Origin of the sequence: Flavobacterium sp. CYK-55 (assembly GCF_018413465.1) — a bacterium.
In the GTDB taxonomy this organism is placed as follows: Bacteria; Bacteroidota; Bacteroidia; order Flavobacteriales; family Flavobacteriaceae; genus Flavobacterium.
Genome location: NZ_JAHCDK010000001.1, coordinates 403,700 through 519,042 on the forward strand (window position 1 = coordinate 403,700; position 115,343 = coordinate 519,042).

Annotated in this window: 99 protein-coding genes (2 of these 99 running past the window's edge); 38 read left to right on the forward strand and 61 right to left on the reverse strand. The window is 38.6% G+C overall.

Translation table 11 applies throughout. From position 1 onward, the window contains the following. Window positions 1–421: the beginning of a tRNA dihydrouridine synthase DusB gene (gene dusB / locus KIH23_RS01805; RefSeq protein WP_213210937.1), read on the reverse strand. The gene continues 572 nt to the left of window position 1, outside the view; only the first 421 of its 993 coding nucleotides appear in the window; it begins with the start codon at window positions 419–421; its stop codon lies off the left edge, out of view. A gap of 257 nt (window positions 422–678) precedes the next feature. On the opposite strand from dusB, the gene lepA reads away from it, so the two are divergent. Together lepA and thiL are read left to right on the forward strand one after the other, a co-directional pair. Continuing rightward, the gene (gene lepA / locus KIH23_RS01810; RefSeq protein ID WP_213210938.1) at window positions 679–2,475 is read left to right on the forward strand and encodes a translation elongation factor 4; all 1,797 of its coding nucleotides are present in this window, start codon (window positions 679–681) and stop codon (window positions 2,473–2,475) included. Between the two features lie 212 nt (window positions 2,476–2,687). Next, complete coding sequence (thiL, locus tag KIH23_RS01815) at window positions 2,688–3,734, forward strand: thiamine-phosphate kinase (protein ID WP_213210939.1); 1,047 nt, start codon at window positions 2,688–2,690, stop codon at window positions 3,732–3,734. 261 nt (window positions 3,735–3,995) lie between these two features. On the opposite strand, the gene KIH23_RS01820 is transcribed toward thiL, so the two are convergent. From KIH23_RS01820 to KIH23_RS01845, 6 genes are all read right to left on the reverse strand, one after another. Continuing rightward, on the reverse strand, window positions 3,996–4,664 hold the full coding sequence (locus KIH23_RS01820) for a response regulator (RefSeq protein ID WP_213210940.1): 669 nt from the start codon (window positions 4,662–4,664) through the stop codon (window positions 3,996–3,998). A gap of 10 nt (window positions 4,665–4,674) precedes the next feature. Continuing rightward, the gene (locus KIH23_RS13845; protein WP_213210941.1) at window positions 4,675–6,633 is read right to left on the reverse strand and encodes a sensor histidine kinase; all 1,959 of its coding nucleotides are present in this window, start codon (window positions 6,631–6,633) and stop codon (window positions 4,675–4,677) included. 148 nt (window positions 6,634–6,781) lie between these two features. Next, a complete protein-coding gene (locus tag KIH23_RS01830; protein WP_213210942.1) occupies window positions 6,782–7,435 on the reverse strand; it encodes a response regulator in 654 nt (217 codons plus the stop codon). A 10-nt stretch (window positions 7,436–7,445) separates the two neighbouring features. Then, the gene (locus tag KIH23_RS01835) at window positions 7,446–9,125 is read right to left on the reverse strand and encodes a sensor histidine kinase (RefSeq protein WP_213210943.1); all 1,680 of its coding nucleotides are present in this window, start codon (window positions 9,123–9,125) and stop codon (window positions 7,446–7,448) included. Between the two features lie 450 nt (window positions 9,126–9,575). After that, entirely contained in the window at window positions 9,576–9,773 is a 198-nt protein-coding gene (locus KIH23_RS01840) for a hypothetical protein (protein ID WP_213210944.1), read from the reverse strand. Between the two features lie 275 nt (window positions 9,774–10,048). Then, window positions 10,049–11,065 (reverse strand): LytR/AlgR family response regulator transcription factor, encoded by a 1,017-nt coding sequence (locus tag KIH23_RS01845; protein WP_213210945.1) that lies wholly within the window; start codon window positions 11,063–11,065, stop codon window positions 10,049–10,051. 288 nt (window positions 11,066–11,353) lie between these two features. Here KIH23_RS01845 and KIH23_RS01850 point away from each other — a divergent pair, with 288 nt between their 5' ends. Together KIH23_RS01850 and KIH23_RS01855 are read left to right on the forward strand one after the other, a co-directional pair. Then, window positions 11,354–11,845 carry a hypothetical protein gene (locus KIH23_RS01850; RefSeq protein WP_213210946.1) on the forward strand — a complete coding sequence of 164 codons (492 nt, stop codon included), beginning with the start codon at window positions 11,354–11,356 and terminating at the stop codon, window positions 11,843–11,845. Continuing rightward, window positions 11,842–12,783, forward strand: a complete 942-nt coding sequence (locus tag KIH23_RS01855) for a hypothetical protein (protein WP_213210947.1) — start codon at window positions 11,842–11,844, stop codon at window positions 12,781–12,783. The genes KIH23_RS01850 and KIH23_RS01855 overlap by 4 nt, the downstream gene beginning before the upstream one ends. Before the next feature lie 45 nt (window positions 12,784–12,828). Here the strand turns inward: KIH23_RS01855 and KIH23_RS01860 are convergent, their stop codons facing one another. After that, window positions 12,829–14,373 carry a glycine--tRNA ligase gene (locus KIH23_RS01860; RefSeq protein WP_213210948.1) on the reverse strand — a complete coding sequence of 515 codons (1,545 nt, stop codon included), beginning with the start codon at window positions 14,371–14,373 and terminating at the stop codon, window positions 12,829–12,831. Between the two features lie 95 nt (window positions 14,374–14,468). Here KIH23_RS01860 and KIH23_RS01865 point away from each other — a divergent pair, with 95 nt between their 5' ends. Together KIH23_RS01865 and KIH23_RS01870 are read left to right on the forward strand one after the other, a co-directional pair. Further along, window positions 14,469–15,152 (forward strand): ComF family protein, encoded by a 684-nt coding sequence (locus tag KIH23_RS01865; RefSeq protein WP_213210949.1) that lies wholly within the window; start codon window positions 14,469–14,471, stop codon window positions 15,150–15,152. A 155-nt stretch (window positions 15,153–15,307) separates the two neighbouring features. Beyond that, window positions 15,308–16,924 carry an Ig-like domain-containing protein gene (locus KIH23_RS01870; protein WP_317197016.1) on the forward strand — a complete coding sequence of 539 codons (1,617 nt, stop codon included), beginning with the start codon at window positions 15,308–15,310 and terminating at the stop codon, window positions 16,922–16,924. On the opposite strand, the gene KIH23_RS01875 is transcribed toward KIH23_RS01870, so the two are convergent. The 4 genes from KIH23_RS01875 to KIH23_RS01890 form a co-directional block, all read right to left on the reverse strand. Beyond that, the gene (locus KIH23_RS01875) at window positions 16,908–17,675 is read right to left on the reverse strand and encodes an amidohydrolase (protein WP_213210950.1); all 768 of its coding nucleotides are present in this window, start codon (window positions 17,673–17,675) and stop codon (window positions 16,908–16,910) included. The genes KIH23_RS01870 and KIH23_RS01875 overlap by 17 nt on opposite strands. Before the next feature lie 62 nt (window positions 17,676–17,737). Then, window positions 17,738–18,499 carry a succinate dehydrogenase/fumarate reductase iron-sulfur subunit gene (locus KIH23_RS01880; protein WP_213210951.1) on the reverse strand — a complete coding sequence of 254 codons (762 nt, stop codon included), beginning with the start codon at window positions 18,497–18,499 and terminating at the stop codon, window positions 17,738–17,740. A gap of 8 nt (window positions 18,500–18,507) precedes the next feature. Continuing rightward, a complete protein-coding gene (locus KIH23_RS01885; protein WP_213210952.1) occupies window positions 18,508–20,517 on the reverse strand; it encodes a fumarate reductase/succinate dehydrogenase flavoprotein subunit in 2,010 nt (669 codons plus the stop codon). A gap of 4 nt (window positions 20,518–20,521) precedes the next feature. Beyond that, window positions 20,522–21,358 carry a succinate dehydrogenase cytochrome b subunit gene (locus KIH23_RS01890; protein ID WP_213210953.1) on the reverse strand — a complete coding sequence of 279 codons (837 nt, stop codon included), beginning with the start codon at window positions 21,356–21,358 and terminating at the stop codon, window positions 20,522–20,524. Window positions 21,359–21,587: 229 nt separating this feature from the next. On the opposite strand from KIH23_RS01890, the gene KIH23_RS01895 reads away from it, so the two are divergent. The 4 genes from KIH23_RS01895 to KIH23_RS01910 all read left to right on the forward strand — a co-directional run bounded on the left by KIH23_RS01895 (window position 21,588) and on the right by KIH23_RS01910 (window position 24,992). Beyond that, window positions 21,588–22,163, forward strand: a complete 576-nt coding sequence (locus KIH23_RS01895) for a Crp/Fnr family transcriptional regulator (protein ID WP_213210954.1) — start codon at window positions 21,588–21,590, stop codon at window positions 22,161–22,163. Between the two features lie 75 nt (window positions 22,164–22,238). Next, window positions 22,239–23,531 carry an aminopeptidase P family protein gene (locus KIH23_RS01900; RefSeq protein ID WP_213210955.1) on the forward strand — a complete coding sequence of 431 codons (1,293 nt, stop codon included), beginning with the start codon at window positions 22,239–22,241 and terminating at the stop codon, window positions 23,529–23,531. Window positions 23,532–23,540: 9 nt separating this feature from the next. Then, a complete protein-coding gene (locus tag KIH23_RS01905) occupies window positions 23,541–24,176 on the forward strand; it encodes an FMN-binding negative transcriptional regulator (RefSeq protein ID WP_213210956.1) in 636 nt (211 codons plus the stop codon). A gap of 15 nt (window positions 24,177–24,191) precedes the next feature. After that, a complete protein-coding gene (locus KIH23_RS01910) occupies window positions 24,192–24,992 on the forward strand; it encodes an alpha/beta fold hydrolase (RefSeq protein WP_213210957.1) in 801 nt (266 codons plus the stop codon). Here KIH23_RS01910 and KIH23_RS01915 read toward each other — a convergent pair. From KIH23_RS01915 to KIH23_RS01930, 4 genes are all read right to left on the reverse strand, one after another. After that, complete coding sequence (locus KIH23_RS01915; protein ID WP_213210958.1) at window positions 24,987–27,740, reverse strand: PD-(D/E)XK nuclease family protein; 2,754 nt, start codon at window positions 27,738–27,740, stop codon at window positions 24,987–24,989. The two genes, KIH23_RS01910 and KIH23_RS01915, sit on opposite strands and share 6 nt — an antisense overlap. Before the next feature lie 64 nt (window positions 27,741–27,804). Then, complete coding sequence (locus KIH23_RS01920; RefSeq protein ID WP_213210959.1) at window positions 27,805–29,211, reverse strand: OmpA family protein; 1,407 nt, start codon at window positions 29,209–29,211, stop codon at window positions 27,805–27,807. A 133-nt stretch (window positions 29,212–29,344) separates the two neighbouring features. Further along, window positions 29,345–30,538, reverse strand: a complete 1,194-nt coding sequence (gene kbl, locus KIH23_RS01925) for a glycine C-acetyltransferase (RefSeq protein ID WP_213210960.1) — start codon at window positions 30,536–30,538, stop codon at window positions 29,345–29,347. 10 nt (window positions 30,539–30,548) lie between these two features. Then, window positions 30,549–33,704 carry a UvrD-helicase domain-containing protein gene (locus tag KIH23_RS01930; RefSeq protein WP_213210961.1) on the reverse strand — a complete coding sequence of 1,052 codons (3,156 nt, stop codon included), beginning with the start codon at window positions 33,702–33,704 and terminating at the stop codon, window positions 30,549–30,551. A 130-nt stretch (window positions 33,705–33,834) separates the two neighbouring features. Between KIH23_RS01930 and KIH23_RS01935 the strand changes: the two genes are divergently transcribed. Beyond that, the gene (locus KIH23_RS01935) at window positions 33,835–34,443 is read left to right on the forward strand and encodes a superoxide dismutase (RefSeq protein WP_213210962.1); all 609 of its coding nucleotides are present in this window, start codon (window positions 33,835–33,837) and stop codon (window positions 34,441–34,443) included. Between the two features lie 425 nt (window positions 34,444–34,868). On the opposite strand, the gene KIH23_RS01940 is transcribed toward KIH23_RS01935, so the two are convergent. The 4 genes from KIH23_RS01940 to KIH23_RS01955 form a co-directional block, all read right to left on the reverse strand. Continuing rightward, a complete protein-coding gene (locus KIH23_RS01940; protein WP_213210963.1) occupies window positions 34,869–36,767 on the reverse strand; it encodes an amidophosphoribosyltransferase in 1,899 nt (632 codons plus the stop codon). Window positions 36,768–36,828: 61 nt separating this feature from the next. Then, on the reverse strand, window positions 36,829–37,752 hold the full coding sequence (locus KIH23_RS01945) for a PfkB family carbohydrate kinase (RefSeq protein WP_213210964.1): 924 nt from the start codon (window positions 37,750–37,752) through the stop codon (window positions 36,829–36,831). A gap of 62 nt (window positions 37,753–37,814) precedes the next feature. Continuing rightward, window positions 37,815–38,294 carry a ribonuclease HI gene (rnhA, locus tag KIH23_RS01950; protein ID WP_213210965.1) on the reverse strand — a complete coding sequence of 160 codons (480 nt, stop codon included), beginning with the start codon at window positions 38,292–38,294 and terminating at the stop codon, window positions 37,815–37,817. Then, window positions 38,294–38,857 (reverse strand): phosphoribosylglycinamide formyltransferase, encoded by a 564-nt coding sequence (locus KIH23_RS01955; RefSeq protein WP_213210966.1) that lies wholly within the window; start codon window positions 38,855–38,857, stop codon window positions 38,294–38,296. The genes rnhA and KIH23_RS01955 overlap by 1 nt, the downstream gene beginning before the upstream one ends. A 177-nt stretch (window positions 38,858–39,034) precedes the next feature. Here KIH23_RS01955 and KIH23_RS01960 point away from each other — a divergent pair, with 177 nt between their 5' ends. From KIH23_RS01960 to pyk, 5 genes are all read left to right on the forward strand, one after another. Then, complete coding sequence (locus tag KIH23_RS01960; protein ID WP_019037482.1) at window positions 39,035–39,271, forward strand: acyl carrier protein; 237 nt, start codon at window positions 39,035–39,037, stop codon at window positions 39,269–39,271. Between the two features lie 176 nt (window positions 39,272–39,447). Then, the gene (gene fabF / locus KIH23_RS01965) at window positions 39,448–40,701 is read left to right on the forward strand and encodes a beta-ketoacyl-ACP synthase II (RefSeq protein ID WP_213210967.1); all 1,254 of its coding nucleotides are present in this window, start codon (window positions 39,448–39,450) and stop codon (window positions 40,699–40,701) included. A gap of 2 nt (window positions 40,702–40,703) precedes the next feature. Continuing rightward, complete coding sequence (gene rnc / locus KIH23_RS01970; protein ID WP_249684753.1) at window positions 40,704–41,447, forward strand: ribonuclease III; 744 nt, start codon at window positions 40,704–40,706, stop codon at window positions 41,445–41,447. 113 nt (window positions 41,448–41,560) lie between these two features. Further along, window positions 41,561–42,049, forward strand: coding sequence for an IPExxxVDY family protein (locus KIH23_RS01975; RefSeq protein WP_213210968.1), 489 nt, complete (start codon window positions 41,561–41,563; stop codon window positions 42,047–42,049). Window positions 42,050–42,054: 5 nt separating this feature from the next. Next, window positions 42,055–43,488 (forward strand): pyruvate kinase, encoded by a 1,434-nt coding sequence (gene pyk, locus KIH23_RS01980; protein WP_213210969.1) that lies wholly within the window; start codon window positions 42,055–42,057, stop codon window positions 43,486–43,488. A gap of 32 nt (window positions 43,489–43,520) precedes the next feature. Here pyk and dinB read toward each other — a convergent pair whose 3' ends face one another. After that, window positions 43,521–44,603: a DNA polymerase IV gene (gene dinB / locus KIH23_RS01985; protein WP_213210970.1), complete on the reverse strand. Its 1,083-nt coding sequence runs from the start codon at window positions 44,601–44,603 to the stop codon at window positions 43,521–43,523. Between the two features lie 76 nt (window positions 44,604–44,679). On the opposite strand from dinB, the gene KIH23_RS01990 reads away from it, so the two are divergent. Further along, the gene (locus KIH23_RS01990) at window positions 44,680–45,150 is read left to right on the forward strand and encodes a CYTH domain-containing protein (protein ID WP_213210971.1); all 471 of its coding nucleotides are present in this window, start codon (window positions 44,680–44,682) and stop codon (window positions 45,148–45,150) included. On the opposite strand, the gene KIH23_RS01995 is transcribed toward KIH23_RS01990, so the two are convergent. The 11 genes from KIH23_RS01995 to uvrC all read right to left on the reverse strand — a co-directional run bounded on the left by KIH23_RS01995 (window position 45,147) and on the right by uvrC (window position 59,369). Next, complete coding sequence (locus tag KIH23_RS01995; RefSeq protein ID WP_213210972.1) at window positions 45,147–45,647, reverse strand: septal ring lytic transglycosylase RlpA family protein; 501 nt, start codon at window positions 45,645–45,647, stop codon at window positions 45,147–45,149. The two genes, KIH23_RS01990 and KIH23_RS01995, sit on opposite strands and share 4 nt — an antisense overlap. A 51-nt stretch (window positions 45,648–45,698) precedes the next feature. After that, window positions 45,699–46,121, reverse strand: a complete 423-nt coding sequence (locus tag KIH23_RS02000; protein WP_213210973.1) for a hypothetical protein — start codon at window positions 46,119–46,121, stop codon at window positions 45,699–45,701. A gap of 86 nt (window positions 46,122–46,207) precedes the next feature. Beyond that, entirely contained in the window at window positions 46,208–47,851 is a 1,644-nt protein-coding gene (gene pgi / locus KIH23_RS02005) for a glucose-6-phosphate isomerase (protein ID WP_213210974.1), read from the reverse strand. A gap of 85 nt (window positions 47,852–47,936) precedes the next feature. After that, window positions 47,937–49,166, reverse strand: coding sequence for a M23 family metallopeptidase (locus KIH23_RS02010; RefSeq protein ID WP_213210975.1), 1,230 nt, complete (start codon window positions 49,164–49,166; stop codon window positions 47,937–47,939). A gap of 23 nt (window positions 49,167–49,189) precedes the next feature. Beyond that, window positions 49,190–50,116 carry a tryptophan 2,3-dioxygenase family protein gene (locus tag KIH23_RS02015; RefSeq protein WP_213210976.1) on the reverse strand — a complete coding sequence of 309 codons (927 nt, stop codon included), beginning with the start codon at window positions 50,114–50,116 and terminating at the stop codon, window positions 49,190–49,192. Next, window positions 50,116–50,892, reverse strand: coding sequence for a DUF3108 domain-containing protein (locus KIH23_RS02020; RefSeq protein ID WP_213210977.1), 777 nt, complete (start codon window positions 50,890–50,892; stop codon window positions 50,116–50,118). The genes KIH23_RS02015 and KIH23_RS02020 overlap by 1 nt, the downstream gene beginning before the upstream one ends. Before the next feature lie 298 nt (window positions 50,893–51,190). After that, window positions 51,191–52,351, reverse strand: coding sequence for a 4-hydroxyphenylpyruvate dioxygenase (gene hppD / locus KIH23_RS02025; protein ID WP_213210978.1), 1,161 nt, complete (start codon window positions 52,349–52,351; stop codon window positions 51,191–51,193). Between the two features lie 51 nt (window positions 52,352–52,402). Then, complete coding sequence (locus tag KIH23_RS02030) at window positions 52,403–53,560, reverse strand: homogentisate 1,2-dioxygenase (RefSeq protein WP_213210979.1); 1,158 nt, start codon at window positions 53,558–53,560, stop codon at window positions 52,403–52,405. A 238-nt stretch (window positions 53,561–53,798) separates the two neighbouring features. Then, window positions 53,799–55,274 carry an amino acid permease gene (locus tag KIH23_RS02035; protein ID WP_213210980.1) on the reverse strand — a complete coding sequence of 492 codons (1,476 nt, stop codon included), beginning with the start codon at window positions 55,272–55,274 and terminating at the stop codon, window positions 53,799–53,801. Window positions 55,275–55,351: 77 nt separating this feature from the next. Further along, on the reverse strand, window positions 55,352–57,562 hold the full coding sequence (locus KIH23_RS02040) for a patatin-like phospholipase family protein (RefSeq protein ID WP_213210981.1): 2,211 nt from the start codon (window positions 57,560–57,562) through the stop codon (window positions 55,352–55,354). Window positions 57,563–57,569: 7 nt separating this feature from the next. After that, window positions 57,570–59,369, reverse strand: a complete 1,800-nt coding sequence (uvrC, locus tag KIH23_RS02045; protein WP_213210982.1) for an excinuclease ABC subunit UvrC — start codon at window positions 59,367–59,369, stop codon at window positions 57,570–57,572. A gap of 106 nt (window positions 59,370–59,475) precedes the next feature. Between uvrC and KIH23_RS02050 the strand changes: the two genes are divergently transcribed. Then, window positions 59,476–60,726: a pyridoxal-dependent decarboxylase gene (locus KIH23_RS02050; RefSeq protein ID WP_213210983.1), complete on the forward strand. Its 1,251-nt coding sequence runs from the start codon at window positions 59,476–59,478 to the stop codon at window positions 60,724–60,726. Continuing rightward, window positions 60,708–61,271: a 5-formyltetrahydrofolate cyclo-ligase gene (locus KIH23_RS02055; protein WP_213210984.1), complete on the forward strand. Its 564-nt coding sequence runs from the start codon at window positions 60,708–60,710 to the stop codon at window positions 61,269–61,271. The genes KIH23_RS02050 and KIH23_RS02055 overlap by 19 nt, the downstream gene beginning before the upstream one ends. Here KIH23_RS02055 and KIH23_RS02060 read toward each other — a convergent pair. The 6 genes from KIH23_RS02060 to gdhA all read right to left on the reverse strand — a co-directional run bounded on the left by KIH23_RS02060 (window position 61,268) and on the right by gdhA (window position 70,443). Further along, window positions 61,268–61,897, reverse strand: coding sequence for a lipoprotein signal peptidase (locus KIH23_RS02060; RefSeq protein ID WP_213210985.1), 630 nt, complete (start codon window positions 61,895–61,897; stop codon window positions 61,268–61,270). The two genes, KIH23_RS02055 and KIH23_RS02060, sit on opposite strands and share 4 nt — an antisense overlap. Before the next feature lie 86 nt (window positions 61,898–61,983). Next, window positions 61,984–62,364 carry a TraR/DksA family transcriptional regulator gene (locus KIH23_RS02065; protein WP_213210986.1) on the reverse strand — a complete coding sequence of 127 codons (381 nt, stop codon included), beginning with the start codon at window positions 62,362–62,364 and terminating at the stop codon, window positions 61,984–61,986. Window positions 62,365–62,371: 7 nt separating this feature from the next. Next, window positions 62,372–65,773 (reverse strand): isoleucine--tRNA ligase, encoded by a 3,402-nt coding sequence (ileS, locus tag KIH23_RS02070; protein ID WP_213210987.1) that lies wholly within the window; start codon window positions 65,771–65,773, stop codon window positions 62,372–62,374. A gap of 185 nt (window positions 65,774–65,958) precedes the next feature. Next, the gene (gene recO / locus KIH23_RS02075) at window positions 65,959–66,672 is read right to left on the reverse strand and encodes a DNA repair protein RecO (RefSeq protein ID WP_213210988.1); all 714 of its coding nucleotides are present in this window, start codon (window positions 66,670–66,672) and stop codon (window positions 65,959–65,961) included. Between the two features lie 2 nt (window positions 66,673–66,674). Beyond that, the gene (locus KIH23_RS02080; protein ID WP_213210989.1) at window positions 66,675–68,978 is read right to left on the reverse strand and encodes a T9SS type A sorting domain-containing protein; all 2,304 of its coding nucleotides are present in this window, start codon (window positions 68,976–68,978) and stop codon (window positions 66,675–66,677) included. A gap of 121 nt (window positions 68,979–69,099) precedes the next feature. Continuing rightward, on the reverse strand, window positions 69,100–70,443 hold the full coding sequence (gene gdhA / locus KIH23_RS02085) for an NADP-specific glutamate dehydrogenase (protein ID WP_213210990.1): 1,344 nt from the start codon (window positions 70,441–70,443) through the stop codon (window positions 69,100–69,102). A 259-nt stretch (window positions 70,444–70,702) separates the two neighbouring features. Between gdhA and KIH23_RS02090 the strand changes: the two genes are divergently transcribed. Next, window positions 70,703–71,485, forward strand: a complete 783-nt coding sequence (locus tag KIH23_RS02090) for a THC0290_0291 family protein (protein ID WP_213210991.1) — start codon at window positions 70,703–70,705, stop codon at window positions 71,483–71,485. A gap of 58 nt (window positions 71,486–71,543) precedes the next feature. Here KIH23_RS02090 and KIH23_RS02095 read toward each other — a convergent pair whose 3' ends face one another. Further along, window positions 71,544–72,686 carry a cystathionine gamma-synthase gene (locus KIH23_RS02095; RefSeq protein ID WP_213210992.1) on the reverse strand — a complete coding sequence of 381 codons (1,143 nt, stop codon included), beginning with the start codon at window positions 72,684–72,686 and terminating at the stop codon, window positions 71,544–71,546. A gap of 75 nt (window positions 72,687–72,761) precedes the next feature. Between KIH23_RS02095 and KIH23_RS02100 the strand changes: the two genes are divergently transcribed. Further along, window positions 72,762–73,523 (forward strand): DUF3298 and DUF4163 domain-containing protein, encoded by a 762-nt coding sequence (locus KIH23_RS02100; RefSeq protein ID WP_213210993.1) that lies wholly within the window; start codon window positions 72,762–72,764, stop codon window positions 73,521–73,523. Here the strand turns inward: KIH23_RS02100 and KIH23_RS02105 are convergent. Further along, window positions 73,516–73,977, reverse strand: coding sequence for a DinB family protein (locus KIH23_RS02105; protein ID WP_213210994.1), 462 nt, complete (start codon window positions 73,975–73,977; stop codon window positions 73,516–73,518). The genes KIH23_RS02100 and KIH23_RS02105 overlap by 8 nt on opposite strands. 67 nt (window positions 73,978–74,044) lie before the next feature. Between KIH23_RS02105 and KIH23_RS02110 the strand changes: the two genes are divergently transcribed. The 7 genes from KIH23_RS02110 (at window position 74,045) to KIH23_RS02140 (ending at window position 79,983) form a co-directional block, all read left to right on the forward strand. Further along, window positions 74,045–74,395: an arsenate reductase family protein gene (locus KIH23_RS02110; RefSeq protein ID WP_213210995.1), complete on the forward strand. Its 351-nt coding sequence runs from the start codon at window positions 74,045–74,047 to the stop codon at window positions 74,393–74,395. Next, the gene (locus KIH23_RS02115; RefSeq protein ID WP_213210996.1) at window positions 74,395–75,291 is read left to right on the forward strand and encodes a DMT family transporter; all 897 of its coding nucleotides are present in this window, start codon (window positions 74,395–74,397) and stop codon (window positions 75,289–75,291) included. Before KIH23_RS02110 ends, KIH23_RS02115 begins: the two co-directional genes overlap by 1 nt. 47 nt (window positions 75,292–75,338) lie before the next feature. Then, the gene (locus tag KIH23_RS02120; protein ID WP_249684754.1) at window positions 75,339–76,199 is read left to right on the forward strand and encodes a YicC/YloC family endoribonuclease; all 861 of its coding nucleotides are present in this window, start codon (window positions 75,339–75,341) and stop codon (window positions 76,197–76,199) included. A gap of 20 nt (window positions 76,200–76,219) precedes the next feature. Then, window positions 76,220–76,789 carry a guanylate kinase gene (gene gmk / locus KIH23_RS02125; RefSeq protein WP_213210997.1) on the forward strand — a complete coding sequence of 190 codons (570 nt, stop codon included), beginning with the start codon at window positions 76,220–76,222 and terminating at the stop codon, window positions 76,787–76,789. Window positions 76,790–76,806: 17 nt separating this feature from the next. After that, on the forward strand, window positions 76,807–77,400 hold the full coding sequence (gene nadD / locus KIH23_RS02130) for a nicotinate (nicotinamide) nucleotide adenylyltransferase (RefSeq protein ID WP_213210998.1): 594 nt from the start codon (window positions 76,807–76,809) through the stop codon (window positions 77,398–77,400). A gap of 69 nt (window positions 77,401–77,469) precedes the next feature. After that, window positions 77,470–78,633, forward strand: a complete 1,164-nt coding sequence (locus KIH23_RS02135) for an iron-containing alcohol dehydrogenase (protein WP_213210999.1) — start codon at window positions 77,470–77,472, stop codon at window positions 78,631–78,633. Window positions 78,634–78,987: 354 nt separating this feature from the next. Next, a complete protein-coding gene (locus tag KIH23_RS02140) occupies window positions 78,988–79,983 on the forward strand; it encodes an NAD(P)H-dependent glycerol-3-phosphate dehydrogenase (protein WP_213211000.1) in 996 nt (331 codons plus the stop codon). Here the strand turns inward: KIH23_RS02140 and KIH23_RS02145 are convergent, their stop codons facing one another. The 3 genes from KIH23_RS02145 to KIH23_RS02155 all read right to left on the reverse strand — a co-directional run bounded on the left by KIH23_RS02145 (window position 79,984) and on the right by KIH23_RS02155 (window position 82,092). After that, complete coding sequence (locus KIH23_RS02145) at window positions 79,984–80,391, reverse strand: hypothetical protein (RefSeq protein ID WP_213211001.1); 408 nt, start codon at window positions 80,389–80,391, stop codon at window positions 79,984–79,986. Window positions 80,392–80,635: 244 nt separating this feature from the next. Next, window positions 80,636–81,655 (reverse strand): phenylalanine--tRNA ligase subunit alpha, encoded by a 1,020-nt coding sequence (gene pheS / locus KIH23_RS02150; RefSeq protein ID WP_213211002.1) that lies wholly within the window; start codon window positions 81,653–81,655, stop codon window positions 80,636–80,638. 80 nt (window positions 81,656–81,735) lie between these two features. Next, window positions 81,736–82,092, reverse strand: a complete 357-nt coding sequence (locus KIH23_RS02155) for a hypothetical protein (protein WP_213211003.1) — start codon at window positions 82,090–82,092, stop codon at window positions 81,736–81,738. A 94-nt stretch (window positions 82,093–82,186) separates the two neighbouring features. Between KIH23_RS02155 and KIH23_RS02160 the strand changes: the two genes are divergently transcribed. After that, window positions 82,187–82,708: a CvpA family protein gene (locus KIH23_RS02160; RefSeq protein WP_213211004.1), complete on the forward strand. Its 522-nt coding sequence runs from the start codon at window positions 82,187–82,189 to the stop codon at window positions 82,706–82,708. Here the strand turns inward: KIH23_RS02160 and KIH23_RS02165 are convergent. The 8 genes from KIH23_RS02165 to KIH23_RS02200 form a co-directional block, all read right to left on the reverse strand. Beyond that, window positions 82,705–83,451, reverse strand: a complete 747-nt coding sequence (locus KIH23_RS02165; RefSeq protein ID WP_213211005.1) for an SH3 domain-containing protein — start codon at window positions 83,449–83,451, stop codon at window positions 82,705–82,707. The two genes, KIH23_RS02160 and KIH23_RS02165, sit on opposite strands and share 4 nt — an antisense overlap. A gap of 3 nt (window positions 83,452–83,454) precedes the next feature. Next, window positions 83,455–85,218 carry a BatD family protein gene (locus tag KIH23_RS02170; protein WP_213211006.1) on the reverse strand — a complete coding sequence of 588 codons (1,764 nt, stop codon included), beginning with the start codon at window positions 85,216–85,218 and terminating at the stop codon, window positions 83,455–83,457. Window positions 85,219–85,222: 4 nt separating this feature from the next. After that, a complete protein-coding gene (locus KIH23_RS02175; RefSeq protein ID WP_410505113.1) occupies window positions 85,223–85,972 on the reverse strand; it encodes a tetratricopeptide repeat protein in 750 nt (249 codons plus the stop codon). Beyond that, window positions 85,969–87,006, reverse strand: coding sequence for a VWA domain-containing protein (locus KIH23_RS02180; RefSeq protein ID WP_213211007.1), 1,038 nt, complete (start codon window positions 87,004–87,006; stop codon window positions 85,969–85,971). The genes KIH23_RS02175 and KIH23_RS02180 overlap by 4 nt, the downstream gene beginning before the upstream one ends. Window positions 87,007–87,008: 2 nt before the next feature. Continuing rightward, window positions 87,009–88,007 carry a vWA domain-containing protein gene (locus KIH23_RS02185; protein WP_213211008.1) on the reverse strand — a complete coding sequence of 333 codons (999 nt, stop codon included), beginning with the start codon at window positions 88,005–88,007 and terminating at the stop codon, window positions 87,009–87,011. Continuing rightward, complete coding sequence (locus tag KIH23_RS02190; protein ID WP_213211009.1) at window positions 88,008–89,642, reverse strand: hypothetical protein; 1,635 nt, start codon at window positions 89,640–89,642, stop codon at window positions 88,008–88,010. Between the two features lie 13 nt (window positions 89,643–89,655). Beyond that, window positions 89,656–90,519, reverse strand: a complete 864-nt coding sequence (locus KIH23_RS02195; protein WP_213211010.1) for a DUF58 domain-containing protein — start codon at window positions 90,517–90,519, stop codon at window positions 89,656–89,658. 64 nt (window positions 90,520–90,583) lie between these two features. Then, entirely contained in the window at window positions 90,584–91,588 is a 1,005-nt protein-coding gene (locus KIH23_RS02200; protein WP_213211011.1) for an AAA family ATPase, read from the reverse strand. 203 nt (window positions 91,589–91,791) lie between these two features. Between KIH23_RS02200 and KIH23_RS02205 the strand changes: the two genes are divergently transcribed. Both KIH23_RS02205 and KIH23_RS02210 read left to right on the forward strand, forming a co-directional pair. Beyond that, complete coding sequence (locus tag KIH23_RS02205) at window positions 91,792–92,667, forward strand: aldo/keto reductase family oxidoreductase (protein WP_213211012.1); 876 nt, start codon at window positions 91,792–91,794, stop codon at window positions 92,665–92,667. A 10-nt stretch (window positions 92,668–92,677) separates the two neighbouring features. Next, the gene (locus KIH23_RS02210; protein WP_213211013.1) at window positions 92,678–93,817 is read left to right on the forward strand and encodes an ATP-binding protein; all 1,140 of its coding nucleotides are present in this window, start codon (window positions 92,678–92,680) and stop codon (window positions 93,815–93,817) included. Here the strand turns inward: KIH23_RS02210 and KIH23_RS02215 are convergent. The 4 genes from KIH23_RS02215 to KIH23_RS02230 form a co-directional block, all read right to left on the reverse strand. Continuing rightward, the gene (locus KIH23_RS02215) at window positions 93,812–94,360 is read right to left on the reverse strand and encodes a T9SS type A sorting domain-containing protein (RefSeq protein ID WP_213211014.1); all 549 of its coding nucleotides are present in this window, start codon (window positions 94,358–94,360) and stop codon (window positions 93,812–93,814) included. The two genes, KIH23_RS02210 and KIH23_RS02215, sit on opposite strands and share 6 nt — an antisense overlap. Before the next feature lie 59 nt (window positions 94,361–94,419). Continuing rightward, the gene (locus KIH23_RS02220) at window positions 94,420–95,559 is read right to left on the reverse strand and encodes a hypothetical protein (protein WP_213211015.1); all 1,140 of its coding nucleotides are present in this window, start codon (window positions 95,557–95,559) and stop codon (window positions 94,420–94,422) included. Between the two features lie 28 nt (window positions 95,560–95,587). After that, entirely contained in the window at window positions 95,588–96,727 is a 1,140-nt protein-coding gene (locus KIH23_RS02225) for a PDZ domain-containing protein (protein WP_213211016.1), read from the reverse strand. A gap of 82 nt (window positions 96,728–96,809) precedes the next feature. Beyond that, complete coding sequence (locus KIH23_RS02230) at window positions 96,810–97,241, reverse strand: hypothetical protein (protein WP_213211017.1); 432 nt, start codon at window positions 97,239–97,241, stop codon at window positions 96,810–96,812. Window positions 97,242–97,391: 150 nt separating this feature from the next. Between KIH23_RS02230 and KIH23_RS02235 the strand changes: the two genes are divergently transcribed. From KIH23_RS02235 to KIH23_RS02245, 3 genes are read left to right on the forward strand one after another with little or no spacing between them, the layout of a single operon-like run. Further along, on the forward strand, window positions 97,392–98,117 hold the full coding sequence (locus KIH23_RS02235) for a metallophosphoesterase family protein (RefSeq protein ID WP_213211018.1): 726 nt from the start codon (window positions 97,392–97,394) through the stop codon (window positions 98,115–98,117). Between the two features lie 49 nt (window positions 98,118–98,166). Next, window positions 98,167–98,661: a DUF6646 family protein gene (locus KIH23_RS02240; RefSeq protein WP_213211019.1), complete on the forward strand. Its 495-nt coding sequence runs from the start codon at window positions 98,167–98,169 to the stop codon at window positions 98,659–98,661. 3 nt (window positions 98,662–98,664) lie between these two features. Then, a complete protein-coding gene (locus KIH23_RS02245) occupies window positions 98,665–99,237 on the forward strand; it encodes a PhnA domain-containing protein (RefSeq protein WP_213211020.1) in 573 nt (190 codons plus the stop codon). Window positions 99,238–99,312: 75 nt separating this feature from the next. Here the strand turns inward: KIH23_RS02245 and KIH23_RS02250 are convergent, their stop codons facing one another. The 3 genes from KIH23_RS02250 to KIH23_RS02260 form a co-directional block, all read right to left on the reverse strand. Next, window positions 99,313–100,866 carry an aldehyde dehydrogenase family protein gene (locus tag KIH23_RS02250; protein ID WP_213211021.1) on the reverse strand — a complete coding sequence of 518 codons (1,554 nt, stop codon included), beginning with the start codon at window positions 100,864–100,866 and terminating at the stop codon, window positions 99,313–99,315. A 120-nt stretch (window positions 100,867–100,986) separates the two neighbouring features. Continuing rightward, a complete protein-coding gene (locus KIH23_RS02255; protein ID WP_213211022.1) occupies window positions 100,987–101,526 on the reverse strand; it encodes a 3-hydroxyanthranilate 3,4-dioxygenase in 540 nt (179 codons plus the stop codon). Window positions 101,527–101,591: 65 nt separating this feature from the next. Next, window positions 101,592–102,698 carry an endonuclease/exonuclease/phosphatase family protein gene (locus tag KIH23_RS02260; RefSeq protein ID WP_213211023.1) on the reverse strand — a complete coding sequence of 369 codons (1,107 nt, stop codon included), beginning with the start codon at window positions 102,696–102,698 and terminating at the stop codon, window positions 101,592–101,594. A 142-nt stretch (window positions 102,699–102,840) separates the two neighbouring features. Here KIH23_RS02260 and KIH23_RS02265 point away from each other — a divergent pair, with 142 nt between their 5' ends. The 4 genes from KIH23_RS02265 to arsN2 all read left to right on the forward strand — a co-directional run bounded on the left by KIH23_RS02265 (window position 102,841) and on the right by arsN2 (window position 108,688). Then, complete coding sequence (locus KIH23_RS02265; protein ID WP_213211024.1) at window positions 102,841–105,684, forward strand: TonB-dependent receptor; 2,844 nt, start codon at window positions 102,841–102,843, stop codon at window positions 105,682–105,684. A gap of 11 nt (window positions 105,685–105,695) precedes the next feature. Continuing rightward, complete coding sequence (locus KIH23_RS02270) at window positions 105,696–106,316, forward strand: choice-of-anchor J domain-containing protein (RefSeq protein WP_213211025.1); 621 nt, start codon at window positions 105,696–105,698, stop codon at window positions 106,314–106,316. A 25-nt stretch (window positions 106,317–106,341) separates the two neighbouring features. Continuing rightward, complete coding sequence (locus tag KIH23_RS02275; protein WP_213211026.1) at window positions 106,342–107,691, forward strand: DUF5689 domain-containing protein; 1,350 nt, start codon at window positions 106,342–106,344, stop codon at window positions 107,689–107,691. Window positions 107,692–108,250: 559 nt separating this feature from the next. Next, window positions 108,251–108,688: an arsenic resistance N-acetyltransferase ArsN2 gene (arsN2, locus tag KIH23_RS02280; protein WP_249684762.1), complete on the forward strand. Its 438-nt coding sequence runs from the start codon at window positions 108,251–108,253 to the stop codon at window positions 108,686–108,688. A 134-nt stretch (window positions 108,689–108,822) separates the two neighbouring features. Here the strand turns inward: arsN2 and KIH23_RS02285 are convergent, their stop codons facing one another. The 3 genes in view from KIH23_RS02285 to KIH23_RS02295 are tightly spaced (at most 59 nt apart) and all read right to left on the reverse strand, a layout consistent with a single transcriptional unit that may run on beyond the window. Further along, window positions 108,823–110,691, reverse strand: a complete 1,869-nt coding sequence (locus tag KIH23_RS02285; protein WP_213211028.1) for an OmpA family protein — start codon at window positions 110,689–110,691, stop codon at window positions 108,823–108,825. Window positions 110,692–110,711: 20 nt separating this feature from the next. Beyond that, window positions 110,712–111,635 carry a type IX secretion system membrane protein PorP/SprF gene (locus KIH23_RS02290; RefSeq protein ID WP_213211029.1) on the reverse strand — a complete coding sequence of 308 codons (924 nt, stop codon included), beginning with the start codon at window positions 111,633–111,635 and terminating at the stop codon, window positions 110,712–110,714. 59 nt (window positions 111,636–111,694) lie between these two features. After that, window positions 111,695–115,343 carry the end of a fibronectin type III domain-containing protein gene (locus tag KIH23_RS02295; protein WP_213211030.1) on the reverse strand. Its footprint extends 4,535 nt past the window's final position, so 3,649 of the gene's 8,184 nt are visible here — the last part of the coding sequence; its start codon lies off the right edge, out of view; it ends in the stop codon at window positions 111,695–111,697.

The window sequence follows — 115,343 nt, forward strand, 5'->3', positions numbered from 1 at the left end:
TGACCGTGACCGGCAAATGCGTTCCGCGAATTACCGCTTCGGTAAGTCTGACCATCAAATCAACATCTTTTAAAACCGCAGCTCCGGCGCCTTTGCAAACCACTTTTTTAACTGGACAACCAAAATTAATATCAATCAAATCCGGATTCACCGTTGAGACAATTTTGGACGAAAGCCCCATGGCTTCTTCGTCTCCGCCAAAAATCTGTATGCCCACCGGACGCTCGTAGTCAAAAATATCGAGCTTTTGTTTGCTTTTAATGGCATCGCGAATCAGCCCTTCAGACGAGATAAATTCGCTAAACATCAAATCGGCTCCGTGGGTTTTGCACAAACGACGAAACGGCGGATCGCTCACGTCTTCCATAGGTGCCAACAACAACGGGAATTCGGGTAATTCTATGTTTCCGATTTTGATCATGGCGCAAAAGTAAGTTTTTTTGAGTTACAGAAAAACTTGACACCTCTTTGATGTGTTTTATTCTTTTATTTATTAGGGCTTTGAGGCTGATGAAGTTTGGACTATATTTGCAGCCAAGTGCGTGAGGGGCAGCAGCGGCATCCTTGGGTGGCGCAAAGCAGAACCCAAGATACAGCGAATGACCCGACCCGAGGAAGTATGACGAGGGGCACGCCCAAAAAACAGCCTAAAAAAGGCGATTTGACCTTGTACTGAAGATGAAGAACATTCGAAATTTTTGCATTATTGCACACATTGACCACGGCAAAAGCACCTTGGCCGACCGCTTGCTCGGGGCTACACAAACGGTAAGTGCTCGTGAAGAAAAAGCGCAATTGCTCGACAATATGGATTTGGAACGCGAGCGCGGGATTACCATCAAAAGCCACGCGATTCAGATGGAATACAAATACAAAGGCGAAGATTATATCTTGAATTTGATTGATACGCCCGGGCACGTTGATTTCTCGTATGAAGTTTCGCGTTCGATAGCCGCTTGCGAAGGCGCGTTGTTGATTGTAGATGCGGCGCAGAGTATTCAGGCGCAAACCATCTCAAACTTGTATTTGGCTTTAGAGAATGATTTAGAGATTATTCCGGTGCTCAACAAAGTGGATTTGCCCAGTGCGAACCCTGAAGAAGTAAGCGATGACATTGTGGACTTGCTGGGTTGTAAATTAGAAGAAATTATCCACGCTTCGGGTAAAACCGGTTTTGGCGTTGAAAATATTTTGGCCGCCATTATTGAGCGTATTCCGGCTCCGAAAGGCGATGCGCAAGAACCGCTTCAAGCGCTGATTTTTGACAGTGTTTATAATCCGTTTCGCGGCATTGAAGTTATTTTTAGAGTCGTGAACGGCGAGATTAAAAAAGGTCAGAAAATTAAATTTATGGCCACCGGAAACGAATATTTTGCGGATGAAGTAGGAACTTTGAAACTTAATCAGGTTCCGAAAAATGTGATTTCAACCGGCGATGTAGGTTATTTGATTTCGGGTATTAAAGAAGCCAAAGAAGTCAAAGTTGGTGACACCATTACCGATGCCAAAACGCCAACCACCAATATGATTACCGGTTTTGAAGATGTGAAACCGATGGTTTTTGCCGGGATTTATCCGGTAGATACCGAAGATTATGAAGAGTTGCGCAACTCTATGGAGAAATTGCAACTCAACGATGCTTCGCTGGTTTTTGCTGCCGAGAGTTCTGCGGCTTTGGGCTTTGGTTTTAGATGTGGTTTCTTGGGCATGTTGCACATGGAAATCATTCAAGAGCGATTGGAGCGCGAGTTCAATATGACCGTGATCACAACGGTTCCAAACGTTTCGTATTTGGCGTATACCAAAAAAGACATTGATGTGCCCATTGTGGTGAACAACCCTTCGGATTTGCCCGAACCTTCAAGGCTTGATCGCGTTGAAGAACCTTTTATCAAAGCAACCATCATTACCAAATCAGACTATGTGGGCAATGTGATGAGTTTGTGTATTGAAAAAAGAGGTATTATCACCAACCAAACTTATTTGACTACTGAGCGTGTTGAACTCAATTTTGATATGCCGCTGGCCGAAATTGTATTTGATTTTTACGATCGTTTGAAAACCGTTTCTAAAGGATATGCTTCGTTTGATTATCATCCGATTGGCATGCGCGCCTCTAACTTGGTAAAAGTGGATGTTTTGTTAAACGGCAATGGTGTTGATGCGCTTTCGGCTTTGATTCATGCCGACAACGCTTATAACATCGGGAAGAAAATGACCGAAAAACTCAAAGAACTCATACCGCGTCAGCAGTTTGATATTCCGATTCAGGCGGCGATTGGTGCCAAAATCATCGCGCGTGAAACCGTAAAAGCGCTTAGAAAAGACGTTACGGCCAAATGTTACGGCGGTGATATTTCACGTAAAAGAAAACTTCTTGAGAAACAGAAAAAAGGTAAAAAGAGAATGCGTCAAGTAGGAAATGTTGAAATTCCGCAAGAAGCATTTATGGCAGTTCTAAAGCTGAATGATTAATAAGCAGCTGAGTTGCTGAGTGCCAAAGATAAGAAAGCCCGATGATGAAAGTTGTCGGGCTTTTTGTTAGGCATTATTTATTGTAATAAACTAGCCAAACTTTGTAACTTTACCGCTCAAATTTACAAGAGGCTCTCAGGCTCTCAGGCTCTCAGGCTCTCAGGCTCTCAGGCTCTCAGGCTCTCAGGCTCTCAGGCTCTAAAAAATAAAAAATGTTAGAAGATAAAAACCCACAGCGCACCAACTTGGCACAATTAGGCGAGTTTGGTTTGATTGATCATTTGACGCGTCATTTTGAAATGCAACAACCTTCAACCCAAAAAGGCATTGGCGATGATGCGGCGGTGTTGGATTTTGCCGGCAAAAAAACGGTCATCTCAACCGACTTGCTCATTGAAGGCGTACATTTTGACTTGGCCTATATGCCGCTCAAACATTTGGGTTATAAAGCTGTTGTGGTGAACCTTTCTGACATTTGCGCCATGAACGCTCAGCCGACTCAAATTACCGTTTCGGTGGCGGTTTCAAACAGATTTCCGCTCGAAGCTTTAGAAGAATTATATGCCGGAATTACGCTCGCGGCGCAAAAATATAAAGTTGATGTGGTGGGCGGCGATACGACTTCATCTCAAAAAGGATTGATATTGAGCATTACGGCTTTGGGCGTGGCTCAAGACGAGGAATTGGTGTATAGAAATACCGCCAAAGCCAATGATTTGCTGGTCGTCAGTGGTGATTTAGGCGCAGCTTATATGGGTTTGCAAGTTTTAGAACGCGAAAAGCAAGTGTTTCAAGTGAATCCGAATGCACAACCTGATTTATCGACGTATGCTTATTTGGTAGAGCGTCAACTCAAACCTGAGGCGCGCACTGACATCAGAACTTTGTTGCATGCGCTCGAAGTAAAACCAACCTCGATGATTGATATTTCAGACGGACTATCGTCAGAAATCATGCATTTGTGCAAGCAATCGGGCGTGGGTTGTAATTTATATGAAGATAAATTGCCCATTGACCCGCAATTCATCAGCACTTGTGAAGAGTTCAACTTAGATGCAACAACCATTGCCATCAACGGCGGTGAAGATTACGAATTGTTGTTTACGATGAGCATGAACGATTTTGATAAAATCAAAGCCAATCCGGACTTGACCATCATTGGACACATGACCGAGGCGGCAGAAGGCATACATTTAGTTACCAGAGCCAACACTAAAATTCCACTCAAGGCGCGCGGTTGGGATGCACTCAGCGAATAATACATCTTTGATTTATAGACATAAAAAAAGCGGCACTCCCTAATTTGCCGCTTTTTCTATATGTTGTAGTGAAGATTTTAAAGTTTTTTGTTTGGGGCAAAAAAGGCGAATCAAAAGCACTACTTTGTGTTTTTATGTTTACGACTACTACCTCGTTAAACATATGGCTAAATTAATACATGCCTCTTGATACTCGTCTGTGGTTTCCCTCAAAACTCATTACGGTTTCCCGCATTTTTGATTACGGCTTTCCGCAATAAACTATAAAAGTCCTTTGTTTTTGGCTTCTCGGATCAAATCAATATCACTTCCGCCTTTGATTTCAAGTAAATCTTTTAAATGTAATTTTCGTTTTTCGACCGCGCTTAATGACAGCGGAACATATTGCGGAATGTCTTTGGTTTTGACCCCTTTTGAAAGTTGAAATAGAATTTGTTTGTCAAAAGCATCAATCTCAATGTTGTCGTATTGAATTTGACTCACCAATCGAACAACTGTTTGACTGTAATAATTCTCGTCTTTGAGGATTTTGTCAAAAGCCAATAAGAGTTCGTCAAAAGTCAAATCATTTTTAATAACCAATCCGTTCGGGTTGATGTTTTTGATGATGGTGTTGATTTTAAGCAACTCGGTATGCATGGTGAGCAAAATGATTTTGCAATCAGGCATTTGTTGTTTGATGAGCTGAGCCAAATCTTCACCCGAGAAAATTCCTTTTTCTTCATAAGTAGGCATACTCAAATCAAAGAAAGCGATTCCGAAAGGCTCGGTGGCTTCAGTAATGGCTTCATAACCAGTTTTGCAATCTTTGGCTTGGGTAATAGAAAATTCGTAGATGCCTTTTGAATTATATCCTTTGATTGCGTTTTTATAGGCCTCAATGATAAAAGGATGGTCGTCAACAATGAGAATATTAATCGATGTAGCCATAGTTCTTAGGTTATGATATTGGTATGCTGATTTCTATAGTGGTTCCTTCATTTGGTTTGGTTTTAATCATCGCTTTACCACTGCACGACTTAGCGCGTATGACGATGTTTTGCAAACCTAGACCTTTTTTTGCTTTTTTGAACGAAAATCCTTTCCCGTCATCAAAGATTTCAACAATCAGTTCGTCTTGATTTTTACGCATGCTTACCTCAACATTATTGGCTTGGGCATGTTTGAGGATGTTTTGCATAGCTTCTTGTAAAATTCTAAATAAGTGAATTTTTTTATAACCCGCTAGGTTTTCCCAATCAATTTCTGAATCAATCTCAAGATTGTATCGGCAGATAGAAATTCGCTTTTGATCTTCAATCAATGCCTCGGCAATACCTACAAAACTGCCTTTATTGGCCAAAGCTCCGTGGTTTAGGTCATGTGCAATATTACGAATTTCTTTCTCAATATCCTGAATCCCATCAACGAATCTACTGAAGTTTTTGCGGCTTTCTTCAGGTGCCTTTTCTGTCAATAAATGAAGATTAATTCGCGTTGACGCAAGCATATTCATAATGCCATCATGCAAATCTTGGGCAATACGTTTTTTTTCAAGCATTCGACCATTGTCAATTTTATTTTGTTGATCTAGCATCAAATTTGTAATTTCTTCATTGGCTATTTGCTGAACTTCTTTGAGCTCTAACACACGCTTTTTAGCAGCTTGAAACTTAATAATAAATAATAAAAATAAAATAAAAATGATGCCTAAAGCTATCATCCAAGCTTGTCGGTATCTCTTGATTGCGTCGTTTTTTTGTTGGGTAATTTCTTCGGTTTCGTAGGCGATTTTAGCAAACTTATTACGGGTTTCTCTTTCGAGTTGTTGCATACTATCAGAGATTCTGATGTATTCTGAAGAATATTTTAAAGCGTTTTGGGGATCAACTTTGATGAGTTGTTTGAGGGAGATTAGAATGTCTCCCGGGCTTCCGCAACCTTTAGAAAGATTATATAATTTATTTGCTAGTTTTTTTGCCTTAGTTATATTGTTAACAACATAATAATATTCAATAGATAAGAATAAATTATAATCCTTACTCTCCGATATATTTAAACTATCCCTTATTCTTGCAGACTTGTTAAGTAACTCTTCAACTCCTTTATTTTTTTTGATTTTTATCTTTATGTTGGCAAGGTGATCTAATGACAAACAATAAGCCGTTGGATAAATAAAGAATCCTTTAAAATTATTTTTTCTCAAAGATTCATTGTGAAACATCAAAGCTCTCCTATATTCGTTTACATAAAAAAAGTTGATTGCCATGTTATTAAGGGTTATAATTTGTGAAATCTTAAACTTTTCACTGCTTTCACCATTTGTTAAATCTAGTGCTTTTTGGTAATATTTAAATGTCGATACATAATCCTTTTGATTACTTGAGTTCATTCCAAGAATCATGTAGATCTTAGTTATTTCATATTTTAAATTTAACTCCTTGGCTATTTTTAAAGCTGAAACCAAAGTTGCTTCTGCTTCCATATAATTACATGTATAATGGAAGACCAATCCTTTATCAATGTATAAGTGACATAAAAAAAATTTATTATTTAGTTTTTTAAAAATCTTCTCCGCTCTTAAGTAATAATAAAAAGCGCTATCATTCAAATCCATGTTTTGATAATAAATACCCAACCATCGATACGAATGACCAACAAAATATTCATCGTTTTCTGCTTGACTTCGGGTTAAGGCCAACCGACTAGCTCGCTTTAAATTTTTCCATGAATTCAAATTATAAAAGCTTCTACACATTTCAATGAGTTGATCTCTATTCAGAGAATCATTCTCGTGTAGTATCAAAGCATCAACTGCATTTTGCGTATAAGCAACCCGCAAAGCATATGGTGTTTTATTCGAAAGTGCTTTTTGAATATACAGCGAAGTGCTGTCGTTTGAAGAAATGTCTTTGGGCACCTTTTTATGCTGACAACTCGCCAACAACATAAAGAATAGAATATAGCCGTATATATATTTAAAAATCATACTCATCAATAAACAATACAGCCTTGAAGTTAATCAAAAAAGAAGTTGATGGCGGCAGATTTTCTACAGTAAATGTTAATTAAACCAATCCAAGGCGTTGGGCTTCTTTGATGATGTCTTCATCTGAGCCTCCTTTGGGAATATCAAAAAACAATCTGATTTTGGCTTTTCGTTTGTCAACAGCGCTCAATGAAATAGGCAAATGCTCGGGGATATTTTTGGTTTTGATGCCTTTGGCGAGCAAAAAAATAATTCTTCTGTCATACGAGTCTAATCCGTCATACAAATTACCTACATTCTTTAAGCTTGTTTTGGCTGACTTGCTGTAATATTTTTCACCGGCTAATACTTTTTGAACCGCCTCGGCCATATCATCTGACTGAAAATCACTTTTTACCAAGACGGCATCGGGATTTAAAGATCTAATTAAGTTATATAGTATGAGTCCTTCGGTATGCGAGGTGATGATCATAATTTTGGTTGCCAGAAATTTCTGCATAATAAGTCGTGCCATATCTTCGCCGGAAAAAATTTTCTGAGCCTCAAAAGCTGGCATGGCCATGTCAAGGATTGCTATATCAAATGCTTTTTGAGCTTTTTGTACTAATAAATAAGCTTGTTCAAAAGTAAAGGCTACACTAAACTGCAAATCTTCGACATTAAAATATGCTTTTAGAATTCCTTTGTAACCTTCAATCATGGCGGGATGATCGTCAACTATTAATATGTGCATATAAAAAAATTTAGGCTTCAACTTGTGTTTTGACTAACGGAACCGATACCGTAATGGTTGTTCCTTTTCCTTTTTGTGATTGTACTTCAAAAGTCCCTTCGCTCTCACTGGTTCTGGAAAGCATATTTTGCAAGCCAATTCCGCGTTTTTTGGTATCAACCTCAAAGCCAACTCCGTCATCAATTACTCTGAGTGTAATGTTATCACCATCAGTTTTAAACTCTACATGGATGTGTTTGGCTTGTGCATATTTATTGATGTTCTGCAATGATTCTTGCAAAATTCGGTACAGATTAATTTTGGTGTTGTTGCCCAAAGTATCCCATTGAATTTTTTCATCTATAGAAGAGGTCAATTCGGGTTCAAACGAACTGCTTTGCTCTTCTAGTAAATTCTGAACAATGGCCACGAAATTGTTGATGAGCGCATGTTTCTCACGATTCAAATCGTGCGATATTTCACGGATATCTTGCTCAATGTTTTTGAGTTCGTTTAGATAATTAAATCGACTGTTGATGGATTCTTCGTCGGTAGATCGGTTCAAACTATCTAGGTTCAGTCTAGCCCCAAACAAACGTCCCAATACTCCGTCGTGTAATTCTTGTGCAATTCGCTTCTTTTCTCGAACCCGGTTTTCTTCAATTGTGGCTTGTTGCGAGATCATAAGGCTGTAAATTTCTTCATTGGCCTTTTGTTGTTGTTGCTTGAGCATGAGCTCACGGTTTTTGGCACGTTGTGTTCTAATAACAAAAAGCAATAAACCCACAAACAAGGTTCCGACAAAGAAGTATAATAAACTGCGATTTTGCTCGGCCAGCTTGTCTTTCTCTTGGATGATTTCATCGGTTTCAAAAGCAATTCGGGCAAATTTGTCTTTGGATTTGCGTTCTTCTAGTTGGATGCTGTCACTTATTTTAATGTATTCCTTAGAATATTGTGATGAATTTTTGTGATCAACGAGAGATATTTGTTTTAATGAGCCTAGTAAATCTGATGAAAGATTAGTCTTTTTCGATATCGACAGTGCTTCCTCTGCATATTTTAGTGCTTTTACGGTATCCTTAACGCCATAATAATATTCTGAAAGATGAATTTTACTGTACACAATTCTCGAATCAGCATTCAAACTATCCCTTATTCTCAAAGACTTTAAAAAATAATCTAAGGTGTTTTCATAATCCCCTAATTTAAATTTAGAATAGGCTAAATTATCCAACAATATAGCATATAACCCTGGCTTTTCTTTTGCTAAATTTACATTTTTTAAGGCCTTTTTAAATTCGATAATAGCATTTTTATAATCCTTCAAATACAAATAACAATTACCAATGTTATTTAAAGAGATTTCTTGTAAAAAATAACTTGGATTTAAATTATTTTCATTGGCAATTTCTAATGCTTGTAAATGATATTCTATTGATTTTTTGTAATTTTCAGTATTAAATGATGCAATACCAATATTTGTTAATGCATCATACTCTCCTAATTTGTCATTATTTAATCTAGAAAACTTAAGTGCTTGTGTTGCGGAGTATTCTGCTCCAGAGAAGTCAACATAAATTAATTGGATTGTAGATTTATTTAAGTATAAATTCCCTAAAACATCTGTTTTTTCTTTTTTTAAAAATAGCTTCTCTGCTTTTAAGTAATAATAATATGAACTATCAGGAACATTATTGTTGAAATACATCTCACCGTTATAATAATATGAAAATGCTATACTTAAAGTATCTTTAGCTTTAACAGCGAGTTTTAATAAAAGCGAATTGAATTTATTTAAATTTTTTACATCCTTTTTTTCACTAAACTTTTTTAAACATTTCAACAACAACGTTCTGTTTTCAAACGTATTATCATTGTTTTTAACTATTTCATAAATATATTCACTGTTGCCCTTCTTATAACTGTTAAAAGGTGATTCACTAATACTGTCGGATATCCGAACAAATGATTCATCACTTACCTGATTCTTTTTTTCGTTTTTTGAACAACTAAAAAAAAATAATACAAGAACAAATATGTAATAGAAAGTTTTCAAAAGTTTTTTTCAAATGTAAAAATTTTACAAAAAAAAAGAAGTTGCATAAAAGCAACTTCTGTAAATATATTTTATTTAGTTATAGAATCTAGGAATAATACACTAACTTCTTCTATCAGCGTTTCCACCTCCAATTTCAGATAAACTTCTTCTATCAGCGTTTCCTCCACCGATTTCAGATAAACTTCTTCTGTCTGCGTTTCCTCCACCGATTTCAGATAAACTTCTTCTGTCTGCGTTTCCTCCACCGATTTCAGATAAACTTCTTCTGTCTGCGTTTCCTCCACCGATTTCAGACATACTTCTTCTGTCTGCGTTTCCTCCCCCAATCTCTGGAGCCCTAAATGAAGTCAATACCATCATCAATGACAATAATCCGAATGTTAAAAATGTTTTTTTCATAATCTGAGACATTTATGTTTTGTTGTTTTACTCGCCTTTGTTTGTGAAATTGCGCTTGTTTCACGATGTAAAACTACAATGCATGTCTCGGCACACCTAGCGTTCAGGCGTGTATATAGTGTGATGATAAAGTTTATGAGTGAATGGATGCCAAATTCAGGTAGATGAATTTGCTAGATTTCTAAATAATTGCCATTTGTGATGCTGCTGATGATTGCATCAACGTTTTCTTTGTACGATTTTGAGAACGGGAGTTTGGTTGTTGTATTCTTTATATAGCAAACAGAATTACCTGTATGAATTCTAGAAACATAATCTATATTGACAATATAACTATTGTGAATTCGAACAAATGGGCTTGAAAGTACGTTTTCAAAATGCTTGAGTGTTTTAAAGGCGGTAATCATCTCGCCATTAAATAGATGAATATCTGTTGAATTATTATCCGCTTGCAAATAACAAATGTCTTTGGCTTCAATAAATCGGTAGTCTCCGTATGACTTTACGCAAATAATCAGAGGTTTCTCTTCTTTAGTGACGATCTCAGCAACAACTGGTTTGTTTAGGATTTCTTGTTCTTCTGATAAAATTTGACTTTCTTCTATTTCAGTCAATGATTGGCTTTCTATGATTGACTCTGAAACTGCTTCAGTTATTGCATCGATTTGCTCTTGATTGATTTCAACCTCAGGCGTAACCTCTTCATGTGTGACTTGCATCTCTTGAATATGATTTGCTTCAGTAACCGGTTCTATAACAGGCTGCTCTACATATGACCTAAACTGAGGGGCTGACGGATAAGGGCTGACTGCTTCTCCGCACTTTTCGTGTTTGAGGATGGTTTTGATCAAATCATTTCCGCTAAATGGCTTAGGTAGATAGTCGAAAGCTCCGTATTGCAGCGCTTGCAAAGCCATTTGAGCATTGTTTGTGGTAATGATAATTTTAGGCAAAACTTTCAGAAATCGGTGTAATTCATTGATGAGACCAAATGAAAGTCCACTATTGGGATTCTTAGGATCAACTTCTAAAAAAACAAATGTAGGTCTGTACTCCAGAATTAAGTTCAAGCCTTCTTGATAGCTAGAAGCCGACGCAATAAACTGTAATTCACGAAAACGAGCAGCAACAGCTAAAGTTTTTAGCGTGCTCTCAGAATTATCATCGATAATAATATAAGAATAACTCATTACTGTACACCATAAAATAGTACAGCATCAGAAGGCTGAATGAGATTATGTAGATGCTTGGGGCATTCGTTAATTTGGTTTAAGCTCAATTTCAGACCGTGCTAAATTACATCTTTTGAAAAATTATTTTTAGGATTGTTAATAGAATTCCACACATTGTTAACATTATTTTATCAACTGCAAAAAAACTCGCTAAACTGCATGATTCATATACTTGTTTGGGAAATAATTTTGAAAAAAAATAAATTTATATATATATTTACACTAATCTAAATTATTCCTGTTGCCATGATAAACCTTGATTTTAAAAGTGTTGAAGAAATTCTTAAAACCTTTCAAGATGAAGAAAGCTGCCTCATTCACCTAGAGAAAATTCGTTGGGATCCACACGTGCAAAGTCCTTTTGATCCTGCCTCTAAGGTTTATAAATGTCGAGGTCATTTATATAAGTGCAAAAATTCTGGCAAATATTTTAATGTAAAAACAGGAACGCTTTTTCACAATTCAAAAGTTGAGCTCAGAAAATGGTATGCTGCAATTTGGCTGGTAACCAAAGGCAACCAAACGATTACATCAGTAGAAATGGCTAAAGAATTAGATTTAACACAAAAAACAGCTTGGTACATGATCAAACGAATAAAAGATTATTATACGTTGGCTACTCCTAAAAGGCAGAAAAAAGAAAAGAAAATGATTTTTGAAGTTGCTGAAAGGCAAAAATTTGTAGAAGAAAAGCTCGATATGGTTCAGTGGCTGCAACAATTGCAACAAAACAAATGAAAACAGGTAAAAAAGTTAAAGTAAAATACGGATCATTAAAATCTCCTATAAAGTTGGGCGGGATATCCGCAATTCATTGTTTTATCATTGAAAAAAGCAAACGAGTTGTTGAAATTCAATCATTACAAAAGGCTTTAGGATATGACGGAAAATCTGAGCTTTGGCTTTTAAACCTCTTAATAACACTGTCCAAATTTGAAGAAGTTCCAGAAAAAATTCTACAGGCATACAATCATCCGAAAATTATTGAAATCAGTAATTCTACTTTAGAGCCCATAAAACTTTTGATTGTTGATTACAAAATTTTCCAAGCAACTTTAATCTTATTGGTAAAAGCCAAAAATGATGGATTACTAAGTGCTTCTCAAATAAAATATGCTAAAAATGCGGGATTAATTCTAAAACAAATTAACAAAACAAGTCTAAAAAAAATCATCAATCAAGCCAGCGGATTAAGTCTATTAAAAGACCGCAATAAAGCTTATATACAAAAATTAGTTTGCGAAAAACATTCAGATGATTCATTGCTTTGGATAGAGCATTTACCCAATTATTTTTTCAAAAAAATTATGAAGTTAGAAGGTTTATCTTGGGAAGCCATTGAAAAAACTCCCGAACGAATAATAGATATTCTGTTACTTCTGTTTCACATACACATTCCACAAGAGTTACATCAAAAAATGGCTTCTCAAAAACCCAAAAGAATCTACCAAAAAAGATATAACCCACCGAAAAAACAAGTGTTTCTAGAGCTAGAAAATTATTTAATCGATCTTATTTCACTCATAGACCAATCTGCCGGAGACTGTTTTATTTTCGAGCAATTGCTCCGTCGAAAATACCCAGCCCGCACATGGATTGAAAAAACAAAAACAAGCCATAGTTCAACAATGGCCTTATCAGCTTTTAATAAAGTGCTCAAAAAAATAATTCAATAAAAAAGCCCGCTAAAAACGGGCCTTGAAAAATATTTAAGTAGAAAACTACACTGTTTTTAATAACCATGTTCTCATAGAAACTTCTTGATCGATAATACTTCTCAATTCAGAAATTTTCACACGATCTTGTTTCATGGTGTCGCGATGGCGAATGGTTACGGTTTGGTCTTCTAAAGATTGATGATCAACCGTGATACAAAACGGAGTTCCCAAAGCATCTTGACGGCGATATCTTCTTCCAACGGCATCTTTTTCGTCATAAGAAACTTTAAAATCCCATTTAAGTTCATCCATAATTTGCTGAGAAAGTTCCGGTAATCCATCTTTTTTAACTAGCGGAAGAACAGTAGCCTTTGTTGGTGCTAGAACGCTTGGCAAACGCAATACAGTTCTCGAACTTCCGTCTTCAAGGGTTTCTTCAGTCAATGAATTTGAGAAAACCGCCAAAAACATTCTGTCTAAACCAACAGAAGTTTCAACTACATAAGGAACATAGTTTGAATTGGTTTCAGGGTCAAAATATTGAAGTTTTTTACCTGAATATTGCTCATGCGCCTTCAAATCGAAGTCAGTTCTAGAGTGAATTCCTTCAAGTTCTTTGAATCCGAACGGGAAATTAAACTCAATATCGGCAGCTGCATTGGCGTAATGCGCTAATTTTTCATGATCGTGAAAACGATAATTTTTATCGCCTAAACCAAGTGATAAATGCCATTTTAAACGCGTATCTTTCCAGAACTCATACCATTTCATCTCTTCTCCCGGACGAACAAAAAACTGCATTTCCATTTGCTCGAACTCGCGCATTCTAAAAATAAACTGTCGCGCCACAATTTCATTTCTAAACGCTTTTCCGGTTTGGGCAATACCAAACGGAATTTTCATACGTCCGCTTTTTTGAACATTCAAAAAGTTGACAAAAATTCCCTGAGCTGTTTCTGGTCGCAAATACAAATCCATAGCGTTTTCAGCCGAAGCGCCAAGTTTGGTTCCAAACATCAAATTGAATTGTTTCACATCGGTCCAATTTCTAGAACCGCTTTCAGGGCAAGCAATTTCAAGTTCTTCAATCAAAGCTTTTACATCGTCCAAATCACCACTATCAAGTGATTTAGCCATACGCTCAAGAATGATTTTCTTTTTGGCCAAATATTCAACAACTCGCTGGTTGGTCGTTATAAACTGTTGCTCATCAAAAGAATCTCCAAATCGTTCACGCGCTTTATCGATTTCTTTTTGTGCTTTTTGCTGCAACTTCTCAGCATAATCTTCTATGAGAACATCTGCTCTGTATCGCTTTTTTGAATCTTTATTGTCAATAAGCGGATCATTAAAAGCATCTACGTGGCCTGAAGCCTTCCATGTAGTTGGGTGCATCAAAATAGCCGCATCAAGCCCAACAATGTTGTCGTGCATCTGAACCATTGCCTTCCACCAATATTCACGGATGTTTTTCTTGAGTTCAACACCGTTTTGAGCGTAATCGTACACGGCGCTCAATCCGTCATAGATTTCGCTAGACGGAAAAATAAACCCGTACTCTTTTGCATGCGAAACCACGTTTTTGAATAAATCTTCTTGTTTTGCCATAGTGCTGCAAAAATATAAAAAGCGTATTAAAAACAGCACTTTAACCACACATCTGACATATTTTTTTTACTTTTAAAATATTAAACGCCATTCATATGTTTCAAAGCCTATTAAACCTTTTCTTCCCAGAGGTATGTTTGGGATGCAGTCGATTACTTTTATCAAACGAAATAGTTATTTGCACACGTTGTCGACACGAAATTCCGCAAACACTTCATTATCTGAATCCCAACAACGAAGCATTTAGAAAGTTTTATGGGAAAATAGCTGTAGAGCACGTCTCAGCTTTTGCCTATTTTCAAAAAAAAGGATTGCTGCAACCCATTATTCATGCGCTTAAATATCAAGAAATGGAAGTTGTAGGAACTCTATTCGGGCATTGGTACGCGCCTGATTTAAAAAAATTAGAGGTTCTTAAGGATCTTGATTTAATCGTTCCGGTTCCGCTTCATCCCAAAAAGCTTAGAGAACGTGGCTATAATCAAGTGAGTAGTTTTGGCCGAAGCCTTTCTGAAGAACTCCAAATTGAGCTCAATGAATCACTGTTGATTCGTACTGTTTATTCAAAAACACAAACCAAAAAGAATTTACTAAGCAGAACCGAAGTGCAAAACAAAAACATTTTTGATGTCTCAGAAACCAACAGCTATCAAGGCAAACATATTCTGCTGATTGACGACGTACTCACCACCGGATCAACTTTAGAAGCCTGTTGTCGCGCTTTACTTAAAATTCCCGGGGTGAAAATTAGTATTGTTTGTATTGCCATGACCCAATAACATTAAGTGTAATTAAATACTATTGAAAATTAAAACATTGATTTTAAACAAATTGCAATTCTCATCAAACAGCCGAAAATTAACCAACACGGGATAGCGAAATATTTTCAGAAACAAGATTTTAATCGTTATTTTGCAAGTGTAAAAAAACGTTTGTGAAAAAGAGTTTTCTTTTATTGTTGATGATTGTTGGCCTGATGTTAACCAATTGCGCCAAACGCGGAACTATTACCGGTGGAGACAAAGACACGATAGCTCCGGTTTTGAAGGTGAGTTTGCCTAAAAATTATACCACTCATTTTAAGGATAAAATCATCAAATTGAGCTTTGACGAATATGTAAAACTCAAAGACATCAACAAACAACTTATTATTTCGCCACCACTTGAAAAAGCACCGCGAATTCTTCCACTCAATGCCAGCAAAACAGTTTCTGTTGAATTTTTAGAAGATTTACAGCCTAATACTACTTACAATCTGAATTTTGGTCAAAGCATTCAAGACTTCAATGAAGGCAACGCTTATAAAGACTTTAAGTATGTTTTTTCAACAGGCGCCTTTATTGATTCTTTACAGGTTTTGGGCTCTGTGAGCGATGCTCTTTTGAAACAAAAAGACAAAGATTTGAGCATCATGCTTTATGAAGTTGATGAAAAATACCAAGATTCATTGGTTTACAAACAAAATCCGAGATATATTACAAATGCAGCAGATACTTCTGGCGTTTTTAAAATTGAGAATATCAAAGCCGGAAAATATAGGTTGATTGGCCTCAAAGATGAAAATAAAAACCACCGTTTTGATCCAAAATCTGATAAAATAGGTTTTTTAAACATGCCTATTGACCTGCCAACTCAGGAAACTTTTGATTTGCGCCTTTTTAAAGAGGTTGCTCCATTTAAAGCCTACAAACCAGTTCAAAATTCAGGAGCTTCGGCGGTTTTAGCTTATGAAGGTTCCCCAAAAGAAGTTCAAATAGAACTCAAAAAGAACAAAGAGATTTACCCACACAAAGTCAGTAAAATTGTCGGCAAAGATTCATTAATACTCTGGTTTAAGCCAATAAAGCTTCAAAAATCTGAGGTAGATTCTCTGGAAATTGCCCTAAAAATCGGAACTTATCATCAGAATTTCACCTTTAAAATCAGAAGTCAAAAAACCGATTCTCTAAAAATTAGTCCGGTTCAAGCTAAGTTTTTAGGTTTAAATGAAAACATATCGCTCATCTGCAATCTTCCTTTGGCAAAAATAGACGAGCGAATGATTAAAATCACCACAAAAGACACGACTAATTTGGTTCCGTTTAAAATTATTTACGATGAGTTGAATCTTAATTTACAATTAGAATTCAAAAAAGAACCACTTACCAAATACAACCTAAAAATAGCTTCGGGAGCCTTATTGGATTTCTTTGAACACAGCAACAAAAAACCGTTGCTGTATGAATTTGAGACCAAAAACATATCAGATTACGGCAATCTCAGATTAGATTTAGAAAATGTAAAACAATATCCCGTCATTGTTGAGTTAACCGATAAAAATGGAGTTGTTCAACAATCTAAAATCGTTGATAAAGCAGGAACTATTAATTTTGACTTGATCAAACCTGAATTGTACACGCTTCGGATTATTTATGACGAGAATAAAAATGGTGTGTGGGATACCGGAAATTATCTGCAAAAAAAGCAACCTGAAGAAGTGATTTATTTCCCTAAAAACATTGATATTAGAGCCAATTGGGATGTACAGCAGAGTTTTATTCTAAAAAAGTAAACCGATCTCTGTCGGCTAAAAATCTGAATTTTTGACGAATTTCTTGAAGTTGTAGAAGATTCAAATCAACAGTGTACACATCTTCTAATTCTTGAGGTTCAAGCAAATGATTCCCCAAAGCATCGATTACTTGTGAATGACCAATATACTTGTGCTGATTACCGTCTTCTCCGACTCGGTTGACCGCAACTACGTATGATTGGTTTTCAATCGCTCTAGCTGCTAATAAAGCATCCCAAGCCGATGTTCTAACTTCGGGCCAATTGGCTACATAAATCAAAACGTCGTAATCTTCATTATTCCGAGAATAAACCGGAAAACGCAAATCATAACAAATGAGCAAGCAAATTCTAAAGCCTTTATAATCAACAATCAGCTTTTTATTTCCGGCTCTATAAACTTTGTCTTCGCCGGCCAATGAAAACAGATGCTTCTTATCATAGCTCTGCCAACTTCCGTCTGGTTTGACAAACAACAAACGATTGTAGAAATTACCGTTTTCTTGCACTGCAATACTGCCGGTGATGGCCGTCTTTTTTTCAGCCGATAAGCGTTGCATCCACAAAAGCGTTTCACCCGGAAAATTTTCAGCAATTCCTTGAGGATTCATCGTAAAACCGGTCGTAAACATCTCTGACAAAACAATCAAATCAACTGAATCGTCAATATTGTTGATTTTCTCTTGAAGTAATTGTCGATTGACGGCTGGGTTTTCCCAAACCAACGAAGTTTGAACTAAGGCTACTTTCATAGAGATAAAAATAAAAAATCCCAACTAAAAAGTCGGGATTTGATGTTATTTAAAATAGGTCGTTATGACAAACTGGCTTTTAAATATTCACGGTTCATGCGCGCAATGTTCTCGAGTGAAATTCCTTTCGGGCATTCGATTTCGCATGCCCCGGTGTTGGTACAGTTTCCGAATCCTTCTTCGTCCATCTGACGCACCATATTAAGTACACGTTGGGTTGCCTCAACTTTTCCTTGCGGAAGCAATGCATATTGAGATACTTTTGCGCCTACAAACAACATAGCCGAACCATTTTTACAGGTAGCTACACAAGCACCGCAACCAATACAAGCAGCCGCTTCAAAAGCTTTGTCTGCATCTGGTTTTGCAACCGGAATTGCGTTGGCATCCATGGTTCTGCCTGAAGTATTTACCGAAACAAAACCTCCGGCTTGCTGAATTCTGTCAAAAGAACTACGATCTACTACCAAGTCTTTAATCACAGGAAACGCTTTACTTCTCCAAGGTTCAACATAAATAGTATCGCCGTCGTTAAACATACGCATGTGCAGCTGACAAGTTGTAATACCTGTGTCTGGTCCGTGCGCACGACCATTGATATACAAAGAACACATACCGCAAATTCCTTCGCGACAATCGTGGTCAAAAGCAACCGGCTCTTTGCGTTCGTTGATTAATTGTTCGTTGAGCTGATCTAGCATTTCAAGAAACGAACTGGCCGTTGATACATTGGCCAATTGATAAGTTTCCATGTTTCCCTTGGCTTTGGAATCTTTTTGACGCCAAATTTTTAGGGTTATATTGATATTTTTAGCTGAAGACATAATTCTGATTATTTGTAGTTTCTAGCGGCAATTTTGATAAACTCATATTTCAATTCTTCTTTGTGAAGCACTTCTTTGCTAATGTCGTCGCCTTTGTATTCCCAAGCGCCTACAAATTTGAAGTTTTCATCATCACGTAAAGTCTCGCCTTCTGAATCTTGATATTCTTCACGGAAGTGTCCGCCACAAGATTCTTTGCGTTGTAATCCGTCCATCGCCATCAGTTGGCCCAACTCAATAAAGTCAGCAACACGCAATGCTTTTTCAAGCTCAGGATTCAGCTCTTCGGCTTTTCCAGGAACATATACCTCTTTGTAGAATTCTTCTTTAAGAGCGGCAATTTCTGCAATCGCTTCGGTTAAGCCTTGTTCGTTGCGGCCCATACCTACTTTATTCCACATAATCAAACCTAATTTTTTGTGGAAATAATCAACAGATTTGCTTCCGTTGTTGTTCAAGAATTGATCGATTGTATCTTTAACGCGTTTTTCTGCCTCGTCAAATTCAGGAGAATTGGTTGGGATTTTACCCGTACGGATATCATCTGCCAAGTAATCTGAAACCGTGTAAGGCAAAACAAAATAGCCATCTGCCAAACCTTGCATCAAAGCTGAGGCTCCTAGACGGTTGGCTCCGTGATCTGAGAAATTAGCTTCACCTGCCACAAAACAACCCGGAATAGTTGATTGTAAGTTGTAATCAACCCAAACACCGCCCATGGTGTAATGTACCGCCGGATAAATTTTCATCGGGGTTTCGTACGGGTTTTCATCGGTGATTTTTTGATACATGGTAAAGAGATTTCCGTATTTCTCTTCTAACCAAGCTTTTCCTAAACGCGTGATTTCTTCCGGTGAAGGATTGTGATTTCCTTGCGCATAAGCGGCTTGTTTTCCTTTGTTTTGAATTTCGGTAGAGAAATCGAGATAGACACCTTCATTGGTGTCGTTGGCCTCAATTCCGAAACCGGCATCACAACGCTCTTTAGCAGCTCTTGAAGCCACGTCACGCGGCACCAAGTTTCCAAAAGCGGGGTATCTTCTTTCTAAGTAATAATCGCGATCTTCTTCAGCAATCTGTGTGGGTTTTAATTTACCGGCACGAATCGCCTCGGCATCTTCTTTTTTCTTCGGAACCCAAATACGACCTGAGTTACGCAAAGATTCTGACATCAAAGTCAATTTAGATTGATTGGTTCCGTGTACCGGAATACAAGTCGGGTGAATTTGCACATAACAAGGATTCGCGAATAAAGCGCCTTGTTTGTGCACTTTCCAACCAGCTGTAACGTTGCTGCCCATCGCATTGGTAGAAAGGAAATAAACGTTTCCGTATCCGCCGCTGGCAATAATTACAGCATGCGCTGAATGACGCTCGATTTCACCGGTCACTAAGTTTCTGGCAATAATTCCACGGGCTTTTCCGTCAACTTTCACCAAATCAAGCATTTCATGGCGATTGAACATTTGTACACGGCCCAATCCGATTTGTCTTGACAAAGCCGAATAAGCGCCCAGCAACAATTGTTGTCCGGTTTGTCCAGCGGCATAAAACGTACGTTGTACTTGTGTTCCTCCAAAAGAACGGTTGTCAAGTAATCCACCGTAGTCACGAGCAAACGGAACGCCTTGCGCCACGCATTGGTCAATGATGTTTCCGGACACTTCGGCCAAACGATGAACGTTGGCTTCACGGGCACGGTAATCACCGCCTTTAATCGTATCATAAAACAAACGATAAGTACTATCGCCGTCGTTTTGGTAGTTTTTTGCTGCATTGATTCCGCCTTGAGCCGCAATAGAGTGCGCACGTCTTGGTGAATCTTGAAAACAAAATGCTTTTACATTATAGCCCATCTCGCCAAATGATGCAGCGGCTGAAGCGCCTGCTAATCCGGTTCCCACCACAATAATGTCAATTTTCGGACGGTTATTGGGCGCAACTAATTTGAGATGATTTTTATGATTAGTCCATTTGTCAGCAATAGGACCCTGAGGAATTTTTGAATCTAATGCCATGGGATTAAGCTTTTAAAAAGAAATGAATGTATATCGGGATAATGGCAAACAAGAGCGGAACCACAATAGCAAAACCTTTCCCGAAGGCTTTGATGGTGGGTGTGTATTTGGCGTGATTGAGCCCTAAACTTTGAAAAGCGCTGCTGAATCCGTGTAACAAGTGAAATGACAACACCAACATAGACAGCACATAAAGCAGCGTAAAAATCAATCCGTATTTAGCATCTTTGAAGAAAGCTATTGTGATTTTGTACAAATCTTTATATCCTTCTTTCACTTTAACGTTAGCACCAGCGTCATAAAAATCGGTTCTGTCTTTAATAATAATCATTTTATTATCCACTTGCATTTTAGGCAAATAACCACCGTCAGTTGTTATGTAAAATTCTTGAGACTGACCTTGTGCATTGATGGTAATGGTTTGCAAGGGCATGTTTTTGTCAAAGTGCATTTTAGCCCAAAAGTTCACCATGTGTGTTACAATGAACACCAAAATAATGGTTCCCAAAACCGCCATGTTTCTCGAGGCCCAAGCACTGTTGGCTGATGCATTGCTTTTGGCATATCCTACAGGGCGCGCTGCCTTGTTTTGAATGGTCAACATAATGCCATCAATAGCGTGGAAAATAATCGATAAATAAGTAAGGTAAGATAAAATTTTGACTGCCGGATTTGAAGTCATGAACAAAGCGTATTTGTTGAAGTTAAGCGCATTGTTCGGAACCAGCAGCTGAAGATTCCCTGCTAAGTGGCCACTTAAAAACAAGCATAAAAATAAACCTGTCAGTGCCATCCAATACTTTTTAGCAAGGGAAGACTTTAGAAATGCAGATTTTGCCATAAGATTTGAATAAAATGTTTTAAAAATCAAACAAAAATACACGTATTTGGCATTAACAGCAAGACTTTTTAAGTAATTTATAATGATTATAAAAATAGATTGAACATTCGTCAGAAAATGAAAAAAATCAGAATTTCAATGCTATAAATCAATCGTTTAAAACAAATTTAAAGATGTCTCATTTTGGCTAACTTTGCCCCACAACTACTTTTAATAAAATAAAAACCTTTTGGAAACTGATTTTTTAAAATATCTGAGTGCTTTGGCAGGGACATCAACTCAGTCTGAAATTCTGCTGGATGTTGAAAATTCATTTGGATATTTAGAGCTCAAAAAAAATGATTTTTTAGTTCGCCAAAATGAGATTTGTCCTTATTTTTGCTACCTTGAAAGTGGTATTTTGCAACATTCCGTCTGGGTTGAGGGCGATGAAAAAACAACTTATCTCGCCTTGAAAAATTCGGTTACTTCATCATTAAAAAGTTTCTTGACAGGAATGCCTTCACGCAAAAGCATCAAAGCCATTTTTGATTGCAAACTCAGGGTTCTTGATTTAGAAAACTTTAATCGGTTAAATCAAGAAAATACTGTTTTTAAAGCATTTTACCACCAACTCATCGAACGACAAATTTTTCTCATCGATGATTATCGCATTGATTTGCTTACGCTGAGCCCTGAAGAACGTTATCAAAAACTTTTAGCCAATGAACCCAACTTGATTCAGCAAGTTCCGCTTCATTATTTGTCTTCATTTTTGGGTATTTCATCGCGTCACATGAGCCGAATTCGCAGCCAAATAAAATAACGCCATTTGGCCGATAGCGCTTTGAATTCTTTCTGTACTTTTGAAAAACTTATTATCCTTCAAATTACAGAAATCATGAAATACCATCAAATTGACCGTAACCTTTTTATAAAGAACCGCGCAAAATTTACTGCGCAAATGAAGCCCAACAGCGTAGCGGTTTTTAACTCAAACGATATTTATCCTATTTCGGCCGACAGCACTTTGCCTTTTGCCCAACATCGCGATATTTTTTATTTATCGGGCGTTGACCAAGAAGAAAGCGTTTTGCTTTTGTTTCCGGATGCGCCGTATGAACATCAACGCGAAATGTTGTTTTTGCGCGAAACCAACGAGCATATTGCTATTTGGGAAGGCGAAAAACTCACCAAAGAACACGCTTTTGAAGTCTCAGGTATCAAGACCGTTTATTGGCTCACCGATTTTCATAAAATACTCAATGAAATGATGACTTATGCCGATACGATGTACATCAACACCAACGAACATTATCGCGCAGCGGTTGAGACCGAAACGCGTGAAGATCGTTTTGTGAAATGGTGGAAAGCCAAATATCCGGCGCATCAAGTGGCCAAAAGCAACCCGATTTTGCAGCGTTTGCGCTCGGTAAAAGAAACCGAAGAAATTGCGCTGATTCAACACGCGTGCAACATTACCGAAAAAGGTCTTCGCAGATTGTTGCCTTTTGTAAAACCGGGCGTAGCCGAATATGAAATCGAAGCCGAACTTATTCATGAATTCATCCGCAATCGCTCAAAAGGATTTGCGTATACACCCATTATAGCCTCCGGAAACAATGCCAACGTTTTGCATTACATTGAAAACAATCAAATATGTCAGGCAGGTGATTTGATTTTATTGGATGTGGCAGCAGAATATGCCAATTATTCAAGTGATTTGTCGCGTACGATTCCGGTTTCGGGTCGATATACCCAACGACAAAAAGACGTATATAATGCGGTTTTACGCGTCAAAAACGAAGCAACCAAAATGCTTGTTCCCGGCACACTTTGGAAACAATATCATATCGAGGTTGGCAAACTCATGACTTCAGAATTACTCGGTTTAGGTTTGTTAGACAAGGCCGATGTACAAAATGAAAACCCTGATTGGCCGGCCTATAAAAAGTATTTCATGCACGGAACTTCGCATCATTTAGGTTTGGACACGCATGATTACGGCTTGTTGCACGAACCGATGAAAGCCAACATGGTCTTTACCGTTGAACCGGGAATTTATTTGCCGGCTGAAGGATTTGGCATTCGTCTCGAAGACAATGTTGTGGTTCAAGAAAAAGGCGAGCCTTTGAATTTAATGGCCAACATTCCGATTGAAGCCGACGAGATTGAAAATTTAATGAACGCTTAAACGCATCAAATGTATATTCCGCAAGGCAACCAAATGCAAGACCGCGCAGAGATTCTCGAATTTTTGCGCAGGTTTAGCTTTGCAACTCTGATTACGGTTTTAGATCAGAAACCCATCGCAACGCATTTGCCTTTTTTGATTGAAGAACGAGCAGATGAACTCATCCTTATTTCGCATTTAGCGCTTGAAAATGAGCAATGGAAAACTTTTGCCGAGCAAACTTGTCTGGTGATTTTTTCAGAGCCGCACGCCTATATTTCTCCGTCTTTATACAACAAAGAACTCAATGTGCCCACTTGGAATTATTTGGCTGTACACATGTATGGTCACGCACATATCATACAAGAAACTTCGCAAGTGATGAACCTGCTCAATCAAACGGTTCATCACTACGAAGAAGCTTATGTAGCCCAATGGAATCGATTGCCTGAAGAATATAAAACGCGTTTAGCCAAAGGAATTGTCGCTTTTGAAATTAAAGTAACGGACCTTCAAGCCAAAAAGAAAATCAGCCAAAACAAAACTACCGCAGAGCAAAATAGAATTGCTGATTATCTTTCGAAAAGCGAAAACAGCGGTGAGAAACTCATTGGAACATACATGGATGCTGAGTTGAAAAAAAATTCAAATCATTCAATAAAGTAATATTTTTGCGCCTAAATGAATCAAACTGTGCTCACGCATCGCTATAAAAATATTGACATTGCTTATACAGATTCCGGCAAAGGAACCGCACTGGTTTTAATTCATGGCTTTCTGGAAAATCAACTTATGTGGCAAGAATTAAGCCTGGAGTTGTCCAAAAAACACCGCATCATCACCATCGATTTACTCGGTCACGGCCAAACCGCTTGTTTGGGCTACGTGCATTCTATGGAAGATCAGGCCGATATGGTGCAGGATGTTCTTTCGCATTTACGCATTCGAAAAGCCTCGCTCATTGGGCATTCTATGGGTGGATATGTTGCTTTGGCCTTCGCTGAATTGTATCCTGAAATGGTCAAAGGAATTGTTTTGCTCAACTCAACTTCACTGGCCGATAGCGATGAGCGAAAAACAAACCGCGACCGAGCTATTGCCGCCGTCAAAAAAGATTATACGGCTTTTGTTCGCTTATCAATAGCCAATTTATTTAGCGAAGAAAATCGCGCCCGTTTATCTGCAGAAATTGAACAAGTCAAAGGACAGGCACTCAAAACACCGCTTCAAGGCATCGTGGCGGCTTTAGAAGGCATGAAAATTAGAAATGATCGCGAGGTTTTATTGCATTTTACACCCTATCCGAAGTTGTTGATTTTGGGATTAAAAGATACTGTTTTGTTATATGATGATCAATTAGACCAAATTGAAAAAAGCAATACAGAACTCATCACACTCAGTGGCGGACACATGAGTTATCTTGAAAACAAAGCAGAAACACTCGAAGCTTTTGTGCAATTTCTCAAAAAACACAAACTATAGTTTTTCTTCAAACGGAAGCTCAGGGTTGAAAATCTCTTGTAAGAGGCCAACTATTTCTTGCATAAAATCGGCTAGGAAATGATCGTTGACCATGGTTTGCATTTCTTTTTCAACTTTAAAACCAAAAGGCATAAAACCTGCTTTTAGGTTTTTGAATGAGATGATTCCCGCCTCGAGTTCTTGTGTTTCACTTTGAGGCAAAAACACATACGCATAAAGCAAAATTTGAATGATTTTATCGTTTTTGATGTTTTCTGTCAGGTCATCCCAATAGGAGAGAATCAATTGGTTTTTATCAACTTTTCCGGTTTTGTAATCAATAATCCTTGTGCGTCCGTTGCGTTTTTCAACTCGATCAATATTGCCACTAAAAGTAATACTAATGGGCAATTTCGGGTGCGAAAATTCTCTGGTAAAAGATTGTTCCAAAGCAATAATTTCAAGTTCATCACCTTGTTCAAGCAATTTGATTTCGGCCTGAATAAAGTTGTATACGTTTCGTTTGGCTACTTCAAACGCCAATAAATTTCTACCTTTTTTTATTTCTCCTTCTTTGTAAACTTCTTTGAACTGATTGAGTACTTCCGAGTCAATGAGCGCAAGCTTTTCTTTGAGCGAAGTAACCTCAACTTTTTGACCGATATATGAACTATACAAAACACGGAGCGTTTCATGAATAATGGTTCCGAGCGTATTGAGCGCAATGTTTTCTTCAACTTCATCAACCTCGCCGATGCGGAGAATTTTTCTAAAATAAAAATCCATCGGATTGCGGATGTAACTGTTGAGCACTGAAGGATACAATCCGTTTAAGGCCATTTCTTTGAGCCGCTCGATAATTGATGGCGATTTCGGAACTGACAATGGAGAACGAACTTTTTCAGGAATAGGAGCGCTGTAAATATCGTGTGAAAGTATATGCGAAGGCTGCTTTTCAATTTCTAATTGAGTTATAAAACGGCTCTTCTCGCCAGAATCAAATCCATCACTTTCTGTATTATAGAGCAAAAAAACGTTTTGAGCTCTCTGCAATAGATGGTAAAAATGATACGTATAAATGGCGTCTTTTTCTTTGTAAGTCGGCAATTCATAGCTCATTTTTACATCATACGGAATAAACGATTGTTGTGATTTTCCGGCCGGTAACTTGCCTTCATTTACTGAGGTAATGATAACTGTTTCAAAATCAAGCACTCGGCTCTCAAGAATTCCCATAACCTGTAATCCAGTCAAGGGTTCACCTTCAAAAGAAACCTCTGCCAAGTCAATAATCTGTTTATACATGGCAAACAAACTATCAATCGTTTGTATCTGACCATAGGTTTCTACATAATTATTGAGCTTATTAATTGTTGTAAAAATAGCGTATAAAAAAGCTCTAGTGATATGGTCTTGGGGCTCGTCAGAAAGTTGGTTTCTAATCCATTGAAGCAAATTAGAAACGCGTTCAATAACATCTATCGGATTTTGTTGCCAAGGATCACAGAGTTGGTCAAAAAAAGCATTCGAATCGGGATGCAGTTCTATTAAACGTTTGTGTGTAATAAAAGTATAATTAAGCGCCTTGATTTTCTGAATTAATCTTTGTGATTGAGCGTGTGGTTCAACCAAAGGATGGGTCAAAACATCGAGTAAATCTTTATAGTAAAAAACACAGTGATGTTCCGATCGAGACAATGCGTTTAGGTGCATTTTGAACCATTTATTAACCAGAATTTGCACGGGATTATTTACAGCCGAATAGCCCATGGTTATATTAAGCTTATCAACTTGTGCTGGCAACGAATACAAGAGCGGAATTAAGAGTGTTTCATCACCCAAAACAACTGCTGTTTTGTTCAGATTAAATTCAGGATGCTCCTTTTGTAAGCGTTCAATAATTTGACCAACGATACGCGCTTGTCCAATACTTTTTGCTGTTCCGATGATTTGGATATTCTTTTTGTTTTTGTATTCAGATGAAATCCATTGAATGGGGTTTGATTTGTAATAAGGCCAATTTTGCTTAAATTTTCGGATGAACAATCCTGTTTCATGCGTTGGGTCATTCAAAAAAACTTCATCTATATCCCAATATATCTCAGCTAATTTCTCATGGAGTAAATATTGAACTATTTTCTCTTCAGCCAAATTAAGCGCATTAAAACCCGCAAAAAGAAACCTCTTCTCACAATGATTAAAATGCGCCTGCATCTGATTAACTGCTTGTCTGTAGATAATTCCTTGATATCCTATTTGTTTGGCTTTTAAATGCTTTTGTAATGCGTGATAATACAACGGAAGCGATTTCCAGAAAACAAGGTATTTCTCGATTAAATCGGTTCTTTGCTCAACATTAACCGACCAATGCTCTATGGTTTTGATTTCATCTAAATAACGAAGAATTTTATCTGGATCAAGTAAGTAACGATCAATTTCATTAAAATCTTGTAAAAGTGTTTTGGCCCAATTTGAATACAATTCAAACGATTGTGGCTCATCAGGCGTGACCGAAAGATAAACCTGATAAAACTCAAATAAAAGCTCAATAGTGTCAATCGTTCTGAAACCAGAAATCTCCTGAATGAAATCTTCAATACTGACAATTTCAGGAGACATAATGGTTTGAGTAACTTTGCTTTTTAATGATTGTATCAAAAATATCTTAGCGCGCTTATTGGGCAAAACAACAACTGTTTGCGGAAGATTTGCGCTGTATTTATCAATGAGTAACTGCGCTATTTTGTCTAAGAAAGTTTTTGATGTCATTGTATAAATATAAAAAAAACGCCCCGAAAATTCGAGGCGTTCTATTTGGTTATTTATAAGGAAATTATTTTACCAATTTCACTTCAACACGACGGTTGTTAGCTTTACCAGCTTTAGTTTTGTTAGAGTCAATTGGTTTAGACTCACCAAAACCAGCAGAAGTTAATCTTGAAGCAGCAATACCATTTTCAATCAAATAGTTTTTAACAGCAGCAGCTCTCTCTTCTGACAATTTTTGGTTAGCAGCATCTTTACCATCACTATCTGTATGTCCTTCAATGCTGAAGCTAGAAGAAGGATATTCTTTCAAGATTGCAGCAATTGATTGCAACACTGGGTAAGTTTGTTGTTGGAAAGTTGATTTACCAGAATTGAACAAAATAGTTTTTGCATAAGCATTCAATTTGTTTACTTGCTCTTCAGAAATTTCTGGGCAACCATTGTTGGCAACAGTTCCTTTTACATCAACGCATTTATCGTCTTTGTCAAGAACTCCATCACCATCTGTATCAGGCCAAGGGCAACCACCGTTTTCTTTTGGACCTTTTACTTGAGGGCATTTGTCTGATTTATCAGCAAGACCATCACCATCAGCATCAGGACAACCATTTAAAGCTTTTGGACCAGCTACATCTGGACAAGCATCGTCTTTATCAGCAATTCCATCTGCATCTGCATCTGGGCAACCTTGGAATTCTGCTAAACCAGCAACATCTGGACATGAGTCACTTCCGTCAACAATTCCATCTCCATCAGTATCAGGACAACCTTTGTATTGTTTCAAACCAGCTACATCTGGACAAGCATCATCTTTGTCATAAATGCCGTCTCCATCTGTGTCTTTACCTCCGAACTTGAAGATAAGACCCGCAAAATGCTGCATGTGTGATGGTACATTTGCTTCAGGAATTCTTGAATCTTGATCAAATGAATATTTGTAAGTTGACTGTAATTCAACACCAAACATTTCGCTCAACCAAAAAGTCAAACCTAAACCAGCATTTGCGGTACCAAAACTAGCTTTACCCATTGATGAGTAACCTCCGCCAACATGTGCGCTTGGGTCAAGAACTTTCCATCCGAACAAGTTACCTAAGCTGTATTGTACTTTACCATCGATGGCATAATAGCTTAAATCACCCGGATTAATTACTGTGTAATCTCCTGGAATTGTTGTTCTTGGTTCAACCCAATTTTTAATACGGTTAACAGATCCAGTCACACCAAAAGTGAAACCTTTGTTGATGTGTCTTGATACAGAGATGTAAGAAACTGAAGGTAAAATATTCCAGTTGTCGCTTACATTAAAATACTGAGAGAATTGATCTTCAACTTTTGAAGCAGCACTCACTCTAGTGTCTACAGCATTAGTACCAAAGGAAATTGCCCATGGATTGTTACTGTCTTGTGCTTGTGAGCTCAACCCCATAACCATGGCCACAGCAACAAATAATTTGTTAAGATGTTTCATACTTAAGTTTTGTTAGATTTCAATAATTTGTTCGGCAAAAGTAAGACGTAATTTTTTAACTACAAAATGAAATGTTAAAAAAAAGCCGCTCAAAATCAGCAGTAAAGCCAAATTTAAAACATTTAACACAAATCTAAATAACACCTAATTTTTTTCCGACTTTGGAAAAAGCAGATATTGCTTTGTCTAGATGCTCTTTTGTGTGTGCTGCCGACAATTGTACTCTTATTCTTGCTTTTCCTTGCGGAACCACAGGATAGAAAAAACCGATAACATAAATTCCTTCTTGAAGCAGTTCATCAGCCATAGTTTGTGAGAGTTTAGCATCATATAACATGACTGGAACAATCGCTGAATCACCGTCTATAATATCAAACCCGGCGGTTTTCATTCCTGATTTAAAATAATTTGTATTCGACTCTAACTGATCTCGAAGTGTAGTTTCTTTTTCAAGCAATTCAAAAACTTTTATCGATGCACCTACGATTGAAGGTGCTAATGAATTTGAAAACAAGTACGGCCTTGATCGCTGTCTGAGCATTTCGATAATCTCCTTCTTACCTGTAGTATACCCTCCCATAGCACCACCTAGTGCTTTTCCTAATGTTCCGGTAATGATGTCTACTCGCCCCATCACTTTTTTGGCCTCAAGCGTTCCTTTACCTGTAGCGCCAATGAACCCGGCTGCATGGCATTCATCAACCATTACCATCGCATCATATTGTTCGGCTAAATCACATATTTTGTCCAGCGGCGCGACCAATCCATCCATAGAAAAAACACCATCTGTAACAATCAATTTAAAACGAACACCTGCTTCATTAGCCGCTTTAAGTTGTTGCTCTAGATCGGTCATATCATTATTTTGGTAACGATATCGCTTAGCTTTGCACAAACGAACCCCGTCAATAATAGATGCGTGATTTAAACTATCTGAAATAATTGCATCTTGTTCATCGAGTAACGGTTCAAAAACACCTCCGTTGGCATCAAAAGCTGCAGCATATAAAATGGTGTCTTCAGTTTGGTAAAACTGTGCGATTTTTTGCTCTAGTTTTTTGTGAATGTCTTGAGTACCACAAATAAAACGAACTGACGACATACCGAAACCATGTGTGTCCATATAATCTTTGGCTGCCCGAATAACTTCTGGATGTGAAGACAGACCCAAATAATTATTTGCGCAAAAATTCAAGACTTTTTCACCGGTTGAAATAGTAATTTCTGGACCTTGTGCTGAAGTTATGACGCGTTCTTTTTTGAACAATCCGTTGTTCGAGATATTCTCTAATTCTTGTTTTAGATGTTGTTGAATTTTTCCGTACATAAACTATTTTTTACAAATGTATTATTTCTATATGTTCACCAGTATACACTAAAGCTTTTTTGACAACTCGAACTTGCATAGATTCTATGACTTCTTGATAGTTTTCAATTTGTCGAATGTGTTTTAACTCTTTCTTCCCCGTTTTGTAATCTAAAATAAGATATTCTCCATTTTCATTAACTACTATTCTATCAGGCTTAACAACCTCTTTGTCTGGAGCTAACAATACTTGCTCGTTGAAAGCTTTATTTTTCAGATTAAAATAATCTGCCAATTCCGGATGATGAACTATTCTCTGAACTGTTTCACTTACCATTGACAGCTGGTTTTGTTTAAGTGTTCCGTTACTGAGTGCATTTTGTAAAGCTAATTCAACATCTGTTTTACCATTGACAAAAGACAATACTTCATGAACAACATTTCCAAAGGCGATTGCCTCTTTTAGACGGGTACCCCACAAAACAGATTCCTTTCGGGCAATTTTTACAGAAGATGGTTTTAATCGTTTTTGAGCTATCTCAATTTTGTGTAAAACACCGGGATTATTATTTGGATTTGATTGTCGGATTGGAACTCCAAAATCATACTTTGATTTGGTTGGTTGATAAAGTTGCTGTTGTTCTAAAAATCTAATAAAATAAGAAGCCAAATTGTTTGGATAAGCCCCTTCTTTGTTGGGTTTCATGTGCCGAGAAATAACATACAGTTGTTCCTCGGCTCTAGTAAGGGCAACATACAAAACGTTGATGTTATCTAACAATTCTTCTTGCTTGCGTTGATGATAAACTTGCTGTGCAGAATTTCCAAATCCACTAACGGCTTGAGTGTTATCAATCAAAACTCTTGACAATCCAACTTTTGACTCATCGGCCTCTATCCACAATTTATCGCGCTGAGCAATGCTGTAATTTTCTTCAGCAAATGGCAAAATAACCACCGGAAACTCTAGCCCCTTTGATTTATGAATAGTCATAATTCGCACGGCATTGTTCCCCTCAGGAGACGGAATGCTATATTTCGAGGCGTTTTGACGCCAATGATCTAAGAAATCTGATATGCCTGCTTGTTTATGATAAGCTCGCTCAACAACAATATCTAAAAAGTACTGCACATATGCGTGATTTTGCACAGTAGGAATAAAAACATTAATTATAGCTTCGACAGCTTCATACAGAGGCATTTTTCTTATTTCTTCAAATTTAATTGATATGTCAAATTTAAGCAAAAACCTTTGTATTTCTGAATCCTTTCGCAAGTTCATTGCGTCAGAAACAAAGTCATGAACTTGATTGGCGATCACTTTGCTTTTGGCCAAAAAGAGTAACCATTTAGCTAATGCTTCCAGGTTTTGCTCATTGTCAAGATATTCTAAAACGGCAACCAAAAACTGAACTTCTTCAGCATTTTCTATCAATAACGTTTCAGAAGAAATAATTGGAATCTGATGCTGTGAAAGATAGTTGGCAATTACAACCCCGTGGCTTCTTCGTCGAGTAAGGATGGCTATATCACTATACAAAAAACCCAGATCTTCTATGTCTTGAATTGCTTTTCTGATTTGTTTGCAATAAGCGAGATCCTTATCGCCTTCTTGAACGTCATTGTCATGAATAGTTACATCCTCATCCAGAAAATTCAAATTGACATAGCCTCCTTTTTTTCTGTGAATTTTTTGGGCGCTTTTGTTTTCATACAAATCTTTATAATCCAGATCTTGAAACTCTGAAGACAAAAAGTTAAAAAAACAATTATTGAAAGCTATAACTTCGGAATAGCTCCTGTAATTGGTGTCTAACCAAACCAATTTTTTATCGGGATTGCTAAATGGATTCTCCATTTTGCTTAATGCGATAAACTGCTCGGCCTTGCCCCCTCGCCATCTGTAAATGGATTGTTTTGGGTCACCAACAATCATTAAGCTTCCTTTTTCACCCGCATCGGACTGACTTGACAAGGCATTGTCAATAAGTGGAATCAGATTTTTCCACTGCATTTCAGAGGTGTCTTGAAATTCATCGATAAAAAAATGTCGGTAACGCTCTCCTAACCTTTCGTATATAAATGGCGCTGGCTGATTTTGAATTTCCTTGTGAATTAATGCGTTAAACTCTGCTATTGACAATAAATTTTGTTCTTGCTGAATTTTTTTAAGCTCATCGCTCAATGTATGCAAGAGCGAAAGAGGTGATATGTTTTTTAAGAAAGCTTGATAAAAATCTCGTTGTTCAAACTGCGCATATATGGTTTGTAAAAGCAAAAAAATCTCTGGTAAGATTTGATTAATCCGTTCTCTATAAGGAGTATCTTTATTAATTGAAACCTCATCAATACTGTGATATTTTTTATTTTTCGGATTGTATTTTCGGTCTACGATACTTTGTATATGATTCGGAAAAGTTCCTCTTGAAAATGATTTAAGGTCAATCTCGTGATTTTGCAACAAACCCAAAATTTGACCTGCTAATTCAACTGTCTTTTGTTCAATTTCTTGACAAGACTTTTGAAGTTTTGATTTAATAGCAGTAAAATCTTCCATTTTTATAGAACCGAGTTGTTCAATTTCAGATCTGTTGTTTTCACTATAAATGAGTTTACCGATTTCAAAAATCTCTCGCGTGATATCCCAAGATTTGTCTTCATCAGTTTTTTCAACAGCAAAACCAACCAATAAACGTGTTAAATTGTTTTCTTCTCCGGCCTTAGCAATAATAGAATCAACTGCTTCAGCAATGAGTTCATCAGTATCTAAACTAACTTCGAAAGTTGAGGGAAGCCCTAAATCATGAGCAAATGCTCTAATAACTTTGTGCGTAAACTTATCAATGGTAAGAATATCAAATGCTGCATAATTGTGAATGATGTGCCTAATAATCTGTCGAGCCTTTTGTTTGATTCTTTGTGGTTCGATATTGAGATCCGTTGCTAAGCTTTCTAGCAAATCCAGCATTTTAGAAGACGGTTGCTCTTTTGAAAATTCTGATAAGCTTTGAACTATTCTGTTTTTCATTTCATGAACCGCCTTATTGGTGAAGGTTATAGCAAGTATATTTCTATAAGCATCATTGCGGTCAGATGCAAGAATAATTTTTAAATATTCTCGAACAAGATTGTAGGTTTTTCCTGAGCCGGCTGAAGCGTCATATATTTTAAAAGAAGTGCGTTTCATATCAAATAGCTCACAATTATTTCAAACAATACGAGTTAAATCAGTGCTAATTTTATTGAGCTGTTTTATTTCCAAAGTTAAATTTTTAAATTTGAATAAAATATTTATCCACTTTAAAAACACAAATATTATGGCTTTTGAATTACCAAAATTACCTTATGCCTATGACGCACTCGAGCCTCATATTGATGCCAGAACTATGGAAATCCATCATACCAAACACCACAACGCATATACAACCAATTTGAATGCAGCTATTACAGGAACAGATATGGAAGGAAAAACCATTGAAAACATCCTGATTAATTTAGATAAGAAAAATGCTGCTGTCAGAAATAATGGTGGTGGTTTCTATAACCACAATTTATTTTGGTTGGTTATGTCACCAAATGGTGGTGGATTACCATCAGGTGATTTACTTCACGCTATAGAAAGAGATTTTGGAACCTTTGACGAATTTAAAGCTCGTTTCGCTAAGGCCGGAGCTACCCAATTTGGATCAGGTTGGGCGTGGCTTTGTGTTCATAAAGGTGGAAAACTTGAAGTCTGTAGTACGGCTAATCAAGACAACCCACTCATGCCTGAAGTTGGTTGTGGTGGTACTCCGATTTTAGGGATGGATGTTTGGGAACACGCTTATTACCTCAACTATCAAAACAGACGACCGGATTACATTGAAGCTTTCTTTAATGTTATTAATTGGACAGAAGTTTCTAGAAGGTATGCTGTAGAGAAGTAATCTTAATTCCTAGTTATTAATGTAAGAGTCGGTTTTTAGCCGGCTCTTTTTATTTGCGGTGTATTTTAAATAAAAAAGGTGAAGATTGCTCTTCACCCTTTTTGCCCCAAATCTACCATAAAGCTTAAACCTACTAAATTATGGTAGTGTAAAGCTAACAGAAATTGTTAATAACTATCGCCGTATTCGTCAAATATATTGGAAATAGAAGCAAATGCGAGTGAATAGCCCAACCTTAAATGGTTGATAACTCAGAATAAAAATAAAAAAGGTGAAGATTACTCTTCACCCTTTTTGCCCCAAATCTACCATAAACTTAACCTACTAATGCTATGGTTCTCCAAAAGTATAGCAGACTTGTATTATCGACAAATAAATTAGACGAAATACCGCAAAACTCGATAAAATGCTTAAAGAGCTCATTTTTAGTAGGCTCTGGCATCATTTCCTTCATAGAAATTGATAAATGCCTTGTTGACAACTCGATTGCCTCCAGGTGTAGGATAATCTCCAGTAAAGTACCAATCTCCAGCATTTTTCGGACATGCTTTATGTAAATGTTCAACGGTTTGAAAGATTACTTTTACCTCAGCATTAATATCTGACGAGACCAACATTTGTGCAATCTTATCTGAAATTTCTTGGTCGGTAAAAGAATCGTAAATGGCTTTTACTTCATTTTTAATTTCAGAATCTTTTAGAAACTCTTGTTTCTTGCATTTTTGATAAATTTCATCAACTACCGAATAAGCATTTCGCTCGCGTAATAGTGCCAATGCCGCTTGAAATGCTACCAACCCCTCTAATTTGGCCATATCAATACCATAACAATCAGGATATCTAATTTGTGGCGCTGATGAAACAATTACGATTCGCTTAGGTTTGAGTCGATCCATCATTTTCAGGATACTTTTCTTTAAAGTAGTTCCGCGTACAATACTATCATCTATAATAACCAAATTGTCTGTTGGCTTGATTACACCATAAGTAACATCATACACATGGGCAACTAAATCATCTCGACTACTATCTTCTGTAATAAAAGTGCGCAGTTTAACATCTTTAATCGCTATTTTTTCTGTTCGAATTTTAACCGACAATATTTGCTCTAACTTTTCTTTGGTTAAAGTTTTTCGGTTGTTTAGGATGTATTGATTTTTGTGCTGATTCAAATAATCGTTTGCGGCCTCTACCATTCCGAAAAATGAAGTTTCTGCCGTATTTGGAATGTATGAAAAAACGGCATTCTCAGTATCGTAATCAACCGCTTTTAAAACATCTTGAATCAAAAGCTGGCCTAACATCTTTCGTTCTTGATAAATCTCAGCATCACTTCCGCGCGAAAAATAGATGCGCTCAAACGAACACGCTTTTTTCTCGGTAGGTTCTATGATTTGTTCTTGGGTAACTTGTCCGTTTTTCTTAATAATAATAGCATGACCGGGTTCGAGTTCACAAACCGAATCAAAATCTACATTAAAAACAGTTTGAATGACAGGTCGCTCTGAAGCTACCACCACTATTTCATCATCTTCATAAAAATAAGCCGGACGAATCCCTGCCGGATCTCTGAACACAAAAGCATCACCGTGCCCAAATAGTCCGGCCATCGCATAACCGCCATCCCAACCTCGTGAAGCTCGTTTGAGAATTTTAGCAATGTCTAATTTGCTTGCAATCACAGATGAAGCCTCACGCTTAGACAATCCGTTGCTTTTACATTCTTGATAAAGTTCGGTAACTTCATCATCCAGAAAATGTCCAATTTTTTCCATCACAGTCACCGTGTCGGTCATCTCTTTCGGGTGCTGACCGAGTTCAACCAGACTATTAAACAACTGTGTTGCATTGGTCATATTGAAATTTCCCGCCACAATCAGGTTTCTGTGCATCCAATTGTTTTGGCGTAAAAACGGATGAACACTTTCAATGCTGTTTTTACCAAAAGTTCCGTAGCGAACATGGCCTAAAAACAATTCTCCTATGTATGGAAGGTTCTCCTTTTGCCAATCAACATCTTGACCAATTTCAGGATTTGATTGTAAATCATCATTCAATCGCTGATTGATTTGGGTAAAAATATCTTGAATGGGCTGCGGATCATTCGATCGAATTCGACTGATGTATCGCTGGCCCGGTAAAACATCTAATTTAATTGATGCCAAACCAGCTCCGTCTTGGCCTCGGTTGTGCTGCTTTTGCATGAGCAAATACATTTTCTGAATTCCGTAAAACGCAGAACCATATTTATCTTTATAAAACTGCAATGGCTTCTTGAGTCGAAGCAAAGCAATTCCGCATTCGTGTTTTAGAGCGTCGCTCATAATATTGAGTTGTGTGTGTTGTGTTAAAAAAAATGCCCCGAAATTTCGAGGCACTTGTATCTTATAATTCTATATCAAATTGTGTGAGGGCTTTGAATTGTTTTAGTCGCTCTTTGACCTCGGCATGCTGAAGATTTACCATGCGCTCAGTTCCAAATTTTTCAACACAAAACGAAGCTAAATTTGAGCCTTGAATAATGGCTTGTTTCATATTGTCAAATGATACGTTTTCGCTTTGGGTAATGAATCCGGCAAAACCTCCGGCAAAAGTATCGCCTGCACCTGTCGGGTCAAAAACTTCTTCAAGCGGTAAAGCCGGTGCGAAAAACACTTCTTTGTTGTGAAAAAGCAAAGCTCCGTGTTCGCCTTTTTTAATCACCACATATTTAGGGCCCATGGTGTGAATTTTAGCTGCAGCTTTTACAAGTGAATACTCACCTGACAACTGACGTGCTTCTTCATCATTGATGGTAATTACATCGATGCGTTTCATTACGTCCAAAAGTTCAGCAAGTGCGCAATCCATCCAAAAATTCATGGTGTCCAGCACTACCAATTTAGGTTTGTGTGATAACTGATCTAATACGCTGCTTTGAACCAGCGGATGCAAATTGCCCAACATAACCACATCGGCATCTTTAAAATGCTCCGGAACTTTAGGTTGAAAATCGGCTAGTGTATTGAGCTCAGTTACAAGTGTATCCCGTGAATTTAAATCGTTGTGGTATTTTCCCGCCCAGAAAAAAGTCTTTCCGCCTTGAACAATTTCAAGTCCAGTAACATCTATGTTTCTAGCGGTAAGCAAATCAATATACTCTTGTGGAAAATCGTCTCCAACTACTGATACAATTGCTGATTTTAAGTTGAAATGAGAAGCTGAGAGTCCAATATAAGTACCCGCTCCGCCTAAGATTTTGTCTGTCTTCCCGAAAGGTGTTTCAATAGCGTCAAACGCAACGGTTCCAACAATAAGTAATTTATTCATTCTTTCTTTACTATGATTAAAGGCGCAAAGATAGGCCGAAAGTTTTAGAGTTGCAATCAAATTTAAAACATGCCCGAATCTTCGTTTTCATATTGATGATCAATAGATAATTTTGGCAGTTGCGATGCCATGACAGCCAATTGATCGCAGCGCTCATTCTGAGGATGGCTGTTGTGGCCTTTGATCCATTTGAAATCAACATGATGCTGCCGGTACACTTTTAAGAAACGCATCCACAAGTCTGGATTTTTTTTACCTTTAAAACCCGTCTTTTCCCAGCCAAAAACCCATTTTTTTCCAACCGAATCTACTACATATTTTGAATCAGAAACGACTAAGACTTTGGTTCCTTTGTTCTTGAGCTTTTCAAGTCCTACAATGACTGCAAGTAATTCCATTCGGTTGTTGGTTGTATGCCTAAAGCCTTCGTAGAATTCTTTGTAGTATGTTGTTCCTGCCTGTTGTAAAATCACACCATAACCACCATTTCCGGGGTTTCCCTTGGCTGCGCCATCGGTGTAAATAAATACTTCGTAATGCATTAAACAACTGATTTTAAAATACTTTCAATAACACTTGGGAAGTAATCATATTCTAATTGATGCACTTTTTGAGCAATTTCATCTACCGATGTACAATCAACAATAGAAACTTCTTTTTGAAAAATAATGGCGCCTTCATCATATTTTTCGTTGACATAATGAATAGTAATACCGGTGGATTTTTCGAGATTATCAAAAACTGCCTGATGAACATGATGTCCGTACATTCCCTTTCCTCCGTATTTGGGCAGTAGAGCTGGATGAATGTTAACTGTAATGTATTTTGTTAAAATATCTTTGGGAAACATCCATAAAAAGCCCGCCAACACAATCAAATCGGGTTTGATTTGATCAATTTGAATTAGTAATTTTCCCGAATTCTGTTCTTCTTTAGTAAAAATGACACAGCGAACTGATGCGTTTCTAGCTTTTTCAATAACGCCTGCATTTGGGTTATTCGTAAAAATTGCCTCAACACAAACATTTTGACTTGTTGAGAAATAATGAATGATGTTCTCGACATTAGTTCCCGAACCTGAGGCAAAGAGTACAATTTTTTTCATTTAACAATATAGTGAAATCAAGTACAAATGAAAGAATAATTAGTCAGATTTGCGTCTAGATAATTCTTATGCTCAAAATTATTTTTCAATTCTTCTGCACATTTATTAACTAAATCATGGTTTTAAAATAAAGTTTTTTATTTTTGCCAACAATTTAAATTCTAAAATTAAAAGATTATGTCAGACATTGCATCACGAGTTAAAGCGATTATCGTAGACAAATTAGGAGTTGACGAAAACGAAGTTGTAACAGAAGCAAGCTTCACTAACGATTTGGGAGCTGACTCATTAGACACTGTTGAGCTTATCATGGAATTCGAAAAAGAATTTGACATTCAAATTCCAGACGACCAAGCAGAAAACATCTCTACAGTTGGTCAAGCTATTTCTTATATTGAAGAAGCTAAAAAATAATAATATTTATCACCCGTAAGACTCGTTTTACGGGTGTTATTATTTTTGTAATTGATTACCTGATTGCATATCAATCAACAATATTTGTAATACCCGTGTCTTTCTATGATGGAAATCCTCTAAGAAACATTTGGGTATTATTTGTTTAAAATCAAACCATCTAATATACAATTTATATGGCATTAAAGCGAGTCGTAGTAACAGGTTTAGGCGCATTAACCCCAATCGGAAACAACATTCAGGAGTACTGGAACGGATTGGTCAATGGTAAAAGCGGAGCAGCCCCTATTACCTATTATGATACCGAAAAGCACAAAACCAAATTTGCGTGTGAGGTTAAAAACTTCAATATTGAAGATTTTATCGATCGAAAAGAAGCCCGTAGAATGGACAAGTTTGCTCAGTATGCCATTGCTGCTAGTGAAGAAGCCATTAAAGATGCTGGGATTACTGACGAAAATGTAAATAAAAATCGAGTTGGTGTTATTTGGGGCGCTGGAATTGGTGGTCTTGAAACTTTTCAAGAAGAGGTAATCACATACGCTAAAGGAGATGGAACCCCAAGATTTAACCCGTTTTTTATCCCAAAAATGATTGCCGATATTGCTCCTGCTCACATTTCTATGCGCAATGGCTTTATGGGCCCAAATTATACTACTGTTTCTGCTTGTGCCTCATCAGCCAACGCTCTTATCGATGCCTTTAACTATCTGCGTTTAGGCATGTGCGATGTTATCATATCCGGAGGTTCAGAAGCCGCAGTAACCATTGCGGGTATGGGCGGATTTAACTCTATGCAGGCTCTGTCTACCAGAAACGAAAGTCCAGAAACGGCTTCAAGACCATTTGATGCTACACGAGACGGATTCGTTTTAGGTGAAGGTGCCGGTGCTTTGGTTCTTGAAGAATATGAGCATGCTAAAGCCCGAGGTGCAAAAATATATTGTGAAGTAGGGGGTGGCGGAATGTCATCAGACGCATACCACTTAACCGCTCCTCATCCGGAAGGCATCGGAGTAATTGCTGTAATGCAAAATTGTTTAAAAGATGCCGGAATGACTCCAGACCAAGTAGACCACATCAACACACATGGAACATCAACCCCGCTGGGAGATGTTGCTGAGCTAAAAGCCATTAGTGCCGTTTTTGGTTCGCATGCAAAAACCATGAATATTAATTCAACCAAATCCATGACTGGCCACCTATTGGGTGCTGCCGGTGCCATTGAGGCAATTGCTTCAATTTTAGCTATGCAAAATGGAATCGTGCCACCAACCATCAATCATAGTGTTGTTGATGAAAATATTGATCCTGAGTTGAATTTAACATTAAACATTGCTCAAAAACGCGAAGTGAATGTTGCTATGAGTAATACTTTCGGATTTGGAGGGCATAATGCCTGTCTATTATTCAAAAAATTGAAAGACTAACTTTGAAAAAGATTTTTCAAAAAATATTCAAAAACTCCCGTTCCCATCAAGACGGGAGTTTTTTTAATGAGCTTGAAAAAATGCTTGGTTTTAAACCGAATGATTTAAGCATTTATCAACGTGCTTTTACCCATAGATCGGCCAGCAAAATAGATGAGAAAGGCAATCCTATCAATTATGAGCGACTTGAATTTTTAGGTGACGCTATGCTAAGTTCGGTAATTGCAGCTCATTTGTTCAACCAAGTTCCGCATGGTGATGAAGGTTATTTAACCAAAATGCGTTCAAAAATTGTAAGCCGAGACCATTTAAACGAACTTGGCCGAGACTTAAATCTGATTGGTTTTATTGACAGCAAAGTTCCAACTTCCCACTTTGGTGAAAACATCCACGGAAATATATTTGAAGCACTTATTGGAGCCATTTATCTCGATTTAGGATATGGCTTTTGTGAAAAGTTCATTAACCATCGTGTGATTATACCTTATGTAGATATCCCAAAACTTGAGGGTAAAGTCATCAGCTATAAAAGTCTGCTTATAGAATGGTGTCAAAAAGAAAAAAAATCTTTTCATTACGATGTTTTTGACGATAATGCCATCACAGGAGAAAGGCTTTTTGGTGTAAAATTAAGTATTGACCATAAAATTGTCGCCAAAGCACGCGCAACATCTAAAAAGAAAGCCGAAGAAAAGGCTTCACAACGCGCTTATTTTGCTTTTCAAAACAAGATTGATGCTAAATAATTGAAACTTCTTAAAACTATAACGTTTTCGTTATCAAATTCTAGTTAAACCCTGATTTTTTTAGCTTTTTTGTAATAGAGATGTTTTATATTTACAGCTGATTTTTGTTGCATATGGCCGTTTTAAAGCTGCATTTAGATGAATTTGATCAGGTTGATTATGACCTAATCGCTATCCATTCGTCACTTGAAGATTATAGACTAGCCTATTTCATCAATCAAACATTACCCGTAAACTTAAGCAAGTCAACCGATGAGGTGGGCATTTTAGTTAAAGAAGGTGAAGCTTTCTTTTCAAAGTTTATTTACGACGATCAAACACACGATATTCAATGGTGTTTGATTCCAAACCAAACTGACATTAGTACCGCAGCACAGGATCGCAAAAACGGACTTTTTGGAACTGCCGAATGGGAAGTTTTCAGAAAAGTACATTTAATTTCTGAACTTAAACGTGTAGATTATTTCTTAAAAATAGAAAACAATCACGGTTATTTTTCGATACCTAAAATGGTCACAGGCCTAAAATCAATAGACAGAATATCAACAGTTTATGCTGTTGATCCTGAAAATATTAAATCTAAAAACAATTTAATTTTTTAATAAAAATGCCAACCAATAAAAAAACCAAAATTGTAGCCACCCTTGGCCCGGCTTGTAGTGAGCGCGAAGTGCTCAAAAAAATGATTGACGCTGGGGTGAACGTATTTAGAATCAACTTTTCACATGCAGACTATACCGATGTAAAACAAAAAATTGATTTGATTAAAGGGCTCAATGAAGAATTTGGCTACACTACCGGAATCTTGGCTGATCTACAAGGGCCAAAGTTGCGTGTAGGTGTCATGAAAGAAGATGTGGTGGTACACGATGGCGATTTAATCACATTTCAAACCGCTGAAGACGTTCCGGGAACTGCTCAGCGCGTGTACATGAATTACAAAGAATTTCCAAAAGATGTCAAGCCTGGTGAACGCATCTTGCTTGATGACGGAAAACTAATATTTGAAGCAGTTTCAACCGACAAAAAAACCGAAGTGGTTTGTAAGGTAATTCAAGGCGGGCCACTTAAATCTAAAAAAGGAGTAAACCTGCCCAACACCAAAGTTTCATTGCCTGCTTTGACCAAAAAAGATATCAAAGACGCTGAATTTGCCATTAGTGAACAAGTCGATTGGATTGCGCTTTCATTTGTGCGTACGCCTGAAGATTTAATGGAATTACAAGAGCTTATTTCAAAGCATTCAAAGCATAAAATTCCGATTATCGCCAAAATTGAAAAGCCAGAAGGTGTTGCCAATATTGACAAAATTGTAGCCTATTGCGATGGTCTTATGGTTGCACGTGGCGATTTGGGTGTTGAAGTTCCGGCGCATGAAGTTCCGCTGATTCAGAAAAAATTGGTTAACAGAGCCAAAACAGCACGTATTCCGGTGATTATTGCCACACAAATGATGGAAACCATGATTACAAGCCTCACACCAACTCGTGCTGAAGTAAATGATGTAGCCAACTCTGTGATGGATGGTGCCGATGCGGTCATGCTTTCAGGCGAAACATCAGTGGGTAATTATCCGGTTCAGGTTATTGAAAAAATGACCCAGATTATTGAATCAGTTGAAGACTCACCCCTGATTCAGGTGCCACAAAATACACCGCAAATCAAAACCAAACGTTTTATTACCAAAACTATTTGTCATCATGCTGCTACCATGGCTAATGTTATTAAAGCCAAAGCTATTTGCACCTTGACCAATAGTGGATACACCGCATTTCAGATTTCAGCTTGGAGACCATCAGCACATATTTTAGTTTTTACTTCAAACAAAAACATTCTCACACAGCTCAATTTGCTTTGGGGCGTGAAATCGTTCTATTACGATAAGTTTGTTAGTACTGATGATACCGTTACAGATATCAACGAAATAGCCAGAGAAAAAGGCTTTGTTGAAAAAGGAGATTTTCTCATCAACCTAGCCGCAATGCCGGTTTCTGACAAAGGAATGGTCAACACTCTGAGAGTTTCTGAAATAGAAAAATAAACTACAACCTCCGCTTTTAAACGGAGGTTTTTTTAAAACTCAAATTTGAGTTGTACCACGACCGTCTTTTTGACTTCGGTGTTGAGATTACTCAGCGAAATTCCCAAAAGCCGGACAGAGTTTTTCATGCGTTCTTGTAAGAGCAATTCTTTGCTGGTCTCAAAAAGCAGTGCTTTATCAGAAATAAAATAAGGCAACGTTTTACTGCGCGTTTGGAGCGTAAAATCGCTGTATTTAATTTTGAGCGTCACTGTTTTGCCCGCTATCTGATATTTTTTCAATCTGCGTTCAAGCTCAGCGGCTGTTTTTTCAAGCTTCTCAAGCATAAAAATCTCTGAAGTCAGATTCTCTGAAAAGGTATGTTCTGCGGCCACTGATTTAGCTAAACGTTCAGGTTTTACTTCACTTAAATGAATTCCGCGCACCACATTGTAGTAGAATTTACCAGACTTCCCAAAGTTGTTCTCAAGAAAGTCTAACGGTTTGTTTTTGAGATCTAAACCTGTAAAAATGCCTAAACTATACATACGCTCGGCAGTAACTTTGCCAACACCGTAAAATCTTTTAATCGGTAGTTGTTCTAAAAAAGAAATAACCTCTTCAGGACCTACCGTTTTTTGTCCGTTGGGTTTGTTGTAATCTGAAGCTACTTTGGCCACAAATTTATTAATGGATATTCCTGCTGATGCGGTAAGCCCGGTTTCATCAAAAATGCGCTGTCTGATTTCTGAGGCAATTAATGTAGCGCTTGGATTTCCTTTTTTATTATTCGTTACATCGAGGTAGGCTTCATCAAGCGATAGTGGTTCGACCAAATCAGTAAACTCAAAAAATATCTTTCTGATTTTAAGTGAAATTTCTCGGTATCTTTCAAATCGTGGACGGACAAAAACTAAATTGGGGCAATTTTTTTTGGCCAAATACCCGCTCATCGCACTTCGGACGCCAAATTTACGTGCTTCATAACTCGCCGCTGAAACTACACCTCGGGCCTCCCCACCGCCCACTGCTATAGGCTTTCCACGTAACAAAGGATTGTCCATTTGCTCAACAGATGCATAAAACGCATCCATATCTACATGAATGATTTTACGATTACTAAGCAGATTTTCCATTTCAGAGAAGTAATGAATCAAGCAACTAAAGATAATTGTAATATCTTTGAAAATAAAGTACTTTATCTGTTAAATCATGTTTGAAATAGAAAGAAAATTCTTGGTTAAATCTGAAGCTTTTTTACAACAGGCAACTTCACATCAACTCATCGCACAAGGATACTTGAATTCAAATCCAGACAGAACCGTTCGCATCAGAATTGCCTCAGAACGAGGAATTATTACGATTAAAGGAAAAAGCAATAGCTCTGGAACCACACGTTTCGAGTGGGAAACAGAAATTTCCCTAATCGATGCAATACCACTGTTAGCTTTGTGTGAAAGTGGTGTCATTCACAAAAAAAGATATACAATTCCAGTTGGGAAACACACCTATGAAGTAGATGTTTTTGAAGGAGAAAATGAAGGCCTCATCTTAGCTGAAATAGAACTCAAAACTGAAAATGAATCTTACGAAAAACCTGATTGGTTGGATAAAGAAGTTACTGGTGACGATAGATACTATAATTCATATTTAAGCCACCATCCTTATAAAAATTGGGACTAGTAAACTTCTTCTATTTTAACGCGCATACTACCACTGTTCTTATTGGGAGCGATCTCCATAAAGGCTTTTCTAGACAGGTCTATTTCACGACCTCGTGAAAAAGGACCGCGATCGGTTACTTCAACAAATACTGACTTTCCAGTTTCTTCGTTGGTAACTCGCAAAATAGTTCCGAAGGCAAATTTGCGGTGAGCCGCACTGTATTTGTTATTGTCAAAACGCTTTCCGCTAGCAGTACGCCTACCGTTAAACTTATTAGCATAATATGAAGCGTGTACATCTTTTTTGTACAATTTGTATTTACCCTTTACAGCGATAACAGTATCATTAAAGACAATTTCCGGTTGAACTAGCGGAATTTTGTCTTTACTGACCGTATCTTTGACCGCAGCTGTGGTTGAAACTGTATTTTTGGCTTTATCTTTTGAATTTACCGCTTGAGCAAACCCAGTATAAAAACCACTTAACAGCAAAACTATGACTAGCGTATGTTTCATTTTATCGTTTTTGGGTGGAATCTCAGGTTTAAAAACCTAAACAGACCAATATTAAAACCAAAGCGACCAAGGAATTCTGCTTAAAATGAGTAAAAAACCTATTCCATAACCCAACATGATGGATTTGAATTTCGCTTGTGAATCTTCTGTTTTTTTATGTTTTGACCAACCAATTGTAATCAAAACAATGGCAATAATGTTAATTAAAGGATGTTCAAGCGAAGTCAATCTTAATGAAGCATCACTCATTTGACCCATTGAGGCCATTCCTAAAGGAGAAACAAAATACAATATCAATCCAAAAACCAATTGCAGATGCGTTGCGATTAGAGCAAATAAAGAAATTTTTCTGTCTTTTGCTTCAAAGTTTCGCTGTGCGTTTTTTCCCATCATGGCATTAAAAACAGCAATTAACAATAAAATCAGGACTAAATAGGCCCAGCCTGAATGAGCTTTTTGAAGGATGTGATACATGTTTTTGTTTTTTTAGGATTTCAAATATAAGTAAAAAGCATAAAAAAACCTCACCGAAGTAAGGTTCTTTATCTGTTGTTATTTTGCTATCGATGTTTTAAAAAATATTTAAGCAAAAATTCGGTTGAACAATCATGTTTTTGAATTTGTCCGGTGTGAATTTCATCTAAAATAGAATTGGCCAACTGTTTTCCAAGCTCAACACCCCATTGATCATAACTGTAAATGTTCCAAATTACACCTTGAACAAAAATCTTGTGCTCATACAAAGCAATCAAAGAGCCTAGAGTTTGCGGCGTTAATTTTTGAATCAGAAGCGTATTGGTAGGTTTGTTACCGGTAAAAACTTTAAACGGTTTTAAGAATTCAGCAGTCTGAGGGTTGATATTTTGTTTTTCGAACTCGAATTGAACTTGTGTTTCCGATTTGCCGTTGAGTAAAGCTTCGGTTTGTGCCAAAAAGTTCGACATCAATTTGTCATGGTGATTTTGGTCTCCATATAAAGGTTTTACAAACCCTATAAAATCAGTTGGGATGAGTTTTGTTCCTTGGTGAATCAACTGAAAAAAAGCATGTTGCGAATTGGTTCCAGGTTCGCCCCAAATAATGGTTCCGGTTTGATAAGTTACCGGATTTCCGTTGCGATCAATGCTTTTTCCGTTGCTTTCCATAATGCCTTGTTGTAAATACGGCGCGAGCTTCTGTAAATATTGTGTATACGGAATTAATGCTTCACTTTCGGCACCAAAAAAGTTGTTGTACCAAACACTCAGAAGCGCTAAAATCACAGGAATATTTTTGTCAAACGACTCTTTTTTAAAATGTTCATCCATTTGATGGGCGCCTTTTAAAAGCGACTCAAAATGACTATATCCTACAGATAAACTAATAGACAAACCTACGGCACTCCAGAGCGAAAATCTTCCACCAACCCAATCCCACATGGGGAAGATGTTTTCTGCATCAATACCAAACTCTGTTACTTTATTCAAATTGGTAGAAACCGCCACAAAATGTTTGGCTACATCTTCTTGGTTTGCGGATTTCAAAAACCAACTGCGAATGGTTTCAGAATTAGTAAGAGTTTCCTGTGTAGTAAATGTTTTAGAAACAATGACAAAAAGGGTTGTTTCTGGGTTGATTTTCTTCAAAACTTCTTGCACATGGTCACCGTCAACATTCGAGACAAAATGAGTGCGCAAATGATTTTTGTAGTACTGAAGTGCCTCAACTACCATAGCCGGACCCAAATCTGAGCCGCCAATTCCGATGTTGACAATATCAGTAAAAGGTTTACCGGTATATCCGGTGTGTGTTCCGCTGATGATTTGCTCAGAAAAGGTTTTGATTTTCTGTTTTACCGCTTTAATTTCGGGCATTACATCAATGTCATCAACCTGAACAAAAGAATCTTCAGAAGCTCTTAATGCCGTGTGCAATACAGCTCTTTTTTCTGTTTGATTGATGATGTCGCCTGTAAAATATTTATCAATAGCGTCTTTTAATTGGGCTTCATGCGCAAGCTCGATCAGCAAATCAATAGTTTCCGAGGTAATATTATTTTTGGAATAATCGACTAAAAAATCGTTCCATTGGATGTGAAATTTTTCTGCACGAAATGTATCAGAAGCAAACAAAGCTTTGATCTCTTGCTTGCTCATGAGCTCAAAATGGGCAGCTAATTTTTGCCAAGCTGCTGTCTGAGTGGGATTAATATTCTCTAAAGCCATAAAAATCTTTGTTGGTTTTAAGCCGACAAATGTACAATTTATGCTGTTAACTCAGGGTTAAGTTTGAATATTCCTGTAAATGAGTTTATTTTTTATTCCGAACCTCAGCTACACTGTCTAAAGTCTTTTTAAGTGGTTGTATATACTGCATATATCGAGGTAAATTTCGCTTTTCCATAGATTCAGAACTTGGCAAATTCAGCCGGAGCGGATCTACTTGTACGCCGTTTTTCCAAAAGCGATAACACACATGTGGGCCAGTTGCCAAACCAGTGCTTCCAACGCGTCCAATCACATCGCCTTGATTGACTCTTTGTCCTCTGCGAGCAATAATCTTAGACATGTGTAGATATTGCGTAGAATAAGTTCTGTCGTGTTTGACTTTAACAAAATTTCCGTTTCCGGCAGTATATCCGGTTTGTTCTACCACACCCGAAGCTGTTGTCATGATTGGTGTTCCGGTCGGAGCTGCGTAATCAGTTCCTTTGTGGGCTTTCCAGATGAGCTGTACCGGATGAAATCGGTTTTTGGCAAATCTTGAAGTTATGTTGACAAATTTAAGCGGTGCTTTTAAAAAGAAGTTCTTAAGTGTTTTTCCGTTTTCGTCAAAATATTCTTGCTTGCCTGAACCTTGCTTTTGTTCAAAAGGAAAAGCGTATATTTTTTTGCCTTTATATTCAAAAAAAGCAGCCTTTAAGCTATCAACTCCGTCGTAAATCGTATCATCAATATACCTTTCGGTAAAAGTAACTCCAAATTGATCACCCTTTTTTAATTTGAAAAAGTCAATGGACCAAGCGTATATTTTGGTGATTTTGCCCGCCAATGAAACATCTACTTTTTGTTTTTGCAAGGCTTCAGAGAATGATCCGTCAAGCGCGCCCGCAATGGTTCGGGTTTTGATGGTAATCGGTCGGGTTTTCTTGGACACGTGAATAGAATCTCTCAAATCAATCACATAATAAGTTCCGCGATCAGGCTGATAAACAAACGCTTGTATTTTCTGAAAACGATCTTTGGTTCTGAAAATCGTGAACGGCTTCCCGATGCGCATAATCCGAACATCAAAACTGTCTTTTACTTTCTCAGTAATATCATACACCCGCTTGCCATCAAGGTTTTGATTGCCTAAAATACTCCCGAATGTATCGCCAGATCTAACAGTATCATTACTGACGGTAAAATCGTTGTATTTAAACCCGAATTGCTCGACTACCGGAATGGGTTTACTCATAGATTCGGGCACGAGTTCTTCTTCTTGTTTACAAGAAACTAAATGTATAAGTACAAAAAAGCTAAGGATGATTTTCTTCAAAACTGATTGTTTTCAGGTATATGTTATTCGCCCCAATTCTTGAGCTCGTCTTCTGACCACAATTCTGGAAAGAAAATACGGCGCTGATATTTAGGCAACATATATTTTTTCCAATCACTACCGCCTGTAGCCTCACCATTACCATGACCGCTGTCAATATATTTGGTAGCTGCATTAAAGTGTCCCATAACCCATTTAATGTTCACCGTGTAATCATAATGACGCATGGCTTGGATGAGTTCAGGGTTTTTCTGATCAGCTTCAGGTAATTGTTTGAATTTTCGCCAAAGATTAATGGTGTTGTATTTTTCCATTTCTCTGAGGAAAAAACCTCTGTATTTTCGTTCAAATTCTTGAATGAGATACGATTTTTCACCTGTTTGATGATCTTTTCCTGCCGCTTGCCAATACAAATGCTCAAAAGCATGTGAATACGGTGTATTTCTGTCAATGGTTGCTCTGAATCGATAATCAATCAAATTAATTAAATCGGTAGAGGCAAATTCAATCAATCTGTACTGTGCGCTCTGAAAACCACTAGCGGGAGTAAGTGTATTGCGAAATTTCATGTATTGCTCGATTTCCATTCCGTCGCCCATAATGTCAAATGAAGTAGTAAGCATATCAAAATAGCGACTGATCCGGCGAAGCTTCTCTGTAAAAAAAGCTGTTTGTGGTTGTGCGCACAGAGTCACTTGTTCAATTTCCCATAAAACCATTTTAAACAAAAGTTCATTGACTTGATGATACATCACAAAAACCATTTCGTCGGGCAAAGTGGTTCTTTGAGTTTGCAAACTCAGCAAAGCATCAGTTTGAATATAATCCCAATAAGTAATGGGTTTAGCCCAAAGCAAGCCTTCTAAATGAGTGTCTGTTTTTTGATTTATGGCTTGAAATTTTTCGTCAAGACGATCTAAAATTTCTTGTGTTGGGTGTGTTATTTCCATTAAGATTTAACTTTAACTTTAAAAGAATATTTTAAGCCTTTAAAGGCATCTAAGTCAGCTTTTAATGATCCGACAGCTAAACTAGCTTTGATTCGCAACGGTATTTTATTATCGTCATCTGAAATCCAAACTGTTAAACTTTCTTCTTCTTTGAAAACACGGCCAGATTGAACCAGCGGTCTAAAAATCATACAAGGAACAACACCAAATTTAGTATCGATGTCTTCGTTTCCTAAAAATTTGAGTTTGAACTTGGTAATCTCGCCATCAAAGAACATATCAACGGCCACGGATTCTCCGGGTTTCATCCGATCAATGGCCGGATAATTTCTTAAATAATAAAAAGTAGAAACGATGTCTTGAACATTTTCTGTTACCGGATAAACCTTCTCAGATTTGTTTTTGTAGTCTTTGACCAAAACTTTATTGTCGTCTTGGTTGAAAAAACCTTCTTGATCTTTTCGGTAACCGCCTTCATCAATTTTTCTAACAAACTGATACGGCTTACAAGTTTCTTTGTCAAAATAGCTTTCGTATAAATCTTCTACTTTAAAAAAGAATCTTGACATTCCGGTTGTGTATCCCTTTCCAACAGCATGATACACTTTTTTGTTTTGTCTAACGGCTTCTTTTACTTCTAAAGTGGCGTATCCGGCATTAATAAAGCCGTAATGAATTCTGAATTTATACCATTCGCCTACATCAAATGCTCTTTCTTTTTGGTTGCTGAACCCAAAAGTGGTGATGATTAATACAAATGCGATGACTTTTTTCATATATTTTCAAATTGATTTCGCCCCCGAAAGCAATTTCTGTTCCAAATGTACTAAAAACAAAAAAACCCAGTCAAATATGATGACCGGGTTTTTATGCTATTAACCAACCAAAAACTATAAATTATGAAAAAATTTATATAAAAACTTCTGGAAACCACTCCTTCGGTTTTTGTTGGTACAAAGATATGCCGGTTTTTGAAATATTGTCAATAAAAATTCAACTTTAACACGTTGAATTAATAAATCATGCTGTTTTGTGTTTTTGTTTTGAGAATTATTTAAAATTATTAGCTGATTTTTACAAAGTCCCTCTTTTTTCTTGTTCGCGCTCAATGGATTCAAACAGAGCTTTAAAGTTTCCGGCTCCAAAACCTCTAGCTCCCATGCGCTGAATAATCTCGAAGAAAAGAGTTGGTCGGTCTTCAACAGGTTTTGTAAATATCTGAAGTAGATAACCTTCTTCATCAGCGTCAACCATAATGGCCAACTTTTCAATCTCGGCTAAATCTTCTTTCATCATTTTCATGTGGTCGCCCAAACGATTGGGAATTTCTTCATAGTATGCTCTAGGCGGAGCTGACAGAAACTCTACACCGCGCGCTCGAAGACCCGCAACCGTTTTAATGATGTCATCTGTAGCTACAGCAATATGTTGCACTCCGGGGCTTTCATAAAAATCGAGATATTCTTCAATCTGAGATTTCTTTTTACCTTCGGCCGGTTCATTGATCGGAAACTTAATTCTTCCGTTGCCATTGCTCATTACTTTACTCATCAATGCTGAATATTCAGTGTGGATTTGGCTGTCATCAAACGAAAGAAAATTTTCAAATCCCATCACATCTTCATACCATTTTACCCACTGGTTCATTTCGCCCCAACCTACATTTCCAACCATGTGATCAATGTATTTCAAGCCCAGCGGTTCCGGATTGTAATCCGACTTCCATTCAACAAACCCTGGCAAGAAAATTCCGTTGTAGTTTTTACGCTCGACAAAAATGTGAACCGTTTCTCCGTAGGTATATATTCCGGAACGAACCAATTCGCCATGCTCATCTTTTTCAACCGTAGGCTCCATAAATGATTTCGCGCCTCGTTTGGTTGTTTCCTCCCAAGCAGAACGGGCATCTTCAACCCATAATGCAACCACTTTCACACCGTCGCCATGTTTTACGATATGCTCGTTGATAGGAGATTTGCTGTTGAGTGGCGTGGTCAAAACCAATTTGATTTTGTCTTGTTTGAGCACATAACTCACAGAATCTCTCGAGCCGGTTTCTAATCCGCGATAAGCCATCGACTGAAAACCAAAAGCAGTTTTATAAAAGTGTGCTGATTGTTTGGCATTCCCGACATAAAATTCAACATAATCGGTACCCAAAAGTGGAAGGAAATCTTGAGCTCCTTCAAATATTTTTTCTAAACCGTATTCAACGGATTTTACTTCTTTTGACATAATAATAAAGATATTAGCGGACCAAATCTGTCCTAAAGTTGTGTTCTAATTTTACTCTAACCAAGATTGATAGTACTTGTCATCGGCAATTTTCATGGCTTCTTCTGTTACCATCAAAGGCTTGAAGGTATCCACCATAACGGCTAATTCGAGGGTTTCTTTTTTTCCGATGCTTCTTTCAGTAGCGCCTGGATGTGGGCCATGTGGAATTCCGGCCGGATGCAGTGAAATATGACCTGCTTCTATATCGTTTCGGCTCATAAAATCACCATCGACATAATACAAAACCTCATCAGAGTCAATGTTGCTGTGGTTGTAGGGCGCCGGAATCGCATCAGGATGATAATCGTACAAACGCGGCACAAACGAACAAACCACAAATGCATCGGTTTCAAAAGTTTGATGCACTGGAGGCGGCTGGTGAATTCTACCGGTAATCGGTTCAAAATCGTGGATGGAGAAGGCATATGGATAATTATAACCGTCATAACCAACTACATCAAACGGATGCGTGGCATAAACCATATCAAAAATTTCGTCTTTCTTTTTGACTTTGATGACAAAATCTCCTTTTTCATTGTTGGTTTCAAGTTCCTGCGGACGACGAATATCGCGTTCACAAAAAGGCGAATGCTCTAACAATTGCCCAAACCAGTTGCGATAACGCTTTGGTGTATAAATCGGACGGTGCGACTCAACAATAAACAAACGGTTGTCATCGGTATCAAAATCAATTTTATAGATAATCCCGCGCGGAATCAGCAAATAATCTCCGTATTTAAAATCGAGATTACCCAGCATGGTTCTAAGCTTTCCGGTTCCTCGGTGGATAAAAATCAATTCATCTGAATCGGTGTTTTTATAGAAATAATCCGTGGTTGATTTTTGGGGTGCAGCCAAGGCAATATGACAATCTGAATTGGTCAGAACAATTTTTCTAGATTGTAAATAATCAGCCTCCGGATTTACTTGAAACCCGCGCAAACGATACGATTGCATGTTGTTGGCTTTGGCAATTTTGGGAGCAACGCTATATTGACCGCGAATTTCTTTTACTTGGGTCGGACGTTGCTCGTGATAAGAATTGGTGGACATTCCGTCAAAACCTACGGTGCCGAAAAGTTGTTCGTAGTATAAATCTCCGTTGGGTTTTCTGAATTGAATATGTCTTTTATGCGGAATGCTTCCTAGTTTGTGATATATAGGCATAATGAAAAGTTTTTAATGAACGTTTTGATGTTTATACTCAAAAACGTCATCCATCACTCCGGATTTCTCTTCATCAGAAATTGCAGATAAGCCAATAAACCGCTCCAACTATTTTTCATAATAACAAATATCGGAAAAAAACATACCGTACAACGAGTATAGTCATAAAAAAACCCAAATTCTGCTTCATCAACAAGAAACAGAATTTGGATTATTAATCAAACTTAATGTTTATCCTTTACTCAGGATTGTTGAGTTTGCTATGCTTTTTACTATAGCCAAAATAGATTATCAATCCGATGGCCAACCAGCCAATCAATCTGAGCCAATTGGTCCAACCCAAACCATAAATCATCGCCAAACAAACCAATACTCCTAAAACAGGAACAATGGGCACCAAAGGTGTTTTGAATTCACGAGGCATATCTGGATTGGTTTTGCGCAAAACGATAACCGAAATACAAACCAAAATAAAGGCAAACAAGGTTCCGATACTGGTCATATCACCTACAATATCGCCGGGTAAAAACGCAGCAAATAAGCCTACTATAACCATGATCGCCAAATTGGCTTTATAGGGTGTTTTATATTTTGAATGTAAATCTCCGAAAGCTTTGGGCAACAGACCGTCTTTACCCATAGAGTAAAACACACGTGATTGTCCGAGCAACATCACCAAAATCACCGAGGTAAATCCGAACAAAATAGCTACGGTAACAAACTGCGCCAACCATTGATATCCTTCGCCCATGGCAGAAGTAATCGCATTGGCTACTGAGGCTTCTTTTCCGCTGGTTCTGAAAAACTCAACCGATTCTAAACCGGTCAGAACATGGGCAAACAAAATGTACAAAATCGTACAAATAGCCAATGACCCTAAAATACCAATCGGCATATCGCGTTTTGGGTTTTTAGTTTCTTGAGCGGCGGTACTCACGGCGTCAAATCCAATGAAAGCGAAGAAAACTGTTCCGGCTGCTCCGAGAATTCCGAGGATTCCACCAAAATGGTGATCCACTCCGTGTTCATCCGTAAAAATAGATGGCTCAGGAATATAAGGTGTATGGTTTTCAGGATGCACAAAACTCCATCCGAAGATAATAATCATTACTACAATGCTCACTTTGACTACGACTATAAGGCCATTGACAAAAGCAGATTCTTGTGTGCCTTTAATCAAAAGCAAACTGATGACTGCCACGATAAACAAAGCAGGTAGATTAATTATACCGTGAATACCAGAGTCTGAAACTTGTAAAGGCGAGTGACACCACTCATAAGGAATCGGGCTCGTATGCAGCACGTTGACCAGCAGGTTGTTGAGGTATTCACTCCATGCAATACCAACCGTTGCTGCTCCTACGGCATATTCCAGAATCAAATCCCAGCCAATAATCCAAGCAAGCAATTCGCCCATAGTAGCATAAGTATAGGTGTATGCACTTCCAGAAATCGGAATAGATGATGAAAGCTCAGCATAACATAAACCTGCCAATGCACAGCCAATAGCGGCTACGATAAATCCGATGGTAACAGATGGACCTGCATTTTGAGCTGCTGCGGTAGCTGTTCTTACAAACAAACCTGCTCCGATAATGGCGCCGATACCCAAGGCTACTAATGACCAAGCCGTGAGTGTACGCTTCATCCCTTTCTCAGATTCAGCAGCTTCACTGAGCAATTGAGTTATTGATTTTTTCTTCCAAATAGACATAAAAACTATTTTAATCGTTAGTGGTTTTCAAATATATTGTTTTTTCGAGAACAGCAAGTATATTTTTTCAGGGGTTATTAAAACCAAAAGCCCAAACTTACCCAAACATAGCTTTTAGATTGTTCAGGCGACCAAGTGTATTTTATTTCTGCAGGGCCAATAATAGATTCTATTCCGTAGCCAACCGCATATCCGCTGTAATTAATTTTGGATAGCCATTTAGAATTGTCAAACATATTGTCTGAAATATTGGCATAATTGGCAGAAAAGTTAACATGATTCTTTTTGAAAATTTCATAATCAAATGTAAATGCACTTTTGATGTAGGCATCGCCGTTCAAACTCAAAAAGTCATAACCGTAAAAAGGCTTGAAGTTGTTGAGCGGTGCAAATCCGTATCCTCCCAAAACAAAATCAAAAAAGTGAATACTCTCTTTCCCGATGGCAAAACCCATTTCAGATTGATACTTTAAAGTAGCTTTTCTGAAAATCTTTTGCGCAAACCCAAACTCACCTTTAAGAATAGAAAAATTATTAAATGACTTGGTATAGTTTGACGAATAGAAATAATTCTGAAAATCACCTGAAAAATACCATCCTTTTTTCGGAAAGTACTTATTGTCAAGTGCGTCAAATTTTAAATATCCGAAAATGCTTCCGTAATGGCTTTTTTCAAAATAAGAGCCCCCGTCGTCAATTGTTTTTGATTCAATAGTTAAATATTTGTGCTCTAGTCCGGTGCCGACAACAAACTTTTGAATAAAAATACTTTGACAATACAATTGATTGGTAAAATCAGCAAAATCAATATTAAGCGAACCTATATTCCATTGACTGAACAATGCTCCATCATTAAAATCTGTAAAAACATTTCTGTTGAATCTGTTGTATTTTGAGCGAAATCCAAAACTCCAATAAAATCCATTATCAACATAGTAATCAAAATTGTACCTGAGGTTATCACCCAAAATAACGTCTACTGAAGCTACGTCATTTCTAAACAAAATCTTTTTTTGCGTTATATTGAGCAAAATACCGCTTTTATATAATCCATCATAGTGTAAGGCAAAGCGAACATATGACTGCGTAGGATTTTCAACAAGGTGAATATTTAAATCATCAAACTCTTGGTTTTTATCAAGCCTGTATGAAATAGAACTAAAGTTTTGAGTTGCGGTTATATTGTCTATTCCGCGGCGCAAATCGTCAAAAGAGATTTTGCTGTTTTGCTTGAATCTAAGCTTGCCCACTGCGTAAGCTCTGGTGTAGTTTTTTAAAGGATTAATGATGATATTCTTGATATTCAAACTATCCGAGGCGGTATTTTTAATCGGCTGATGAATGTAATCTGTAGCCCCGAAGATTTTAATTTTGTCATACAAAGCCATGGCAGCTTCTTCGCCTTTTTGAACAATTTCTGAACCTTGATCAAAAGATATAACTCCGTAATCATTGATGTCGGGCTTGATGTAAATATCTGTCTTGTTGAGCTTTTCCTTCATTTTTTCAATCATCTGAAGGTTAGAAATCTGAACCAGAATTTTGGTTGCATCACGCAAAGATTTACGATCTTTTAAGTCATCTTGTACATCAACACCAATAATGATATCGGCTCCTAAATTCTTGATGGCTTCCACAGGGAAATTATTCGCCACACCTCCATCAACCAGCCATTTCCCGTCAATTTCAACCGGAGCAAACAAACTCGGAAAGGCGCCGCTAGCCAAAAGCGCTTGCGGTAAATATCCTTTGTCAAGCAACACTTCTTCACCCGTTTCAATATCGGTGGCCATACACAAAAAAGGAATCGGCAATTGATTAAAATCGTGAATGTTTCTAACCCTATTCAGTAGCTTATTGAGTAAATTGTAATTGTACATTCCACGAGAAATAGCCGTTGGTATACCTACTTTCATTTTGTGAACCGGAAGCGTAAAAGCATAGCGCTCGTCGTTGTTTTTTTCGTAGAAATTCTTTGAAGCTCTTGGGATATAATCACTCAACAAAGCATCAAAATCGGTTTGTTTGAAAATGGAGTCAATTTGCTGAGCCGAATAGCCCGAGGCATACAACCCACCAACTACCGCGCCCATACTGGTTCCGCCAATATAATCAACTTTTACACCGGCCTTTTCAAGCACTTTTAAAACCCCAATATGTGCAAATCCTTTGGCGCCTCCTCCACTAAGTACCAACCCGACTTTTGGTCTTGGCTTGACTACATCAGTTTGAGCCCAAATTTGACTTGCCGCAAGAAAAAGTAAAAATAACCACCCAATTTTCTTCATAGAACCATCACGGATTAGAAGTTTGGTAAAAGTCGATAATTTTTTTGGCTTTTGATGCGCCAACTACCGAAGAAATTTCTTGCTCTGATGCTAATTTTAATCTTTTAACACTTTTGAAGTGCTGAATGAGCGTTTGCATCGTTTTTTCGCCAATGCCCGGAATATCTTCCATAGAAGATTGCAAGGCCGATTTGCTGCGCTTGTCGCGATGAAACGTAATCCCAAAACGGTGCGCTTCATTGCGCAAATGCTGAATTACTTTGAGTGTTTCTGATTTTTTATCTAGATACAACGGAACCGAATCGCCCGGATAAAACAATTCTTCTAAGCGTTTGGCAATGCCGATGATGGCCACTTTTCCGCGAAGACCCAGGGCGTCGATGCTTTTGAGTGCCGATGACAACTGACCTTTTCCTCCGTCAATGATGATGAGTTGCGGCAAAGTTTGTTCTTCATCCAGCATGCGTTTATAGCGACGATACACCACTTCTTCCATCGAGGCAAAATCATTTGGTCCTTCAACGGTTTTGATGTTGAAATGGCGGTAATCTTTTTTACTGGGTTTTCCGTCTTTAAAAACCACACAAGCCGAAACCGGATTTGTTCCCTGAATATTTGAGTTGTCAAAACATTCAATATGTCGTGGTTCTACATGCAAGCGCAAATCTTTTTGCATCTGCGCCATGATGCGGTTGGTGTGTCGGTCCGGATCTACAATCTGAATTTGTTTGAGCTGTTCAATTCGGTAAAACTTGGCATTGCGTTCTGAAAGCTCTAAAATTTGCTTTTTATCACCAAGTTGCGGAACCGTGACTTTGATCTGTTCGCCCAAATCAACCTCAAACGGAACAATAATTTCTTTGGATAATAAATGAAAACGCTCGCGCAATTCAACAATCATCAAGCTGAGTAATTCTTCGTCTGATTCGTCGAGTTTCTTTTTGATTTCAGTAGTATGAGAACGAATGATCGAGCCGTGCGCAATTTGCAAAAAGTTGACATAAGCCGCTCCTTCATCAGACACAATTGAAAAAACATCGACATGGTTGATTTTCGGGTTGACAATCGTAGAGCGCGACTGATAATTTTCGAGCACTTCGATTTTTTCTTTGATGATTTGTGCCGCTTCAAACTGCATATCAGCGGCCAATTCGGTCATTTTCTTTTTAAAATCGCGCAAACTGTCTTTAAAGTTTCCTTTGAGAATTTGCCGTATGGCATCAACCTGAGCTTGGTAATTTTCAAGTGATTCGTGCGCTTCACACGGGCCTTTACAATTGCCGATGTGAAATTCTAAACAAACTTTGAATTTGTGATTTTGAATGTTTTGCTCGTTTAAATCATAATTACACGTGCGCAGCGGATACAATTCTTTGATCAATTCTAAAATGGTATTGACCGTCTTAAAATTGGTATACGGACCAAAATATTCAGAGCCGTCTTTGATCATACGCCTGGTTGAAAAAACGCGCGAAAAAGGTTCTTTTTTGATGCACAGCCACGGATAACTTTTATCGTCGCGCAAAAGCACATTATAACGCGGTTGCAGTTTTTTAATCAGATTGTTTTCGAGCAAAAGCGCATCAGATTCGGTAGGCACAACAATGTGTTTGATGGTCACAATCTTTTTGACCAACACATTGGTTTTGGCAATATCATGCACTTTATTGAAATAAGACGAAACGCGCTTTTTAAGATTTTTGGCCTTTCCGACATACAGAATTTTGCCTTCTTTGTCAAAATACTGATAAACGCCCGGGCTGTCCGGAAGCGATTGTATTTGGAGTTCTAATGAAGGTTGCTGCATAAAAACAAAGTTACTTGAATTCTCACAAAAACCAAATGCGCCAACACCTAACAAATATCATGTTTTATGCTCGTTCAAGATGCTAGTTTTGCCCAAATTTCAGCAAATGATTTATTGGAAAAAACGCACGCGCGAACAGCTCAAAACGCGTGTTCAAAAAGCCTTGGAGCAAAACATCAACTTTGCACAAGATATTTCGCTGGGTTATCCGGCTTCAAAACTGGACGGAAAAGTATTTTATGACGACGCGCCTTTTTTAAAAGAAGCGCCTACTTTGCAAACTTTTGTAGCCAATCCGAATCATATTGGCTGTCATACGTTAGGCGAATCTGAAAATGTATTTTGCGGAACCCACGATTTAGAGCGAGAAGTTTTAAATGTGCTTGCCGTAGATGTTTTTAAAGCCCAGCCCCATGATTTTGACGGCTACATTTCGCCCGGCGGAACCGAGGCCAATATTCAAGCGCTTTGGATGTATCGCAACGCCTATATGTATCATCAAAAAGCGAAGTTGTCTGAAATGGTTATTATATCTTCAGAAGACACGCATTATTCTATTCCGAAAGGCGCTAACTTATTACAAATAGATTGGATCAATGTTCCGGTGGATAAAGATTCGCGAGCCATTCAATCTAAAGAGCTAGAAGAACTTTTGAAAAATGCCCAACTAAACGGAAAAAAATATTTTATCGCAGTGGCCAATATGGGCACCACTATGTTTGGTTCTGTTGATGATCCGCAGGTGTATACCGATGCTTTTCAAAAACTAGGCGTGGTATTTAAACTGCATATTGACGCGGCTTACGGCGGTTTTGTATATCCGTTCAGTCATCAAAAATCTACGATGAATTTTACCAATCCGAATATTTCATCCATTACCATTGATGCGCACAAAATGCTGCAAGCACCTTACGGAACCGGTGTTTTTATTTGCCGAAAAGGATTAATTGAAAACGTGCTCACACCAGAAGCCTCGTATGTTGAAGGCATGGATTTAACGCTTTGCGGAAGTCGCTCAGGCGCCAATGCCATTGCCGTTTGGATGATTTTATTTACCTACGGACCGCACGGTTGGTATGAAAAAATCAGCGTTTTACAAATGCGAACGCAATTCTTATGCAATCAACTTGACGAGCTTGGCGTAAAATATTTCAGAGAGCCGCATATGAATATTGTGACCCTTGATGCCGAATATATTCCGAAAAAGTTGGCAGAAAAATTCCATCTGGTGCCGCAAACGCATCAAGGGCAAAACCAATGGTATAAAATAGTGGTGATGCATCATGTAGAAGTCGAGCATTTAACTACTTTTATAGCCGAACTCAAAGCAGTTTTGCTATGCTCAAAAGCGCATTAAGAAAGCAGTATAAAGAACTTCGAAAAAAATTAACCGAAGAACAAAAAGAATCACTGAGTTTGGCCATTGCCAATCAATTGCTGCGTTTGCCTGTTTGGGAGAAAAGCTATTTTCACGTTTTTCTGCCTATTGAAATACAAAATGAAGTCAACACCGAGTTTATCTTGCATTTACTCTCCGGAAAAGGCAAAGAAATTTTGATTTCACGCAGTGATTTTCAGACCAAAGCCATGACGCATTTTTTGTTGACCGACAACACTCGACTTCAAAAAAATGAATACGGAATTCCGGAACCGATCAATGGAATAGAAGTATCGACAGCGCAAATCGACGTGGTTTTTGTTCCGCTGCTAGCCTTTGATCAATTAGGGAATCGCGTGGGTTACGGCCAAGGTTTTTACGATCGGTTTTTAAAACAATGCAAACCTGAAGCCATCAAAATCGGCTTGTCCTTTTTTGAGGCCGTTGATTTAATTGAAGATACAAATCCGGAGGATATTCGTTTGGATTATTGCGTAACGCCTGAGCAGATATACTTCTTTTAAGCTTCTTCTGCTTGCGTAGCCATCGAACTATGGTCTTTGTGGAATGCTTTTCGGTTGAAGACAATCAAAATCCCTACACCGGTTGAAATGGCCATATCGGCTATGTTGAAAATAGCATTGAAAAACTTGAATTCTTTACCGCCCACTACCGGAAACCATTGCGGGAAATGAGTATCTACAATCGGAAAATAAAGCATATCGACCACTTTTCCGTGAAACAAAGTTCCGTATGGTTGGGCTGCAAAAAGTTGGGCTAATTTTCCGTGGCTGTCATCAAAAGCAATCCCGTAAAAAACCGAATCAATGATGTTTCCGAAAGCGCCCGCCAAAATGAGCGCAATGGCTACGATTAAATATTTTGAACCTCCTTTGTTGACTGAATCCCAAAGCCAATAACCAATCGCACTTACCGCAACCAATCTGAACAAAGTCAAAATGAGTTTCCCGTAAGCGCCCGGAATTTCAGTTCCCCAGGCCATTCCTTCGTTTTCAATAAACAAAATCTTGAACCAGCCAAAAACACTGACTTCTTCGCCCAAAACAAAATTGGTTTTGATGTAAATCTTGGTCACTTGATCGACCAATAAAATGATGAATATGAGGAAATACGCGTTACGTAAAGACATTTCTTAATTTTTAGTGCGCCAAAAGTACTATTATTTTCTAAAAAAAACGCCCCGATTGGAGCGTTAATTTTTGGATATTGAAAAGCTTATCTCTGCATGTTTTTGGCCTCGATACTCATGGTAGCGTGCGGCACAATCATCAAGCGTTCTTTGCTGATGAGTTTTCCGGTTACTTTGCAAATTCCGTAGGTTTTATTTTCAACACGGAACAAAGCATTTTTAAGATCGCGGATGAATTTCTCTTGACGGATGGCCAATTGCGAGTTTGCTTCTTTTGACATGGTTTCGCTACCTTCTTCAAAGGCTTTGAACGTCGGCGAAGTATCGTCGGTTCCGTTGTTGAGGTCATTCATATAGGCGCTTTTGATCAAGTCTAAATCGGCCTGTGCTTTTTGGATTTTTTTGAGGATTAGTTCTTTGAACTCTGCCAAATCTGCGTCAGAGTAACGTGTAATTTCATCTACCATAATCTAGCTACTTTGAAATGAATATTCTTGTTTTAATGTCGTCAAATTCAATTTCTGAACCTTCCGAAAGCTGTGCTTCAAAAACCAATGATTCAGTGAGTGTTTCTGCCTGAATGTATGAAAGGTTATTTTGAACGGCTTGTTGCAAACGCGGTTCGTTTTCAAGAACAACGCGGATGGTATCGGTTACTTCAAAACCTGAATCTTTTCGGATATTTTGAATTCTGTTGACCAATTCACGAGCTATGCCTTCGTCTTTGAGTTCTTCTGATAGAGTAATGTCAAGCGCGACGGTAATTCCGTTGGAACTGGCCACCAACCATCCTTCAATATCCTGAGTAGAAATTTCTACATCTTCTAGTGATAAAGTTATATTTTTTCCTGAAATATCAATATCCAAGGAACCTGAAGTTTCGATTTGTTGAATTTGAGCCGCCGAAAAAGACTGTATCTCTTTGGAAATCAAACCCATATCTTTGCCAAATTTAGGCCCTAAAGCTTTGAAATTGGGCTTAATTTGCTTCACCAAAATATCAGAAGCATCATCCATCAGCTCTATTTCTTTGACATTTACCTCAGCTTTGATCAAATCAGAAACCGCCTCAATCTCAGCGCGCTGTTGCTTGTCAAGTATAGGAATCATAACCCTTTTGAGCGGTTGACGCACTTTGATCATCTCTTTTTTGCGCAACGATAAAACGAGTGATGAAATGGTCTGAGCCGACTCCATTTTATGCTCGAGTGATTTATCAACAAAGTTTTCAACGCAAACCGGGAATTCTGCCAAGTGAACACTGTCAAATGACTCGCTGCCGGTAGCTTGAGTCAAATCACGGTAAAGCTTATCCATAAAGAACGGAGCAATCGGAGCGCCCAACTTACTTACTGTAAGTAAACAAGTATAAAGCGTTTGATAAGCCGCAATTTTATCTTGTGCATATTCGCCTTTCCAGAAACGACGACGGCACAAACGCACATACCAATTGCTCAAATGCTCTTGAACAAAATCTGAAATGGCGCGCGCGGCTTTGGTCGGCTCGTAATCAGCATAATACGAATCAACATTTTTAATCAGGGTATGAAGCTCTGATAATATCCAACGATCAATTTCAGGTCGCTCAGCAAGCGGCACCTCTGGTTCGTTGTATTGGAAGTTATCAATATTGGCATACAAAGCAAAAAACGAATAGGTGTTGTATAAAGTTCCGAAGAATTTACGACGCACCTCGGTAATGCCTTCTAAATCAAATTTGAGGTTGTCCCACGGATTGGCATTAGAAATCATATACCAACGCGTAGCATCGGGGCCGTGCTCGGCAATGGTTTGAAACGGATCAATCGCATTGCCCAAACGTTTAGACATTTTTTGTCCGTTTTTATCGAGCACCAAACCATTCGAAACTACATTTTTATAGGATACTTGGTCAAAAACCAAAGTCGAAATGGCATGCAGCGTATAAAACCAACCGCGGGTTTGATCAACGCCTTCGGCAATAAAATCTGCCGGATATGCCTCATGATTATCAATGTACGATTTGTTTTCAAACGGATAATGCCATTGTGCATAAGGCATGGCGCCTGAATCAAACCAAACGTCAATCAAATCAGTTTCGCGGAACATTTTCTGACCCGTCGGCGAAACCAAAACAATCGCATCGACTACATTTTTATGTAAATCAACCAAGTTGTAATTGGCCTCAGACATGTTGCCGATTTCGAATCCTTGATAAGGGTTATCTTTTTGAAAACCAGCAGCGATGGATTTTTCAATCTCGGTGTAAAGTTCTTCTACTGAGCCAATACATATTTCTTCTTTTTTATCTTCGGTTCTCCAGATCGGAAGCGGGATACCCCAATAACGCGAACGCGATAAATTCCAATCATTGGCGTTTTTGAGCCAATTGCCAAAACGACCTTCGCCGGTGGCTTTGGGCTTCCAGTTGATGGTGTCGTTGAGCTCAAACATGCGTTCTTTGAGTTCTGTGACTTTGATAAACCACGAATCAAGCGGATAATACAAAATGGGTTTATCAGTGCGCCAACAATGCGGATAACTGTGTACGTATTTCTCGACTTTAAAAGCTTTGTTTTCTTCTTTCAGGCGGATGGCAATTTCTACATCTACTGATTTTTCAGGTGCTTCGCCGTCGTTGTAATACTCGTTCTTGACGTATTTGCCCGACAAATCACCCAAACCTTGAATGAATCTTCCTTGTAAATCAACCAGCGGCACCGGATTTCCGGCGGCGTCGAGCACGAGCATCGGCGGAACTTCAGGCGAAGCTTCTTTGGCGGCTTTGGCATCATCGGCGCCAAAAGTAGGCGCGGTGTGCACGATTCCGGTTCCATCTTCAGTAGTCACGAAATCACCGGCAATAACGCGAAAAGCATTTTCAGGTGTTTGATACGGCAATGCATACGGCAATAATTGCTCGTAACGAATACCTACTAAATCGGCACCTTTGGCTTCGGCTAAAACAACATACGGTATTTTTTTGTCTTCTGATTTATACTGTTCTAACTCAACTTGACTCTCAGCCGCTGCATATTTGCCGGCAAAAACTTTGGTCAAAAGTGGCTTGGCCAAGATAACTTTAATCGGCTCAAAAGTGTATTGATTAAAAGTCTGAACCAAAACGTAGTCAATCTTCGGGCCGACCGTCAAAGCGGTGTTGCTTGGTAAAGTCCACGGTGTGGTGGTCCAAGCCAAGAAATGAATATCGCCAAAAGCCTTTAAAGAGCTGGGTAATGAATCTTGAACTGCTTTGAATTGCGCCACAATGGTCGTGTCTGAAACATCGCGGTACGTGCCCGGTTGATTGACCTCGTGCGAAGACAATCCGGTTCCGGCTTTAGGAGAATACGGCTGAATGGTGTAGCCTTTGTACATCAAATCTTTGCTGTACATTTGTTTGAGCAACCACCAAACGGTTTCCATGTATTTGGGTTTGTAGGTTACATACGGATCTTCCATATCCACCCAATAACCCATTTTTTCGGTGAGATCATTCCACACATCGGTGTAACGCATAACCGTTCTTTTACAAGCTTCGTTGTATTCAGCCACGGTAATTTTGGTTCCGATGTCTTCTTTGGTGATGCCGAGTTCTTTTTCGGTTCCGAGCTCAACCGGCAAACCGTGCGTATCCCAGCCCGCTTTGCGTTTTACTTGGTAGCCTTTTTGGGTTTTATATCGGCAAAAAATATCTTTAATGGCGCGTGCCATCACGTGGTGAATGCCCGGCAAACCGTTGGCCGAAGGCGGGCCTTCAAAAAACACATACGGTTTTTGGCCCTCACGCGAGGTAACGCTTTTTTCAAAAATGTTTTCTTTTTTCCAGAAATCAAGAACTTCTGACGCCACGGTTGGCAAGTCAATCCCCTTGTATTCAGTAAACTTTTTAGACATGGATTTGCAGTGTAAAAATCAATGCGCGAAAGTAATAAATAGTTGTGAGTTATGCTCTAAAGCGCAGAAGTTTTTGCGTGAGGGATAGAGGCGATATCCTTTTTTTGTGAATTTGATTTTTTTGACCGCTGATTTTTGCCCAAAAAAGATAAAGCCGAAAGCCCGACCCGCAGGGGCACGCCCCATTAAGAAAAAACAGCTTGCAAAACCTCTAGTGATTGTGGCTTTCGAAAACCATCTAAATGATAAGTGTAATAATCGACTATAATTTTGAGTAATTGCTGACGTTCAGACACATGAAAGGTTTGGGCGGATTGGTCAAAATTGAGTTCGATGAGTTTTTTGAAGGTTTCAGTTTCGTATGGATTGAGTGTTCCCGCCGACGATTGCTGTGTAAAAACACCTTCTTGCAAATGAAATAAGGGCAATTCTATATCTGTGCAGTCTGGATAAAAACCCAAATGACGCGTGAGTTCAAGCAGAAATACCAGGTGAAAATTTGATACTTGATCATGGGTGTCTAACCAAAGAAAAGCGGTTTGCAAAAAAGCAAACAATGCATCGTTGGGTGCTTCTTCGCGAATAGAATTTTGCAGCATCTCGGCTAAAAAAAGAGCAATGGTGCTTTTGCGAATATCGGTTGGTATTTGTTCGTAGGCTTGAAACAATTTGATTTCTTTGAACTGTTCGAGCGTTCCTTTGTTTTTGTGAATGGCCTCAATTTCAAGCAAGGTCAACGGTTGAAAACAGGCTATTTTTTGAAGATTTTTTTTTCCGGTAAAAGCATCGCGCACAAAGTATGATTTTAGCCCATCTGAGTGCGTATAGCAACGAACTATCAGGCTTTTTTCTTGATAGCGAACCGATGAAATAACTATAGCTTGTGTTTTAACTAACATGTCTATCGAACAATCATCACTTTCTTGACGGTGGTGTCGGTTCCGTCTTCAGAAGACACAAAAATCATGTACACGCCAGAAGCTACACGGTATTTGCCAAAAGCGGTGGTATCCCATTCTATGGTTCCGCCCTCAGTAATGAATTCTGAAACTAAGTTGCCTTCAATGTCTGTGATTTTAACATGAGCTTTATCGGTTAAGCCGCTAACTTTGACTGTTCCGGAATATTCAGGGCGAACAGGATTTGGATAAACATATACATTACTCAAATTGTTGCTGGCTTCGGTGGCTGTTCCTTTAAAAGAAACCATGCCTTTGGCAGTAGCAAAAAACACTTCGCCGGTAACCGGATTAGCCTCGACATCGTTGATGTTGTTACTCGGTAAAGGTGAGTTGGCTGTTGTAAAATGGTAAATTGTTTTTTGTCCGTCAGACGACACATAAAAAACACCTGAATCAACCGTGGCAATCCATTTGTTGTTGGCTCCGTCTACAAAAATATCGCTGATGGATTGCTCATACAAAAGTTCTTGAGCTAATCCGTCTTCAATAATGATGATCGGGTTGGTTTGCAAAACATCATTTGATAAAAAACTGTCGACACTGGGCAGAACACGCAAACCGTTTAAGGTTCCGATCCATAATTGATTTCGGTTATCAACTGCTACAGCGCGTGCATCAAAAGATGGGAGGTTTCCTCCGTCGGGCGAATTTGAAATGGCCTTGAAAAGATTGTTGTATCTTTCGTTAAAGCCTATGATTCCGTTGCGCCAACTAGTCATCCACTTGGTGCCGTTTTTATCAATTATCATTCTGCCGGATTTAAACTGAGTCGAAGTAGTTACTACATCTTGCATATCAAATGATTGCCATTGTCCATTTGACTTCAAAACTTTTACTCCTTTGGCTATCATACTGTTGGTCATCCATAGGTTTCCTTCGGCATCAAAAACAGATCCGTTGACGCGAATATCATCAGGAACCTGACCCGGAACTGTCTGTAAACCGTTGGGCGCCGTATTGGTTACGTTATATAAAAAGTTAGGGATGTCATTTTCAATTTTGAGCAAACCTGAGTAGTGTGAACTTACAAAAACCTGCTTTTCATTGTTTGGATTTACAGCAATTCTACACAACGAACGGGCGTTTAAAACATCTTGGGCAGATATGTTGAGCCAACCGCTTTTGGTAAGTTTACTAATACCATATTTAGGTAATCCTACACCAAAAAAATTGTACGGATTATAATCAATATCATAACCCCCGAAAACAGCCCATAAATGATTATTGGTTGCTGTTATGGCAAAAACATTATTTCTCAAAGGCCCATCTGGAGTAATGCTGTTAAAGTCAGTTTCAGAAATTGTTTTACTGAAAATTCCGTTTTGCTGGGTGCCGACAAATAAATTATTATCAACCAATCCTGCACAAGTAAATGTAGAAGCTTCTGTAGTAACTTGACTACTCAAAACATCTGACTCAAGAGCTAATGAAGCATTATAAACCAAAACATGATTCGGGGTTGAAATAAGCAAATGCTGATCATTTCCGCGCACATCAACGGCCGACTCGGGCAATTGCGTTACCAACCCGAATGAGCTTCCTTGCCAACGCTGCAAATTACCAGAATTAGTAACCGCAACCAAATTGTTTCCTGTTTTTTCAACAGCCATATAACCTGAACCACCAACATTAAGCCATTGATTGTAATCATTCAAATTGGGATTGGTCAAATCAGCGCTGTAGATTCCATTGGTTTTTGATGCGGCGTATATTCGTCCGTTAAAAACCGCTGTTTGAGCAACATTAATTTGAGAACCACCCGGTCCAATAAAATAGGTATCCCCAAACTGAAGTGCATTGAGATTGTATTGTACGACACCAAAATCACACGAAACATATATAATTCCATCAACATCCATAAAATGATTGATGCGTTTAACGTTTTGCGGTATTGATTTATTAAGAATATCGACCACATTTAAAATAGAACCGTCAAGCTCATTATAGACAATCATAAGCCCATTTTCATATCCTATAAGTATTTTTTTGAGTGATGAGCTGTAGTAAACAGCTGTAATAGTTAACCCTGAAAGCCCGTCAATGGTGTTAAGTGTTTTGATGTTTCCGCTCAGAACATCTTGTATAAGAATTGCGTTTTCAGAAGCAACAATCAGTTTGTTTGAACTCTGTGAGAGGTCGTTGATTTGATTGTATGAAAAGTATCCCTTCCAAGATTTATTGTATTGTGCTGTAGCACCAAAGCTTATACAGGAAATTAAAAATACGGTGATGAATGCTCTCATGAACAAGAATTATTGAAAAACAAATATAGCAGAAAACGAAAAAAGCTTCGATTTAATATGTACACAAAAAAAGCCTTTCTAACAAATGCAGAAAGGCTTCTTGTTTTATGGTGGTGGTTGATTATACAACTCCTTGACCCAACATTGCATCGGCAACTTTAACAAATCCGGCAACATTAGCTCCTTTAACGTAATCAACAAATCCGGTTTCGTCTTTGCCGTATTTTACACACGCTTCGTGAATATCACTCATGATTCTGTGCAAACGTTGATCAACTTCTTCACGGGTCCAGCTCAAACGCAATGAATTTTGCGACATTTCTAAACCTGAAGTAGCTACACCTCCGGCATTTGAAGCTTTTCCTGGTGCGAACAAAATTTTCGCAGCCAAAAATACTTCAATAGCTTCTGGTGTTGAAGGCATATTGGCACCTTCGGCCACACAAATACAACCGTTAGCAACAAGCAATTTAGCTTCATCTCCATTGAGCTCGTTTTGGGTTGCACACGGAAGAGCCACATCGCATTTTACTTCCCACGGACGTTTTCCAGCAACGTACTTTGCGTTAGGATATTTCTCTAGATACTCATTAATACGTCCGTAACGAACGTTTTTGATTTCCATTAAGAACGCTAATTTCTCAGCGTTGATTCCGTCAGCATCATAAATGTATCCTGAAGAATCTGAAGCTGTAACTACTTTTCCGCCTAATTCTGTAGCTTTTTCAATAGCATATTGCGCTACGTTTCCTGAACCTGAAACAACAACGGTTTTACCAGCGAAGCTTTCTCCGCGTGTAGCCAACATATTTTGAGCAAAATACACATCTCCGTAACCAGTAGCCTCGGGACGAATTAACGAACCTCCAAAAGTGATTCCTTTTCCGGTAAGAACTCCTGTAAACTCGTTACGCAATTTTTTGTATTGTCCAAACATGTAGCCTACTTCTCTTCCGCCCACACCGATATCTCCGGCAGGAACATCCGTATCAGCCCCGATGTGTCTTTGCAATTCCGTCATGAACGCTTGACAAAAACGCATGATTTCATTATCAGATTTCCCTTTTGGATCAAAATCAGAACCGCCTTTTCCTCCACCCATCGGCAAAGTAGTCAATGAGTTTTTGAATACTTGTTCAAAAGCCAAGAATTTCAAAATACTCAAGTTTACAGTAGGATGAAAACGAATTCCTCCTTTATATGGACCGATAGCAGAGTTCATTTGAATTCTGTATCCGCGATTAACTTGCGTGTTTCCGGCATCATCAATCCAACAAACGCGGAACATGATTACGCGCTCAGGTTCAACCATACGCTCCAAGAGCATTTTGTTTTGGTATTTTTTATTTTGTTCGATAAACGGAATAACTGTTTCAGCTACTTCCTTAACTGCTTGCATGAATTCCGGTTCGTGTCCGTTTCTTTGTGCAACCAAGTCGATAAATGCATTGATACTTTGTGACATAATTTGAAGATTATAATCGTTTAATGAAATCGTTTTCGTTATTCGGCGACAAATATACATTTTTATGAATTTAACGGTTATATTTTTTTTAGATTCTTACCACAACCTGACTTTCTATTGAAATTAATTGGCTCATGACAAATAATTTTTCATACCAAAAAACCAAAAAGTAAAATTCACCGTTTAATAAAAAATCTTTTTTTTAAAAGTGAATGATGTTTTTATATATTTGTCGAGAATTGAAATCAACCCTATGAAAATGCCCAAGTATCTTTTATTGACCTTGCTTATTGCTTTGGGAGCTACCAAGCAGGTGCAAGCTCAGTTTGGTTTTTCTCATGAAATCGGTGCCATTGCTGGCCCGGTGGCTTTTCAATCAGATTATGGTGAAAGACGTGATTACAACACCAATGCCGGAAATACCGGTTACGGAATTGGTCTTATTCATTATCTAAACTTCTCATACAGAGCCGACTGTAACTGTTACAACCCTGAAACTTATTTTAACGATCACTTTAAACTAAGAAATGAATTGTCCTTCAACAAAACAATGCTTCGTCATTACGGAGAATGGGTTGATGGTGACCGAAAAAAACTTTTTAACAGACAACTTAGAGCTATGAGAGGCTCTACTTCTGTTACTAATATCGGTATGCAATTGGAGTATTTCCCGTTGAGTATCCGCGATTTTACAGCTTCAGTGGGTGCGTTTGCTCCATATGTAAGTTTAGGAGGACAGTTTAGTTTTTATGATCCGAGTGCTCGATCAACTTTGGGTCGTTTAAATCAACCTGCCACTACTCCTGTTAAATACTATAATGCTACCGAAAACGGAACCGGAACTGTCTGGTCAGTTGTGTGGAGTGTCGGAACGCGTTACAAAATCTCACCTTCGTCAGATTTATTAGCTGATTTCAGATGGCAATATTATTTCTCTGATTGGGTAGACGGTTTAAATCCTAATCCAAATATCTACACTGAAAACAAAGCCAATGATTGGTTGGTTTGGTTCAATGTTGGATACATTTATTACATCCAATAATTCCTAGAAATTTTTAATAAAAAAGCCCGATAATATCAATCGGGCTTTTCTTTTTATGTTAGGCTAAGGCCTGCTTTAAATCTTCTATCAAATCATCGGCATCTTCAATACCAACGCTCAATCGAACCAAATCATCGGTAATGCCAATTTCTTTTCGTTTGTCTTCAGGAATTGAAGCGTGTGTCATCAGCGCCGGATGATTCGCTAGTGACTCAACACCGCCCAACGATTCCGCCAAAGTGAATACTTTAAGTTTTTCTAAGAAATCAGTGGCGTCTTTCTTCAAGCCCGAAGTAAAGGTAAATGAAACCATTCCGCCAAAACCACTCATTTGTTTTTTGGCTACTTCGTGAAACGGATGTGAAGCCAAGCCCGGATAATACACTTGTTTAACTTTGGGATGACTGTTCAAGAATGCGACTATTTTTTCGCCATTCTCACAGTGACGTTGTACGCGCAAATGCAACGTTTTAATTCCGCGCAACACTAAATAACTATCCATCGGACCTAAGGTTCCACCGGTTGCAAATTGTTTGAAATGTAATTCATCGCCCAATTCTTTATCTTTAATAATCAAAGCCCCGGCAATCACATCGCTGTGTCCACCCAAATATTTAGTGGCCGAATGCATCACAATATCAGCACCCAAATCAAGTGGGCGTTGCAAATAGGGCGTTGCAAAAGTATTGTCAACGGCAAAAAGAATGTTGTGCCTTTTGGTGATCTTGGCAATTTCAGCAATATCGGCCAATTTCATCAGCGGATTGGTTGGTGTTTCAACCCAAACCAATTTTGTGTTCTGGTTGATGAGCGACTGAAATTTGTCAAAATCGTTCATATCTACAAAGTGGAATTTAATGCCGCTGTCTTTATACAAACGCGTAAACAATCGATACGTTCCGCCGTATAAATCATCCATAGCAATCACTTCGTCACCGGCTTTAAACATACGCAACAAACAATCGGTAGCGGCTAATCCTGAAGAAAAAGCCAATCCGCGCGCACCGTTTTCAATTGATGCCAAAGCGTCTTCTAAAGCCTGACGCGTTGGGTTGGCCGCACGGCTGTATTCATAATCGCCAACGGGTTGTCCGGGCGTTACTTGCGCATAAGTTGAAGTCTGAAAAACCGGTGGCATCACCGCTCCGGTTACCGGCTCATGGTGTTGTCCTCCGTGTATGGTTTTGGTATTGAATTTCATTTGAATTTATTTTTTGCCAAATTTATCTTTAATTGTTGAATGATGCATTACCTTTAATAAAAATATAATTCGAGTATGAAAAAGCTATGTTTTTTGTGCTTTTCAGCATGGGTTTTGACTTCATGTCAATCAGAAATTGCCTTTGAACCGCAACATTATCAGGCGCAAGACAAAGCTAAATGTCTGCCCGAAGAAGGCTGTGCCAAGTTTAGCCTGGACATCATGGCCGCCACGGGTAAAAATGTGGCTTCTGACAGCATCAACAACTCCGTTTTTAAAATGATTCGCCGCGCGATGTATGTGGGTGAAAAACCGCAAGAAGCCCAAAACTATCTACAACTGGCCAACAGTTTTGTGCAAACGCACGAGCAAATCAAAAAAGAATTTCAAGAGCGATTTAAAGAAACCTCGCCATCTTGGGAAGCTACCGGAAAAAGTCATGTGCAATGGCAATCAGACAAAATCGTCAATGTGGTTTTTGAATATTACGCTTTTACAGGCGGAGCGCACGGTTATGGTGGCAAACTCTCACAGATCTTTGATGCGCAAACCGGAAAAACCATTCCCAATCGGCAGCTATTTACCGACAGTTTATCGGTTTTAAACATGGTTGAAGAACAGTTTCGCAAACAGAATAAAATAGCACCAAAAACATCCCTAACCGAGGCCGGATATTTCTTGCCCGAAGATCAATTTGTCTTTCCTAAAAACATTTATTACAACGCTAAAGGAATTGTTTTTCATTACAATCCATACGAAATTGCCGCTTATGTTGTGGGCGATATTGAAGTCGTTTTGCCGTATGCAAAAATGGATCAGTATCTGCGGTTTAAATAAACTTGCGAATACCCATCATGATTCCGGTGTGAACGGCTTCGTGATAATTGTTGAATGCGATGGCGTCTTCGGTTGAATTCATCGTAAAACCTGACATCGAAGTAAAACCATTAAAAGTGGTTCCGCTGAATTTTCCGGATTGATAATCTGCTTGCGTTTGCTCAATAGTTTTGAACAATAATGCGCGAATTTGTGCTACTTCATCTGCGTCAACATCGCCTTCAGGCTTGGTTCCTTTTCGGTATTTCTCGACCATTTCATCGGTAACCATCATTGGCAAACCCGAAAGTTTATACACCAACATTTGCTGCACCACCACAATATGACCGATGTTCCAAATCAGGTTATTTGAAAATCCGTCGGGAATTTTATTGAGTTGTTCTAACGAATAATTGTCCAGAAATGAAAGCAATACGTTTCGGCTGGTTCTGTTGATTTCAAAAGCAGTATTCATGAAGATATTTTTGCTTAAAAATAAGCATTTTGGCGGCAAATGAATTTTCTTTGCAAAAAGAATTTTTATGAATGTTGTCTATTATCTCAAGTCTTGCGACACTTGTCAAAAGATTCTCAAATCATTACCTCAAAACCACGGCCTTGTTTTGCACGATATCAAACAAGAACCACTCAATGGCGAACAAATTGACGCGCTGAAAAATATAGCCGGAAGCTACGAAGCACTTTTTAGCCGAAAAGCCCAATTGTATAAATCGCTCGGGCTCAAAGATCAAAATCTTACCGAGGCTGATTACCGCAAATATTTACTCGAACACTACACTTTTTTAAGTCGACCGGTTTTTGTGATTGACGATAAAATATTCATTGGCAATCAAGCCGCCAGCGTTCAAAAAGCCATAGAAGCCTTATCGTAATGACAGCGCGTAAATGGGCATTGTTGGCAGCACTATCGGTTTCGCTGATCTACGGAATGACTTTTACCATTGCCAAAGACGTGATGCCTGCTTATGTGGCGCCGTTTGGATTTATTTTGCTGCGCGTGGGCGGCTCAACTGTATTATTTTGGCTCGTGGCTGCTTTGCGTCCGAAACAAAAAATTGCGCGCGAAGATTATTTTAGAATTATGGCAGCGGCTTTGTTTGGCGTGGCCATCAACATGCTCACTTTTTTTAAAGGATTGAGTTTGACATCGCCCATATCGGCTGCCGTAATCATGGTGACAACGCCTATTATTGTCTTGATTTTATCAGCTGTTTTGATGCGTGAAAAAATGAAACCGCTCAAAGTTTTAGGTATTAGCTTAGGATTGGCCGGAACTGTTTTGCTCATTGCTTTTGGCAAATCATACAGCGGTTCGCCCAATGCCACTTTGGGTAATTTGCTCGTGTTTATCAATGCGGTTTCATACGGGCTTTACCTGATTATTGTCAAAAATATTATGGCCCGATACGACGCTTTTGTACTGGTCAAATGGATTTATACTTTTGGGCTTTTGATGGTTTTACCGTTTGGATGGTCAGAATTACAGGCGGTTGATTGGGTTCAAATTCCAACTGATTTATACTGGAAAATTGGTTTTGTCGTAGTGTTTTCAACCTTTGGAACTTATTTACTCAATTTGTTATCAATGCGTGAGCTCAAGCCGACCACAGTGGCCGTTTTTATTTATCTACAACCTTTGTTTGCGGCGCTCATCGCCATTGGTTTGGGCAAAGATCACTTGAACAGCGTCAAGCTCATGGCAGCCGCTCTGATTTTTGTGGGTGTTTATTTAGTAACACAGAAAAATACTCCAAAAGCTTCGTCTTAAACCAAGCGGTTTTTGTGTATCTTTGGTTTCTTTTTTACTGAATTTGTATGATACAATCCATGACCGGTTTTGGCAAAGCTACGCTACAGTTGGCAACCAAAAAAGTTACTATAGAAATCAAATCACTCAACAGCAAAGGCTTAGATTTAAACACGAGAATGCCCTCAGTTTACCGCGAAATGGAACTCAATTTGCGCAACCAAATTGCCCAATCGCTCGAGCGCGGAAAAATTGATTTTTCATTGTTTGTTGAAATTACCGGCGAGGAAACTTCTTCAAAAATCAATGCACCCATCATCAAAGGATATATCGCACAAATGCGTGAAATTCTCCCCGAGGCTGACCCAACTGAGCTCATGAAAATGGCCGTTCGTATGCCCGATGCGCTCAAAACCGAACGCGATGATATTGACCCCGAAGAATGGAAACAAATTCAATCGGTAATTGATCAAGCGCTAAACAACATCAATCAATTTCGCAAAGACGAAGGCGTCACGCTTGAGAAAGAATTTTTGCATCGCATTGCGAACATTTTAAACCTCATGAATCAGGCTTTGGCGTACGATGCCGAAAGAGTAGAAACGGTTAAAACTCGTTTGCGTGCGGCTTTAGATGAGCTCAAAGAAAATGTTGATGAAAATCGTTTTGAACAAGAACTCATTTTCTATCTCGAAAAATATGACATTACTGAAGAGAAAGTTCGCTTGGAAAGCCATTTGAACTACTTCATTGAAACCTTAGCCGGAAACGAAGCCAACGGCAGAAAACTCGGTTTTATCACGCAAGAAATGGGTCGTGAAATCAATACGATGGGTTCAAAATCAAATCATTCCGAAATGCAAAAACTCGTTGTGATGATGAAAGACGAACTCGAAAAAATCAAAGAACAAGTACTCAACGTTCTATAATGCAAAACAACATAACATCAATGAAAAAAGGTAAATTGATTGTGTTTTCGGCGCCTTCCGGTTCTGGTAAAACTACTATTGTTCGACATTTGTTGGGCATCTCGGAACTAGAATTGGAATTCTCCATTTCGGCCGCCACGCGCGCTCCTCGCGGACAAGAAATAGACGGAAAAGACTATTATTTTATCTCGATTGAAGATTTTAAAAAACACATCAAAGCCGAAGATTTTATTGAATGGGAAGAAGTGTACCGCGACAACTTTTACGGAACACTCAAAAGTGAAGTTGAGCGTATTTGGGCCTTGGGCAAAAACGTCATTTTTGACATTGATGTAGCCGGCGGCTTGCGCATCAAACGAAAATTCCCTGAAGAAACCTTAGCCGTTTTTGTCAAACCGCCCAGTGTGGACGAACTCAAACGCAGACTCAAAGAACGTTCTACCGAAAGCGAAGACAAAATCAATATGCGCATTGCCAAAGCGCATGTGGAGTTGGCAACTGCTCCTCAGTTTGACAAAATCATTAAAAATTATGATTTAGATTTAGCCAAACAAGAAGCTTATGAGCTTGTAAAAAACTTCATTGCCTAATAATTCAATAAAGAACCATGAAAGTTGGCTTGTATTTCGGAACGTTTAATCCCATTCACGTCGGGCATCTCATCATTGCCAACCACATGGCTGAATATTCGGGTTTGGATCAAATCTGGATGATGGTCACTCCGCACAATCCGCACAAGAAAAAAGAAACTTTACTCGACGATTATCTTCGTCTTGATTTGGTGCATTTGGCTTGTGAAGATTACCCAAAAATCAAACCTTCAGACTTTGAATTCAAACTGCCACAGCCCAATTATACAGTCAATACTTTGGCGCATTTACAAGATAAATATCCTGAGCATGAATTCTCTTTGATTATGGGCGAAGACAACTTGCGTTCGTTGCACAAATGGAAGAATTACGAAGTGATTTTAGAAAATCATCCGATTTATGTATATCCGCGATTAACCCGTTCTGAAGCCGAAAATCTGCCACCAATTCCTGAAATTGCGCAACATCAAAACATTCACCGAATTGATGCTCCGGTGGTAGAAATCTCATCGACAGCCATCCGCGAAGGCGTTAAAAATCGCAAAAATGTTCGCCCTTTACTGCCTGAAAAAGTTTGGAAAGAAATCGATAAAAGCCAACTTTATTATTAAGGCTTAACATTCTCTTATTATTTGTGCGCAAGACTTTGGTATAACTTTGCGCTCACAAAAAACTTAGTCATGAATAATTTTGAATTATACAATCCGGTCAATTACATTTTTGGTCAAGGTCAAATTGCGAAACTTTCTGAACTCACGCCTAAAAACACCAAAATCTTATTGGCTTATGGCGGTGGAAGTATTTTTAAAAACGGAGTTTACCAGCAAGTAAAATCAGCACTTTCAGGTTATGAAATTGTTGAATTTGGTGGTATTGAACCCAATCCTCGCTATGAAACTTTAATGAAAGCCGTTGAGATTATCCGCGCTCAAAACATTGGTTTTGTCTTGGCTGTTGGCGGCGGAAGCGTCATTGATGGTGTAAAATTTATCTCGGCAGCCGTGAACTATTCAGGCGATGCGGCTGATATTCTCAGAAAGCGCCTTTTGTTTAAAGATGCAGCTGTTTGCCTTCCGTTTGGAACTGTGCTTACCTTGCCGGCTACGGGTTCTGAGATGAATTCCGGAGCTGTGGTCACCATTGAAGCTACACAAGAAAAACTCACTTTGGGCGGAAGCGCGCTCTTCCCTAAATTCTCGATTGTTGACCCAACCGTCATAACATCATTGCCCAAAAGACAATTGCAAAATGGTGTGGTGGATGCCTTTACGCATGTCATGGAGCAATATCTGACCTATCCGCACGATGCGCTTTTACAAGACAGAATTGCCGAAAGTATTTTAAAAACACTCATTGAAATCGGGCCGGAAGTGGTTGAAAATCCAACCGATTATAAACTGGCTTCAAACTTTGTTTGGTCGGCGACAATGGCGCTCAACGGACTCATTCAAAAAGGCGTTCCGTCTGATTGGGCCACACACATGATTGGCCATGAACTCACTGCTTTATATGAAATAGATCACGCGCGCACTTTGGCCATTATTGGCCCAAATTTATACCGCGTTATGTTTGATACTAAAAAAGAAAAGCTTGCTCAATACGGAAGCCGCGTTTGGAATTTAACCGGAACGACCGAAGAAATCGCACAAGCCGCTATTGAAAAAACGGTTGCCTTTTTTCACATTATGGGCATGAAAACACGCATTTCAGAAAACGCTCAAAACATTGAAAACACGGCTGATTTTATTGTAAAGCGCTTTGAAGAACGCGGTTGGTTGGCCATGGGTGAAAGACAAAATATTACCCCAGAAAAGGTGCGAGAAATTGTTGAAATGAGCTATTAGTAAAACCTTTCAGAAAATTTAAAAGGCGTTCAGGAACTGATTCTTGAACGCCTTTTTCAACATTAAAACAAAACGTAACTAATCCGTTGTCAAGATTCAATAATTATTTACAGAAACTTGATTTTCCGAATTATGGCTCAAAAATAAAACTATTGTGTTGAATATCAAAATAATACAAGTTAAAGTTTTTTTGTGTTTATTTATTTGTCCAGGAGGCATTTATAGAGATATTTAACTGTTGATTTTTTTTGGTTACTTTTGAAAACGAAACAAAAACTAATCTATTCTTGATTTAGTATGTTTTGCTTACAGAAGCTTTACTTATTTGAGCTTTTCTGATTAAACAAAATGTTCATGACAAAAAATCCAAAATTTGCCGTCATTGGCGGAGGCAGTTGGGCCACAGCTATTGCTAAAATGCTGTGCGTTAATTTACCCGAAATTACTTGGTATATGCGCAACGAAGAGGCTATTAACCATCTCAAAACGCAGCACCACAATCCCAATTATTTGAGTTCGGTTGAGTTCAACATTGAAAAACTCAAACTGACCAGTGATATTAACCAGGCTGTAGCTTATGCTGATTACATCATTTTTGCAATTCCGTCGGCGTTTTTGGATCGAGAACTCAGCAAACTTACTGTAAATCTTCAAGGCAAAGTTGTTTTCTCAGCCATTAAAGGAATTGTACCCGAAACCAGTTTGATTGTGGGCGAACATTTTCAAAAAACCTACAACCTTCCGTGGGAAAGCATCGGCGTTATTACCGGTCCGTGTCATGCCGAAGAAGTAGCGCTCGAGCGATTGTCTTATCTGACTATTGCTTGTCAAGATGCCGATAAAGCCAAAACGGTAGCGACATGTCTTTCGGGCAATTACATCAAAGCCAAAATTACCGACGATGTCATCGGTACTGAATATGCGGCCATGCTCAAAAATATCTATGCGATTGCCGCCGGAATTGCTCATGGTTTAGGCTACGGCGACAACTTTCAGTCGGTGTTGATGAGCAACGCAATTCGCGAGATGAAAAAGTTCATCCGAAAAGTGCATAAAATGAAGCGCAACATCAACAACTCGGCTTATTTGGGCGATCTCCTCGTAACGGGTTATTCGGTGTTTTCACGCAACCGTATGTTCGGAAACATGATTGGCAAAGGCTATACGGTTCAGAGTGCGATGATGGAAATGAGCATGGTGGCCGAAGGCTATTACGCTGCCAAAAGCGCTTGGGAACTCAACCAACAATACGGAGCTAAAACGCCAATTATTGATGCGGTTCACGCTATTTTATACGAAGGAAAAGAAGCCAAGAAAGTCTTTAAAAAATTGACTGAAAAACTCGATTAATTAGCGAACAATTACGCCTTCTTTAAACAAAATAGGCACTTCTTCAAGGGTTTGCTTTCCTAAAGTTCCGGCTTTAAAAGTGTATTTGCGATCGTAAAGCGTGTTACCGATAAAATACGTGAGCATAAACTCATTGTTCAGCGCCAAAACACTGTTTTCAATCATTTCGATTTTAACGGCTGAAACCGCAGGCATTTCAACCAGTGCATGGCGCAAAAGCGAGGTTTTACGCATCTCGCTATTGAGGGTTCCAAATGCTTTTGAAACGACCATTATATCGTGCAAATCATGGTCAGAATCATTGATGAGATATACGTTCCAAACGTTGTCTAAAAAGTCATCGTTCCATTCTTGAATGGCGGCCATGAAAACGTTTTCTACTTCGGGAATGTTGATGTCTTTGCGCATATGAATTTATGGATTCAAGATAATTATTCTAACGTATACTGCTGCCCTAGCCCATTTGATATTAAGAGGAGAATGTCCAGTGGACATTCGGCCTTCGATTAGTGAATGTTAGAAATCAGTTTCTTTAATAAACAAAAATTTGATTCAAACTTACAGCCCTAGCCCGGATAGTAGCGGCATCCTTTTTCTTGCTTCTTTAGCAAGGAAAAGATATAGCGGATAGCCGGAAAAAGCTTCTAAAAAATTAAATACTCGACTTGAATTGCTCTAAGAAACGCACGTCATTTTCGTAGAACATGCGGATATCGCCAATTTGATACAACAACATGGCGATGCGCTCGATGCCCATTCCAAAAGCGAATCCGTTGTATTCGTCGGGGTTGATGTTGCAGTTTTTGAGTACGTTGGGATCAACCATTCCGCAACCCATAATTTCAAGCCAGCCAGTTCCTTTGGTGATGCGATAATCGGTTTCGGTTTTGAGGCCCCAATAAATATCCACCTCAGCGCTCGGCTCGGTAAACGGAAAATAGCTCGGACGCAAACGAATTTTGCTCTTGCCGAACATTTCTTTGGTGAAATATAAAAGCGTTTGCTTGAGATCGGCAAATGATACGTCTTTGTCAATATACAAACCTTCTACCTGATGAAAAATACAGTGCGAACGCGACGAAACGGCTTCGTTGCGGAACACGCGTCCCGGTGAAATGGTTCTAATGGGCGGCTTATTGGCCTCCATGTAGCGCACTTGCACCGACGAAGTGTGGGTTCTGAGCAAAATATCCGGATTGGTTTGGATAAAAAACGTGTCTTGCATATCGCGCGCCGGATGATATTCAGGCAAATTGAGCGCGGTAAAGTTGTGCCAATCATCTTCAATTTCCGGACCTTCGGAAACATTGAATCCGATGTTGGAAAAAATATCGATGATTTGGTTTTTGACCAAGGATATCGGGTGACGCGAGCCAATGGTAAACGGTTCGCCCGGACGGGTTAAATCGCCATACACACCGCGAGCTTCTTGTTGGCTTTCAAACGATTCTTGCAGCGTTTTTACTTTTTCTTCAGCCGATGTTTTGAGCAAATTGATGACTTGACCAAATTCTTTTTTTTGTTCGTTGGGAACGTTTTTAAATTCGGCGAAAAAATCTTTGAGCAAGCCTTTGCTTCCTAAATACTTAATGCGGAAAGCTTCTAAATCAGCTGCGTTTTGTGTGGTAAACGCCTGAACTTGGGCAATGTGTTCTTTGATTTGATCTATCATAATTTGCTTGTAATTTGAGTCTGCAAATGTATTAAAAATGCCCGTAAAGAGCCAAGTTACCAAAAGTTTTTTGCCGCTGTTTAATCAATGTAAGCGCGTTCTAAAAAATACTGCACAATGGCCTCTTTCATGAGCACAGATTGTTCTCCGGCTTTGAGCGGCGGCAATTCGGCTTTGACTTTGTAATGCGGCCAACCCTCGCGATCCACATAATCAAACTCGTAATAACCATAGGGTTCGAGCAAACGACAAATGGCAATATGCATCAAATTGACTTTCTCGTCTTTTTTAAAAGTGCGGTGTAATTGCCCTAACTCTTGTACGCCGACAAGATAGATGATGGCATCCAAATCAAGTATATCGCCGGGTGCAAATTGATTGGATAATTGGGCAACAACGCGATCCCAGCGCTCTTTGAGTTGTGTATCTCTAGACATAAAATCAGTTTGATTTGGTGTGGCAAAGATAATTACTTCAGTGGTAAATTGAGGCGGCAATTCTTATATATTTGCTACTCTGGACTGATCACTTATGAACTTAGTAGACATCTTTATTGGTTTTGCGCTTTTATTAGCTGTTTTCAACGGATGGCGTCGTGGTTTTTTACTAGAAATGCTTTCAATGGTGATTTTGCTTTTGGGCATTTGGGCCGCGATGGAGTTCTCAACCGTAGCCGAATCGGCACTTAAAATTCGCGTATCGTGGACGGGTCAAAAAACGCAGTTGGTTGCCTTTGTCGTTACTTTTGTAGTGGTCGTTTTGGGTGTTTCCTTGTTGGGCAAAGTGCTCACTAAAGCCATCAACAAAACACCAATTGGCCTGGTCAATTGTATGCTCGGAAGCATCGTTGCACTTTTAAAAGCGGTCTTGATGGCTGGTGTCGTGCTGACGATTCTGCAACTGGACTTTGCCCATAAAATGGTTTCAAAACAAGATATTGAAAAATCAATGTTTGCCCAACCGATTCTGAGTTGCTCTAAAGCGCTGTATCCGTCAGTGAACAGTTGGCTGTCAGAACTTCAAACAGAAGCAACAAACTCTGAAGAAAATTAAGGTTTGACTTCTTTAATCGCATTACTCTGAATCCAACCTTCTGAACCGTCTAAAAGTTCTACTTTTTTCCAATCATCGAGCGTTTCGAGTACCATTACTTTGGTTCCTTCGTGCAAAACCACTACATCTGAACCGGCCGTTCGAGGTTCGCTTTTGACCTCAGCGCTTTCGGCAAAAACAATGGCTGGTCGCTCGTTTTGATCGTGACTTTTTTCAAAAACAGCCGAGAGTAAACTGAGTAAAATCAGAAAAATCAATACAAACATACCTACAAAGAAAATGCGTTTGTAGATCGTGAGGCTTGAGAAGTAATATCCGACAAAAAACAACAAAAATAAAGTCGAAAAACCAACACCCATCCATGCCCAACCGTCATAAGAAAGCATCGCTGTAAAATCGCGCAGAAGTTTGGCAAAACCCACTTTGGGCACTTCTTTGATTTCATCAATGGTCATTTTTTGGGCAAAATGCAGATTGTTTAAAATTTCGGCATCGCCCGGACGAAGCGTCAAAGCTTTTTCATAGTTGTATATGGCCGGCGCTACTTTGTTGCGTTTATAATAGCAATTAGCCAAATTAAAGTACAATTCTGCCGACTCTTGACGTCCGTTCAAAACGCTCTGATAAGCTTCGGCGGCAGCTTCATATTGACCTTGTTGGTAGAGTTTGTTGCCGTTTTCAAAATTATTCTGTGCCCAAAAAACCTGAGCCACCAAAATCAATAAAAGAGTTGCTTTTTTCATGGCTTACGAAATTTGTTTTTCTAAATCTGAAATCAACATCACGGCACGATTGTAATCTTGCTGAATAGCTGCCGCTGATGAAGGCGCATAACGAGCCATTTCACAGTTTTCAATGAGCGCCATCAGTGAGGCCGTTGTGTCTGATTGAACATTTTTAGACGCCAAAAGTGCGCGGATGTTGTCTTTGCTCATCTCAGAAGTTTCAATGTGCAATTTGGCCTTCATAAAATTGTGTAAGGCTTTTTCAAGCGCGATATAAAAAAGCTCTTTTTGTCCCAATTGCTTCTGGGCTTCTGACAAGAATTGTTTGGCCAATTTGTTGGATTGACGGATTCTGTTTCCGGCAACATCGGCATCAATGGCTTGTTTTTTCTTTTTGAGCAACACTATGATTGGAATAATCAACAGCGGTAAAAAGAGTAAAACATAAAACAAGGTTGAGCCCAGAAAATCTGAGCGTCCCATTTTGCTGAGTTGCGTTTTAAGTTTGATAAATCCAAATTGCTGATTTGCGCTCACCTGAACTTTGTTGGCGCTCGGAGTATTGGTATCCGCTTGCGCCATTTGTTGACCGCCCGGTCCATCGAGCACATTGATCATAATTTCAGGCGATGTGATGGTTTTGTATCTTGAAGTAGCTAAATCAAAATAGCTAAACGACATCGGCTTGATGGGATATTTGCCTTTGAATTGCGGAATAATTGTGTAGGTGTCTGAAATACTTCCGTTCATGCCCGAAAGCGGCGTTTGCACGTTTTCTTTGTGTGACGGATCATACATTTCAAGCGAATTCGGCACAACCGGTTTCGGAAGCGAAAATAATTTGAGATTTCCGGTGCCCGAAACGGCCACTTTTAAATCCAACGATTCTCCGTTTTTGAGCGTGGTTTTTGACGGAGTAACCGAGAAGTTAAACTTGCCGACAGCTCCCGAAAAATCAGCAGGTTTTCCGGCTTCAGGCAATGGTTTTACGTTGATGGTTTTGCTTCCGGCTGATACGCGTTTGTTGTCATTGACGATTTGAACCTGCCCAAATATGTTGCGGCGGTTGGTGGGTAATTGAACATCGATATCCAGTGATAGCGGTTCGATTTCAAGTTTACCTGATTTCTGCGGATACAAAACGGTTTTTCTGAGCACGACAAAACGATAACGCTCACCGTTGTAGCGCCCTTCTTCGGCCACCAATTGTTTAATGTCAATATTCTGACTCCAAAAATCGTTGTATTTGGGTTTGTTGAGTTCGCGCCAATTGGTGATACCGATGTTGTAGCTAAAATAGAGTTTGTATACTACAGTAATCGGCTCATTGATGTACGGATTTCCTTTGGTGATTTCGGCCACCAAATGTAAAGCATCGTCTGAAGAAACTTGCGGCTCATCATTCGGGTCGCGCGGTTGTTGAACAGCTGCCGTTACATTGATTTTGATTGGATTGGTTTTGTATATCTGGCCATTGATTTCAACCGTAGCTTGTTTGATGGTCAGAGTTCCTTTTTGCATCGGCAACAAAAAATACGAGTACGATTTATTGAACGAACTTCGGCCATTAACCCACGACTGACTCACTTGCTGACTTGGGCCGGCTACAATTCGAAAACCCTCAAACGATGGCGGATTGAAATTGTCTCCGTCGGCATTCATCGAGAAATCAATACGCAAACGCTCGTTGAGGCCCAAAGAGGTTTTGCTGACCTTGGCTTCAAACTGAACTTGCGCCCAGAGCGGGTTAAATGCAATCAAAAAAAGGATTAAAATCTTTTTCATTTTTTTACCAATCTTTTTCGGTTTGCACCGGTCTTCCTTTGACTTTTTTAGCGTTGACTTTATCTTGAATTTTCTTTTCTTCGTTGTTTACGGCATCAAGCAAATTCTGCAATCTTTCTTTTGAAATGCCGCCTGGTTTGGGTTTAGGCTCATTGGGTTGATCTTGATTGCCCGGATTGTCTTTTTTGTCTTGATTGCCGTCTTTTTGATCATTATTCTGATCTTGCTTTTGATCGTCTTTTTTATCTTGATCTTGTTGCTTCTGATCTTTTTGATTGTCTTTTTTGTTGTCCTTCTTATCGTCTTTTTTGTCTTGCTTGGGCGGATTGTCTTTGAGCATTTTTTTGGCCAAAGCAAAATTGTAACGCGTTTGCTCATCGGCCGGATTGTTGCGCAAGGCGTTTTTATAGGCTTCAACCGCGCCGCTATAATCTTTCTCTTGCATCAAGCTATTTCCTAAATTGTGATATGCCTGATGTTTTTGTTCTTTGGTTTGCGCGCTTTTGATGGCTTTAGCAAATGAATATTTAGCCTCACCGGGCTGGTTCTGACGATAAATCGCGTTTCCTAAATTATATGCTGCGGCAGAATTTCCGGCAGATTGCGCTAAAGATTGACGGTATTGAGCTTCGGCCGAAGAATATCCTTTATCGGAAAAATCGTCATTGCCTTGAGCCAAATGTTTGTCTTTTTTTTGAGCGAAACCGGCCAAAGAAAGAAAAAATAAACCATATATGAGTACTTGCTTCATCATTCTTTTTCGTTAAACAGGTTCAACTTCTGAATCCACTCGGTTCTGCGTTCAAGCAAGAAAATATCAACAAACAAAAGCAAAAAGGCAAAACCTAAAAACCATTGAAACTGCGATTGAAAATCGGCCATTTCGGTAGATTCAAATTCGGTTTTTTCAATATTGTCCAAAGCTTTTTTGACATAATCCAAAACCGCCTTGGTATTGCTGCCATTGATGTATCCGCCTTTGGTTTCTTTGGCGATTTCTTTGAGGCTTTGCTCGTTGAGTTTAGTAATAACTACTTCGTTATTTTGATCGCGTTTAAAGCTTTGCACCACACCGTTTTGCTTGAGCGGAATTGGGCCGCCTTTGGGCGTTCCGACACCAATGGTAATGATTTTCATTCCGATTTTATTGGCTTCAGCGGCCGCTTCAGCAGCGCCTTCTGAGTGGTCCTCACCATCTGAAATCAGAATGAGTAGTTTGCTGGTTTTGTGGTTTTTGTCAAAATACGAAGCTGAAAGTTTGATCGCATCTTCGAGTGAAGTTCCTTGCGAAGAAACGATTGAGGTGTTCATGCTCTGCAAAAACATTTTCGATACCGCATAATCACTGGTAATGGGCAAAACCGGAAAGGCGCTTCCGGCATAAGCCACAATTCCGATGCGGTCATTGGCAAGTTGATTGATGATTTGCGAAACGAGTTGTTTGCTTTTCTCTAATCGATTGGGTGCGACATCCTCGGCGAGCATACTCTTAGAAACGTCCATCGCAAAAACAATATCAATGCCTTCGCGTTTGACTTTTTCCATTTTGGTGCCAATTTTCGGATTGACCAAACCCATGATGAGTCCGGCCATGGCCAATAATAGAAAGGCAAATTTGAGGGTTGGCTTAAACACCGAACGCTGCGGACTGAGTTTTTTGACCAATTCCCAATCGCCAAACTCACTCTGTTTTTTGCGCTTCCACCAAAGTTGGTACAAAAACACGAGCGCCATGAGCGGCAAAATGCCCAGCCAATACAGATATTTTGATTCGTCTAATTCGTACATGGCTATATAAAACTTCTAAAAACGGTTTGACGCAAACCAAATTCAAGCAACAGTAACAATCCTGCGGCGCATACCCACGAACGATATTTTTCGTCATAGTCGTAAAAACGCAATTCTTGAATTTCTGTGGTTTCTAGTTTATTGATTTCGTTATAAATCTGTTGTAATTTGTTGTTGCTCGTAGCGCGAAAGTATTTTCCGCCGGTTTTGCGGGCAATGCTTTGCATGAGTTTTTCGTCAATTTCTACTTGCATCATTCTGAATAAAAATTTTCCGTTGGGTGCAATGGCATAAGGGAATTCGGCCATTCCATTGGTGCCGATGCCAATGGTGTATACTTTGATTCCGTATTGCTCGGCAATATCAGAAGCGGTTTCTGGCTCAATAAATCCAGAGTTGTTGACTCCGTCGGTAAGCAAAATAATGACTTTGCTTTTGGCTTTGCTGTCTTTAAGACGATTGACCGCAGTGGTTAATCCCATCCCAATACCGGTTCCGTCTTGTAAAGTGTTGTCGTATTTAATGCTGTTAATCGCGTCGAGTACAATGGCTTTATCACTGGTCACGGGTGTTTTGGTATACGCCTCAGCCGCATAAACCACCAAGCCTATGCGGTCATTCGGGCGTTTGTCAACAAAATTAGCAGCCACCCGTTTGAGTGCTTCCATACGGTTGGGCTTTAAGTCTTTGGCCAACATACTGCCTGAAACATCCACCGCAATCACAATATCAACTCCTTTGGTGGTTTTGGTTTTGTTGCTTACATCAACGGTTCGCGGACGCGCCATTGCTACGATTAATGCACTCAGGGCCAACAATCGAATCACAAATAAAATGGGTTTTAATCGAGCTAAAAGAGATGGTTTTCCGAAACCTTTGAGCGAACTAATCTTGAGCGTTGCTGCTTGTTGTTTGAATTTCCAGATGTACCAACCAAGCGCCAATGGCATCAGCGCAAAAAGCCAGAAAAACTGCGGATTTAAAAAGGTGACGTCTTTCATCTATGGTTGCATTTTTCTGAGTTCGACTGAATTTAAAATGCGTTCACTGATTTGTCCGGCATATTGATCGCCTTCTTCATAAACCATGGTGATTTGTTGCAAACCGCCTTCTTGATTAAACAACAAAACTTCATAATAAAATTTCCCGCTGCTTTTAGTCAATTTGTCAATCATCGAGAATGTGCCATATGACCTCAGACCTTTAAGGCCTTCTTTGGTAGAGAATTCTTCTTGTTTGACAATCATGTTTTGTGCGCCCATAGCTTGATAATACTGCATTGAACTTTCACTGGCTTTGGTCAAATCAATCTCAGTGGATTGTTTGAGTTTGGTGGTTGATACCATGACCATGAATTTCGCATTCAAACTACCAAAAATAAAGCTTTGCATCTCTTTGATGAGTGCCATTCCTTCTGGTGGAAGGGTTTTACTCAAATCAATACGCGTCAAAACTTGTGGTGTTTGAATCGCCACACTTGGATTTCCGTATTCGCTGCTGACCCACTCGCCTTCGAGCAATTCTTTAGAATTATTGCCAATGATGGTGTCTTTTACAAATGTATAGCCTTTGACGAGTACAGCTCCGGTAAAAGCCGCAATAGCAAATGAAATAACAAAAACAGAGACAAACACAATACGTTTTTTTCTGTTCTTGCGCAATTGCTGTTTGATTTGCTCCTGACGCTGCATTTCATTGAGCAGTGATTCTTCTTCAACCACCTCAACCGCCGGAATGGACTGGTCAAGCGTTACGATGGTTTTCTCAATTTTTTTGCGGTCTTCGGCAATCTCAAAATCAAGTGGTTTTGATTTGGCAAACTTGACCAAATCGGCTTGTTGCAATACGCGTTGTAAGTTTTCAACCGTTTCAGGTGTTAAGGTCATTTTCTTTTTGATTGATGCACGTTGCAAAGCTTCTATGAGTTCGGCTGTGGTGCTTTCCATGGCGGGAATTTCAATCGCTTCTTCTATATAATTTCGAGCAATGTTGGTGAGCTCACTGTAGTAGGTTTTGACCTCGCCTTTTTGCCAAAGCTGTTTTTGTTCTAAAGTATTGAGCAACTGAGTAGCTTTTTCAATCGGTGTTTTATAGACTTCTTCTTCAATTTTTTTCTTCTGACGGTTTTTGATGTATCGATAAGCAAACCAAACTGAAACAGCCAATAAAACTAGGGCAATAAACCACTTCCACATCCATGAATAATCTGAGGGCGCTGCAGCAATGGGTTTGATGTCATACATTTTTTGACGAAGCGTATCCACTTGAACATTCTGAACCTCAACACGCAAACTGTCTGAATAAAACGGTTTGTTGTTGATCAGAACTTTTATGCTGGGCAAGGTATATCGACCGCTGTCAAATTGGGTCAACCCGTATTTTTTAATGAGCTCGTAGCGGTTTCCTTGAGCAACCGTATCAATTTTATACGAATTAATCACCTCAAGCGCACCCAAGGTTTTAGGCTCCGGAAAAACAACACGAGCAGCAGTATCAACAGTGGTTTTGAGCGTGAGTTTAAACTCAGCGCCTATTTTATTTTTGGTTTTATCAACCGCTGTAATGACTTGTTTTTGCTGAGCCTGTAAGCTCATCGCACACAACAGTATTCCCAGAATGTAAAGTTTACTTTTCATGCGCTTCAATTCATTATCTTGACTTAAAATAACCGAGTAATTTGGTTACATAACTTTCATCCACACGCGTATCAACGATTCCTGAGCCTGACTTTGAAAATGTTTCTTTGAAATATTGAATTTGTTCGCGATAGTGTTTTTCATACGATTGACGAACCGACGATGAAGCGGTATTGATCCAAGCCACAGTGCCTGTTTCAGCATCTTGCATCGGAACCATGCCTAGGTTTGGCATTTTTTCTTCGCGGATGTCATACACGCGTATTCCTGTAATATCGTGCTTTTTTGAAGCAATCTTTAGGGTTTGCTCGTAATCAGAGGTCATAAAATCAGACAACACAAAAACAATGGCTTTCTTTTTTTGCGTACTCGATAAAAATCGGAGCGCCTGAGCCAAATTCGTTTGGGAACTTTGAGGTTTGAATTCTATTAACTCGCGAATGATGCGCAATACATGTGAACGACCTTTTTGCGGCGGAATGTACAATTCGATTTGATCGGTAAACAAAATGAGCCCAATTTTATCGTTGTTTTGGGTAGCCGAAAAAGCCAAAGTCGCGGCAATTTCAGTAATAATATCTTTTTTAAACTCGGCTTTGGTTCCGAAGTGCTCCGATCCGCTGATGTCTACCATCAGCATCATTGTAAGCTCGCGTTCTTCTTCAAAAACTTTTACATAAGGCTCGTTGTAGCGCGCGGTCACGTTCCAATCAATGGCGCGAATGTCATCGCCGTATTGGTACTGACGCACCTCAGAAAAAGTCATTCCGCGGCCTTTAAAAGACGTGTGGTATTCGCCCGAAAAGATATGATCACTCAATCTTCGGGTTTTGATTTCAATTTTGCGGACTTTTTTGAGTAAGTCTTTGGTTTCCATTTTTTTCAGTTGGCGGTTAACTGTTGTCAGTTTTCAGTGGTTGACTGAGAACCGTTAACTGATTCTAAGGCACTTCAACTTCATTGACAATTTTGTTGATGATGTCCACCGAAGTGATGTTTTCGGCTTCGGCTTCATAGGTTACGCCAATTCTGTGACGCAACACATCGTGCACCACCGCACGCACATCTTCAGGAATAACATAACCGCGACGTTTGATAAACGCATAACATTTGGCAGCAGTGGCCAAGTTGATGCTTCCGCGCGGTGAAGCTCCGTAGCTAATAAGATGCTTGATGCTTTCTAGTTTATATTTTTCAGGCTGACGCGTTGCGAAAATAATGTCGAGGATGTATTTTTCAATTTTCTCGTCCATATAAACTTCACGAACGGTTTGCTGAGCTCTGATGATTTGCTCTACTGAAACCACCGGTGTTACTTTTTCACCGCCACCATTTAAATTTTGACGAATCACCAAACGCTCTTCTTCCATTTTGGGATAATCAATGACGGTTTTGAGCATAAAACGGTCTACTTGTGCTTCGGGAAGCGGATAGGTTCCTTCTTGCTCAATCGGGTTTTGAGTGGCCAATACCAAAAATGGCTGATCGAGTTTAAAAGTGGTATCGCCAATGGTGACTTGTTTTTCTTGCATCGCCTCAAGCAAAGCCGATTGAACTTTAGCAGGCGCACGGTTGATCTCATCAGCCAATACAAAATTGGCGAAAATCGGTCCTTTTTTGATGGAGAATTCGTTTTGTTTGATATTGTAAATCATGGTTCCAACCACATCGGCCGGCAATAAATCAGGGGTAAATTGGATTCGGCTAAACGAACCGTGAACAGCTTTTGAAAGCGTATTGATGGCGAGGGTTTTGGCCAATCCGGGAACACCTTCCAATAGAATGTGTCCTTGTCCTAACAATCCGATGAGCAATCGCTCGACCATGTGTTTCTGACCGACGATGACTTTGTTCATTTCCATAGAAAGCAAATCAATAAAGGCGCTTTCTCTTTCTATTTTTTCATTAATCGCGCGAATGTCTAGCGTTGCGGTTGTTTCTTCCATTTCTAGTGTTATTAATGGTACTGAGGTACTGTTAAAATTGACGGTGCAAATTGAATTTTTTTTCAGAAGCTAGATGTTAAAGAATGGTTAAAAGTTCCCGCTTTCGTTGAATTTTAAGGATGATTTGTGATAGCATTTTTATATTTTTAAGAACTTTAAAATCGTAACTTCAAAGCGCCTTGATGGCTTGTAGATAAAAGCTAATGACCCAAAAAAATCCATTTTCAAAAATAATCGCCGGTACCATGACTTGGGGTGTCTGGGGAAAAAACTTATCGACTGCTGAAATGTCCTCGCTGATGCATGTTTGTTTAGATGTCGGAATTTCAACTTTTGACCACGCCGATATTTATGGCGGATATACCACCGAAGCTACTTTTGGCAAAGCTTTTACCGAATCCGGAATCATGCGTGAAGCTATTCAGCTGATTTCAAAATGCGGCATTCAATATATGGCCGAAAGCAGAAACAACAAAATCAAGCATTACAATTATTCGGCTGAGTATATTATTTGGTCTGTAGAACAATCGCTCAGAAACCTACAAACCGATTATTTAGATTTATTGCTTTTGCATCGACCCAGCCCATTAATGCGTGCCGAAGAAATTGCATTTGCCGTTGAAAAACTCAAATCAGACGGAAAAATTAAAGCCTTTGGTGTTTCGAATTTTACGCCCATACAAACCGATTTAATCAAAAAAGAAGTTGCTGTTGCATACAACCAAATCCAGTTTTCGGCCACGCATTTAGAGCCTATGCTCGACGGTAGTTTAGATCATATGCAACTCAACAATATTACACCTATGGCTTGGAGTCCGCTCGGAACCGCATTTAAGGGTGAAGATGAAAAGTCTGTGCGCGTGAGAAAAATAGCCGAATCATTGGCCGAGAAATACATTACAACTTCTGACCTTGTTTTACTGGCTTGGCTCATGCAACATCCCTCGGGAATTATGCCGGTTTGTGGCACCACTGATTCGGGTCGAATCAAAAAATTACCCTCAGCGATTGAGCTTTCGCTTGAACTTGAAGATTGGTTTGCCATTTGGGTGGAAAGTACTGGAAACAAAGTTCCTTAATTTCTGAGCAATGATTAATAAGCGGCTTTTGATTAAAAATTTGTTGGCTCATCACGATGAGAACAGTTTTTATGACAAAAAACGTCAGCTGAATTTGCATTCGCGTGAAGGCAAGGCAAAATTTCTAAAGCATATTTGCGGACTATCAAATTCTAACCCGAGCAACAATTCATACATCGTTGTGGGTGTTGAAGATCAAGACAACGAAATTGTGGGTGATGATTTCTTTGACGATAGCCGAATTCAGAATTTGGTCAATGCTTTTTTAGAAAATCCACCGACCATTCAATATGAAAATGTGCCTTTCCCAAACTTACCCAAAGACAAAGTAGTCGGATTGGTGACCATTAAACCCAACGGTAAGATATCCTATTTCAAAAAAGGAATTCATACTATTTTGGCCAACACTGTTTTTATACGCATCGGCAGCAATACGATTCCTGCTGAAGGTGATTTTAATCGTAGCCATCAAAATACTGAAACGGTCATTGGCATTGAAAATAATTCGCGCAACAGCATTGGCCATACGCTTGATGGCGTGATTGACTTTATGAATTTTCGGCACAAAGATCTCAATTCAAAATACCGCGTTTTTAAAGAATTGTTTGTGATTTGTTGGGCAGGAATTCCGAAGCGAGTTCGCGAAAAAACATTGCTTTCACGCGTGGATATTGAACTAATCAACGAACAAATCAAACTGTTTTATTCAGCGCTAGACGAGGTAACTATAGAGTTTGATGAAGATAGTTTTACCATTACTGAATATATTCCGTTGGGATTGAATGACCGAACAAGCTATTATGCGCTCGAGCAGCAAACAATTCGGTTCTACGAAAACGGTTATTACAAAATTGACAGAACCTTTTTGTTTGAACCACCTGAATACAACCGAAAAATGTTATATCATATTTACAATTCAACCTTGGCTTTACTCGAAAAGTTATCGAAGAAAATTCCATTAACCGTTAGGGAAAATCGCGACTTAGAACATCTTCCGTCCACGATGATGATTTGTTATTTGAACGGTTTTGACGAGGCCAAACAAAAACTTATTGACGCCAAACTTTTGCTCAAACCTCATCCGAGTATTTATTTGTCTTTTAAAGAAGCATTGCGCGTCTTGAGAAAGATGAAATATGATGCGTCATAGTCTATCTTTGACGATGATTTTTCTAACGAATGTCGTTTTTTTATTTTCAAAAAGAATCAAATAAAAACCTGAAGGCAAATTACTTAAAGTATTATAAACATTGGCTTTTAAATCACTTAGAATTATTTTTCTTGACATGTCAAATATTGTGATTTTACCTATAGAACGTATAGAATCGGACAGAGAAAAAGATTCTGGCAAAAATTCAGAATTATTCAAAGTTATTGAGCTCAACAAAGGAAAATATAAAACACTGCTTGCAGAATCCTGAAGCTGATTTTCGTCAAAAACTTGATAATATACCTTGACAGTAAATTTTGATGAATCATTCAGCGATTGATTAAAATTCAATTCAAACTGATTGTTTAAAAGCGCTATCTTAGAACCAAACCCGGGCACAAACAAAACTTGAAGTATAATTTCAGAATTTGAAACGGCATACTGCCAAGTTTGAAAATAATACAGTTCTTCTGCCTCAGTGAAGAGGTTTACTTGTAAAGTGAAATCATCCGTTTGTGAAATATTGACATGGTGAATATTCAAAGCTGATGTTGACTGAAAATAAAACAACAAGAGTATTATCAAAAAATTATTCATAAACATTAATCAAACTCATTAATTCCGTATAGGATTTCTTTCATTTTACTGCCATTGATTTCAACCGGTTTGTAGGCCACATTAAATTTTTCAATGGCCAAATTAACATCGGCTTTGAGCTTTTTGTACTCAAGAGGCAATTTGGTTTCACAAGTTTTCTCATTTTCGTAGCTGTTTAAAATCACATTGAATTTTTCATAAAATTTTCCGCCTTGATCAATAAAATTATTGTACTGAGCAATGAATTGAAGTAATCGATCAATAGGAAAATCAATGTTTACCTGCATTTTAAACTGAGCGTTTCCGTTGGTAGATTTCATTTTTTTGAGATAATCTTCCATTTTTTGGGTAAGATTCTCCCAATCATCTATACTTCGACAAATCTCTAGAGTTGAAGTATAACCAATGGATTTGGTATAATCTCTAAAAAGAATTTCAATATCTCGTTTGATTTTCTGATTGTTATTTTGCAAAAAAGCTGTTTCAAAATAAATAGTGTTTAAATCATTTTGCATGCGCAAACTAAAATCAAGAATACAATCAACCTTAGCTAATTCAGCTTCTCGCTCTGAACGACTTAGAGATGAAACCAACAGATTCGAAAAAGTTTGTACAATGGACGCTACCATATTAGTACCTAATAATGAGCTCAGTTCAAAGCCGGATTTTTTTTCTCTTTTGCTCGAAACGAGTTCTTTGAGTTTACCGAATTCAGGATATTGATTTGGATTAACCATCTTATTGATTTCATTAAAAGTTATTATGGATGCAAAATGATGGTCGAGACTGAGCACTTTCTCATAAAGAATTTTGATGATTTGGAGCCCTTTTAAATAGCGAACTTTAGCTATCTCTGCTTTGTTTTGTGATTCTAATTCTTGAATTTGTTGCTCTATTAAAGTCTTAGTGATTAGCAAATCAACTTTCTTTTGATCGTCAGAATTAAAAATTAAATCGCGCATTAATTGGTCTAACAAAAATTGTTGCTGTGCTATTTTTTTGTGATAAAAAATGTTGACTTCCTTGATTTGTAGAGACAATTCAAGCAATATCTTTTCAGGGCTAACATCTTCGACAGCAAAAGACGCCTTTAACTCATGTGGCCAAAAAAGCCATAAAGCAAGCATTAAGAAACACTTTCTCATGATCTTGGTTTTAAGATGTTCCGTAATTTTAAAAATTCCTTTTTACGGGAATAATTTCGAGATTAAACGAGCTCCAATCATCAGTTTTGTTGAGCAATTCCATTATTTGACACAGATTCTCAGCTGAAATTTTTGTCCCGTTAAAAGAAGTTATTTGGTCACCTACTTGAAATTTTGTTTGAGACTTTTCTTTACAAGAAATGACTAATTTGCCATTTTGAACAAGCGTAGCATAAGCAAATTGGCGTTTATAAAAATCTTGAAAGTTGTTCTGATTCTTTTTTATGTATACTTTATTGTTACTGTAATCAATAAGCCAATCAAAGCATTGAATTAGTGAAACCCCAATACTTTGTGTTTTAATGGTCGTTGAAACATTAACTTTTGAAGTAAAATCCTGTCCTCCGAAACTGATCTGAACACCATCAAAAATATACTCAACCCCTGAGGTAATTGAAGTAGCTGTTTGAAAAAATGACCCTGAATACTCCGTTTTAGTTCTGTGTTTTAAAACTAAATTTTTTTTATTTGGCATTAATATGCTTCCTGAATATCCGGTGTCAAGCTTAAACGGCAGTTCATGTCCTCCTATTAATAAAAAAACAACGATCTGGTTTGATTGACAATAAGACTTGATTGGTACGAAGTTTTTAGATTTCAGCAGTTGTTCAAAGTGATTTTTTGAAAGATTACAAATTTTATTATTTGTAAAATCAATACAGGTCGGAAATTTATTGTTGACAAAAAAGTCCAACCCTAAAATTCCGGAACAATTGCGATTAAAAGTGTTACAACTGACAATCGGCATCTTAATGTAAGCCAAGGCTTTATTGTAAGATTTAAAAAGATTAGATTTTACGCTCGCCAAAAAGACGCTATGCCTTATCATTCTATCATCGGCACTTTTTAAGAGCCCTCCCTGTAAAAATTTCCTTTGACAAAAATTAGGTATAATCGTTGTGTCAATTGCTGCGGAAACTCTTGAACCTGTATCAAGCATGAATCTTGTTTTATTGTTTTCAATCTCTACATCTACAAAAATCTGCTTGTTAATTAATCTAAACCATTCGGCTCCTTTTATTTGATTAATCTTTTCCTCTTTTGGCCATTTTGAAACCGTACATCCAAAAAGAAGTGTAGTGATTATCAATCCAACAATTGATTTCATATATATGATTTAATTGGGCCGAACTATAATAATCCGGCCCTTTGTTGGCTTTAAAACAATAGAAATTGACAAGTACAATAAACTAATCCCAACTTAGTTTAATACAGTCCCCTACTTGTTCGACGGTTACGACAACCGTTCCGTTTTGCAAACGAGTCTGTATTTTTTTATAACATACCCGACCAGCTAAAGTGCTGCAAAAAGTACAAGACTGCGCTGAGTCAGTCTGTGTTGGTTCTGAAACTTCAGAAACAATGATGTTATTACTGAGTTTGCTGTTTTTAAGATCGATACTAATACTAGCAACATAGTGCTGCTTTGTATTTCCGTTTAAATTCATCCCTTTCAGAGATGCAATGGCAGCGTCAAGATAATTCACAAGCTTTTGATCTGATTCAGAAAGCTTATTGAATTCTTCTTGACTTTCAATACTTTCAATAGTTGCTTTTGATTGTGCAAAACATCCTGTTGAGATGAAAACAGTGGCAATTAAACCTAAAATTAATTTTTTCATGGCTAATAAAAATTTTGAATTAAACTTATCTCTGCCAACACTCTATTGGCATTGATGTAAAATTAGCTAGTTAAAAATCAAATCATTTGCAGATTTTCTGCCTTAGATGTTAAGTGTTTTACTTTATTTTTGTTTCTTAAATTTTAATCTATGCGAATCCTAGTCATTGGCGACATACACGGAGGTCTAAAAGCTTTAAAACAACTTATCGAAAGAGCCAAAATAACCCCTAAAGACCAACTGATATTTCTAGGAGATTACATTGATGGTTGGAGCGATTCAGCTAAACTTATTGACTTTTTGATTGAATTAAAGCAAACACATCAATGCATATTTATGCGCGGAAACCACGACGAATTACTCTGTGCTTGGCTCGATCAAGGTCGCGACAACCCTATGTGGCTCAACCACGGAGGCGCATCAACCGTGGCGGCTTATCAAAAACTTGATCAAGAAACCAAAAAGCAACATATTCTCTTTTTGAAATCGCTTGAAAACTATTACTTAGACCATAAAAATCGATTGTTCATTCATGCTGGCTTTACCAATTTAAAAGGCGTTGATTTTGAGTATTTTCCGAAAATGTTTTATTGGGAACGCACTTTATGGGAATCTGCTTTAGCACTTGATCCAACTCTATCAAAAACCGACACATCCTATCCCAAAAGGTTTTTAATCTATGATGAAATTTACATCGGGCACACACCCGTTACCCAAATCAATCAAACCACCCCTCAAAAAAGAGCTTGCGTTTGGAACATTGATACCGGAGCCGCTTTTCTGGGGCCATTGACTGCCCTTGATGTCGATACCAAAGAGTTTTGGCAAAGCGACTCTGTGGCGTCTCTATATCCGAATGAAAAAGGACGCAATTAGTTCTCGTATATTTTTATCTTTGCATTTTGAAATCTAATTCTTATTAATTATGAAAAAAGTATGCACCCTTTTGGCGCTTTGTGCCTGTTTATTTGTTCAAGCTCAAGCCTACAAAGGCAAAGGCGATATGAAAGCTCAAGTGGGTTTAAACACGCAAGATCATGGAACCGGAATTTTTGCCTCAGCTGATTATGGTATGGGCGAAAACATCTCATTTGGTGTAACCAGCAATTATTTACTTAATACGGTTGAAGTTGATGGCGAAGGACCAAAATTCAAAGATCGCTTTGACCTGAAAGTTCGTTTTAATGCCAATATTGGGAATGTTTTTAAACTCGACAAAAGCATGGATATTTATCCGGGGCTTGATTTAGGACTCAAAAATTTCGGAGGTCATCTAGGTTTTAGATATTTCTTTACCGACGGATTTGGTGTGTTTGCAGAGGCCAATACTCCGTTTGCCAAATACGACTCAAACGTAGAAGGTTTTGAGGAATACAACAATCAATTTGTATTCAACATCGGCGCTAGCTTTAACTTATAATATATGTCTGTAATCGAAAAAAAACTACACGACCGCAGTGGCTCTGTTTGCGAAATTAGCGGCAGCAGCGAAGACTTGGTTGTGTATACCGTTCTCCCAAAAACATCCGAAAGCCTTGAAAACAGCATTTTGATCTCCAAAAAACTCAGAGATCAAATTGAAAATCCAGACACAACTGACCCTAACGATTGGCGTGGCCTGAGCGAAAGTATGTGGAATGAGCATTTGCCGGTGCAAATCGTTTCATGGCGTATGCTGGCCAGGCTTAAAAACCACGATTTGCTCGAGATGATGTATCTTGATGAAGAAGCGCTAGAATGGGCCAAAGTCACCGGCGAAGGCGATGATGACGAAGGCAAAATCATTCATAAAGATTCTAACGGAAATATTCTAAATGACGGTGATTCGGTGGTTTTGATCAAAGATTTAGATGTAAAAGGTGCCAACTTTACCGCTAAACGCGGAGCCGCTGTGCACAACATCAAATTGGTTTGGGACAACGCCGAACAAATTGAAGGCCGTGTTGAAGGGCAACATATTGTGATCTTAACCCAATATGTAAAGAAAACAAAATAGTTTTTCTTGAATGAAACCCAATAAAAAAGCGTCCCCGATAAGAGGACGCTTTCTTTTTATAAGTCTGATTTTATCTTACAAATCAAATTTAATTCCTTGAGCGAGCGGTAAGCTGGTCGAGTAATTAATGGTGTTGGTTTGACGGCGCATATATACTTTCCAAGCATCTGAACCTGATTCGCGACCACCTCCGGTTTCTTTTTCTCCACCAAAAGCACCGCCGATTTCAGCACCGGAAGTTCCGATGTTGACATTGGCAATACCACAATCTGAACCCGCTGCTGATAAAAATGCTTCGGCTTCGCGCAAATTGTTGGTCATAATGGCAGAAGATAAACCTTGAGCAACTCCGTTTTGAATTTCAATCGCTTCGGTCACATCACCACTGTATTTTAGTAAATATAATACCGGAGCAAAGGTTTCGTGTTGTACAATCGCAAAACTGTTTTTAGCTTCGGCAATGGCTGGTTTTACATAACATCCACTTTCGTAACCACCACCTGAAAGCACACCGCCTTCAACCAAGATTTTTCCGCCTTCGGCCACCACTTGTGTTAAAGCTTTGTTGTATGCTTCAACCGCTTGTGTGTCAATCAGTGGACCTACGTGGTTGTTTTGATCGAGCGGGTTTCCGATGCGCAATTGTCCATAAGCCGCAACAATCGCATCTTTTACTTTATCATAAATACTTTCGTGAATAATCAAACGACGGGTTGATGTACAACGCTGTCCAGCGGTTCCAACAGCTCCGAATACAGCGCCAATAACGGTCATTTTGATATCGGCATCCGGCGTTACAATGATGGCGTTGTTTCCGCCTAATTCTAACAACGAGCGGCCCAAACGAGCGGCTACTTCTTGAGCCACTATTTTACCCATACGTGTTGAACCTGTGGCTGATACCAACGGAACGCGCGTATCGCGGTTGAGCAATTGTCCAATTTTGTAATCGCCATTCACCAAACAAGAAATTCCTTCCGGTAAGTTGTTTTCGCGCAATACTTCGGCAATGATATTTTGACAAGCTACGCCGCACAAAGGTGTTTTTTCAGACGGTTTCCAGATGCAAACATCACCGCAAATCCAAGCCAAAGCTGTGTTCCATGACCAAACGGCTACCGGAAAGTTAAAGGCAGAAATAATACCTACCACACCCAGCGGATGATATTGCTCATACATACGGTGTGACGGACGTTCTGAGTGCATGGTCAATCCGTGCAACTGACGCGACAAACCAACTGCAAAATCACAGATGTCAATCATTTCTTGAACTTCGCCATAACCTTCTTGGAGTGATTTACCCATTTCATAAGAAACCAATTTTCCGAGTGGCTCTTTGTATTGACGCAATTTTTCACCAAACTGACGAACGATTTCTCCGCGTTTTGGCGCCGGCATCAAACGAAACGTTTTAAATGCTTCGGTAGCGGCTTGCATCGCTTTTTCGTAATCAGCTTCAGTAGAAGCTTTTACTTTGGCGATGAGTTGACCATCAACAGGTGAATAACTTTCGATGATTTCCCCGCCAGAAAACCAGTTGCTTCCGGTAGAAGTTCCTTCGTTAACGGCTTTGATTCCTAATATTTCTAACGCTTCGGTCATGCCGAATTGTTGTGCAATTGTTGACATATTTTTTGATTTTTTATTTTAGGCTATGCAAATGTAGTCGATATTTAAGAATGTACAATAAAACAAGTATCAGATTAAATTATCCGCACATCGTCAAATTATTTTGGGTTCTTAAATGAATCAATCGCTGGCTAAATATTTAGCGTCAACCGGCAAAACGGTTCCGCAGGCATCACAGGTTCTGAGTTCTTCTGATTGATAGAAATGTTGGTAATGCGGCAAGAAATCTTTCTCAATATCGTGTAATTCAAAATAGACTTCGTAGAGTTTATGGTTGCAGTTTTCGCAATGCCAAAGCAATCCGTCGGTAAAACCTTTTCCGGCACGTTTGCGCTCAATGACCAATCCAATTGAATTTTCTGAACGAACCGGCGAATGTGGCATTTTGGCAGGATGCAAATACATATCTCCGGCGTGCAACTCCATTTCCTTGCGCACACCTGCGTCTTGTACAATCACTTTGATGCTGCCTTCGAGTTGATAAAACAATTCTTCGGTTTCGTTGTAGTGATAATCTTTACGAGCGTTAGGGCCGGCCACAATCATGACGATGTAATCATCAGATTCAACATAAATATTTTTATTACCTACCGGTGGTTTGAGCAAGTGCCGGTTGTCTTGAATCCAACGGTTGAGATTAAATGGTTTCTGCAAAGCCATATTTTAGTTTTTGTGTTGCTAAGATAATTCATAAAAAAAGGACAACCGCAGCTGTCCTCTTGTTTTTACTTTATTTCTTTAATCAAATAAATATACACCGGAAAGTGATCGCTAAAACCGACTTCATTAGCTCCGTGTCTAAGCGGATATCCTTTGTATTGGCCTGTTTTCTGAATGAGATACTGCGGATTATAGATACCGGCTTTCCAATATCTAAAAGAAGCGTAATCATTTCTGATGAGCGGTTCTGAAACCATGATTTGATCAAAAATATCTCCGGCATCACGATGAAATAGTGTAGCGTTTCCTTCACGCGCCATTTGTTCAAACGGATTGTAAATGCCAAACTCTTTAACTTCTTCTTTTTTGCGTTTGGCGCCAATCCCTTCTTTTACACTTTTGTTGTAGGTTCCGTCATTTAAATCACCCATGGCAATGATTTTGGCGTTTGGATTGATTTTGTATATAGAATCCATGATTTTACGACACATGCGTCCTGCAGCTTCTCGAAACGGACTGCTTTTTTTCTCGCCTCCCGAACGCGATGGCCAGTGGTTAACAATTACATTCACCTCTTCACCATCAAGATAACCCGTTACCAACAAAATGTCGCGGGTATAAACGCGTTCACCATTGCCTACTTCTATTTTATCTTTATCCTCTTTATCTTCCTCAGATTCCTTTTCTGTACTTTTTTCAACCTTTTTCTCATCGCGATAAATCATCAACGGAACATTGATTGAACTGATGGGTTTGAAATGTTTTTTCTGGTAAAGTAAAGCCACATCAATACCGCGTTTATCGGGTGAGTCAAAGTGAACAATGCCATAATCAGCAGCGGCTAATTTGGGTTGTTTGACTAAATCTTCAAGCACGCCCCGGTTTTCTATTTCGCATCCTCCGATTAATGTGGGTGAATGCGGATTTTCGCCTGTTCCAATTTCAGAAAGCACACGGGCCAAATTCTCTAACTTCTTGTGGTATTTTTTGGAGGTCCAGTTTTGGGCTCCATTAGGCAACCATTCTTCATCATTATTGGGGTTGTTGATGGTGTCAAATAGGTTTTCAAAATTGTAGAAAGCAACCGTGTGAACTGAGTACTTTTTTTGGGCTTGTGTCAATTGTATTGAAAAAATCACAATCAACAGGGCAAATATTTTGCTAATTCTCATAAATCGAACCGTTAAATTAAGGTCATGCTAAGTATAAATTTCGTGTCAAAAGTATAATTTATTATTAAAAACTGTACATTTGTCGGCTGTTAAGTTTTTATTAATCTTGACAAAACCAGAAAATTAATCTCTTTTATTTTTTATGAAAAAACTTGTTCTCTGTACATTATTTGTCTTGCAAGTGTTTTTTGCCTTTGCCCAAAACTTAACCGGTGTTACCGGAAAAGTGGTAGATTCAAAAACAAATAAAGCATTGCAAAATGTAGTTGTATCTGTTCTAAATTCTTCAATGACTACCCTTACTGACCCTACTGGTAAGTTCTCATTTAACGATTTAACGGCGGGTAGTTTTACCCTTAAAATTGAAACGCAAGGGTATGAAGTTCAGCTGCTTCAAATTGAAGTTGCATCCGGACAAATGCTTGATCTCGGAAATGTGGTTGCCTCTGAAGATATCACGCAAGAACAGCAATTAAGCCTCATTACCATTACCGAAAATGATTTGGGCGATGACAATAGTGGCTCAGAAAGCACCTCGGGCTTGTTACAAGCTAGCCGCGATAACTTTCAGCAAGCTGCCGCTTTTAATTGGGGACAAGCACGTTTTAGAATTAGAGGTTTAGATAACGAGTACGGAACCACCATGATCAATGGAGTGGTTATGAATAAATTATACGACGGAAGACCGCAATGGAGTAATTGGGGTGGTTTGAACGACGCAACCAGAAACCAAGAGTTTACCCTAGGTAGTAGTCCGTCAGATTACACTTTTGGAAGCATCTTAGGTTCGCAAGAAATCAACACCAGAGCTTCTATTTACAGAAAAGGTTCACGTATTTCATTCTCAGGAACCAACACCAACTATGATTGGAGAGCTATGGCTACTCATGCCTCAGGGATGAATACTAACGGCTGGGCGTTTGTGGTTTCGGCTTCAAGACGTTGGGCGCAAGAAGGTTATTTTGAAGGGACTGATTATAGTGCCAATTCAATTTTTGCTAGTGTAGAGAAAAAATTCAACGAAAAACACTCTTTGAATTTTACTTCAATTTATGCACGCAACCGTCGCGGAAAAGTTTCTCCGAATACTCAAGAAGTTATTGACTTAAAAGGCGAAGATTACAACGCTTATTGGGGATGGCAAAATGGTGATAAGAGAAATTCACGTGTAAAAGATATCGAAGAGCCAATTAATATGTTGAGTCATTATTGGAAGATTTCAGAGAAAACCAACTTAAATACCAACGTAGCTTTTCAAACCGGATATGTAGGAAACAGTCGTTTGGATTATCAATTGGCTAATAACCCTGACCCAACTTATTACCGAAATCTACCAAGTTATTACTTGAATTCGCAAGATTATTACTTGCCAGCAGTTGATGCAAACGGTGACCCTATTTTAGATGCAAATGGCAACCCAACGTATACAAATCCTCAAGCGATTACTGCTAAAAACAACTTTTTGGCCGATGGTCAGCTCAATTGGAATGCCATGTATCGCGCTAATTTGTCTCCAAATCAAAACGGAAAAAGTACTTACGCCTTATATGAAGACCGAACTGAAGACAAGCAATGGACGGCTAATTCTATCTTGAATTCTTCTATTACCGACAATATTACGGTTAATGCTGCCATCAACTTCAGAAAATTGACTTCTAAAAACTATCAAAAAATGATGGACTTATTGGGCGGCACTTACTTCTTAGATATTGATCCTTTTTATGCAGGCGATTTATCCCAATCTGACTTGAATAATCCAAACAGACAAATCAAAGTTGGCGATACTTATGGATATAATTACAACCTTCACGCAACAACTTTTGATGGATTTACTCAATTTAAATTCAACTACAAAAAAGTTGATTTTTATTTAGCACAGTCTTTTGCACGCTCTGAATACAGAAGAGAAGGTTTGTACAAAAACGGAATATATGCAAGCAATTCATACGGTTACAGTGACAAAGTAATTTTTGAAAACTTCGGCTTTAAAGGCGGATTGACCTACAAAATTACAGGTCGTCAAATGTTGGATTTTAATGCTGCATACATGACACGAGCACCTTTTTTGAGAAATGTTTTTTCAAACGCACGCATCAACAACAACCTTACACCTGATTTGAGTAGTGAAACCATTATGAATGCTGACGCAAGTTACATCATCAAAACTCCTAAATTTAAATCTCGTGTAACGGGCTATTTTAGTAAAATCATGAACTCAACTGAACTTGCATTCTTTTACGGAGAAGGATTATTTGATGACGATGCGGTGGGCACAGGAAATGAAGATTCATTTGTTAGCGAAATCTTGACCGGTATCAATAAGAAAAACATGGGTGTTGAATTTGGCTTTGAATATCAAATCACCTCGACCATCAAAGCTAGCGGGGCTGCTACTTATGGCCAATCAATTTATGACAACAATCCTCGTTTAAGAGTAAATGATGATGCCCAAGCTAGTTCAACCAACACTAATCCTTTGACTGATTTTGGTTATGCCTATTTGAAGAATTATCGTGTTTCTGGTTCTCCGCAACAAGCGTATTCTTTCGGTTTAGAGTACCGCGCACCAAAATTTTGGTGGATTGGTGCCAACGTAAACTATTTAGCTGATTCATACATGGATGTATCAGCTATTTTAAGAACCAATAACTTTACAGTTATCAAAGGTGGAGGCAATACCACTTATGATGGTGTTACCGAAGAATCGTTGAGAGAAGTTTTAAAACAAGAAAAATTTGACCCAATTACTTTGGTGAATTTGGTGGGCGGAAAATCTTGGAAAGTTAAAAACGACACTTTCGGGTTTTTTGCTTCAGTAAACAATGTATTTGATGTAACTTATAAAACCGGAGGATTCGAACAATCTAGAAAAGCAACTTATCCAGATTATGTAGCTGATAATGCCAACGGAACGCCTTCGTTTGGACCTAAATATTTCTTCGGCTACGGAAGAACGTTCTTTGTTAATGTTTATCTTAACTTCTAATCAAAAATTCTATGAAAAACATTTTTAAATTTTTATTGATTTCATTGGTCTTCACGGGTGTTTTGAGCAGTTGTGACGATAAGACCGATTTGCCTTATGTTGACAAACCTATCTTCAAAGGTAATTTTACAGATGGTTTTACAGGTTGGACTACCTATAGTGAAACGGGGTCACAAGTATGGACAATTGATCCAACATATGGAAATCCCAATCCAAACAACGGATCTGATTTTCCGCCTAACCCATGTGCAAAAATTTCCGGCTATTCGGGTGGAAATAATGCCAATGTTGACTGGTTGATTTCTCCTGCACAAGACTTGTCAAAGTATACTGAGGCTTCTATTGCATTTGACAATGCTTTTAAATTTACTGGACCAGTAATTGAAGTTTATGTTTCCAGAGACTACTCTGGCGCTGGGAGTCCTAGTGTATCAGGTGTCAATTGGACAAAGATTGAAGGAGCAACTTTGTCTACCGGAGAGTATAAATATGCTTTCTCTGGATTGTTGAATATTTCTAATTACACAGGGCCTGGAAATGAAACTGTTTACATTGCCTTTAAATATACTTCAACTACATTAGAATCTTCAACTTGGGAGATTGACAATGTAAAAGTATACGGAAGTAATTAATCAAAAAGTTTTTAAAACATAGATTATGAAAAATTACAAATTCTTATTCGCTTCAGTGGTTTTAGGAGCGGCCATTGGTTGTACAGATCCTGAGCATTATAGTGTTCCTAGCGATTCTGATTTAAAAGATAATTGCGCTAATTTAACCGCAACCACAAGTGTATCATCTGTTACCTCGGCAGCAGCTGGTGCTTATGCAAAATATGAAAATGATGATGTTATTGAAGCTTATGTTACTTCAAGTGATGAAGGCGGAAATTTCTATAAATCAATTTCGCTTGTTTCAACCGATGGTACTATTGGTTTTAGTATGCCTATTGACGATTACAACCTATATACTAAATATGAGCCGGGAAGATTGGTTTATGTACACATGAAGAATCGTTATTTTGTAAAACAAACCGGTTCAACAGTTATTGGTTCGTTGTACAACAACGGGACTCCTGATGATGAGTTTGATGATGAAGTTGGAAGAATCTCTGGTGTAGATTATCAAACTGTACTCACGGCTTCATGCAACGAATATAAAGATGAAGCAAATTTAGCGCAAACAATGACTATTGCCCAAGCTAAAAACGATGCAAACTTGAACAAACTTATCGCATTAGAGAATGTTCAATTCACCGAAGCTTCATTAGGTAAAAAGTATTTTGATGAAAGCCTAAACAATCTAGGTAGTGCAACCAATCATACAATTCAAGACATTCAAGGAAATGAATTGATTTTACGTGTAAGTCAATATGCGACCTTTGCTACGCAATCAGTTCCTAGCAACAGTGGTAAAATTCTTGGCGTCATGACAAAATTTGGTAGTGATTATCAATTTATGGTAAGAACAACTAGAGATATTCAATTAAACAACCCTAATCGTTTAAAACCGCTCATCAATGAATCATTTACCGGAGGTATAGGCTCTTGGGTGGCTTTTAGTGTTTCTGGAGCGCAAACATGGGGACAAATTACTTCATTCGGTAATCCTGGAGCTTGTGCTAAAATGTCTGGCTTTGCCAACAATGCAAACAATGCCAATGAAGATTGGTTAATATCACCTGCTCAAGATTTATCATTATTGTCTGGAGCTACATTATCTTATGATACAGCAACTAAATTCCAAGGAAATGCACTCGAAGTTTTTATTTCAAACAATTACTCGGGTAGCGGAAGCCCATTAGCTGCCGGTGTGACCTGGACTCCAGTAACAGGAACCTTGTCGCCAATAAACGGTAACTACGTTTGGACAGGCTCTGGAAATATTAACATCAACTCTTTTACCGGAGCAGGAAACACCGCGGTATATGTAGCATTTAAGTATACTTCAACGAGTAGTGCTTCTGCCACATGGGAAGTTGACAACGTTAAAATTACAGCTAACTAATATTTAGCATAAAAAAACATCAAAAAGAGGCTTATATAAGCCTCTTTTTTTATTTTCTTTCTGCTGTAAAGCAATACCTGCGCTTATATAATAGTAAGTTACTGGAAACCCAAAACAAGGCGCGAATTGTAGTTCATGTTCGAAATTACTTCTTGAGAAACAATCCAAAATATTTTGTTGCAATTCTGGAGTGAAAAAACAATTTGTAACAATTTTGTGTCATTTTTTTTAAAATTTTTATTTTGACACAAAAGTTGTGTCATTTTTTATTTTTCAAAAAAAATGACACATTTTAACAAAGCAAAAACTGTTTAGCTTTCATTGCTACGGTTCATATTATTTTAGTAAAAGTCATCATAAGAAATACAAAATCTAAAACATAGAGGCTTCAACAATAGCCATCACCGCTTATGATTTGATTTCCTATACTTTATATTTAGTTCCCAAGAACAAAATTCTATCTTAGCAAAACATCCGTACTGGGCTGTGATGCATCCTTCGGTCAACTTTGCGCTAAGCTTTATGTGTTAACGGGTTAAACTTTAATGTAGAATCAGTGATGAATTTTAATATTCAAAAAGCAAAAACCAGCCAAGTTAAAAACATCAAATGCCTATTAGCCGAGCATAATCTACCCATAGAGGATGTTGATGCCGGCAAAATCAAGTTGTTCGTGGTAACACATAAACAGCGCATTATTGGTGTTGTAGGTGTTGAAGAATATCAAAACATTGCGTTATTAAGGTCATTAGCTGTCGATTCAAAATTTCGGAATCATGATCTCGGAAAAAAGCTAGTCAATTCAATAATTCTATATTGCAAATCAAATCAGATCGAAGCGCTTTTTTTGCTGACAACTACTGCCGAAAGGTTTTTTGAAAAACTAGGTTTTGAAATAATTGAACGGGCATATGTTCCTCAAAAAATTATGCAAACCAAAGAGTTTGAAACACTCTGCCCCAACACAGCTATCGCAATGTTTAAAAAGTTAAACTAACACAACCCGGCAGCTAAGTATCTTTTACTGAGTAAGGGCTATAACCCTAAACTATAAAAAAAGAACTAGCTTTATAAAACCACAAACAAAAAGCGGAGCTAATTGCTCCGCTTTAAAGTTATTCAAGTGTGTATTTATTTCTTGACGATTAAGAATTCTGAACGTCTGTTTTGAGCATGTTGCTCTTCGGTACAGTTTTCTTTACAATCAACTTTTGGCTCTATCTCGCCCATTCCTTTACCCGAGATTCTTTCTGCAGGAATTCCTTTTGAGATTACATATTGTACTGTTGATTTAGCACGCTTGTCAGATAGATTTAAGTTGTATACATCACTACCGCGGTTATCTGTGTGTGATTTGGCCAAAATAACCATATTAGGGTTTGATTTAAGCGCTTGAACTAATTTATCTAACTCAAAGGCTCCTTCACGGGTAATATTGGCTTTATTGTACTCAAAATAAATAGGGTTCAACACCACTTCGGTTTCGGTGATGATCGATTCGATAGGTTGCAAAGTAACCGGCATTTCTTTTTTGCCCCCTTTGGTTTTTCCTACCGGGAAAGTATTGCTTTCAAATCCTTCAGAAGAAATTTCTAAACTATAAGCTTTATCACATTCTACATCATATGAGACTTGTCCTTTTTCATCGGCATTTTTAGAAGTGATGACATTGTTTTTATCATCCAAAATAGCCACTTTGGCCCCCGGTATAATAGCTCCGGTTTTAGCATTAGTTACCGTAGCTATGAGTTCAACGCCACATAATGGAGTCGCTAAATAAATATCGTCGCTCTCTGCACGGTTACTTGCAAAGAATCCGATATTTTTATCCTTATTAAATGTAAAACCAAAATCATCTTTCTCGCCATTGATGGGTTGTCCCATATTCACAGCTTCAGTTCCTTTGGCTAAATCAGCAACAAAAACATCTAAGCCTCCTAAGCCTTGCTTTCCGGAAGATGCATAATATAGTGTATTGTTGTCATCTGCAATAAAAGGAAAACTCTCATTGCCTTCAGTATTAATTTTAGCACCCAAGTTAACCGGCTCGCCATAGGTTCCATCAGCATTTACAGCAACTTTCCAAATATCAACTCCGCCAATACTACCTGGCATATTTGATGAGAAATAAAGCGTTTTGCCATCGCGACTCAAGCTTGGATTACTTGTAGAATACTCTTTACTGTTAAATGGCAATGAAATGATTTTGCCCCATTTACCGTTTTCTTTAGTACATACAAAAAGATTGTTCTTTCCTAATTGCAGATTGTTCTTTTTGTCTTTTTCAAATACTTTTTCACGAAAACTATCGCTGGTAAAATACACCGTATTACCATCAGCACTAATGGTTACCGGCCCATCGTGACGCTTAGAATTAAGCTCATTAACGGTAGCCGAATTAGTAAAAGTACCATCAATATTGTAATCAGCTTTGTATATATCTAAAAATGGTTCTTTGTTCCATCCGTAATCTTTACGAGCCGTATTTCTGGCACTGGTAAAATACAGTTGATTATCGTATAGTACCGCTCCAAAATCAGATTTATCACTGTTAATTTCAAGCGGTTTAACCGTGAAATTTTTATGCTTATCTAACAATTTTGGAACATAATTAGGATTTTGCTTGAAGGTAATAGCGCGCTGATCTTTAGGGGCCAAAGCTGCAAATTTTTGCATTTGCTTATTTGACTCTTCATATTTTCCGTTTGATTTAAGCATTTGCGCATAACGATAATAAGTTTCGGCATCTTGCTCTGTTTGCGTGGCTTGTGCATACCATTTGGCCGCTTCAGTCGTATCAAACATATTAAAATAAGTATCTGCTAATTGCTTGTAAACATATGGACTGGTCTTGCCATTCTCAACAAGTTTCAAATACTCTTTAGCGGCAGAAACATACTCATAACGGTTGTAGAGTTTGTCTGCTTTCTGCGTATCGGCGTTCTGCGCTGTCACACTACTGGCGATGGCAAAACTGAGGACTATATATAACTTTTTCATGTTAAGCTTGCTTTAAGAGATTAGAAATAACGAGGTGATTGAGATACTTTTTTCGGGAAATTCAAATCAAATAACAAAATAACCTCATGTGATGAAGTAGTAGCTACTTTTAAATCAGATATTACATGATCATATGCATATCCAACACGCACATTGGGACTAATGGCATAATTAACCATTGCTCCAAAACTATCATCTCTTCGATAGGTCGCCCCCATTTCAAATCGCTCATTATATAAAAAGTTAGTTGAAATATCATAAGACATAGGTGAACCAAAAGCCGTTTTTATCATAGCAAACGGTTTAAATTTCCACAGGTCAGATAACTGAAAAACATAACCACCGGTTAAGAAATAATGAACTGATTCGTTACCGTACTTTCTTCCGTCATAATCCAAATGTGTCGATTTTATCATGTTCGGAACCGAAAAAGCCAAATAATAATTGTCTGTATAGTAAAACAAACCTGAACCAATGTTTAAGAAAGTGTTACTTGTGTTTTTGGCAAAAGCAGGGTCATTCAAATCAGGAACATTATCTTGTCCGATTTCGCTGTATAAACCAACTTTATGAAAAGTTGCTCCCCCTTTCAGACCAAATGCTAAACGATGTTCTCCACCTAAGTTTAGAGTGTATGAGAAATCAGCATAAACATTGTTTTCAGATATAGGTCCGATTTTATCAGAAATCATCGACAAACCCAAACCAACATTTTTACCTACAGGCATTGATCCTGCAGCAGAAAATGTAGAAGGAGCTCCCTCGATATCAACCCATTGTTTACGATACAACAAACCAAAGGAAAGATGCTCCTTAGATCCTGCATAGGCTGGGTTAATCACATTCATGTTATACATATACTGAGTATAGTGAGGATCTTGCTGAGCCTGGGCGCCAAACACAGCCAAAACCACGAGTAACGATGTATAAATTATTTTTTTCATTGTATTACTTTTTGTAAAGTTTGATTTGTTTATTAAATCTTCAATTAACAATCTAATGATTATTGCTCGTGGTTAATATATATCCATCCGGATTTAGATTTCTGTCCATCAATATCAATAACATAGAAATAAGTACCATCAGGTAATTCATCTCCATTATCAGACTGACCATACCATTCATTTACGTATCGGGTTTTACTGTAAACTACTGCGCCATATCTGTTAAATATTTGAAGTTTAGACACATTAAATCCTTCTAAATCAAAGTAATCATTCTTGCCATCACCAATTCCGGTACCTTTTGGTGAAATACCTTTTTGAATCAAACAAGAAATTGTTGTTACTGGCTCAATCTCTGACCCAGAACATCCGTTTACTGTAACTTCACAAGTGTAATTACCTGTTTGTGATACTACCAAAGTAGATGAATTCTCTCCGGCAATGACAGTTCCGGTTTCGTCCTTCCAAACATAAATAGCATCAGCTAATTGAGGAGAAACGGTTAAAGTGTATTCTGAACCAATACAACCTCCATCAACTGTGAATACGGGTTTAGGAACAATCGTAACTTCAATAGATTGAGCCAAAGCACAAACATTCGGAGCAGGGCTAAAGGTATATGTACCGCTCTCTGTAATGGTTGCCGGTGACCAAACACCCGGAATTCCGTTTGGAGACATGCTGTCTAATGTTGGAATAGGGCTTCCTTCACAAATTGGAGGAATGGCAGCAAAATTAGGCGTCAATGTAGGATTAACTGTGATGGTCATGGTTTGGCCTACTGCACACTGTCCGGCATTTGGTGTAAACTGATAGGTAGTAGTATTGTTGTTGTCAACAATGCTTGGATTCCAAGTTCCTGAAATACCTTCAATTGAAGCTGTTGGTAAACTCGGAGCCACCGAACCAGAACAAATATCAGCAATTTGAATAAAAGTCGGTGTAATATTCGGAGGTGTAACCGTGATGGTCATGTCAACCGGAAGAGCACACTGACCAGCATCTGGTGTAAAGGTATAAATACCTGTAGCCGTATTGCTTACTGTAGCCGGATTCCAAGTTCCGGTAATTCCATCATTTGATGTGGCCGGTAAGCTTGGCGCGGTTGTTCCTTCACAGAAAGATGCTATTTGCGTAAAGCTTGGTGTAATACTCGGAGGTGTAACCGTGATGGTCATATCAACCGGAAGAGCACACTGACCAGCATCTGGTGTAAAGGTATAAATACCTGTAGCCGTATTGCTTACTGTAGCCGGATTCCAAGTTCCGGTAATTCCATCGTTTGATGTGGCCGGTAAGCTTGGCGCTGTTGTTCCTTCACAGAAAGATGGTATTTGTGTAAAGCTAGGTGTAATACTCGGAGGTGTAACCGTGATGGTCATATCAACCGGAAGAGCACACTGACCGGCATCTGGTGTAAAGGTATAGATACCTGTAGCCGTATTGCTTACTGTAGCCGGATTCCAAGTTCCGGTAATTCCATCATTTGATGTGGCCGGTAAGCTTGGCGCGGTTGTTCCTTCACAGAAAGATGGTATTTGCGTAAAGCTTGGTGTGATGCTCGGTGGGGTAACCGTGATGGTCATTTGTGCAACCACACCACATTGTCCTGGGTCAGGAGTAAATGTATAGGTGTCAGATGCTGTATTACTAACCGTTGCCGGTACCCAAACCCCAGTTATGCCATTGTTTGAAGTTGACGGTAAGCTTGGCGCTGTTGTTCCTTCGCAAAATGCCGGTATCGGATCAAAAATTGGCGTAATATTTTCTGTTGTTACTTGAATAGTCATCGTGGCTATATCAGCACACTGACCTGCATCTGGTGTAAAAGTATAGGTGTCTGAAGCCGTGTTACTAATTGTTGGCGGGTTCCATGTTCCTACAATTCCTTCATTTGATGTGTTAACAAAAACCGGAGAAGTTGTTCCGGCACAAATTGGTCCAAGCTGAGTAAAGGTCGGAACTGCAAGAGGTGTCACAACAATTTGAACAGTTGTACTTCCTGGTGCAATACAATTAGCCAAGTCTCCAGCAAAACTATAAGTTATGTTATACGGACCTCCTGGTTGAGATGCTGCCAAATTAATTTCACCTGTATTTTGATCAATTACCAATTGAGCTGAGTCAGATGAAAATTGCCCGTTTGGCGTTAATCCGGTAAATGAATTCGTTGGGTTTGGATCTGTAATACAAACTGTTGCAGGATATGAACATGAAGTGACTGGCTGATTCACATTTGATGGAGTAATATCAAATGTAAATGAAGATATACAACCCGTATTTACATCACGAACATAGACCGTATGCGAACCAACAGACAGACCGGTAAAGCTTGTCTCGTTTTGCCATGATCCATTATCAACATTGTACTGATAACCTGAAGTTGGACTGGCCACATAAGTACCAATATTTGAGTAATCTTCTGGATCAATAGCGGTCCAATCTGCAGGATTCCATCCGGTATTTGGTGCTGTCGCTAATTGGTTTCTTCTGTACACATAACCCGGTTGGTTTGAAGGTGTAAATGCCGAACCATCTGATGTTCCCCAATTATCAACTACTACATCGGCTGATGTGGTTAATTTAATATTGTCATCGATATTTACACCGCCACAAGTAGTGAAAGTCTGGTTCGGAGTAATGCCTGGTTGATTTACATCTGTACTAAGTTTTATAACATTAGTTGTATTGTTGTTAATCGTACCTGAAAGTGCTAAATCGCAAGACGCTGTAGCGTTTCCGTTGTTGTATACTTTGAGTTTATAATTGCTCAAGTTGACAGCAGCACCGGTTCCGTTAAAAATTTCAACATAAGTTAACGACCCTGTTTCTGCGTCAGTAATCTCAGAAATATATAAATCCGATGGCAAAACAGCTGTGCCACCTGTTGGAGCGGTAACTTCAATGCTTCCTAATAGGTTCTCACAAGTTGGTTGGGTAATGGTAATTTCTGGAGTTGGTGTAACATTAAACGTTACAATAATGGTATCCTCAACTTCATTCAATCCACACGCACCCGTTACGCGGTAAGTTCCAGATTGATTTACTGTAATTGTTGGACCATTCTCTCCAGGAATTGGTGTTGTTGAACCGTTGTAATACCATTGATACGTACCCGGAACGTTATTCAAGTCAACAACTCCTTCTAGTGCATTCAATGTAATGCTTGTATCACAAACAGATTCATCAGAGCCTAAATCAACACCACAACAAATAGTTTCACCTGAGGCTGGTTCACCAAAATTAGTTTGAACCAATTTAATGAATCCGGCAGCTCCGTTAAAGTTAGTAATCAAGATAACATAAAACTCACCTTGTTGGGCATTAGGGATGCTTAAAGTTTCGGTAAAACTAGCGCTGTAACTACAATCAATGATATTCCCTAATGGATAGAAAGTACTGTTGTTAGGCGGGAAGTTGTCAAACGGACAAGTTGGACAATCAACAAAGGCAATTTGATCACACGATTCTGTAGAAGTAAATGGTCCCCAAGCCACAAAGTCAACATCTAAGTTTTGGCCTGTCGGGTTACCCGCTGCATCAATCGCTGTATTTTGAAGTATATTAAAATACAAAGGTCCGGTTTGTCCAACATGCAAAGTATAAAATGTTGGGTTCGGGTTTGATCCTAAACACGCGATTTGTCCTGTACTGGTGATTCCTGTTGTATTCTCAAAAATATAAGGGTCTGTTGGAGACGAACCGCAG

Bases quoted from the DNA above. Each gene is read 5' to 3' on its own strand.
- KIH23_RS02205 (WP_213211012.1), top strand. From the start codon at position 91,792: ATGACCCAAAAAAATCCATTTTCAAAAATAATCGCCGGTACCATGACT.
- KIH23_RS02285 (WP_213211028.1), bottom strand. From the start codon at position 110,691: ATGAAAAAGTTATATATAGTCCTCAGTTTTGCCATCGCCAGTAGTGTG.
- KIH23_RS02035 (WP_213210980.1), bottom strand. From the start codon at position 55,274: ATGTCTATTTGGAAGAAAAAATCAATAACTCAATTGCTCAGTGAAGCT.
- KIH23_RS01855 (WP_213210947.1), top strand. From the start codon at position 11,842: ATGAAAACAGGTAAAAAAGTTAAAGTAAAATACGGATCATTAAAATCT.
- KIH23_RS02230 (WP_213211017.1), bottom strand. From the start codon at position 97,241: ATGAAAAAATTAATTTTAGGTTTAATTGCCACTGTTTTCATCTCAACA.
- KIH23_RS02275 (WP_213211026.1), top strand. From the start codon at position 106,342: ATGAAAAATTACAAATTCTTATTCGCTTCAGTGGTTTTAGGAGCGGCC.
- KIH23_RS01955 (WP_213210966.1), bottom strand. From the start codon at position 38,857: ATGAAAAAAATTGTACTCTTTGCCTCAGGTTCGGGAACTAATGTCGAG.
- KIH23_RS02265 (WP_213211024.1), top strand. From the start codon at position 102,841: ATGAAAAAACTTGTTCTCTGTACATTATTTGTCTTGCAAGTGTTTTTT.
- KIH23_RS01880 (WP_213210951.1), bottom strand. From the start codon at position 18,499: ATGTCTTCAGCTAAAAATATCAATATAACCCTAAAAATTTGGCGTCAA.
- uvrC (WP_213210982.1), bottom strand. From the start codon at position 59,369: ATGCAGCAACCTTCATTAGAACTCCAAATACAATCGCTTCCGGACAGC.
- KIH23_RS02190 (WP_213211009.1), bottom strand. From the start codon at position 89,642: ATGAAAAGTAAACTTTACATTCTGGGAATACTGTTGTGTGCGATGAGC.
- KIH23_RS01975 (WP_213210968.1), top strand. From the start codon at position 41,561: ATGGCCGTTTTAAAGCTGCATTTAGATGAATTTGATCAGGTTGATTAT.
- KIH23_RS02195 (WP_213211010.1), bottom strand. From the start codon at position 90,519: ATGGAAACCAAAGACTTACTCAAAAAAGTCCGCAAAATTGAAATCAAA.
- KIH23_RS01910 (WP_213210957.1), top strand. From the start codon at position 24,192: ATGAATCAAACTGTGCTCACGCATCGCTATAAAAATATTGACATTGCT.
- KIH23_RS02080 (WP_213210989.1), bottom strand. From the start codon at position 68,978: ATGAGAGCATTCATCACCGTATTTTTAATTTCCTGTATAAGCTTTGGT.
- KIH23_RS02260 (WP_213211023.1), bottom strand. From the start codon at position 102,698: ATGAGAATTAGCAAAATATTTGCCCTGTTGATTGTGATTTTTTCAATA.
- kbl (WP_213210960.1), bottom strand. From the start codon at position 30,538: ATGTACGGAAAAATTCAACAACATCTAAAACAAGAATTAGAGAATATC.
- KIH23_RS01820 (WP_213210940.1), bottom strand. From the start codon at position 4,664: ATGGCTACATCGATTAATATTCTCATTGTTGACGACCATCCTTTTATC.
- KIH23_RS01840 (WP_213210944.1), bottom strand. From the start codon at position 9,773: ATGTCTGAAATCGGTGGAGGAAACGCAGACAGAAGAAGTTTATCTGAA.
- KIH23_RS02030 (WP_213210979.1), bottom strand. From the start codon at position 53,560: ATGCCTATATATCACAAACTAGGAAGCATTCCGCATAAAAGACATATT.
- KIH23_RS01920 (WP_213210959.1), bottom strand. From the start codon at position 29,211: ATGAAACATCTTAACAAATTATTTGTTGCTGTGGCCATGGTTATGGGG.
- KIH23_RS02015 (WP_213210976.1), bottom strand. From the start codon at position 50,116: ATGGAAATAACACACCCAACACAAGAAATTTTAGATCGTCTTGACGAA.
- hppD (WP_213210978.1), bottom strand. From the start codon at position 52,351: ATGTCAAAAGAAGTAAAATCCGTTGAATACGGTTTAGAAAAAATATTT.
- pyk (WP_213210969.1), top strand. From the start codon at position 42,055: ATGCCAACCAATAAAAAAACCAAAATTGTAGCCACCCTTGGCCCGGCT.
- KIH23_RS02100 (WP_213210993.1), top strand. From the start codon at position 72,762: ATGAAAAAGCTATGTTTTTTGTGCTTTTCAGCATGGGTTTTGACTTCA.
- KIH23_RS01960 (WP_019037482.1), top strand. From the start codon at position 39,035: ATGTCAGACATTGCATCACGAGTTAAAGCGATTATCGTAGACAAATTA.
- KIH23_RS02200 (WP_213211011.1), bottom strand. From the start codon at position 91,588: ATGGAAGAAACAACCGCAACGCTAGACATTCGCGCGATTAATGAAAAA.
- lepA (WP_213210938.1), top strand. From the start codon at position 679: ATGAAGAACATTCGAAATTTTTGCATTATTGCACACATTGACCACGGC.
- KIH23_RS02145 (WP_213211001.1), bottom strand. From the start codon at position 80,391: ATGCGCAAAGACATCAACATTCCCGAAGTAGAAAACGTTTTCATGGCC.
- KIH23_RS01860 (WP_213210948.1), bottom strand. From the start codon at position 14,373: ATGGCAAAACAAGAAGATTTATTCAAAAACGTGGTTTCGCATGCAAAA.
- gmk (WP_213210997.1), top strand. From the start codon at position 76,220: ATGAAAAAAGGTAAATTGATTGTGTTTTCGGCGCCTTCCGGTTCTGGT.
- KIH23_RS02155 (WP_213211003.1), bottom strand. From the start codon at position 82,092: ATGTCTAGAGATACACAACTCAAAGAGCGCTGGGATCGCGTTGTTGCC.
- KIH23_RS01995 (WP_213210972.1), bottom strand. From the start codon at position 45,647: ATGAAACATACGCTAGTCATAGTTTTGCTGTTAAGTGGTTTTTATACT.
- KIH23_RS02185 (WP_213211008.1), bottom strand. From the start codon at position 88,007: ATGAAAGACGTCACCTTTTTAAATCCGCAGTTTTTCTGGCTTTTTGCG.
- recO (WP_213210988.1), bottom strand. From the start codon at position 66,672: ATGTTAGTTAAAACACAAGCTATAGTTATTTCATCGGTTCGCTATCAA.
- KIH23_RS02115 (WP_213210996.1), top strand. From the start codon at position 74,395: ATGACAGCGCGTAAATGGGCATTGTTGGCAGCACTATCGGTTTCGCTG.
- nadD (WP_213210998.1), top strand. From the start codon at position 76,807: ATGAAAGTTGGCTTGTATTTCGGAACGTTTAATCCCATTCACGTCGGG.
- gdhA (WP_213210990.1), bottom strand. From the start codon at position 70,443: ATGTCACAAAGTATCAATGCATTTATCGACTTGGTTGCACAAAGAAAC.
- KIH23_RS02165 (WP_213211005.1), bottom strand. From the start codon at position 83,451: ATGAAAAAAGCAACTCTTTTATTGATTTTGGTGGCTCAGGTTTTTTGG.
- KIH23_RS02270 (WP_213211025.1), top strand. From the start codon at position 105,696: ATGAAAAACATTTTTAAATTTTTATTGATTTCATTGGTCTTCACGGGT.
- KIH23_RS02240 (WP_213211019.1), top strand. From the start codon at position 98,167: ATGAAAAAAGTATGCACCCTTTTGGCGCTTTGTGCCTGTTTATTTGTT.
- KIH23_RS01890 (WP_213210953.1), bottom strand. From the start codon at position 21,358: ATGGCAAAATCTGCATTTCTAAAGTCTTCCCTTGCTAAAAAGTATTGG.
- KIH23_RS02000 (WP_213210973.1), bottom strand. From the start codon at position 46,121: ATGTATCACATCCTTCAAAAAGCTCATTCAGGCTGGGCCTATTTAGTC.
- KIH23_RS01935 (WP_213210962.1), top strand. From the start codon at position 33,835: ATGGCTTTTGAATTACCAAAATTACCTTATGCCTATGACGCACTCGAG.
- KIH23_RS02065 (WP_213210986.1), bottom strand. From the start codon at position 62,364: ATGGTAGATGAAATTACACGTTACTCTGACGCAGATTTGGCAGAGTTC.
- pgi (WP_213210974.1), bottom strand. From the start codon at position 47,851: ATGGCTTTAGAGAATATTAATCCCACTCAGACAGCAGCTTGGCAAAAA.
- KIH23_RS01835 (WP_213210943.1), bottom strand. From the start codon at position 9,125: ATGTATTTCAACAATAATGTTCCTGATAGTTCATATTATTATTACTTA.
- KIH23_RS02140 (WP_213211000.1), top strand. From the start codon at position 78,988: ATGACAAAAAATCCAAAATTTGCCGTCATTGGCGGAGGCAGTTGGGCC.
- KIH23_RS02250 (WP_213211021.1), bottom strand. From the start codon at position 100,866: ATGTCAACAATTGCACAACAATTCGGCATGACCGAAGCGTTAGAAATA.
- KIH23_RS02255 (WP_213211022.1), bottom strand. From the start codon at position 101,526: ATGGCTTTGCAGAAACCATTTAATCTCAACCGTTGGATTCAAGACAAC.
- KIH23_RS01990 (WP_213210971.1), top strand. From the start codon at position 44,680: ATGTTTGAAATAGAAAGAAAATTCTTGGTTAAATCTGAAGCTTTTTTA.
- KIH23_RS02210 (WP_213211013.1), top strand. From the start codon at position 92,678: ATGATTAATAAGCGGCTTTTGATTAAAAATTTGTTGGCTCATCACGAT.
- KIH23_RS02180 (WP_213211007.1), bottom strand. From the start codon at position 87,006: ATGTACGAATTAGACGAATCAAAATATCTGTATTGGCTGGGCATTTTG.
- rnhA (WP_213210965.1), bottom strand. From the start codon at position 38,294: ATGCATTACGAAGTATTTATTTACACCGATGGCGCAGCCAAGGGAAAC.
- KIH23_RS01885 (WP_213210952.1), bottom strand. From the start codon at position 20,517: ATGGCATTAGATTCAAAAATTCCTCAGGGTCCTATTGCTGACAAATGG.
- pheS (WP_213211002.1), bottom strand. From the start codon at position 81,655: ATGATAGATCAAATCAAAGAACACATTGCCCAAGTTCAGGCGTTTACC.
- KIH23_RS02245 (WP_213211020.1), top strand. From the start codon at position 98,665: ATGTCTGTAATCGAAAAAAAACTACACGACCGCAGTGGCTCTGTTTGC.
- KIH23_RS01875 (WP_213210950.1), bottom strand. From the start codon at position 17,675: ATGAAAGTAGCCTTAGTTCAAACTTCGTTGGTTTGGGAAAACCCAGCC.
- KIH23_RS01830 (WP_213210942.1), bottom strand. From the start codon at position 7,435: ATGCACATATTAATAGTTGACGATCATCCCGCCATGATTGAAGGTTAC.
- KIH23_RS01945 (WP_213210964.1), bottom strand. From the start codon at position 37,752: ATGAATAAATTACTTATTGTTGGAACCGTTGCGTTTGACGCTATTGAA.
- thiL (WP_213210939.1), top strand. From the start codon at position 2,688: ATGTTAGAAGATAAAAACCCACAGCGCACCAACTTGGCACAATTAGGC.
- KIH23_RS02020 (WP_213210977.1), bottom strand. From the start codon at position 50,892: ATGAAAAAAGTCATCGCATTTGTATTAATCATCACCACTTTTGGGTTC.
- KIH23_RS01905 (WP_213210956.1), top strand. From the start codon at position 23,541: ATGTATATTCCGCAAGGCAACCAAATGCAAGACCGCGCAGAGATTCTC.
- KIH23_RS02160 (WP_213211004.1), top strand. From the start codon at position 82,187: ATGAACTTAGTAGACATCTTTATTGGTTTTGCGCTTTTATTAGCTGTT.
- KIH23_RS01850 (WP_213210946.1), top strand. From the start codon at position 11,354: ATGATAAACCTTGATTTTAAAAGTGTTGAAGAAATTCTTAAAACCTTT.
- KIH23_RS02175 (WP_410505113.1), bottom strand. From the start codon at position 85,972: ATGATGAAGCAAGTACTCATATATGGTTTATTTTTTCTTTCTTTGGCC.
- KIH23_RS02220 (WP_213211015.1), bottom strand. From the start codon at position 95,559: ATGAGAAAGTGTTTCTTAATGCTTGCTTTATGGCTTTTTTGGCCACAT.
- KIH23_RS01865 (WP_213210949.1), top strand. From the start codon at position 14,469: ATGTTTCAAAGCCTATTAAACCTTTTCTTCCCAGAGGTATGTTTGGGA.
- KIH23_RS02120 (WP_249684754.1), top strand. From the start codon at position 75,339: ATGATACAATCCATGACCGGTTTTGGCAAAGCTACGCTACAGTTGGCA.
- KIH23_RS02090 (WP_213210991.1), top strand. From the start codon at position 70,703: ATGCCCAAGTATCTTTTATTGACCTTGCTTATTGCTTTGGGAGCTACC.
- dinB (WP_213210970.1), bottom strand. From the start codon at position 44,603: ATGGAAAATCTGCTTAGTAATCGTAAAATCATTCATGTAGATATGGAT.
- KIH23_RS02135 (WP_213210999.1), top strand. From the start codon at position 77,470: ATGAATAATTTTGAATTATACAATCCGGTCAATTACATTTTTGGTCAA.
- KIH23_RS01845 (WP_213210945.1), bottom strand. From the start codon at position 11,065: ATGAGTTATTCTTATATTATTATCGATGATAATTCTGAGAGCACGCTA.
- KIH23_RS02170 (WP_213211006.1), bottom strand. From the start codon at position 85,218: ATGAAAAAGATTTTAATCCTTTTTTTGATTGCATTTAACCCGCTCTGG.
- KIH23_RS01930 (WP_213210961.1), bottom strand. From the start codon at position 33,704: ATGAAACGCACTTCTTTTAAAATATATGACGCTTCAGCCGGCTCAGGA.
- KIH23_RS01915 (WP_213210958.1), bottom strand. From the start codon at position 27,740: ATGACATCAAAAACTTTCTTAGACAAAATAGCGCAGTTACTCATTGAT.
- KIH23_RS02225 (WP_213211016.1), bottom strand. From the start codon at position 96,727: ATGAAATCAATTGTTGGATTGATAATCACTACACTTCTTTTTGGATGT.
- KIH23_RS02040 (WP_213210981.1), bottom strand. From the start codon at position 57,562: ATGAAGAAAATTGGGTGGTTATTTTTACTTTTTCTTGCGGCAAGTCAA.
- KIH23_RS02095 (WP_213210992.1), bottom strand. From the start codon at position 72,686: ATGAAATTCAATACCAAAACCATACACGGAGGACAACACCATGAGCCG.
- arsN2 (WP_249684762.1), top strand. From the start codon at position 108,251: ATGAATTTTAATATTCAAAAAGCAAAAACCAGCCAAGTTAAAAACATC.
- KIH23_RS02105 (WP_213210994.1), bottom strand. From the start codon at position 73,977: ATGAATACTGCTTTTGAAATCAACAGAACCAGCCGAAACGTATTGCTT.
- KIH23_RS02050 (WP_213210983.1), top strand. From the start codon at position 59,476: ATGATTTATTGGAAAAAACGCACGCGCGAACAGCTCAAAACGCGTGTT.
- KIH23_RS01940 (WP_213210963.1), bottom strand. From the start codon at position 36,767: ATGAGCGACGCTCTAAAACACGAATGCGGAATTGCTTTGCTTCGACTC.
- KIH23_RS02060 (WP_213210985.1), bottom strand. From the start codon at position 61,897: ATGTCTTTACGTAACGCGTATTTCCTCATATTCATCATTTTATTGGTC.
- fabF (WP_213210967.1), top strand. From the start codon at position 39,448: ATGGCATTAAAGCGAGTCGTAGTAACAGGTTTAGGCGCATTAACCCCA.
- KIH23_RS01900 (WP_213210955.1), top strand. From the start codon at position 22,239: ATGAAATACCATCAAATTGACCGTAACCTTTTTATAAAGAACCGCGCA.
- KIH23_RS02055 (WP_213210984.1), top strand. From the start codon at position 60,708: ATGCTCAAAAGCGCATTAAGAAAGCAGTATAAAGAACTTCGAAAAAAA.
- ileS (WP_213210987.1), bottom strand. From the start codon at position 65,773: ATGTCTAAAAAGTTTACTGAATACAAGGGGATTGACTTGCCAACCGTG.
- KIH23_RS02235 (WP_213211018.1), top strand. From the start codon at position 97,392: ATGCGAATCCTAGTCATTGGCGACATACACGGAGGTCTAAAAGCTTTA.
- KIH23_RS02290 (WP_213211029.1), bottom strand. From the start codon at position 111,635: ATGAAAAAAATAATTTATACATCGTTACTCGTGGTTTTGGCTGTGTTT.
- KIH23_RS02110 (WP_213210995.1), top strand. From the start codon at position 74,045: ATGAATGTTGTCTATTATCTCAAGTCTTGCGACACTTGTCAAAAGATT.